99 protein-coding genes, 1 tRNA gene and 2 pseudogenes (1 of these 102 only partly in view) are annotated in these 115,343 nt (G+C 61.5%); 56 read left to right on the top strand and 46 right to left on the bottom strand.

Annotated elements, in window-relative coordinates:
• From HX815_RS06530 to HX815_RS06540, 3 genes are all read left to right on the top strand, one after another.
• A protein-coding gene (locus tag HX815_RS06530) for a bifunctional diguanylate cyclase/phosphodiesterase (protein WP_102370019.1) crosses the window boundary here: on the top strand, positions 1–1,057 show its final stretch. 2,687 nt of this gene lie to the left of the window's left edge; only the last 1,057 of its 3,744 coding nucleotides appear in the window; the start codon falls outside the window, past its left edge; the stop codon is at positions 1,055–1,057.
• A 15-nt stretch (positions 1,058–1,072) separates the two neighbouring features.
• Positions 1,073–1,149, top strand: a tRNA-Ile gene (locus tag HX815_RS06535).
• A gap of 147 nt (positions 1,150–1,296) precedes the next feature.
• A complete protein-coding gene (locus tag HX815_RS06540) occupies positions 1,297–1,809 on the top strand; it encodes a hypothetical protein (RefSeq protein ID WP_177027972.1) in 513 nt (170 codons plus the stop codon).
• 89 nt (positions 1,810–1,898) lie between these two features.
• Here HX815_RS06540 and HX815_RS06545 read toward each other — a convergent pair whose 3' ends face one another.
• From HX815_RS06545 to HX815_RS06560, 4 genes and pseudogenes are all read right to left on the bottom strand, one after another.
• Positions 1,899–2,300, bottom strand: a complete 402-nt coding sequence (locus tag HX815_RS06545) for a type II toxin-antitoxin system HicB family antitoxin (protein ID WP_003211020.1) — start codon at positions 2,298–2,300, stop codon at positions 1,899–1,901.
• Positions 2,301–2,355: 55 nt separating this feature from the next.
• Positions 2,356–2,537 (bottom strand): annotated as a pseudogene (locus tag HX815_RS31885) (type II toxin-antitoxin system HicA family toxin).
• A gap of 185 nt (positions 2,538–2,722) precedes the next feature.
• Positions 2,723–3,976, bottom strand: a complete 1,254-nt coding sequence (locus HX815_RS06555; RefSeq protein ID WP_177027973.1) for an amidase — start codon at positions 3,974–3,976, stop codon at positions 2,723–2,725.
• A gap of 10 nt (positions 3,977–3,986) precedes the next feature.
• Entirely contained in the window at positions 3,987–4,412 is a 426-nt protein-coding gene (locus HX815_RS06560) for a VOC family protein (RefSeq protein ID WP_003211024.1), read from the bottom strand.
• Positions 4,413–4,525: 113 nt separating this feature from the next.
• Between HX815_RS06560 and HX815_RS06565 the strand changes: the two genes are divergently transcribed.
• Entirely contained in the window at positions 4,526–5,392 is an 867-nt protein-coding gene (locus HX815_RS06565; protein WP_003211026.1) for a LysR family transcriptional regulator, read from the top strand.
• Positions 5,393–5,434: 42 nt separating this feature from the next.
• On the opposite strand, the gene HX815_RS06570 is transcribed toward HX815_RS06565, so the two are convergent.
• Complete coding sequence (locus HX815_RS06570; RefSeq protein ID WP_177027974.1) at positions 5,435–7,795, bottom strand: glucose/quinate/shikimate family membrane-bound PQQ-dependent dehydrogenase; 2,361 nt, start codon at positions 7,793–7,795, stop codon at positions 5,435–5,437.
• A gap of 162 nt (positions 7,796–7,957) precedes the next feature.
• Here HX815_RS06570 and HX815_RS06575 point away from each other — a divergent pair, with 162 nt between their 5' ends.
• The 9 genes from HX815_RS06575 to pqqE all read left to right on the top strand — a co-directional run bounded on the left by HX815_RS06575 (position 7,958) and on the right by pqqE (position 16,910).
• The gene (locus HX815_RS06575; RefSeq protein WP_134327417.1) at positions 7,958–8,440 is read left to right on the top strand and encodes an Lrp/AsnC family transcriptional regulator; all 483 of its coding nucleotides are present in this window, start codon (positions 7,958–7,960) and stop codon (positions 8,438–8,440) included.
• A 167-nt stretch (positions 8,441–8,607) separates the two neighbouring features.
• Positions 8,608–10,290 carry an NAD(P)/FAD-dependent oxidoreductase gene (locus HX815_RS06580; RefSeq protein WP_032899288.1) on the top strand — a complete coding sequence of 561 codons (1,683 nt, stop codon included), beginning with the start codon at positions 8,608–8,610 and terminating at the stop codon, positions 10,288–10,290.
• Between the two features lie 10 nt (positions 10,291–10,300).
• Positions 10,301–11,095, top strand: coding sequence for a carbon-nitrogen hydrolase family protein (locus tag HX815_RS06585; RefSeq protein ID WP_003211036.1), 795 nt, complete (start codon positions 10,301–10,303; stop codon positions 11,093–11,095).
• A gap of 51 nt (positions 11,096–11,146) precedes the next feature.
• Positions 11,147–13,519, top strand: coding sequence for a pyrroloquinoline quinone biosynthesis protein PqqF (gene pqqF / locus HX815_RS06590; RefSeq protein ID WP_177027975.1), 2,373 nt, complete (start codon positions 11,147–11,149; stop codon positions 13,517–13,519).
• 159 nt (positions 13,520–13,678) lie between these two features.
• Positions 13,679–13,753, top strand: a complete 75-nt coding sequence (pqqA, locus tag HX815_RS06595) for a pyrroloquinoline quinone precursor peptide PqqA (protein WP_003194766.1) — start codon at positions 13,679–13,681, stop codon at positions 13,751–13,753.
• Between the two features lie 77 nt (positions 13,754–13,830).
• Positions 13,831–14,742, top strand: a complete 912-nt coding sequence (pqqB, locus tag HX815_RS06600; RefSeq protein WP_003211040.1) for a pyrroloquinoline quinone biosynthesis protein PqqB — start codon at positions 13,831–13,833, stop codon at positions 14,740–14,742.
• 11 nt (positions 14,743–14,753) lie between these two features.
• On the top strand, positions 14,754–15,506 hold the full coding sequence (pqqC, locus tag HX815_RS06605) for a pyrroloquinoline-quinone synthase PqqC (protein WP_003211042.1): 753 nt from the start codon (positions 14,754–14,756) through the stop codon (positions 15,504–15,506).
• The gene (gene pqqD, locus HX815_RS06610; RefSeq protein ID WP_003211043.1) at positions 15,503–15,778 is read left to right on the top strand and encodes a pyrroloquinoline quinone biosynthesis peptide chaperone PqqD; all 276 of its coding nucleotides are present in this window, start codon (positions 15,503–15,505) and stop codon (positions 15,776–15,778) included. The genes pqqC and pqqD overlap by 4 nt, the downstream gene beginning before the upstream one ends.
• Positions 15,771–16,910, top strand: coding sequence for a pyrroloquinoline quinone biosynthesis protein PqqE (gene pqqE, locus HX815_RS06615; RefSeq protein ID WP_008434380.1), 1,140 nt, complete (start codon positions 15,771–15,773; stop codon positions 16,908–16,910). Before pqqD ends, pqqE begins: the two co-directional genes overlap by 8 nt.
• A 6-nt stretch (positions 16,911–16,916) precedes the next feature.
• Here the strand turns inward: pqqE and HX815_RS06620 are convergent, their stop codons facing one another.
• Both HX815_RS06620 and HX815_RS06625 read right to left on the bottom strand, forming a co-directional pair.
• Positions 16,917–17,075, bottom strand: coding sequence for a YqaE/Pmp3 family membrane protein (locus tag HX815_RS06620; protein ID WP_003211049.1), 159 nt, complete (start codon positions 17,073–17,075; stop codon positions 16,917–16,919).
• Between the two features lie 186 nt (positions 17,076–17,261).
• Entirely contained in the window at positions 17,262–18,542 is a 1,281-nt protein-coding gene (locus HX815_RS06625; protein WP_177027976.1) for an aspartate aminotransferase family protein, read from the bottom strand.
• Between the two features lie 209 nt (positions 18,543–18,751).
• Here HX815_RS06625 and HX815_RS06630 point away from each other — a divergent pair, with 209 nt between their 5' ends.
• Entirely contained in the window at positions 18,752–19,642 is an 891-nt protein-coding gene (locus HX815_RS06630) for a LysR family transcriptional regulator (protein WP_003211052.1), read from the top strand.
• A 226-nt stretch (positions 19,643–19,868) separates the two neighbouring features.
• On the opposite strand, the gene HX815_RS06635 is transcribed toward HX815_RS06630, so the two are convergent.
• The 10 genes from HX815_RS06635 to bioB form a co-directional block, all read right to left on the bottom strand.
• Entirely contained in the window at positions 19,869–21,647 is a 1,779-nt protein-coding gene (locus HX815_RS06635) for an acyl-CoA dehydrogenase C-terminal domain-containing protein (protein WP_102604398.1), read from the bottom strand.
• A 122-nt stretch (positions 21,648–21,769) separates the two neighbouring features.
• A complete protein-coding gene (locus HX815_RS06640) occupies positions 21,770–23,554 on the bottom strand; it encodes an acyl-CoA dehydrogenase C-terminal domain-containing protein (RefSeq protein ID WP_177008814.1) in 1,785 nt (594 codons plus the stop codon).
• A gap of 90 nt (positions 23,555–23,644) precedes the next feature.
• Positions 23,645–24,934, bottom strand: a complete 1,290-nt coding sequence (locus HX815_RS06645; protein ID WP_177027977.1) for a diguanylate cyclase — start codon at positions 24,932–24,934, stop codon at positions 23,645–23,647.
• A 204-nt stretch (positions 24,935–25,138) separates the two neighbouring features.
• Positions 25,139–26,944 (bottom strand): phenylacyl-CoA dehydrogenase, encoded by a 1,806-nt coding sequence (locus HX815_RS06650; RefSeq protein WP_177027978.1) that lies wholly within the window; start codon positions 26,942–26,944, stop codon positions 25,139–25,141.
• A gap of 339 nt (positions 26,945–27,283) precedes the next feature.
• A complete protein-coding gene (locus HX815_RS06655; RefSeq protein ID WP_008434375.1) occupies positions 27,284–27,565 on the bottom strand; it encodes a hypothetical protein in 282 nt (93 codons plus the stop codon).
• Between the two features lie 107 nt (positions 27,566–27,672).
• Positions 27,673–28,353, bottom strand: coding sequence for a dethiobiotin synthase (gene bioD, locus HX815_RS06660; RefSeq protein ID WP_008434374.1), 681 nt, complete (start codon positions 28,351–28,353; stop codon positions 27,673–27,675).
• A complete protein-coding gene (bioC, locus tag HX815_RS06665) occupies positions 28,350–29,159 on the bottom strand; it encodes a malonyl-ACP O-methyltransferase BioC (RefSeq protein ID WP_177027979.1) in 810 nt (269 codons plus the stop codon). The genes bioD and bioC overlap by 4 nt, the downstream gene beginning before the upstream one ends.
• Positions 29,152–29,883: an alpha/beta fold hydrolase gene (locus HX815_RS06670; RefSeq protein WP_177027980.1), complete on the bottom strand. Its 732-nt coding sequence runs from the start codon at positions 29,881–29,883 to the stop codon at positions 29,152–29,154. The genes bioC and HX815_RS06670 overlap by 8 nt, the downstream gene beginning before the upstream one ends.
• Positions 29,876–31,054 carry an 8-amino-7-oxononanoate synthase gene (gene bioF, locus HX815_RS06675; protein WP_177027981.1) on the bottom strand — a complete coding sequence of 393 codons (1,179 nt, stop codon included), beginning with the start codon at positions 31,052–31,054 and terminating at the stop codon, positions 29,876–29,878. Before bioF ends, HX815_RS06670 begins: the two co-directional genes overlap by 8 nt.
• Before the next feature lie 153 nt (positions 31,055–31,207).
• On the bottom strand, positions 31,208–32,263 hold the full coding sequence (gene bioB, locus HX815_RS06680) for a biotin synthase BioB (protein WP_003211072.1): 1,056 nt from the start codon (positions 32,261–32,263) through the stop codon (positions 31,208–31,210).
• Between the two features lie 89 nt (positions 32,264–32,352).
• Here bioB and HX815_RS06685 point away from each other — a divergent pair, with 89 nt between their 5' ends.
• The 5 genes from HX815_RS06685 to rarD all read left to right on the top strand — a co-directional run bounded on the left by HX815_RS06685 (position 32,353) and on the right by rarD (position 38,113).
• Positions 32,353–33,090 (top strand): ComF family protein, encoded by a 738-nt coding sequence (locus HX815_RS06685; protein WP_177027982.1) that lies wholly within the window; start codon positions 32,353–32,355, stop codon positions 33,088–33,090.
• 57 nt (positions 33,091–33,147) lie between these two features.
• Positions 33,148–33,912: a TOBE domain-containing protein gene (locus HX815_RS06690; protein WP_134327426.1), complete on the top strand. Its 765-nt coding sequence runs from the start codon at positions 33,148–33,150 to the stop codon at positions 33,910–33,912.
• A 71-nt stretch (positions 33,913–33,983) separates the two neighbouring features.
• Positions 33,984–35,882, top strand: a complete 1,899-nt coding sequence (locus HX815_RS06695; RefSeq protein ID WP_177027983.1) for a PhoX family phosphatase — start codon at positions 33,984–33,986, stop codon at positions 35,880–35,882.
• Positions 35,883–36,075: 193 nt separating this feature from the next.
• A complete protein-coding gene (locus HX815_RS06700; RefSeq protein ID WP_003211077.1) occupies positions 36,076–37,050 on the top strand; it encodes a serine/threonine protein kinase in 975 nt (324 codons plus the stop codon).
• A gap of 178 nt (positions 37,051–37,228) precedes the next feature.
• Positions 37,229–38,113, top strand: a complete 885-nt coding sequence (gene rarD / locus HX815_RS06705) for an EamA family transporter RarD (RefSeq protein ID WP_003211079.1) — start codon at positions 37,229–37,231, stop codon at positions 38,111–38,113.
• Between the two features lie 222 nt (positions 38,114–38,335).
• On the opposite strand, the gene HX815_RS06710 is transcribed toward rarD, so the two are convergent.
• A complete protein-coding gene (locus HX815_RS06710; RefSeq protein ID WP_003211081.1) occupies positions 38,336–38,854 on the bottom strand; it encodes a glycine cleavage system protein R in 519 nt (172 codons plus the stop codon).
• Positions 38,855–39,274: 420 nt separating this feature from the next.
• Between HX815_RS06710 and HX815_RS06715 the strand changes: the two genes are divergently transcribed.
• Positions 39,275–41,452: a malate synthase G gene (locus tag HX815_RS06715; RefSeq protein WP_087694745.1), complete on the top strand. Its 2,178-nt coding sequence runs from the start codon at positions 39,275–39,277 to the stop codon at positions 41,450–41,452.
• 59 nt (positions 41,453–41,511) lie between these two features.
• Here the strand turns inward: HX815_RS06715 and HX815_RS06720 are convergent, their stop codons facing one another.
• Both HX815_RS06720 and HX815_RS06725 read right to left on the bottom strand, forming a co-directional pair.
• The gene (locus HX815_RS06720; RefSeq protein ID WP_087694746.1) at positions 41,512–41,937 is read right to left on the bottom strand and encodes a hypothetical protein; all 426 of its coding nucleotides are present in this window, start codon (positions 41,935–41,937) and stop codon (positions 41,512–41,514) included.
• A gap of 135 nt (positions 41,938–42,072) precedes the next feature.
• A complete protein-coding gene (locus HX815_RS06725; protein ID WP_003211086.1) occupies positions 42,073–42,519 on the bottom strand; it encodes a response regulator in 447 nt (148 codons plus the stop codon).
• Positions 42,520–42,765: 246 nt separating this feature from the next.
• Between HX815_RS06725 and HX815_RS06730 the strand changes: the two genes are divergently transcribed.
• The 8 genes from HX815_RS06730 (at position 42,766) to HX815_RS06765 (ending at position 51,781) form a co-directional block, all read left to right on the top strand.
• Positions 42,766–44,688: a putative nucleotidyltransferase substrate binding domain-containing protein gene (locus HX815_RS06730; RefSeq protein WP_003211088.1), complete on the top strand. Its 1,923-nt coding sequence runs from the start codon at positions 42,766–42,768 to the stop codon at positions 44,686–44,688.
• Complete coding sequence (locus HX815_RS06735; RefSeq protein ID WP_177027984.1) at positions 44,685–45,392, top strand: PolC-type DNA polymerase III; 708 nt, start codon at positions 44,685–44,687, stop codon at positions 45,390–45,392. The genes HX815_RS06730 and HX815_RS06735 overlap by 4 nt, the downstream gene beginning before the upstream one ends.
• A 260-nt stretch (positions 45,393–45,652) precedes the next feature.
• On the top strand, positions 45,653–46,171 hold the full coding sequence (locus tag HX815_RS06740; protein WP_010167452.1) for an RNA polymerase sigma factor: 519 nt from the start codon (positions 45,653–45,655) through the stop codon (positions 46,169–46,171).
• Complete coding sequence (locus HX815_RS06745) at positions 46,168–47,136, top strand: FecR domain-containing protein (RefSeq protein WP_102370054.1); 969 nt, start codon at positions 46,168–46,170, stop codon at positions 47,134–47,136. Before HX815_RS06740 ends, HX815_RS06745 begins: the two co-directional genes overlap by 4 nt.
• A gap of 211 nt (positions 47,137–47,347) precedes the next feature.
• Positions 47,348–49,777: a TonB-dependent siderophore receptor gene (locus HX815_RS06750; RefSeq protein WP_177027985.1), complete on the top strand. Its 2,430-nt coding sequence runs from the start codon at positions 47,348–47,350 to the stop codon at positions 49,775–49,777.
• A 62-nt stretch (positions 49,778–49,839) separates the two neighbouring features.
• On the top strand, positions 49,840–50,943 hold the full coding sequence (locus HX815_RS06755) for a PepSY domain-containing protein (protein ID WP_177027986.1): 1,104 nt from the start codon (positions 49,840–49,842) through the stop codon (positions 50,941–50,943).
• Complete coding sequence (locus HX815_RS06760) at positions 50,940–51,116, top strand: hypothetical protein (RefSeq protein WP_003209216.1); 177 nt, start codon at positions 50,940–50,942, stop codon at positions 51,114–51,116. Before HX815_RS06755 ends, HX815_RS06760 begins: the two co-directional genes overlap by 4 nt.
• A 35-nt stretch (positions 51,117–51,151) precedes the next feature.
• Positions 51,152–51,781: a glutathione S-transferase gene (locus tag HX815_RS06765; RefSeq protein WP_177027987.1), complete on the top strand. Its 630-nt coding sequence runs from the start codon at positions 51,152–51,154 to the stop codon at positions 51,779–51,781.
• Positions 51,782–51,982: 201 nt separating this feature from the next.
• On the opposite strand, the gene creD is transcribed toward HX815_RS06765, so the two are convergent.
• The 4 genes from creD to HX815_RS06785 are packed head-to-tail and all read right to left on the bottom strand — an operon-like array spanning position 51,983 to position 56,002.
• The gene (gene creD / locus HX815_RS06770) at positions 51,983–53,332 is read right to left on the bottom strand and encodes a cell envelope integrity protein CreD (protein WP_177027988.1); all 1,350 of its coding nucleotides are present in this window, start codon (positions 53,330–53,332) and stop codon (positions 51,983–51,985) included.
• A 52-nt stretch (positions 53,333–53,384) separates the two neighbouring features.
• Entirely contained in the window at positions 53,385–54,824 is a 1,440-nt protein-coding gene (creC, locus tag HX815_RS06775) for a two-component system sensor histidine kinase CreC (protein ID WP_177027989.1), read from the bottom strand.
• The gene (gene creB, locus HX815_RS06780) at positions 54,824–55,492 is read right to left on the bottom strand and encodes a two-component system response regulator CreB (RefSeq protein ID WP_177027990.1); all 669 of its coding nucleotides are present in this window, start codon (positions 55,490–55,492) and stop codon (positions 54,824–54,826) included. Before creB ends, creC begins: the two co-directional genes overlap by 1 nt.
• Positions 55,493–55,501: 9 nt before the next feature.
• A complete protein-coding gene (locus tag HX815_RS06785) occupies positions 55,502–56,002 on the bottom strand; it encodes an ATP-dependent zinc protease (RefSeq protein WP_003209205.1) in 501 nt (166 codons plus the stop codon).
• Positions 56,003–56,175: 173 nt separating this feature from the next.
• Here HX815_RS06785 and HX815_RS06790 point away from each other — a divergent pair, with 173 nt between their 5' ends.
• A complete protein-coding gene (locus tag HX815_RS06790; protein ID WP_003209204.1) occupies positions 56,176–57,063 on the top strand; it encodes an acyltransferase in 888 nt (295 codons plus the stop codon).
• Here the strand turns inward: HX815_RS06790 and HX815_RS06795 are convergent.
• Complete coding sequence (locus HX815_RS06795; RefSeq protein WP_003209203.1) at positions 57,060–57,629, bottom strand: DUF2780 domain-containing protein; 570 nt, start codon at positions 57,627–57,629, stop codon at positions 57,060–57,062. The two genes, HX815_RS06790 and HX815_RS06795, sit on opposite strands and share 4 nt — an antisense overlap.
• A gap of 153 nt (positions 57,630–57,782) precedes the next feature.
• Between HX815_RS06795 and HX815_RS06800 the strand changes: the two genes are divergently transcribed.
• The 3 genes from HX815_RS06800 to HX815_RS06810 all read left to right on the top strand — a co-directional run bounded on the left by HX815_RS06800 (position 57,783) and on the right by HX815_RS06810 (position 59,635).
• Positions 57,783–58,418: a sigma-70 family RNA polymerase sigma factor gene (locus HX815_RS06800; protein WP_177027991.1), complete on the top strand. Its 636-nt coding sequence runs from the start codon at positions 57,783–57,785 to the stop codon at positions 58,416–58,418.
• Positions 58,415–59,092: an anti-sigma factor domain-containing protein gene (locus HX815_RS06805; RefSeq protein ID WP_177027992.1), complete on the top strand. Its 678-nt coding sequence runs from the start codon at positions 58,415–58,417 to the stop codon at positions 59,090–59,092. Before HX815_RS06800 ends, HX815_RS06805 begins: the two co-directional genes overlap by 4 nt.
• A gap of 84 nt (positions 59,093–59,176) precedes the next feature.
• On the top strand, positions 59,177–59,635 hold the full coding sequence (locus tag HX815_RS06810; protein ID WP_003209196.1) for an anti-sigma factor domain-containing protein: 459 nt from the start codon (positions 59,177–59,179) through the stop codon (positions 59,633–59,635).
• A 65-nt stretch (positions 59,636–59,700) separates the two neighbouring features.
• On the opposite strand, the gene fdhA is transcribed toward HX815_RS06810, so the two are convergent.
• The 9 genes and pseudogenes from fdhA to HX815_RS06850 all read right to left on the bottom strand — a co-directional run bounded on the left by fdhA (position 59,701) and on the right by HX815_RS06850 (position 69,684).
• Positions 59,701–60,900, bottom strand: a complete 1,200-nt coding sequence (gene fdhA, locus HX815_RS06815; RefSeq protein ID WP_003209194.1) for a formaldehyde dehydrogenase, glutathione-independent — start codon at positions 60,898–60,900, stop codon at positions 59,701–59,703.
• Positions 60,901–61,094: 194 nt separating this feature from the next.
• Positions 61,095–61,952 (bottom strand): formyltetrahydrofolate deformylase, encoded by an 858-nt coding sequence (gene purU, locus HX815_RS06820; protein WP_003209192.1) that lies wholly within the window; start codon positions 61,950–61,952, stop codon positions 61,095–61,097.
• A 120-nt stretch (positions 61,953–62,072) separates the two neighbouring features.
• Complete coding sequence (locus HX815_RS06825) at positions 62,073–62,705, bottom strand: sarcosine oxidase subunit gamma (protein WP_008434339.1); 633 nt, start codon at positions 62,703–62,705, stop codon at positions 62,073–62,075.
• A gap of 132 nt (positions 62,706–62,837) precedes the next feature.
• On the bottom strand, positions 62,838–65,855 hold the full coding sequence (locus tag HX815_RS06830) for a sarcosine oxidase subunit alpha (protein WP_102604380.1): 3,018 nt from the start codon (positions 65,853–65,855) through the stop codon (positions 62,838–62,840).
• A complete protein-coding gene (locus tag HX815_RS06835) occupies positions 65,852–66,154 on the bottom strand; it encodes a sarcosine oxidase subunit delta (protein WP_003209187.1) in 303 nt (100 codons plus the stop codon). The genes HX815_RS06830 and HX815_RS06835 overlap by 4 nt, the downstream gene beginning before the upstream one ends.
• Positions 66,155–66,169: 15 nt before the next feature.
• On the bottom strand, positions 66,170–67,420 hold the full coding sequence (locus tag HX815_RS06840) for a sarcosine oxidase subunit beta (RefSeq protein WP_003209185.1): 1,251 nt from the start codon (positions 67,418–67,420) through the stop codon (positions 66,170–66,172).
• 22 nt (positions 67,421–67,442) lie between these two features.
• Positions 67,443–68,696, bottom strand: a complete 1,254-nt coding sequence (gene glyA / locus HX815_RS06845) for a serine hydroxymethyltransferase (RefSeq protein WP_008434333.1) — start codon at positions 68,694–68,696, stop codon at positions 67,443–67,445.
• Between the two features lie 154 nt (positions 68,697–68,850).
• Positions 68,851–68,937, bottom strand: a pseudogene (locus HX815_RS31560) (outer membrane lipoprotein carrier protein LolA); the annotation flags it as partial.
• 18 nt (positions 68,938–68,955) lie between these two features.
• Positions 68,956–69,684, bottom strand: coding sequence for a TraX family protein (locus HX815_RS06850; RefSeq protein ID WP_177027993.1), 729 nt, complete (start codon positions 69,682–69,684; stop codon positions 68,956–68,958).
• 90 nt (positions 69,685–69,774) lie between these two features.
• Between HX815_RS06850 and HX815_RS06855 the strand changes: the two genes are divergently transcribed.
• Together HX815_RS06855 and HX815_RS06860 are read left to right on the top strand one after the other, a co-directional pair.
• Positions 69,775–70,815, top strand: a complete 1,041-nt coding sequence (locus HX815_RS06855; protein WP_087694760.1) for a low specificity L-threonine aldolase — start codon at positions 69,775–69,777, stop codon at positions 70,813–70,815.
• Positions 70,816–70,997: 182 nt separating this feature from the next.
• Positions 70,998–71,198, top strand: coding sequence for a hypothetical protein (locus tag HX815_RS06860; protein ID WP_003209176.1), 201 nt, complete (start codon positions 70,998–71,000; stop codon positions 71,196–71,198).
• A gap of 122 nt (positions 71,199–71,320) precedes the next feature.
• Here HX815_RS06860 and gbcB read toward each other — a convergent pair whose 3' ends face one another.
• Positions 71,321–72,421: a glycine-betaine demethylase subunit GbcB gene (gene gbcB / locus HX815_RS06865; RefSeq protein WP_003216947.1), complete on the bottom strand. Its 1,101-nt coding sequence runs from the start codon at positions 72,419–72,421 to the stop codon at positions 71,321–71,323.
• 280 nt (positions 72,422–72,701) lie between these two features.
• On the opposite strand from gbcB, the gene gbcA reads away from it, so the two are divergent.
• Complete coding sequence (gbcA, locus tag HX815_RS06870) at positions 72,702–73,997, top strand: glycine-betaine demethylase subunit GbcA (RefSeq protein WP_177027994.1); 1,296 nt, start codon at positions 72,702–72,704, stop codon at positions 73,995–73,997.
• A gap of 759 nt (positions 73,998–74,756) precedes the next feature.
• Here the strand turns inward: gbcA and HX815_RS06875 are convergent.
• The 6 genes from HX815_RS06875 to HX815_RS06900 all read right to left on the bottom strand — a co-directional run bounded on the left by HX815_RS06875 (position 74,757) and on the right by HX815_RS06900 (position 82,517).
• Complete coding sequence (locus HX815_RS06875) at positions 74,757–75,527, bottom strand: electron transfer flavoprotein subunit beta (protein WP_102370063.1); 771 nt, start codon at positions 75,525–75,527, stop codon at positions 74,757–74,759.
• Positions 75,528–75,537: 10 nt separating this feature from the next.
• Positions 75,538–76,758, bottom strand: a complete 1,221-nt coding sequence (locus tag HX815_RS06880; protein ID WP_008430652.1) for an electron transfer flavoprotein subunit alpha/FixB family protein — start codon at positions 76,756–76,758, stop codon at positions 75,538–75,540.
• Positions 76,758–78,698, bottom strand: a complete 1,941-nt coding sequence (gene dgcB, locus HX815_RS06885; RefSeq protein ID WP_177027995.1) for a dimethylglycine demethylation protein DgcB — start codon at positions 78,696–78,698, stop codon at positions 76,758–76,760. The genes HX815_RS06880 and dgcB overlap by 1 nt, the downstream gene beginning before the upstream one ends.
• A 158-nt stretch (positions 78,699–78,856) precedes the next feature.
• On the bottom strand, positions 78,857–80,917 hold the full coding sequence (dgcA, locus tag HX815_RS06890; protein ID WP_087694764.1) for a dimethylglycine demethylation protein DgcA: 2,061 nt from the start codon (positions 80,915–80,917) through the stop codon (positions 78,857–78,859).
• A 15-nt stretch (positions 80,918–80,932) separates the two neighbouring features.
• A complete protein-coding gene (locus tag HX815_RS06895; RefSeq protein ID WP_008430647.1) occupies positions 80,933–81,463 on the bottom strand; it encodes a DUF5943 domain-containing protein in 531 nt (176 codons plus the stop codon).
• A gap of 76 nt (positions 81,464–81,539) precedes the next feature.
• A complete protein-coding gene (locus tag HX815_RS06900; protein ID WP_003216932.1) occupies positions 81,540–82,517 on the bottom strand; it encodes a dipeptidase in 978 nt (325 codons plus the stop codon).
• A 219-nt stretch (positions 82,518–82,736) separates the two neighbouring features.
• On the opposite strand from HX815_RS06900, the gene HX815_RS06905 reads away from it, so the two are divergent.
• Positions 82,737–83,138: a lysozyme inhibitor LprI family protein gene (locus HX815_RS06905; protein ID WP_003216930.1), complete on the top strand. Its 402-nt coding sequence runs from the start codon at positions 82,737–82,739 to the stop codon at positions 83,136–83,138.
• A 42-nt stretch (positions 83,139–83,180) separates the two neighbouring features.
• Positions 83,181–83,597 carry a DUF3010 family protein gene (locus HX815_RS06910; RefSeq protein ID WP_177027996.1) on the top strand — a complete coding sequence of 139 codons (417 nt, stop codon included), beginning with the start codon at positions 83,181–83,183 and terminating at the stop codon, positions 83,595–83,597.
• 138 nt (positions 83,598–83,735) lie between these two features.
• On the opposite strand, the gene HX815_RS06915 is transcribed toward HX815_RS06910, so the two are convergent.
• Entirely contained in the window at positions 83,736–84,680 is a 945-nt protein-coding gene (locus tag HX815_RS06915; protein WP_003216927.1) for a GlxA family transcriptional regulator, read from the bottom strand.
• Between the two features lie 193 nt (positions 84,681–84,873).
• Between HX815_RS06915 and HX815_RS06920 the strand changes: the two genes are divergently transcribed.
• The 6 genes from HX815_RS06920 (at position 84,874) to HX815_RS06945 (ending at position 90,366) form a co-directional block, all read left to right on the top strand.
• Entirely contained in the window at positions 84,874–85,818 is a 945-nt protein-coding gene (locus HX815_RS06920) for a choline ABC transporter substrate-binding protein (protein WP_008430636.1), read from the top strand.
• An 87-nt stretch (positions 85,819–85,905) separates the two neighbouring features.
• On the top strand, positions 85,906–86,793 hold the full coding sequence (locus HX815_RS06925; protein ID WP_003216924.1) for a 3-keto-5-aminohexanoate cleavage protein: 888 nt from the start codon (positions 85,906–85,908) through the stop codon (positions 86,791–86,793).
• 177 nt (positions 86,794–86,970) lie between these two features.
• Positions 86,971–87,936 carry an L-carnitine dehydrogenase gene (locus HX815_RS06930; RefSeq protein WP_177027997.1) on the top strand — a complete coding sequence of 322 codons (966 nt, stop codon included), beginning with the start codon at positions 86,971–86,973 and terminating at the stop codon, positions 87,934–87,936.
• A 140-nt stretch (positions 87,937–88,076) separates the two neighbouring features.
• Positions 88,077–88,553 (top strand): thioesterase family protein, encoded by a 477-nt coding sequence (locus HX815_RS06935; protein ID WP_008430629.1) that lies wholly within the window; start codon positions 88,077–88,079, stop codon positions 88,551–88,553.
• A gap of 9 nt (positions 88,554–88,562) precedes the next feature.
• Complete coding sequence (locus tag HX815_RS06940) at positions 88,563–89,723, top strand: gamma-butyrobetaine dioxygenase (protein ID WP_177027998.1); 1,161 nt, start codon at positions 88,563–88,565, stop codon at positions 89,721–89,723.
• A gap of 379 nt (positions 89,724–90,102) precedes the next feature.
• Positions 90,103–90,366, top strand: a complete 264-nt coding sequence (locus HX815_RS06945; RefSeq protein ID WP_003216918.1) for a hypothetical protein — start codon at positions 90,103–90,105, stop codon at positions 90,364–90,366.
• 107 nt (positions 90,367–90,473) lie between these two features.
• Here the strand turns inward: HX815_RS06945 and HX815_RS06950 are convergent, their stop codons facing one another.
• Complete coding sequence (locus tag HX815_RS06950) at positions 90,474–91,577, bottom strand: GlxA family transcriptional regulator (protein ID WP_003216915.1); 1,104 nt, start codon at positions 91,575–91,577, stop codon at positions 90,474–90,476.
• A 540-nt stretch (positions 91,578–92,117) separates the two neighbouring features.
• A complete protein-coding gene (locus HX815_RS06955; protein ID WP_008434038.1) occupies positions 92,118–93,494 on the bottom strand; it encodes an L-serine ammonia-lyase in 1,377 nt (458 codons plus the stop codon).
• 436 nt (positions 93,495–93,930) lie between these two features.
• Between HX815_RS06955 and HX815_RS06960 the strand changes: the two genes are divergently transcribed.
• From HX815_RS06960 to choV, 3 genes are all read left to right on the top strand, one after another.
• Positions 93,931–94,878: a choline ABC transporter substrate-binding protein gene (locus HX815_RS06960; RefSeq protein WP_003216912.1), complete on the top strand. Its 948-nt coding sequence runs from the start codon at positions 93,931–93,933 to the stop codon at positions 94,876–94,878.
• 68 nt (positions 94,879–94,946) lie between these two features.
• The gene (choW, locus tag HX815_RS06965; protein ID WP_003216909.1) at positions 94,947–95,792 is read left to right on the top strand and encodes a choline ABC transporter permease subunit; all 846 of its coding nucleotides are present in this window, start codon (positions 94,947–94,949) and stop codon (positions 95,790–95,792) included.
• Positions 95,789–96,967 carry a choline ABC transporter ATP-binding protein gene (gene choV, locus HX815_RS06970; RefSeq protein ID WP_177027999.1) on the top strand — a complete coding sequence of 393 codons (1,179 nt, stop codon included), beginning with the start codon at positions 95,789–95,791 and terminating at the stop codon, positions 96,965–96,967. The genes choW and choV overlap by 4 nt, the downstream gene beginning before the upstream one ends.
• Positions 96,968–97,121: 154 nt before the next feature.
• Here the strand turns inward: choV and HX815_RS06975 are convergent, their stop codons facing one another.
• Positions 97,122–99,056: a BCCT family transporter gene (locus HX815_RS06975; RefSeq protein ID WP_371135988.1), complete on the bottom strand. Its 1,935-nt coding sequence runs from the start codon at positions 99,054–99,056 to the stop codon at positions 97,122–97,124.
• Between the two features lie 376 nt (positions 99,057–99,432).
• On the opposite strand from HX815_RS06975, the gene betI reads away from it, so the two are divergent.
• The 10 genes from betI (at position 99,433) to yccS (ending at position 114,339) form a co-directional block, all read left to right on the top strand.
• On the top strand, positions 99,433–100,026 hold the full coding sequence (betI, locus tag HX815_RS06980) for a transcriptional regulator BetI (RefSeq protein WP_003216902.1): 594 nt from the start codon (positions 99,433–99,435) through the stop codon (positions 100,024–100,026).
• A gap of 61 nt (positions 100,027–100,087) precedes the next feature.
• Positions 100,088–101,560 carry a betaine-aldehyde dehydrogenase gene (gene betB, locus HX815_RS06985; protein ID WP_177028001.1) on the top strand — a complete coding sequence of 491 codons (1,473 nt, stop codon included), beginning with the start codon at positions 100,088–100,090 and terminating at the stop codon, positions 101,558–101,560.
• A gap of 196 nt (positions 101,561–101,756) precedes the next feature.
• Positions 101,757–103,460, top strand: a complete 1,704-nt coding sequence (betA, locus tag HX815_RS06990) for a choline dehydrogenase (protein WP_003216899.1) — start codon at positions 101,757–101,759, stop codon at positions 103,458–103,460.
• Positions 103,461–103,671: 211 nt separating this feature from the next.
• Positions 103,672–105,114 (top strand): TldD/PmbA family protein, encoded by a 1,443-nt coding sequence (locus tag HX815_RS06995; RefSeq protein WP_134327445.1) that lies wholly within the window; start codon positions 103,672–103,674, stop codon positions 105,112–105,114.
• Positions 105,114–106,430 carry a TldD/PmbA family protein gene (locus HX815_RS07000; protein ID WP_177028002.1) on the top strand — a complete coding sequence of 439 codons (1,317 nt, stop codon included), beginning with the start codon at positions 105,114–105,116 and terminating at the stop codon, positions 106,428–106,430. Before HX815_RS06995 ends, HX815_RS07000 begins: the two co-directional genes overlap by 1 nt.
• Positions 106,431–106,759: 329 nt before the next feature.
• Positions 106,760–107,650, top strand: a complete 891-nt coding sequence (locus HX815_RS07005; RefSeq protein ID WP_003216895.1) for an alpha/beta fold hydrolase — start codon at positions 106,760–106,762, stop codon at positions 107,648–107,650.
• Between the two features lie 36 nt (positions 107,651–107,686).
• The gene (mdtD, locus tag HX815_RS07010) at positions 107,687–109,114 is read left to right on the top strand and encodes a multidrug transporter subunit MdtD (RefSeq protein WP_003216894.1); all 1,428 of its coding nucleotides are present in this window, start codon (positions 107,687–107,689) and stop codon (positions 109,112–109,114) included.
• 130 nt (positions 109,115–109,244) lie between these two features.
• Entirely contained in the window at positions 109,245–110,582 is a 1,338-nt protein-coding gene (gene dbpA / locus HX815_RS07015) for an ATP-dependent RNA helicase DbpA (RefSeq protein ID WP_236260841.1), read from the top strand.
• A 160-nt stretch (positions 110,583–110,742) separates the two neighbouring features.
• Complete coding sequence (locus tag HX815_RS07020) at positions 110,743–111,921, top strand: NAD(P)/FAD-dependent oxidoreductase (RefSeq protein WP_003216890.1); 1,179 nt, start codon at positions 110,743–110,745, stop codon at positions 111,919–111,921.
• A gap of 234 nt (positions 111,922–112,155) precedes the next feature.
• Complete coding sequence (yccS, locus tag HX815_RS07025; protein WP_003216889.1) at positions 112,156–114,339, top strand: YccS family putative transporter; 2,184 nt, start codon at positions 112,156–112,158, stop codon at positions 114,337–114,339.
• 104 nt (positions 114,340–114,443) lie between these two features.
• Here the strand turns inward: yccS and HX815_RS07030 are convergent, their stop codons facing one another.
• Entirely contained in the window at positions 114,444–115,181 is a 738-nt protein-coding gene (locus tag HX815_RS07030; protein ID WP_102370074.1) for an ABC transporter substrate-binding protein, read from the bottom strand.
• Positions 115,182–115,343 lie beyond the last annotated feature (162 nt).

A 115,343-nucleotide genomic window follows, 5' to 3' on the forward strand; every position in this document is an offset into this window, starting at 1 on the left:
CCTGCAACAAGCCAGCGACGCCGAACACCTGGCCAATAAGCTGCTGGCCTGCTTCACTCCACCGTTCCAGGCGGGCGAGCATGAGTTCTTCATCAGCGCCAGCATCGGCACCAGCCTGTACCCACGGGACGGCAACGACGTCGCCACCCTGGTCAAAAACGCTGACGCCGCCATGTACCGCTCCAAGGCCAAAGGCCGCAACCGCGTCGAAAGCTACACCCAGGACCTCACTGCGCAAGCCAACGAGCGCGTGGCCCTGGAACACGAACTGCGCCGAGCGATCGAGCGCGACGAATTGTCTCTCTATTACCAGCCGAAACTCAGCCTCGACACCCAACAACTGATCGGCGCCGAAGCCCTGATTCGCTGGCGCCACCCCACCTTCGGCGAAGTGCCGCCCGAGCACTTCATTGCCCTGGCCGAAGAGAACGGCATGATCCTGCAGATTGGCGACTGGGTACTGGAGCAGGCCTGCCGACAGATGCACGACTGGCGAGAAATTTTTGATGACTTCGGCCCGCTGTCCGTCAACCTGGCGGGCGCGCAACTGCGTCACCCCAACCTGCTGGCGCGCATCGAGCAACTGCTGCGGGACAACCGCCTGGAGCCTGGCTGCCTGCAACTGGAGATCACCGAAAACTTCATCATGAGCCAGGCCGAAGAGGCGCTGGAGGTGCTGCACCAGCTCAAGCATCTGGGCGTGCAACTGGCCATTGATGACTTCGGCACCGGCTATTCGTCCCTCAGCTACCTGAAACGCCTGCCGCTGGACTTCCTGAAGATCGACCAATCCTTCGTCCGTGGCCTGCCCGACGACCCACACGATGCGGCGATCGTGCGCGCCATTATTGCCCTGGGGCACAGCATGCAATTCACCATCATTGCCGAAGGTGTGGAAACGCCGGCCCAGCAAGCGTTTCTGGCGGCTGAAGGTTGTGAGCAGATGCAAGGCTACATCGTCAGCCTGCCGCTGCCGCCGGACCTTTTCGCCGCTACGTTCCTTCGTATGAGCGTTTCGGACTTTTCGGATGGCACAGCGAAGAAACCATCGCTATAATCCGCGGCCTACTGAGGGCCTATAGCTCAGTTGGTTAGAGCAGGGGACTCATAATCCCTTGGTCGTAGGTTCGAGTCCTACTGGGCCCACCATCTTGAAAGCCGCGCATTGCGCGGCTTTGTCGTTTCTGGCGCGCGTGAGTCGTGCAGCAATGAAACATTAGTTAGTTGTCCCGAACGGCTACGGCACTGACCATGATTCCCAGTCAACGCCAATTCAGCACGAGGGAAACTTGTTCCATGCATCAGCAAAAACGCTCGCCGCGCAACGCAATCCACATCCTGGGCCTGCGTGCCACAGCCGCCGTCGCAATCACCCTCGCCACCTTGAGCGGCGCACAAGCCGCCCCCGCCGCCACTGAATCCATCAAGGCATTCAAGCTCTGCACCGGCGCCGACAACAATTCGCACGTACTGGAAGGCACCATCGACCAGAGCATGCGCAATGACGTGACCGCCATTCACTTCAAGCAAACGGCGGCGCATTCCTCGTATAGCTGGCATAACGACCCGGAGCCACAGTACGTCATGACGCTGTCCGGCACCCTGGCGTTCGTGACACGCGGCGGTGAGAAGTTCACGTTGCATCCGGGTGAAGTACTGATCGCCGAAGACAACACCGGCACAGGGCATCGCTGGAATCTGGTGGACGATCAACCGTGGCGGCGAGGGTACGTGGTGCTGAAGCCGGGCGCGCCGGATTCATTTATCCCGAACGATGCTGCCGCTGCGAAGGTGTGCAAGGGGTCGTAGTCTCGCTGATCACACCTCCTCGAATAAAAGAAAGACTTACGCTTTGCGGTGTAAGCCTTTTTTGTACTGCGTGCTCTACCGGCCCGTTATCAAACGGAAAGTTCGCGCAAAGCCGCCGTCGCCAGGAACCCAGAGCGCGAGGCATAGCGATGGTCTTTTTGCACTCGCTCATCGATACGATTCAAAAGTTGCTCAGGCAGTGAGGCGTTGAACCTGACTGACTTGCCCAGGTAAGGAGTGAGATCAAAGTCGATCACCGCCCACACGCCACCCGCAAAGTCCGGATTCTCCAAATGGACGTCGACCTCTCTAGCCTGAGGAAGCCGCTCCTCATCAGCAACCAATCCCTCGAGGTGCAGCGCTAAAGCTTCGCGGACATTATCCAGAGCTTCGGAAAAGGTTGTGCCCGCAGAAAAGCAACCTGGCACGTCCGGGACGGTCACGCTGTAATCTGAATCAGCGTCTTTGTGTATCACCACTGGAAATTTCATTTTTCCTCCTTTGAATGAGCCGCAGCGGGATCATTCACCACATAACCTACGGTCATCACTTCAGGCCTGCTGATTTCAAAATGCTGTGCAAGGTCCCCTTGGCTATCTCTGTTTAGGATGAGGAACCGTCACCCGGCCGGGCTTGGTTGAGTGCTTGAATTGATGGTGACTGCCTTTCGCCGCCACCTCAAACCATCCATCCGCCATCAGCAAGTCAATTACCTCTCTGCTTCTCATCGCGCCCGCTCCACAGTGTGTATCTTACACACCGAAGGTATCCTGCAGCATCTTTTATACACACAGGACACACCAATGAAAAAAGCCCGCTCATTTCTGAACGGGCTCATGCGAAGAATATGATGACGACGCCTATCGCCGCTTCGCCAGCGAACTAATGTCAGTTTTTGTGCCTTGACTGACTCTCAGCTTACCAACGCATTAACAATGACTTGCGCCGTACCTAGCAACGGCGCATCCCCTCTAAACGCCCCAATTACCTGCAACCCCACCGGCAACTCCCCTTCCCCACGCATCACCGGTACATTCACCTGCGGCAAGCCAAACGCGCCCCAGAACTTGATGAAGTCCGACGGGCCCGTGGTCGCCAACCCCACCGGCGCCAGCATCCCGCAGGAAACACTCAACATCGCATCAAACGGCTGGCAGATTTGCGCAAGCTGCGGGGCCAGTTGTACCAAGCGGGCCTTGGCTGCCGACTCCTGCTCCCAACTCGTCGTCTGGGCGCGCTCGATCATGGCCAACGTCGAGTCGCTGAGTAGTTCGGGATGAGACTGAAACTCCTTGGCCAATGAACGGGCACCTTCGCAATCGTTGATCAACTGGTGATCGTCGAATACTCCGTCGAACGCTTCAGGCAACACGACCTCACTGACAAGAGGCCCCAACCGTGCAACCGCTCGTTCAATAGCCTCGGCCACCAACGGCTGCACATCCGACCAGCGAGAGGTACGGCAGAAACCAAGCCGCAAGGGCCGACGCCCCGCCTCAACAGCCGGAAACCCAGGGATCAACACCCGCGCCACCCGCTCAAGATCACGCACCGAACGGCCATACCAACCCACGGTATCGAAGCTCGGCGCCAGGGGTTTCACGCCTTCTAGCGAGACCAGTCCAAACGACGGTTTGAAGGCATACAACCCGCAATAAGCGGCTGGCTTGAGCAGCGACCCAGCCGTCTGGGTACCCAACGCCAACGGGAAAAACCCGGCCGCCATCCCCGCCGCGGAACCCGCGCTGGAGCTACCCGGCGTGCGGGACAGATCGAGCGGATTACGCGTCGGCCCTGTGTGCATGTAGGCAAATTCGGTGGTGTGGGTCTTGCCCATGATGATCGCGCCCGCCTGTCGTAGCAGCGTCACCACATGGGCATCCCGCGATGGACGATTACCCAGGTAAATCGGCGAATAGAATTCCGTTGGGTGGTCGGCGGTATCAAAGATGTCCTTGACCCCCACGGGCAAGCCCGCCAGCGGACCGGAACAGCCTTCAAGCTGCAACGCCTGCTCGCGCACCGCCTCAGCGTCGAAGGATACAAACGCCTGGATATCTGGTTCGTCGACACCTATGCGCGCAAGAAAGTGTTCAGCAACCAAAGCCGGCGTAATCGCCCCCGAACCCACCGCCACGGCGATGCCCGTTGCATCCAGGCCATTCATCAAAGCGCCCTCATTTGGCAAACAACTGCCCAATGTCCTTGAACGCCTTGAACTCCAGCGCGTTGCCGCACGGGTCAAACAGAAACAACGTCGCCTGCTCGCCCACCTGGCCTTTGAAACGAATATGCGGTTCCAACACAAACTGGGTATTGCGCGCCTGCAAACGCTCCGCCAACGCATGCCAATCATCCCAACTCAACACCACGCCAAAATGCGGCACCGGCACGTCGTGACCGTCTACCGCATTGGTGTGCGCCGCCTCTTGAGAAGCGGTTTTCGGATGCTCATGAATCACCAATTGATGCCCGAAGAAGTCGAAGTCGACCCAGTGATCACTGGCTCGTCCCTCCTCCAACCCAAACACCTCGCCATAAAACTGCCGCGCTGCCGCCAGGTCGAATACCGGAATTGCCAGGTGAAAAGGAGCCAGTGCCATCAGGTTTAACCTCTATGGGTATTAAGTCCTTGCGAGTCTAGCCTTGCCGTAACCGATGGAAAGACGATAATTTTCGCAGCGAGCTCAAATTATTTTGATCAATCGAGACGCCCATGCTGCGGGAACTGAAAACCTTTATCGCCGTTACCCGCCATGGCACGTTCGCCGCAGCGGGCATGCATATCGGGCTGACGCAATCGGCGGTGAGTGCGCAGATCCGTCAGTTGGAGCAGGTGCTCGGCGTGCAGTTGTTCGACCGAACCGGGCGCCAGGCCACGCTGAACGCGGCGGGGATCCGCGCGCTGCCGCTGGCCAGGGAGATTCTCGAGACGTTCAACCGCATGGCTGTGCCGGTGGATGCCAATGAGTACAGGGGCGAGTTGAAGGTCGGCGCCATCACCACCGCCCAGACCGGCCTGCTGCCCCAGGCCCTGGTGCGCCTGCGACAGGCGGCGCCGACGGTGGAGTGCAAGTTGGTGCCGGGGGTTTCCCTGGAGTTGCTCAGCCAGGTGGACGCCGGCGAGCTGGATTCGGCGATCATCATTCGCCCACCCTTTGACTTGCCCAAGGAACTGCACGTGCAACTGCTGCGCAGGGAGCCGTTTGTGTTGATCGCGCCGCTGACGGTCGAGGGGGATGACCCGCTGCAACTGCTCGCCGCTCATCCTCACGTGCGCTACGACCGGGCTTCGTTTGGCGGGCGGCTGGTCAGTCGCTTTCTGCGGGATCAGCGGCTGGACGTGCAAGTGGCGCTGGAACTGGACGAGATCGAGGCGCTGGTCAAAATGGTCGAATGCGGCCTGGGCGTTTCACTGGTTCCCCACGCCGGACTATGGCTGGACCGATCCCCGCAGGTGCGTGTCATCCCGCTGGGCGAGCTGACCTTTAACCGGGAAATCATCTTGCTGAGCCGCTACAGCCAGCGCAACCTTCCGGTGCCACAACTCTTTGCCCGATGCCTGCTGGCAGACACGATCTAAGACGCAAAAAAAAGCCGCACATCCATGCGGCTTTTTCACGCCCTATTTCTTGGGCAACGCGTAGGCAATCACATAATCCCCACGGTCCGGCGACTGTCGCGCGCCGCCAGCGGTGAGCACGATGTACTGCGTGCCGGTCTTGGGCGACACGTAGGTCATCGGCCCCGACTGGCTACCCACCGGCAGCCGTGATTTCCAGATCTCGTTGCCGTTGCCGGTGTCGAAAGCGCGCAGGTAGAAGTCCTGGGTGCCAGCAAAAAACAGCAAGCCGGACTGGGTGGCCAGGGACGCGCCGAGGGTCGGCATGCCAATTGGAATCGGCATGTGCATGCGGATGCCCAGCGGCCCGGTGTCTTCAACCGTGCCCACCGGCACTTGCCACATCAGCTTGTGGGTTTTCAGGTCGATGGCCGACAGGGTGCCGAACGGCGGCTTCTGACACGGAATGCCCGCCGCCGAGAGGAAGCGCTCGCGCATTGCACCGAACGGCGTACCTTCTTGCGGCACCACGCCCATTTCGATGCCACTGGCACCGGCGGCGATCTTGTCGCGCGGGATCATGTAGTTGGCCAAACCCAGGCGCATGTCGTTGACGAACATGTAGTGGGTGTTCGGGTCCACTGACACGCTGCCCCAGTTCATCCCCCCCAGCGAACCCGGGAATTGCAGCGCGCGGTCCAGGCCTGGCGGCGTATAGACGCCCTGGTGGCGCATGCCCTTGAACTGGATGCGGCACATCAACTGGTCAAACGGCGTGGCGCCCCACATGTCGGATTCGGTCAGTTGCTGATTGCCGATCGAAGGCATGTCCACCGAGAACGGCTGGGTCGGCGAATAGCGTTCGCCGGGCACATTGCCCTGGGGCACCGGACGCTCTTCAACCCGGGCGATGGGCACGCCGGTTGCGCGGTTGAGCAGGAAGATTTCACCTTGCTTGGTGACTTGGGCCAGTGCCGGTTGCACGCCGCCGTTGCCATCCGGAATGTCGTAGAGCAGCGGCTGTGCCGGCAGGTCGAAGTCCCACAGGTCGTGGTGAGTGGTCTGGAAGTGCCAGCGCACCTGGCCGGTCTTCACGTCGATGGCGACGATGGAGGAGCTCCACTTGTCGTCATAGGCGGTACGTTCACCGGCGAAGAAGTCCGGGGTGGCGTTACCGGTGGGCAGGTAGACCAGGCCGAGCTTGGCGTCGTAGGACATGGCCGACCACACGTTCGGCGTGCCACGGGTATAGGTCTCCCCCGCTGGCGGGCGTTTGGTGGTGTTCGGGTTACCCGGATCCCAGGCCCACACCAATTCACCGCTGCGCACGTCAAAGGCGCGCACCACGCCTGGCGGTTCGCCGGTGGAGAAGTTGTCTGCCACACGCCCGCCCACGATCACCACATTGCCCGCCACCAGTGGCGTCGAGGTTTGCTGGTAATAACCGGGCTTCACTTCGCCCATGTCGGTCTTCAGGTCGACGGTGCCGTGGTCGCCGAAGTCTTCGCAAGGCGCGCCGGTTTCAGCATTGATCGCAATCAACCGGGCATCGCCGGTCGGCAGAAACAGACGTTTCACACAGGCTTTGGCGCCGGCGGGTTGCTCGCTGGCACTGCTGTCGAAATAACCCAGGCCACGGCAACGCTGCCAGTTGGGGCCGCTGCCCTGGGGGTCGAATTTCCAGCGTTGGGCACCGGTATCGGCGTCCAGGGAAAACACTTTGCCGTAGGCGGTGCACACGTAAACGCTGTCACCGATCTGCAGCGGGGTGTTCTGGTCTTCGGCACCGGCGCCATTGCTCTCGGGGATGTCGCCGGTGTGGAAGGTCCAGGCCACCTGCAACTTGTCGATGTTGCCTTTGTTGATCTGGTCCAGCGCGGCAAACCGATTGCCGGCGGTGGTGTTGCCCCAGTGGGCCCAGTCTTTTTGCTCGGTGCCCGGCGTTACCGCAGTCACCGCAGGCTCACTGCTGGCCTTGACCACGTGGGTCGGTACAAACATGTACGCCAGGGTGGCGACCACGCCCAGGCCCAGCAGCCCGGCAACGCCATAGGCGCCGCGCCCGGGTGTCGATCCGGAAGCGCGGGCGAGCTGGGGATAAATCAGCGCGACTACCAGGCCGATGACGGCGAAGGTCAGGACTCGCGAAACCAACGGCCAGTATTCCAGACCGGTATCCCACACCGCCCAGATCGCAGTCAGCACCAATGCCACGGCGTACAGCCATGCGCCCTGAGGCCGGCGCTTGGCGATCAGCACACCAGAGACCAGCATCGCCAGGCCCATCAGCAGGAAATACCAACTGCCGCCCAACACTACGAGGTAACCGCCACCGCCTGCCAAACCCAGGCCGATCAAGGCGATCAGCAGGCCCAGCCCAACCAGCAACCATCTGCTGCCGGTGGCAGCCCCAAAGTTATTCATCGCGCAAACGTCCTTCCTGTATACCTAACGCAAAATAATGTACCAAACAGTTACTTTTCACAATCTGGCACAAAATAATGTGTTCGATCAGCGGCGAAAAATAAATTCCCGGCCGTGCGGGCAGTATCGCCAGGACCGAGCCTGTAACATGCTCGCCCATTGATGCCCGCGCCGGAGAACACCTTGCCCGCCTCTCACCCTCCCGTCCTCGATGAAATCGATCGCCAGTTGATCGCCGCCTTGCAGATCAACGCGCGTGAAAGCGTGGCCATGCTTGCCCGGCAACTGGGCATCGCGCGCACCACCGTCACCTCACGCCTGGCGCGCCTGGAAAAAACCCAGGTGATTACCGGCTATGGCGTGCGCCTCAGCCAGCGGGTGGTGGATGGTGGTTTGCAGGCCTACGTGGGGATCACCGTGCAACCGCGCTCCGGCAAGGAAGTGCTGCGCAGGATCAGTACCATGGCGCAGGTTCAGCAGTTATGTGCGGTAAGCGGCGAGTTCGATTACGTGGCCTGGCTGCGCACCGATTCGCCGGAACAGCTGGATCAACTGCTGGACCAGATCGGCAGCGTCGATGGCGTGGAGAAGACCACCACCTCGATCATCCTCAGTAACAAACTGGATCGCGGACAACCAATCTGACCAGCAATCTCGTCATTCTGACTAAAAACAATTCAATCCGACGACACATTGCGTCTTATTAACGAACGCTACGCTCCCTAGAATGGCTGCCATCTTTTCCTATACTCAGCGGGTCGCGCCCCGCCGAGCCGCCAGCAAGGTCAGCCATGAGCATTCCTTCCAGCACCATCAGCAAGACCAATCGCCACCCCGCCACCGGTAAAAAGCCGATCACCATCTTTGGCCCGGACTTCCCGTTTGCCTTTGATGACTGGATCGAACATCCGGCGGGCCTGGGCAGCATTCCGGCGGCCAACCACGGCGCCGAAGTGGCGATCGTCGGCGCCGGGATTGCCGGGCTGGTGGCCGCCTATGAGCTGATGAAGCTCGGCCTGAAACCCGTGGTGTATGAAGCCTCGAAAATGGGTGGCCGCCTGCGCTCCCAGGCGTTCGAAGGCGCCGAAGGCATCATCGCGGAACTGGGTGGCATGCGCTTCCCGGTGTCCTCCACCGCGTTCTACCACTATGTGGACAAGCTCGGGCTGGAGACCAAACCCTTCCCCAACCCGCTGACGCCGGCTTCCGGCAGCACGGTCATCGACCTCGAAGGCCAGACGCACTACGCACAGAAACTCGCTGACCTTCCTGCACTGTTCCAGGAAGTGGCTGACGCCTGGGCCGACGCCCTGGAAGCCGGCTCGCAGTTCGCCGATATCCAGCAAGCCATCCGCGACCGTGACGTACCGCGCCTGAAAGAGCTGTGGAATACGCTGGTTCCGTTGTGGGACGACCGCACCTTCTACGACTTCGTGGCGACCTCCAAAGCGTTCGCCAAGTTGTCCTTTCATCACCGCGAAGTGTTCGGCCAGGTCGGTTTCGGCACCGGCGGCTGGGACTCGGACTTCCCCAACTCGATGCTGGAAATCTTCCGCGTGGTGATGACCAACTGCGACGATCACCAGCATCTGGTGGTCGGCGGCGTCGCCCAAGTGCCCATGGGCATCTGGCGCCATGTGCCGGAGCGTTGCGCCCACTGGCCCGAAGGCACCAGCCTCAGTTCCTTGCACAACGGCGCGCCACGGGCCGGGGTCAAGCGCATTGCCCACGCGCCGGACGGCCGTTTCGCCGTCACCGACAACTACGGTGACACCCGCGAATACGCCGCCGTGCTGACCACCTGCCAGAGCTGGCTGCTGACCACCCAGATCGAGTGCGACGAAACCCTGTTCTCGCAAAAGATGTGGATGGCCCTGGACCGCACCCGCTACATGCAGTCGTCGAAGACCTTCGTGATGGTCGACCGGCCATTCTGGAAGGACAAGGATCCGGAAACCGGCCGCGACCTGATGAGCATGACGCTGACGGATCGCCTGACCCGCGGCACCTATCTGTTCGACAACGGTGACGACAAGCCGGGGGTGATCTGCCTGTCCTACTCCTGGATGAGCGATGCGCTGAAAATGCTTCCGCAACCCATCGAAAAACGCGTGAAACTGGCTCTGGATGCGCTGAAGAAGATCTACCCGAAAGTCGACATCGCCGCGCGGATCATCGGCGACCCGATCACCGTGTCATGGGAAGCCGACCCGCATTTCCTCGGCGCTTTCAAAGGCGCACTTCCCGGTCACTATCGCTACAACCAACGGATGTACGCGCACTTCATGCAGAAGGACATGCCGGCGGAGCAACGCGGTATTTTCATCGCCGGTGACGACGTGTCCTGGACCCCGGCGTGGGTTGAAGGCGCCGTGCAAACCTCGCTGAACGCGGTGTGGGGCATCATGACTCACTTCGGTGGCAGCACTCACCCGCAGAACCCGGGGCCGGGGGATGTGTTCGACGAGATCGGGCCGATCGCACTGCCCGAGTAAGGAGTTGCCCATGCGTGTTGCCCTGTATCAATGCCCACCTTTGCCGCTGGACGTGGCCGGTAATCTCAAGCGCCTGCATCAGTTGGCGCAAGAGGCCACCGACGCCGACCTGCTGGTACTGCCGGAGATGTTTCTCACCGGCTATAACATCGGCGTGGAAGCGGTCGGCGCCCTGGCTGAAACCCAGGACGGCCCATCCGCACAGTCCATCGCCGCGCTGGCGAAAAACTCGGGCGTGGCGATTCTGTATGGCTATCCGGAGCGCGGTGCAGACGGGCAGATCTACAACGCCGTGCAACTGATCGACGCCAATGGCCAGCGCCTGTGCAACTACCGCAAGACCCACCTGTTTGGCGACCTCGACAACTCGATGTTCAGCGCTGGGGACGATGATTTTCCGCTGGTGGAATTGAACGGCTGGAAGCTGGGTTTCCTGATTTGCTATGACCTGGAATTCCCGGAGAACACCCGGCGCCTGGCGCTGGCCGGGGCGGAGTTGATCCTGGTGCCGACGGCCAATATGGTGCCCTTCGATTTCGTCGCCGATGTGACCGTGCGGGCGCGGGCTTTTGAAAACCAGTGTTATGTGGCCTACGCCAATTACTGCGGGCAGGAAGGCGAGATCCAGTATTGCGGGCAAAGCAGCATCGCCGCGCCGGATGGCCAGCGGATTGCCCAGGCCGGTCTGGATGAAGCGCTGATCGTGGGCACACTCGATCGGCAGTTGATGGTCGACTCACGCGCGGCCAATCGCTACCTGCTGGACCGTCGTCCCGAGCTTTATGGGGCGTTGCACAAGCACTGATCCCGGCTGCTTTGCGCTAGCATAGGCACTTCCTACGTTTCGGAAGTGCTCATGCCTGCGCCGGCCCACCCTCATCACCTTCAATTGACCCTGGCCAGCGGCCTGCGGGTTTCCTTGCATCATGCGCCGCGCTTGAAGCGCGCCGCGGCTGCCTTGCGCGTTGCAGCGGGCAGCCACGATGTACCCCTGGCGTGGCCGGGACTGGCGCATTTTCTTGAGCATTTATTGTTCCTGGGCACCGGACGTTTTCCTGCAAGCGACGGGCTGATGGCCTACGTCCAGCGTCAGGGCGGGCAGGTGAATGCCAGCACCCGCGAGCGCACTACCGACTTTTTCTTTGAGGTGCCTGTTTCGGCATTTGAAGCCGCACTGGAGCGCCTGGGGGACATGCTCGCCCATCCGCGCCTGGCCCTGGAAGACCAGTTGCGTGAGCGCGAAGTATTGCAGGCGGAGTTTATTGCCTGGTCGCAAGATGCCACGGCGCAACAGCAACAAGCGTTGCTGGGAGGTGTTGCGGCGGGTCATCCGTTGCGCGCGTTTCATGCGGGCAACCGGGATAGCTTGGCGGTAGAGCGTGAGGATTTTCAGCAGGCCTTGCGGGATTTTTATGAAGGTTTCTATCATTCCGGGCAGATGACCTTGAGCCTTGCGGGCCCTCAGTCGCTGGTGGAGCTGGAGGCATTGGCGCATCAGTTTGGCGCTGCGCTGAAGACTGCACCTCTGCGGCGACAGACGCCGGCGCCAGCGTTGCTGGCCGGCAATCAACGTACTTATCAACACACCGATGAACACCACTGGCATCAGGTGGTTGTGAGCGAGGCTTCCCCTGAGGCGCTGGATTTCCTCTGCCTGTGGCTGAACACTTCGGCGCCCGGCGGGTTGCTCGCCGAGTTGCAGTCGCGGCAGTTAGTCAGCGCCATTAACGCAACGGCGCTGTATCAATTTGCCGGACAGGCGTTGCTGGATATCAAGTTCACCCTGGACACTCAGGGTGCGCAGCAGACGACACTGATCGAAGAACTGCTGCACGACTGGCTGAGCTTTTTCGCACACAGTGACTGGGCGCCCCTGCGGGAAGAGTACGCCTTGCTGCTTGCTCGCAAACAACAGGTCAGTGGTGCCCTGGCATTGGCCCGGCAGGCCAACGAACTCGTCCTGTCCGAGCAAAGCGCCAGCTCCCTCAAGACCCTGCTGGACTCGCTGCAATTGCCGCCGTCCCGGCACGCCTGGCAACTGCCGCCCACCAATCCGTTCCTGCAGCCGGCAGCCAGGGAAGAGCGCCCGGGGCTGATTCGCGGGCAAACCAGCGCCCATCGCGGCCTGCGCACGTTCGCCCAGGATCGCTCCCGTGGGCGGAAGGATCTTTCGGCGCTGACCTTCAGCCAGGCCTTGCCAGGTGACACAGATGAAGGCGCGCTCTACCTGCGCTGGCATCTGGATTCGCCGCTGGATGCAGAGCTTTTCCCACGGCTGCGTGAGAACGCCAGCCAGGCTGGCGTTCAGTTGTCTTTCGAGACAATCGGCGGTCACTGGCAGCTGAAGATGGTAGGGCTGCACGAACCCATGCCCGCGATATTGGAGGAAGTGGCACGCGAGCTGACCCGGCTCGGCGAAAATGCCGGAGCGTCATCCTCCCCGGCGCCGGCAATGGCGATCCGGCAGTTACTCAAGGCATTGCCCGGGTATTGCGCCGACACCCCAGCTGCACAACAGGTTGCTGGGCGAGACCGATGGTCAACCGCTCGCTGGCAAGGGCTCGCCGTGGGGCTGCCCGCCGCCTGCGAGACGGCGATAAAAAGTGCAGCCGGGAAACTGCCCGGCCAACCCCAAGCGGCTATCAGCAAACTGCCGTCAATCAGCAGCCAGCATCGTTGGCACGAAGTCAGGACCGATTCCAGCGACGCCGCGTTGCTGCTGTTCTGCCCGACACCCACACGTTCCTTGGCGGACGAGGCTTGCTGGCGCCTCCTCGCACATCTGGTGCAAGCGCCGTTCTACCAGCAACTGCGTGTTGAGCTTCAATTGGGCTACGCGGTGTTCAGCGGCATCCGACAGTACAACGGGCAAACCGGCCTGCTGTTTGGGGTGCAATCCCCAAGCGCGTCTCTTGCGCAAATACTTGATCACCTGCAGGCGTTCCTGAAGCAACTGCCCGCGCTGATCAACGCCAGCGAACTGCCGAACGATCTGGCCCGGCAATTTTCCCTCGACGCCCTACCCACTTCCCAAGCCGCTGAACTGCTCTGGCACGCGCACTTGGCAGGCCACCCGTCGGATTACATCCAGCAGCTGCAAGATTTCATCCAGACCCGCACCCGTGAGGATTTAATGGTAGCTGCACAGCAACTCAATGCTGCTGCAGGCGGATGGTGCTGTGTGGCCAATGGCGCTTGTGCCGCCGGCTCCTGGCAACGATCTGGCTGATCATTGCCGCTTCGGTAAAAGGCTTTTTCCCGCAGGACAGCGCTATCTTCAAAAGAAGTACGTAACATTCACATGCACACATCTGAACATCTCCGCTTGGAGGTGGACTATATGTATTACTTGGTAGTAAACGTCCCTTCCCTTCGTAGGAGTAAGAACATGACTTGGTCCAAACCTGCTTACACTGATCTGCGTATCGGCTTTGAAGTCACCATGTACTTTGCCAGCCGCTGATTGGCTTTGTATCGCAATGCAACGCCTCGGCTCGCCCGGGGCGTTTTTATTTTTGAGTTGTGTGTAATGGAGCGGCCATGTTTGTCCAGATTCTAGGTTCCGCCGCCGGCGGTGGTTTCCCGCAATGGAACTGCAACTGCGTGAACTGTGCAGGTTTTCGCGACGGCAGCCTGCGGGCCGAGGCGCGTACCCAGTCGTCCATCGCGATTTCCGATGACGGCGTGAACTGGGTGCTGTGCAACGCCTCACCAGATATCCGCGCCCAGCTTCAAGGCTTCGCCCCGATGCAACCGGGCCGCGCGCTGCGGGATACCGGCATCAGCGCGATCATCCTGATGGACAGCCAGATCGACCACACCACCGGCCTGCTCAGCCTGCGCGAAGGCTGCCCGCACCAGGTGTGGTGCACCGACATGGTCCATGAAGACCTGAGCACCGGCTTCCCGCTGTTCACCATGCTGACCCACTGGAACGGCGGCCTGGCCTGGAACCGCATCGAGCTGGACGCCAGCTTCACGATCCCCGCCTGCCCCAACCTGCGCTTCACACCATTGCCGCTGCGCAGCGCGGCACCGCCCTACTCGCCTCACCGATTCGACCCACACCCGGGCGACAACATCGGCCTGATCGTCGAAGACCTGCGCACCGGCGGCAAGCTGTTCTATGCGCCGGGCCTGGGCAAGGTTGACGCACCGTTGCTGGAAATAATGGCCGGCAGCGATTGCCTGCTGGTGGACGGCACGATGTGGGACGACGACGAAATGCAGCGCCGTGGCGTCGGCACCCGCACCGGTCGCGAGATGGGCCACCTGGCACAAAACGGCCCCGGCGGCATGCTGGAAGTGCTGGAGCAGTTGCCCAAGCAGCGCAAGGTGCTTATCCACATCAACAACACCAACCCGATCCTGGATGAAGACTCGCCCGAGCGAGCCGAGCTGCTGCGACGCAATGTGGAAGTGGCGTACGACGGCATGAGCATTGAATTGTAGGAGCGAGCCAAATGACTGACACACCGCTGACCACCGCCGAGTTCGAACAGGCCCTGCGCGCCAAGGGCGCCTTCTACCATATCCATCACCCGTATCACGTGGCGATGTACGAAGGCCGCGCCACCCGCGAGCAGATCCAGGGCTGGGTCGCCAACCGTTTTTATTACCAGGTGAACATTCCCCTCAAGGACGCCGCGATCCTGGCCAACTGCCCGGACCGGGAGATTCGTCGTGAGTGGATCCAGCGCCTGCTGGATCACGACGGCGCTCCCGGCGAAGACGGCGGCATTGAAGCCTGGTTGCGCCTGGGACAGGCCGTCGGCCTCGACCCGGATCAACTGCGCTCCCAGGAGTTGGTACTGCCGGGCGTACGATTTGCGGTAGACGCCTACGTCAACTTCGCCCGCCGGGCCAGCTGGCAGGAAGCCGCCAGCAGTTCCCTGACCGAGTTGTTCGCCCCGCAGATCCACCAGTCGCGCCTCGACAGCTGGCCCCAGCATTACCCATGGATCGACCCCGCCGGCTACGAGTATTTCCGCACCCGCCTGGGCCAGGCTCGCCGGGATGTGGAGCACGGTCTGGCCATCACCCTGCAGCACTACACCACCCGCGAAGGCCAGGAGCGCATGCTGGAAATTCTCCAGTTCAAACTGGACATTCTTTGGAGCATGCTCGATGCAATGAGCATGGCTTATGAACTGAAACGCCCGCCGTATCACAGCGTGACCGATCAGCGTGTATGGCATAAGGGGATCACCCTATGAGCTTCGATCGCAGCAAAAAACCGACCTGGCGCCAGGGCTATCGTTTCCAGTACGAACCGGCGCAAAAAGGCCATGTGCTGCTGTACCCGGAAGGCATGATCAAGCTCAACGACAGCGCCGCCTTGATCGGTGGCTTGATCGACGGCGAGCGCGATGTCAGCGCAATCATCGCCGAGTTGGACAAGCAGTTCCCTGGCGTGCCCGAGCTCGGTGAAGACATCGAGCAATTCATGGAGGTTGCCCGTGCTCAGCACTGGATCGAACTTGCCTGACCTGCCACCCAAGCCGGAAATCGGCCTGCCGCTCTGGTTGCTGGCCGAGCTGACCTACCGCTGCCCGCTGCAATGCCCGTACTGCTCCAATCCGCTGGATTTTGCCGAGCAGGGCAAGGAACTGAGCACGGAACAGTGGATCAAGGTATTTCGTGAAGCCCGGGAAATGGGCGCTGCGCAACTGGGGTTTTCCGGCGGTGAGCCGCTGGTGCGCCAGGACCTCGCCGAACTGATCGCCGAGGCGCGCAAGCTGGGTTTCTATACCAACCTGATCACATCCGGCATCGGCCTCACCGAGCAGAAGATCAGCGACTTCAAGAAGGCCGGCCTGGACCATATCCAGATCAGTTTCCAGGCCAGTGACGAGCAAGTGAACAACTTGCTGGCCGGCTCGAAAAAAGCCTTCGCGCAAAAACTCGAAATGGCCCGGGCAGTGAAAGCCCATGGCTACCCGATGGTGCTGAACTTCGTCACCCATCGGCACAATATCGACAAGATCGACCGCATCATTGAGCTGTGCATTGCCCTGGAAGCGGACTTTGTCGAGCTTGCCACCTGCCAGTTCTACGGCTGGGCCCAGCTCAATCGGGTCGGCCTGTTGCCGACCCAGGAACAGCTGGTGCGCGCCGAACGCATCACCAACGAATACCGCGCCAAGCTCGAAGCCGAAGGCCACCCGTGCAAGCTGATATTCGTCACGCCGGATTACTACGAGGAACGCCCGAAAGCCTGCATGAATGGCTGGGGCAGCATCTTTCTGACAGTAACGCCGGACGGTACTGCCCTGCCGTGCCACGGAGCCCGACAGATGCCGGTGCAATTTCCCAATGTGCGCGACCACAGCATGCAACACATCTGGTACGACTCGTTTGGCTTCAACCGCTTTCGCGGCTACGACTGGATGCCCGAGCCGTGCCGTTCATGTGACGAGAAGGAAAAGGACTTCGGTGGGTGCCGCTGCCAGGCGTTCATGCTGACCGGGGATGCCAGCAATGCTGACCCGGTGTGCAGCAAATCGGAGCATCACGGCATGATCCTCCAGGCCCGCGAAGAAGCGGAGCACGCCACCCAGACCATCGAGCAACTGGCCTTTCGCAATGAGCGCAACTCACGGCTGATCGCGAAAGGCTGAGGTCTTTTAGCGTTTGGCGATGATGTACACCGCGTGCACGATGCCGGGAATGTAACCGCACAAGGTCAGCAGGATGTTCAGCCAGAACGCGCCAGCGAAACCCACTTGCAGGAACACACCCAGTGGCGGCAGCAGAATGGCGATGATGATGCGAATGATATCCATGGGTTCAGCTCCAGAAAATCGGCTCGTGTGAGCCGTACAAGCTAATCGACCTTGGCCGTTGGTAAGGGTTCAGTGGGATCTGGCACTCAGCCATCGTCTAATTCGCGGACAAAAAAACGCCCCCAGCCAAAAGAATCAGGCTGGAGGCGCCGCGTATACCGCGAGACGGTTCAGGAAATATGGGGCTTAAACGGCAATGCCCTTGCGGCATTGCAGCTGTGCAGTGCGCACCCGGGAGAAGGCACGGGCCAGGCGCAGGAGCATTTCGTCGACGTTGCTTTTGCTCAATGTGAGCGCCGGGGTGAAGCGCAGGCAATCGGGTTGCGGCGCGCTCAGGATCAGGCCTTCACTGAGCGCGGCCTTTACCACGGCATCTGCCGAATCCTCCGACAGAGTCAGTCCCCACATCAGGCCCTGGCCGCGCAGTTCACCCTGGTCATAGCGATGCGCCAGGCGGGCAAGCCCTTCGCCCAGGTAAGTGCCGACCTCGCAGACGTGTTCAAGAAATCCGTGGTTCAGCACCGTATCAAGCACCGCCACACCGGCGGAAGCCATCAGCGCGTTGCCGTGGTGGGTGCCTTCCAGCTCACCCAGCTCAAAACAACACGCTTTGCCCCGTGCCAGCAACGCCGCCAGCGGCACACCGCCCCCCAAGCCCTTGCCCAGGGTGATGATGTCGGCGCGAACGCCATAGTGCTGTTCGGCGAGCAACGTGCCACAACGGCCGGTGCCGGTTTGCACTTCATCAAGGATCAACAGAATTCCCAGCTCACGGCACAGACGTTCGACACCCTTGAGGTAATGCTCGGTCGCGGGAATGACGCCGGCATCGTTCTGGATCGGTTCCAGCATGATTGCCACGGTTTGCGCATCCACCGCCGCGTGCAGCGCCGGCAGGTCGTTGAACGGCACGTGGCTGAATCCCGGCAACTGGGGCTCAAAACGGTTTTCACTGGCGGCTGCCGAGGCTGACATCGCGGCAAAGCTGCGGCCATGGCAACCGTTGCTCGCGGTGATGATGCGATAGGCGCCACCACGGTGCAGTTGGCCCCATTTGCGCGCCAGCTTGATGGCCGCTTCGCAGGCTTCGGCGCCGCTGTTGAGCAGGTAGGCCTGGTCGCTGCCGGTGCGATGGCACAGGCGGTCGGCGAGGTTCAGTTGAACGCGGTTGTGCAGGCTGTTACCGGGATTGATCAGCGATTGGGCCTGATCGGCCAGCGCCTTGGTCACTGCCTGTGGGCTATGGCCCAGGCTGTTGGCGCCGCCACCCTGGCTGAAGTCGAGATAGGCGCGGTCTTCGCTGTCCCACAGCCAGGAGCCCTGGCCGCGTACAAACACCTGGGGCGGGCGGGCCACACTGGGCATCAGGCAATCGCTGGAAAGATCGTCTCGCAGAGCCGGGGTCTTCGCCTCGAGGATCAGATCATCCAGGCTGGGGGCGGGGCGACGCAGGTTGAACAGGTTCATGGATGAACCTCTTTGGCAATCGCACCTTGGTCGGTATTACCGATAAACCCATGGCGGAGGTTTTTTGCCTTGCCTATGCAAACACCGTCAACATAAACACTACTCATCGTGCTTTCCGGCCCTGTAAGCCCTGTGAATAGGCGCTAGACTAGGCGCCTTGGGGGCACTCGGCCATTTCGATTTTCCAGCATTTTCGATAAGCATTACTTATGGATTTCAAACAACTGCGTTATTTCGTCGCGGTGTACGAAGAAGGCCATGTGGGGCGGGCAGCGGAGCGCCTGTCGATCTCCCAGCCAGCTTTGTCGCAGCAGATTCGCCAGCTCGAGCAAAACCTTGATGTGAGCCTGTTCGAACGCAGCAGCAAGCGCCTGCTGCCGACCCTCGCCGCCCACACTTTGTATAACCACGCCCTGCCCTTGCTCGACGGTATGCAGCACGCGGTGGAAGCACTGCGCAACTTCAAGGGCCAGGCACTGCGCACCTTGGCGATCGGCGTGCTGCAAACCGTGCACACCAGCCTGGTGCCGCAGATGCTCGAACGAGTACGCAAGGCCCAGCCGCACCTGGTCGTACAGATCTACGAGCTGACCGGGATGGAAATCGAACGCCGGCTGCTCAACGGCTCGCTGGATATCGGCATCAGCTACCTGCCGCCACGCCAGCCGGGGCTGCACGGCGTGCTGCTGTATGAAGATGAACTGAAGGTGGTCATCCCGGCTGATCACCCGCTGCGGGAATTCAAGAAAGTCTCCCTGAAGCAAGCCGCCGAGTTACCCATGTTGCTGCTGGGGGAAGAGTTTCAGGTGCGCCAGATATGGCAAGGTCAATTGGCCAACCTGGGCCGACGCCCGCAAGTGCAGGCCGAGTTGAATACGATGGCGGGGATTCTCGACAGCCTGCCCCACACCAAGCTGGCGACGGTGCTTCCCGGACGCTCCCAGGATGAACACAACAGCAAGGCGTTGCTGTGGAAACCCTTGAGCGAACCACGGGTGCCGTTGAAAGTGGGGTTGGTGTGCCGGGATGTGCAGCGCCAGCAGGCGACGCTGGAATTGTTGCGCACGCTGCTGGAAGACGTGATGAACGCGCCCGCCTGACTTTTTCGCAGGCAAAAGAAAACCCCGCCGAAGCGGGGCTTTGCAGACTGTTTCCCTGACATCCATTTCACTCCGCCTTCCTGGCAGAATCCTACGTGTCCGTGTTGTTGCTTTGCGCTTCCTGCGCGACGTCCATGTGAAGTAGATTATCCGTGGATCCAATTTGGCGATAGAGGACGAATAGCAGCACGTCATGTAAGAGAATGCTTACACGCCCTCCAAGTCCTTAGAACAGTGCTTCATCCAGCAAGAACAGCGATTCGCTACCGGCTTTTACCGAGGCGCTGAGGGACGCGATCCGCGGCAGCAAGCGCGCAAAGTAGAAACGCGCGGTGCCCAGCTTGCTCGCGTAGAAGTCTTCCTGAGCCTCTTTACCCAGAGCCGCCTTGGCCATCAGGGCCCACATGTAGGCATAAGCCATGTAGCCGAACGCGTGCAGGTATTCCACGGATGCCGCGCCGATTTCATTCGGGTTGGATTTGGCGCGGTCCAGCAGCCAGGCGGTCAGTTCGTCCAGGTCATCCACGGCCGCGTTCAGCGGCTTGGTGAATTCGGCCAGTTCGGCGCCGGCAGTGGCGGTGAAATGGCGGATCTCATCAGCGAACAGCTTGTAGAACGCTCCACCGCTACCGACGATCTTGCGTCCCACCAGGTCCAGGGCCTGAATGCCGTTGGTGCCTTCGTAGATCTGGGTGATGCGCACATCACGCACCAGTTGCTCCTGGCCCCATTCGCGAATGTAGCCGTGGCCGCCGAAAATCTGCTGGCCGTGCACGGTGGTTTCCAGGCCCAGGTCGGTCAGGAACGCCTTGGCAACCGGGGTCAGCAGAGCAACCAGATCGTCCGCGCGTTTGCGGACGGTGGCGTCTTCGCTGAACTTGGCGGTGTCGAGCTGCATCGCCACATAGGTGGAGAACGCACGGCCACCTTCGTTCGAGGCTTTCATGGTCAGCAGCATGCGCCGCACGTCCGGGTGGACGATGATTGGGTCAGCGACCTTGTCCTTGGCTTTCGGACCGGTTGGCGAACGGCTTTGCAGGCGGTCGCGCGCATATTCGATAGCGTTCTGATAAGAGCGCTCACCGGAGGCCAGGCCCTGGATGCCCACACCCAGGCGCTCGTAGTTCATCATGGTGAACATCGCGGCCAGGCCACGGTTAGGCTCGCCCACGAGGTAGCCCACGGCTTCGTCGAAGTTCATCACGCAGGTCGCAGACGCCTGGATGCCCATCTTGTGTTCGATGGAGCCGCAGGTCACCGGATTGCGCGCCCCCAGGCTGCCGTCGGCATTGACCATGAACTTGGGCACCAGGAACAGCGAAATACCCTTGGGACCCGCCGGTGCGTCCGGCAGCTTGGCCAGCACCAGGTGGATGATGTTCTCGGTGAGGTCGTGCTCGCCACCGGTGATGAAGATCTTGGTGCCGCTGACCTTGTAGGAACCGTCTGCCTGAGGCTCGGCCTTGGTCCGAATTATCCCCAGGTCAGTGCCGGCATGAGGTTCGGTCAGGCACATGGAACCGGCCCACACGCCGGAGTACATATTCGGCAGATAAGTGGCCTTGAGCTCTTCACTGGCGTGGGTGTTGATCGACACGCAGGCGCCGGAGGTCAGCATCGGGTAGAGGCCGAAGGCCAGGCCCGAGGAGTTGATCATCTCTTCTACCTGGGCCGACACTGCCTTGGGCATGCCCATGCCGCCGTACGCCGGGTCGCCGCCAACACCTACCCAACCGCCTTCAGCGTAGGTTTTGTAGGCGTCCTTGAAGCCAGCCGGGGTGAAGACCGCGCCATTCTCCCAGCGGCAGCCTTCTTCGTCGCCGCCGCGGCTGAGCGGGGCGACGGTCTTGGAGGTGACTTTGCCGGCTTCTTCGAGGATTGCCTCAACGGTCTCGGCGTCGACGGTTTCCGCCAGCGCGGGCAGTTGGGCCCAGAGTTTGGCGACCTCGAAAACTTCGTTGAGGACGAAGCGCATATCGCGCAGCGGCGCTTTGTAGTCAGCCATGGCAAACCTCGTGAGAACTTTAACGTTATTCGGGTGGGGTCGGTTTTACAGACCCCGAGTGTAACCGAACAACTTTTGTGACACATAGGGTCTGCTTGTGACCAACAAGTATTTTACGGTCACTAAAGCGCAAACAGCTCCGCCGGCAGACTCATCAGGCACTCACTGCCCGCCTCCACCGCCGCCCGGTGCGCGGCCGTGCGCGGTAGCAGGCGCTTGAAGTAGAACTCGCAGGTCGCCAGCTTGCCTTGGGCGTAATCGGCATCACCGCTACCGCTGTCCAACTGCTCTTGTGCCACCAGCGCCATGCGCAGCCATAAGTAGGCAAGGATGATGTAGCCGCTGTACATCAGGTAATCCAGGGCTGCAGCGCCGACTTCATCCGGGTTTTTCATGGCTGCCATGCCTACCTTGACCGTCAGCTCACCCCACTGCTGATTCAACTGGTTGAGCTGAGCCACATGGGCCTTGAGTTGCGGATGTTCGGCGTTGGCCGCGCAGAACTTGTGGACGATTTTGGTAAAGCCGCGCAGCAGCTTGCCCTGGCTGCCGAGCACCTTGCGCCCGAGCAAATCCAGGGCCTGGATGCCGTTGGTCCCTTCATAGATCGGCGCAATCCGGCAATCGCGAACCAGTTGCTCCATGCCCCATTCACGAATGAAGCCATGGCCACCGAACACCTGCATGCCGTGGTTGGTCACCTCCAGCCCGGTTTCGGTCATGAACGCCTTGCAGATCGGCGTAAGGAAGGCCAACAGGTCTTCGGCTTCCTGGCGTTGCCCCTCGTCGCCACTCAGGTGTGCGGTATCGAGCAACTGTGCCGAGAAGTAGGTCAATGCGCGGTTGCCTTCATTGAAGGCTTTCATGGTCAGCAACATGCGCCGCACATCCGGGTGGACGATGATCGGATCAGCGGCTTTTTCGGGTGCCTTGGCGCCGGTCAGCGAGCGCATCTGCAAGCGGTCGTTGGCGTACTTGATCGCACCCTGGAAGCTCGCTTCCCCCAGGCAAAGGCCCTGCATGCCGGTGCCCAGGCGCGCATGGTTCATCATGGTGAACATGCAGTTGAGGCCCTTGTTCGCCTCACCGATCAGGAAACCCCGGGCGCCATCGAAGTTCAGCACACAGGTGGCCGACGCCTTGATGCCCATCTTGTGCTCGATGGAGCCGCAACTCATCGTGTTGCGCTCGCCCGAGTCGGCATGGAACTTGGGCACGATAAACAGCGAGATTCCCTTGGTGCCGGCCGGCGCATCCGGCAGCTTGGCCAGCACCAGGTGGATGATGTTGTCACTCATGTCATGCTCGCCGGCCGAGATGAAAATCTTGCTGCCGGTGACTGCATAACTGCCGTCGGCCTGCGGGACGGCGCGGGTCTTGATCAGGCCCAGGTCGGTGCCGCAATGGGCTTCGGTCAGGCACATGGTGCCGGTCCACTGGCCCGCGGTGAGTTTGCTCAGGTAGGTGTTTTTCTGCTCTTCAGTGCCGTGGGCACGGATCGCCGACATCGCACCGTGGGTCAGGCCAGGGTACATGCCCCAGGACGTGTTGCTGGAGGAGATCATCTCCGCGAGCACCAGGCCCAGGGACATTGGCAAGCCCTGCCCGCCGTAGGCCGGGTCAGCCGCCAAACCGTGCCAGCCGCCTTCCACGTACTGCGCGAAGGCTTCCTTGAAGCCCTTGGGCGTGGTCACCACACCGTTGTCGAAATGGCAGCCTTCTTCATCGCCGGAGCGGTTCAACGGCGCCAGGACGTTTTCGCAGAACTTCGCACCTTCCTCGAGGATCGCGCCGACCATGTCCGGACTGGCATCGCTTGCACCCAGCGCGGCGTAGTGGCCGTGGAAGTCAAAGACGTGATCGATCAGAAAGCGCATGTCGCGCAGGGGAGCTTTATAGTCAGGCATGGCAATGTCTCCGGCAGCAGATGCCTTCAACCTACTGCCGCACGGCCCACCGGACAATCACTGTAGGGCCGCTGAATACACCACCATCACTCAACCGGCAGCGCTGTCCATGCGGACCGCGCCGCGGCGGGTCTGCCCCGCAGCGACCACGCAGTTACGCCCCGCGCCCTTGGCGTTGTACAGCGCCTGGTCGGCGGATTTGAGCACTTCTTCAGGGCTGCGCTGCTCGGCCTGGCGTTCGGCCACGCCGATGCTGACGGTCACCGACACGCTGGAAGCGCCATTGCCCACACGACGCTGGCGCCCCTGCTGGTCGTCGTGGGGACGGTCCGGGTTACGCAGTTTGATGTCGTAGTTGGCGATGATTTCGCGGATCTCTTCCAGGTGCGGCAGGCATTCATCCAGGGTCTTGCCGGCGAATACCACGGCAAATTCCTCACCGCCATAGCGGTAGGCCCGGCCGCCGCCGTTGACCTTGGACAACTTGCTGGCCACCAGGCGCAGTACCTGGTCGCCCACGTCGTGGCCATGGGTATCGTTGAAACGCTTGAAGTGATCGACGTCGCCCATGGCCAGCACATAATTGCGCCCCAGGCGCTGCATGCGCTCATTGAGCGCGCGGCGGCCCGGCAACCCGGTCAGCTCGTCACGGAAGGCCATTTGATAAGCCTCGTGGGCCACCCCGGCAGCGATCATCAGCATCACCTGGCTGCACATGATGTTCAGGGTGAACGGCAGGATGAACGTCTGCGGCAACATCCAGAACAACCCCAGCAACCCTACCAGCTGCGCGGCGTGCAGCGGTCTTGGTTGATACCAGTACTGCGCGGCCAGGGTCACAAAACCAATCAGGAACATCGGATAGGACAGCTGGATCAGGCTCATCCAGCGGCCATGCAAGGCGGGCCAGCGAATTTCAGCCAACCAGCTCAACAAGGCATGGGGAAAACTTTGTTCAAGGGCAAGTGCCACGCTGCCTACCGCAAACAGCACCGCGCAGCGTGCGATGAAGTCGCGAAACAGGTGGGTTTTTTCTTGCCAGACCGCGTAGATGCCGAACAGCAACGGTAACAACAGGCAACACAGATGGAAGACCACGGCCGCGTCGTCCCGCACGCGACCGTTATCGCGGTAGTAATCGGTCTGGGTATCCAGCAGGAAATAGACCACGTACACCGTGATCATCAGGAACAGCTCTCGCTGGCGCCGGTAGACCGCGCAGTACGAGCCGCCCAGCAGCAGCACGAGGGTCGGCAGCACATTGAACAGTGAAGTGAAGAACACATTGAGATCCTTCACATACGCAGCCGAGAGCCCCGCCAGCAGTAAAAGCAGTGAAGGTAAAAAATGACTGAAACGTACAGCAGACGCGCGCGACAAGGGTAAAGCTCCGACCCACAAAAAAGATGGCACAGTGCCTTCACTGATCACAGTTAAGCACATTCAATGTGATGCGTATCACATTGCCATCACTGTAACGGCCGCTCGGAGCAATCCCTGAGTGCGGTACTGTGGTTTTTTATCGCGCAAAAAAAACCGCCGCTCCCGAAGGAGCGGCGGCTTTTGAAGCGAACTGGCCGAGGCTTAGTAGCCCAGGTCGAAGTTCTCTTCTTTCATGTCCATCAGGTTGTTGGCGCCCGACAGCATGGTTGCAACGTGGGTGCGGGTACGCGGCAGGATGCGCTGGAAGTAGAAACGCGCAGTCTGCAGCTTGGCGGTGTAGAAGCCTTCTTCGCTGGTGCCGGCAGCCAGTTTCTCGGCGGCCAGGCGGGCCATGTCGGCCCAGAAGTAAGCCAGGCAGGCATAACCGGAGTACATCAGGTAATCCACCGAAGCGGCACCGACTTCTTCGCGGTCTTTCATGGCCGCCATGCCGACCTTCATGGTCAACTCGCCCCACTCTTTGTTCAGTGCCGCCAGCGGTGCAATGAATTCTTGTACCGCTTCGTTGCCTTCGTTGGCCTGGCAGAACTTGTGGACGATCTTGGTGAAGCCCTTCAGCGCTTCGCCCTGGGTCATCAGCACTTTACGGCCCAGCAGGTCGAGGGCCTGGATGCCGGTGGTGCCTTCGTACAGCATCGAAATGCGGCTGTCGCGAACGTTCTGCTCCATGCCCCACTCGGCGATGAAGCCGTGGCCGCCGTAGATTTGCACGCCGTGGTTGGCGGATTCAAAACCGACTTCGGTCATGAACGCCTTGGCGATCGGGGTCATGAAGGCCAGCAGTGCGTCAGCCTGTTTCTTGGCTTCGTCGTCGGTGCCGTACTTGACCACGTCAACCTGCTTGGCGGTGAAGTACACCATCGCGCGGTTGCCTTCGGCGAAGGCTTTCATGGTCAGCAGCATGCGGCGCACGTCAGGGTGCACGATGATCGGGTCAGCGGCCTTGTCCGGCGCTTTCGGGCCAGTCAGGGAGCGCATTTGCAGGCGGTCGCGAGCGTATTTGAGGCCGCCCTGGAAGCCGATTTCAGCGTGGGACAGGCCTTGCAGCGCGGTGCCCAGGCGAGCGGTGTTCATAAAGGTGAACATGCAGTTCAGGCCTTTGTTCGCCGGGCCGATCAGGAAACCGGTGGCCGCGTCGAAGTTCATCACGCAGGTGGCGTTGCCGTGGATACCCATCTTGTGTTCCAGGGAACCACAGGACACCGCGTTGCGTTCGCCAATCGAACCGTCGGCGTTCGGTACGAACTTGGGAACGATGAACAGCGAAATGCCTTTGGTGCCAGCCGGTGCGTCCGGCAGGCGAGCCAGCACGATGTGGACGATGTTGTCGGCCATGTCGTGTTCGCCGGCCGAGATGAAGATCTTGGTACCGGAAACCTTGTAGGAACCATCAGCCTGAGGCTCGGCCTTGGTGCGCAGCATGCCCAGGTCGGTGCCGCAGTGCGGTTCGGTCAGGCACATGGTGCCGGTCCACTCGCCCGACACCAGTTTGGTCAGGTAAGCCTCTTGCTGCTCGGGAGTGCCGTGCTCGGAAATGGTGTTCATCGCGCCATGGGACAGGCCCGGGTACATGCCCCACGACCAGTTGGCCTCGCCGACCATTTCGCTGACCGCCAGGCCCAGGGATTCCGGCAGGCCCTGGCCACCGTGCGCCACGTCGTGGGCCAGGCTTGGCCAGCCGCCTTCAACGAACTGTTTGTAGGCTTCTTTGAAACCGGTAGGGGTCTTAACGCCTGACTCGCTCCAGGTGCAACCTTCGATATCACCCACGCGGTTCAGCGGTGCCAGTACCTGCTCACAGAACTTGGCGCCTTCTTCGAGAATGGCGTCAACCATGTCCGGGGTAGCGTCCTGGCAAGCCGGCAGGCTCTGATAGTGCGCTTCATAGCCAAGCAGTTCGTCACGAACGAAGCGAATATCACGCAAGGGGGCCTTGTAGTCAGGCATAGCGATAAACCTCTGCTGATGTATCTGGGATGAACAACCGCATGGATGTGTTGTGGCGGTCAAACAGTTGTTTGAAACATACGTTTACGACCAATCCTTGTCAAGCGTCGCGCAAACGCCGTTTGTCATGACGCAGGTCAACGTCAGGCACGGCAAGGCCTGCAGCGAAATGCCGCATGACGATTCAGGGGGAAAAAGATTATTGAGCGGTGAAGATCAGTGTGGGAGCTGGCTTGCCTGCGATGCGGGCGCCGCGGTGTATCAGGAGGATCGAGGTGACGCTATCGCAGGCAAGCCAGCTCCCACAGAGAAGCCAGCTCGCACGATAAGAGGGGGGGGTTATGCGTAAGTATCGATCAAGGTGCCGAGCATTTCGTCGGAAGCCTTGGCGACTTTGGCGCCCAGTTCAACCTGGAACTTGCCTTGGGCCATCTCGACCATGTTGCTCGCCGAGTTGCTGGCCTGATTGGCGTCTACCGAACGCAAACGATCATTTTGCGCGTCCGAAGGCTGGGAAGTGGCGGCGCTGGCAATCTTGCCGGCGGCCTGGTCGACACGGTTCTGCCCGGTCTGAATCGCGCTCAGTCCCGAGTAAAACGCACTGCTACCAGAGATTTCCATGGCGTGAACCTGCCTATAAGAGAATCGTGAACTGTTATTGAAGCAGACCTACCGGCAAAACGCCCGTCAAAAACACTAATGGCATAATGCCTTCGCGATAGGCAAAACTAGTCAAGCAGGTCCAGTTGCAAGTACGCGGCGACCGCTTCGGCGCTGGGATGCTTGAGCTTGGGCACCCTTCCCAGGCATGGCGCGGGGAGTCGTTCAGCCAGGGTCGCGAGGTTTTCTTCCAGACGAGAGGTCTTGGGGTCGATGATATTGGCCACCCAGCCCGCCAGCGGCAACCCGTCCCGGGCGATGGCTTCTGCGGTCAACAACGCGTGGCTGATACACCCCAGCCGCACACCCACCACCAAGATCACCGGCAGCTTCAGCGCCTGGGCCAGGTCCGACAAATTGTCCTGGTCCGCCAATGGCACACGCCAGCCGCCCGCACCTTCGATCAAGGTGAAGTCCGCCTGCTTGGCGAGAACGTGCTGCATGGGTTTCAACAACGACTGCACCGTCAGCGCCACGCCGGCTTCACGGGCCGCCAGATGCGGCGCGATGGCCGGCTCGAAGGCCACCGGGTTGACCTCGGCATAACTCAACGGCAACGAACACTCGGCCAGCAACGCCAGGGCGTCCGAATTGCGCAGGCCCTTGGGCGTCAGCTGGCACCCAGAGGCTACCGGCTTGCCCGCCGCCGTACTTTTGCCGGCTTGCCGCGCGGCATGCAGCAGGCCGGCAGCGACGGTGGTCTTGCCGACGTCGGTGTCGGTCCCCGTGATGAAGTAAGCGGCATTCATAGAGGTTTCTCCAGGACGGCGTACACCACTTGATAAGTTGCCGGCAGGCCCTGGGCCTGGCGGAACTGCTCGTAGGCTTGCACCAGTGCAACAATCCGCGCCCGGCCCGTCAACCCTCCTGGGCGCCCCGGGTTCAGATTGTGCGCACCCAACGCTTTCAGTTCGTGGGTCAGGCTGCGCACGTCGGGGTAATGCAACACGTGGGGACACTGCTCCAGGCTGCGCACCCGCAAACCACTGGCTGCGCACAGTTGCTCATAAGCACTGAACGGCCGGAAGCGGTTCACATGAACCATGCCATCCGCTGCGCGCCAGCTTTCGCGCAACTCATCCAGCGTACCCACGCAGAGGCTGGCAAACGCCAGCACGCCGCCGGGCTGCAATACGCGCCGCGCTTCGCTGAGCACTGCGGCAAAATCCGAGCACCACTGCACCGCCAAACTGGAGTAGATCAGCCCGCAACTGGCGTCCTGCAAGGGCAAGCGCTCGGCATCGCCAGCGATGAAATGTTGTGCACCGCCCAGCGGCCGGGCGTGTTTGAGCATGCCCTCGGCGATATCCAGGGCCAAACCCTGGCTACCCGCAAATGACTGGCCCAGCACACGACTGAAATAACCCGTGCCGCAGCCCAGGTCCAGCCAGAGTTGTGGAGAAAGACCTTCGGGCAAACGCCGCAACAGCTCGCTGCCCACCGCACGCTGCAAATCGGCAACGCTGTCGTAACTGGCGGCTGCGCGGGAAAAGGAGGCCGCTACCTGGCGCTTGTCTGGCAAGCCGCCGGGCAACACATGGGACAAATCAGTCATCACCGCACTCATGCAAAAAAGCCTGGATGGCCCCCGCCACACCGTGGGGGTCCTCCAGTAGAAAAGCGTGACCGGCCTGTTCAATCAGGCCGATTTCAACGTCAGGCAACAAGGCGAACAACTCACTGGCCACTTCAGCCGGAACCAGCCCGTCCAGCCCGGCAAACAGATGCAACTGCGGCCCTTGAAAGTCGACCAGCGCCTGGCGGGTGTCCAATCGGCCCAACAGCTCCAGACCACTGAGCAAGGTCTGCGCGGAGGTTTTAGGGGCACCCGCCAGCAATAGCCGAGCAAGTGATCGGGGATCGCTGGAGCCCCGGGCGCAAAGCAGACTGAAGCGTTTTAACGTCGCAACCGGATCAAGGCGGCAACCGTTAAGAAACGCAATAAAATCCTCTTCGTGCATGCCATGGTCCCAGCGGGGCCAGGCCACGAAGCTTGCGTTGCTGGCAAAGGTGAGCAAACCGCAACAATGATCACCGCGCCGGGCGGCCAACTCGGCAGCAAGCATGCCGCCGAGGGACCAACCACCCAGCCAGACGTCTTGGGGCAAGGTCGAATCCAGCTCATCGAGCCACTCTTGAAGGTCGTCCGACTCCACGTCCGGCAACGGTTCGATCTGCACCTGCAAGTGTTCATCCAGCCCCTGCAACGCCGCCGCCAGCGGTTCCAGCGGCGAAACGCCGAGGCCCCAGCCAGGCAGCAATATCAGTCGATCACGCATGGTCGGGCTCCTGGCCTAACAAGCGGAAACACTCTTCCAATGCGCTTAACAATAGCTGCACCTGGGCGTTGCTGTGGGCCGCCGTCAGGGTCACCCGCAGGCGAGCGCTACCGGCAGGCACGGTCGGTGGCCGAATCGCCGTCACCATCAGCCCGCGCTCGCGCAGCATCTGCGACAAACGCACCGCGCGGGCACTGTCGCCAATCATGATCGGCTGGATCGGCGTGAAACTGTCCATCAGTTCCAGGCCAATCTGCTCGGCGCCCTGGCGGAACTGGCGGATCAGCCCATTGAGATGCTCACGGCGCCAATGCTCGGTGCGCAGCAATTCCAGGCTTTTCAGCGTGGCGCAGGCCAATGCCGGCGGTTGGCTGGTGGTGTAGATATACGGGCGGGCGAACTGGATCAGGCTTTCGATCAGCTCTTCGCTGCCCGCCACAAAGGCGCCAGCGCTACCGAAGGCCTTGCCGAGCGTGCCGACCAGCACCGGCACATCTTCCTGGCTCAAGCCAAAATGCTCGACGATCCCGCCACCGTTGGCACCCAAAGGCCCGAAGCCATGGGCGTCATCCACCATCAACCATGCGCCCCTGGCCCGGGTTTCACGGGCCAGCGCCGGCAAGTCGGCCAGGTCACCGTCCATGCTGAACACGCCGTCGGTCACCACCAGCGTATTGCCGGTGGCTTTCTCCAGGCGCTTGGCCAGGCTTTCAGCATCGTTGTGCAGGTAACGATTGAAGCGCGCACCCGAGAGCAAACCGGCATCCAGCAACGAGGCGTGGTTAAGGCGGTCTTCCAGCACCGTATCGCCCTGCCCCACCAGCGCGGTGACGGCGCCAAGGTTGGCCATGTAACCGGTGGTGAACAGCAGCGCCCGCGGGCGACCGGTGAGGTCGGCCAGGGCCTCTTCCAGTTCATGGTGCGGCGTGCTGTGGCCGATCACCAGATGCGAAGCGCCGCCACCCACGCCCCAGCGAGCCGCGCCCGCGCGCCAGGCTTCAATCACTTGCGGGTGATTGGCCAGGCCCAGGTAATCGTTGTTGCAGAACGCCAGCAACGGCTGGCCGTCGACCACCACGTCAGGGCCTTGCGGGCTCTGCAGCAGTGGACGTTGGCGATACAGGTGTTCGGCACGACGAGCCGCAAGACGCGCGGCGAGATCGAAAGACATGAGACCTCGGTAGATCAGGGTGAACGCGGTCAAAAATGTGGGAGCGGGCTTGCTCGCGAAAGCAGTGGATCAGTCAGCTTATGTATTGGCTGACACACCGCCTTCGCGAGCAAGCCCGCTCCCACATTTGGGTGGCATCCCAAAGTGGACTTATCAAACAGCCGCGTTGTAAAACTGCTCGCTGCTCTTCTGCTCCACCAGCGCCTGCTCGATCGCCGCCTGGTGCACTTCATCGGCGTGCTCTTCACGAGCTTCCGGCAAGATGCCCAGGCGCGAGAACAGTTGCATGTCCTTGTCCGCCTGCGGGTTGGCAGTGGTCAGCAGCTTGTCGCCGTAGAAAATCGAGTTGGCGCCAGCAAAGAATGCCAGGGCCTGCATCTGCTCGTTCATCGCCTCACGCCCGGCCGACAGCCGCACATGGGACTGCGGCATCAGGATGCGCGCCACCGCCAGCATGCGGATGAAGTCGAACGGGTCGATGTCGTCGGCGTTCTCCAGCGGCGTGCCGGCAACTTTCACCAGCATGTTGATCGGCACCGATTCCGGATGCTCCGGCAGGTTGGCCAACTGGATCAGCAGGTTGGCGCGATCGTCCAGGGACTCGCCCATGCCGAGGATGCCGCCGGAGCAGATCTTCATCCCCGAATCACGCACGTACGCCAGGGTTTGCAGGCGCTCGCCGTAGGTGCGGGTGGTGATGATCGAACCGTAGAACTCCGGCGACGTGTCGAGGTTGTGGTTGTAGTAATCGAGGCCGGCCTGGGCCAGGGCTTCGGTCTGGTCCTGGTCGAGACGGCCGAGGGTCATGCAGGTTTCCAGGCCCATAGCTTTCACGCCTTTGACCATCTCCAGCACGTAGGGCATGTCTTTGGCTGACGGATGCTTCCAGGCGGCGCCCATGCAGAAACGGGTCGAACCGATGGCCTTGGCGCGAGCGGCCTCTTCGAGGACCTTCTGCACTTCCATCAGCTTCTCTTTTTCCAGGCCGGTGTTGTAGTGGCCCGACTGCGGACAATATTTGCAATCTTCCGGGCAGGCGCCGGTCTTGATCGACAGCAGCGTGGAAACCTGGACGCGGTTGGCGTCGAAATGCGCGCGGTGCACGGTCTGCGCCTGGAACAACAGGTCGTTGAAGGGCTGCACGAACAGCGCTTTGACTTCGGCTAAAGACCAATCGTGACGCAGGTTGGCAGTGATGCTGGCGCTCATGGGCGATTCCTTGATTATGCTTTGGCAAGCCCTGTGGGAGTAATACCCACAGGTACGACACGGATGCTCGGCATATTTAAGGAAGATTCATGCACTGTCAACTTGATAACAAACACGAGGTTTACATCTGGTTAAAAAGCAACCAAACCTGTTTAGTCTGCGATGAAAGCAGCGGAACGGCCGATCCCGTCTGCAGCGCCTGCGAAACCGAGCTGCCCTGGCTGATGGAACATTGTGAGGTGTGCGCACTGCCGTTGCCGGCGACTGGCCTGGTGTGCGGCCAGTGCTTGAAGCAACCTGCGGCGTTCAAGCAGGTTGTCGCGCCGTGGACCTACAGCTTCCCCATCGACAGCCTGATCAGCCGTTTCAAGCATCAGGCCCGCTGGCCGCTGGGGCATCTGCTTGCGCACCTGTTGGGACAATTCCTGCAACACCGCTATGAAGATGCCGCGCTGGCTCGCCCCGACTGCCTGCTGCCCGTGCCCCTGGCCCGCAAACGCCTGCGGGAACGGGGGTTCAACCAGGCGGCGATGCTCGCCCGCTGGCTGAGTGAGGACTTGAACATCCCCTGGGATGAGCACCTGCTGTCACGGCCGCGTGAAACCGTGGCGCAGCAAGACCTGGACGCCAGGACCCGCAAGCGTAACCTGCACCAGGCCTTCGCCCTGGCCGACGGCGCGCAAGTCAAAGGCCGGCACTTGGCGCTGATCGACGACGTACTGACCACCGGCGCCACCGCCAGCAGTCTCGCCCGCCTGTTGATGGATGCCGGCGCCCGACAGGTGGATGTGTATTGCCTGGCCCGTACGCCCAAGCCCGGCACATGACTTGACTCGCGGGCGCCCTGCCCGCAACGTCAGCCCATTCCATCGAAGCGTGTAACCATGTCCCTGCCAACCCTCTTGAGCCAACACATCGTCCGTCGCCCGCAGCGCATTGCACTGCTGCAACATATTGCCGAACAAGGCTCCATCACCCGCGCCGCAAAGAGTGCGGGGCTGAGCTACAAGGCGGCCTGGGACGCCATCGACGAACTGAACAACCTGGCGCAAAAGCCGCTGGTGGAACGCAGCGTTGGCGGCAAGGGCGGTGGCGGCGCCAGGTTGACGGCCGAGGGTGAGCGGGTATTACGCCTTTACCAACGCCTGCAGGTGCTGCAAGCCCAGGTGCTGGATTGTGCCGAAGACGCCAGCGACTTCAACCTGCTGGGCCGCCTGATGCTGCGCACCAGCGCACGTAACCAGTTGCACGGCCGGGTGATCGCCATCGACAGCCACGGCCGCAATGACCTGATTCGCCTGGAGCTGGCAGCCGGGCTGCGCCTGGATGCGCAGATCACCCACGACAGTACCTTGCGCCTGGAGCTGGAGATCGGCACCGAAGTCGTCGCCCTGATCAAGGCCGGCTGGCTTGAAGTACTGGCCGTCACGCAGGCAGCAACACCTGGACACAATTGCCTGGAAGGAAAAATCGACGCCATTCTCGATGCCGAAGACGGCCCCAGCGAGGTGCGGATCACCTTGCCCAACGGCCAGGTTCTCTGCGCCCTGGCCCGGCCCGACGCGCTTGCGCAGATCCATGCCGCCGAAGGCCTGCAGGTGAAGGTGCAGTTCTCCCCCAGCAACGTGCTGCTGGGCACTCCGGTGTAGCGCTTCAAACTGCAACAATTTCGTCACGACTGCTCCCTAAGGTGGCTGCAAAAACCCGCAGGGAGCCTGAAATGAGCCTATTAGAAGAAAACCAAGCCACCGACCTGGAACAGATGGTCGGCCTCAGCCGCCGGCGTTTTATCGGCGCCGGCGCCCTGTGCGGTGCCGCGATGTTCCTCGGCGGCAACCTGCTGACCCGCAGCGCCCTGGCGGTCAACGCCGCGTCGAACAGCCCGCTTCTGGGCTTCGCCAGCATCGCCTCGGCCACCAGCGACACCATCACCCTGCCGCCCGGCTACAGCGCCTCGGTACTGATCAGCTGGGGCCAGCCGCTGCACAAGAACGCGCCGGCCTTCGACCCCAGCGGCAACGGCACGGCCAAGGCCCAGGAACAGCAGTTCGGCGACAACAACGACGGCATGAGCCTGTTCGCCTTCCCCGGTGACGACAACCGCGCGCTGATGGCGATCAACAACGAATACACCAACTACCGCTACCTCTACGCCCACGGCGGCGCGCCGCAGTCGGCCGAAGACGTGCGCAAGGCGTTGGCCAGCGAAGGGGTGTCGGTGATCGAAGTGCGGCGCAAGGGCGACACCTGGCAGTTCGTCCAGGACTCGCGCTACAACCGGCGCATCCACGGCAACTCGCCAATCCGCTTCGGTGGCCCTGCGGCGGGCCATGCCTGGCTGAAAACCAGCGCCGACAAAACCGGCAAAAAAGTCCTCGGCACCTTCCAGAACTGCGCCAACGGCAAGACCCCGTGGGGCACGTATCTCACCTGCGAAGAGAACTTCACCGACTGCTTCGGCAGCAGCAACCCGCAACAGACCTTCGACGCCGGGCAGAAACGCTATGGCGTGGTGGCCGCCAGCAAAGACATCAACTGGCACCCCCACGACCCGCGCTTCGATATGGCCAAGAATCCCAACGAACTCAACCGCCATGGCTGGGTGGTGGAAATTGACCCGTTCGACCCGCAATCCACACCGGTCAAGCGCACCGCCCTCGGCCGCTTCAAGCATGAAAATGCTGCGCTGGCGGAAACCCGCGACGGCCGCGCCGTGGTGTACATGGGCGACGACGAGCGCGGCGAGTTCATCTACAAGTTCATCAGCCGCGACAAGATCAATCACAAGAATCCCAAGGCCAACAAGGACCTGCTGGACCACGGCACCTTGTACGTGGCGATCTTCGACGCGGGCGACGGCAATGCCGACCATCCCAAGGGCCAGGGCCAATGGGTCGAGCTGACCTACGGCAAGAACGGCATCGACGCCAACAGCGGTTTTGCCAGCCAGGCCGAAGTGCTGATCCACGCGCGCCTGGCCGCCAGCGTGGTGAAAGCCACCCGCATGGACCGCCCGGAATGGATCGTGGTCAGCCCCACCGACGGCCAGGTGTATTGCACCCTGACCAACAACGCCAAGCGCGGCGAAGACGGTCAGCCCGTCGGCGGCCCGAACCCGCGGGAGAAAAACGTCTACGGGCAGATCCTGCGCTGGAAGGCCAACGCCAATGACCATGGCGCGCCGGACTTCAGCTGGGACCTGTTTGTGGTGGCCGGCAACCCGGCGGTGCATGCCGGCACGCCAAAGGGCGGCTCATCCAACATCAACCCGCAGAACATGTTCAACAGCCCGGACGGCCTGGGCTTCGACAAGGCCGGGCGGTTGTGGATCCTCACCGATGGCGACTACAGCAACGGCGGCGACTTTGCCGGGATGGGCAATAACCAGATGCTGTGTGCCGACCCGTCGACCGGTGAAATTCGGCGGTTCATGGTGGGGCCGGTGGCCTGTGAAGTGACCGGGATCAGCTTCTCGCCGGACCAGAAAACCCTGTTTGTGGGGATTCAGCATCCGGGGGAAACCGGTGGCTCCACCTGGCCGGAGCATCTGTCAAATGGCAAGCCACGGTCCTCGGTGATGGCGATTCGTCGGGATGATGGCGGGATCGTCGGCACCTGATAAGGCCTCTTCGCGAGCAAGCCCGCTCCCACACTTGACCGCATTCCAAAGCCAGGACTCGGTTTAATGTGGGAGCGGCGGTGCGACGATTCGACTTGCTCGCGAAGGCGTCAGAACAGTCACCACCTATCTCGACCCCGGTGCGTTACCATACCCGGCCGGACGCGGCGCCCTGCTGCGCGCAGGAGTTCGCATGGCACACCCGTTTGAAACACTGACCCCTGACCTGGTGCTCGACGCAGTCGAAAGCATCGGTTTCCTCAGCGACGCCCGCATCCTCGCGCTCAACAGCTACGAAAACCGTGTCTACCAGGTCGGCATCGAAGACTCCGAGCCCTTGATCGCCAAGTTCTATCGGCCGCAACGCTGGACCAACGAAGCGATCCTCGAAGAACACAGCTTCACCTTCGAACTGGCCGAGTGCGAAGTGCCGGTGGTGGCGCCGATGATTCACAACGGTGAAAGCCTGTTCGAGCACGCGGGTTTTCGCTTCACCCTGTTCCCGCGCCGTGGCGGACGCGCACCGGAGCCGGGCAACCTCGACCAGTTGTATCGCCTCGGCCAATTGCTCGGCCGCCTGCATGCGGTCGGTTCCACCCGCCCCTTCGAACACCGCGAAGCCCTGGGCGTGAAGAACTTCGGTCACGACTCTTTGAACACCCTGCTGGAAGGCAACTTCATTCCTCGCAGCCTGCTGCCAGCCTACGAGTCCGTGGCCCGCGACCTGCTCAAGCGTGTGGAGGAGGTCTACAAGGCCACGCCCCACAAGAACATCCGCATGCACGGCGATTGCCACCCCGGCAACATGATGTGCCGCGACGAGATGTTCCATATCGTCGACCTCGATGACTGCCGCATGGGCCCCGCCGTTCAGGACCTGTGGATGATGCTCGCCGGTGATCGTCAGGAATGCCTGGGGCAACTGTCGGAATTGATGGACGGCTACCAGGAATTCCACGACTTCGACCCGCGCGAACTGGCCCTGATCGAACCCCTGCGTGCCCTGCGCCTGATGCACTACAGCGCCTGGCTTGCACGGCGCTGGGACGACCCGGCGTTCCCCCACAGCTTTCCCTGGTTTGGCAGCGAACGTTACTGGGGCGACCAGGTGCTGGCGTTGCGCGAGCAGTTGTCGGCGCTCAATGAAGAACCCTTGAAACTGTTCTAACGCACACCACAATCCCCTGTAGGAGCTGGCTTGCCGGCGATGCAAGCGCCTCGGTGTATCAGTGGAACCGAGGTGAAGCCATCGCCGGCAAGCCAGCGCCTACAGAAAAGCACATCCCACTGACTGACAAATATCCTTACAATCGCGGCTTTGTTAGCTGCCTAAGCAAGGATTCTGCATGCAAGCCGCCAACCCCCGTCGCGGGTACATATTGGGCCTGAGCGCCTACGTCATCTGGGGCCTGTTCCCGATCTACTTCAAGGCCATCGCCAGCGTTCCCGCCGCAGAAATCATCGTCAACCGCGTGCTGTGGTCGGCGCTGTTCGGCAGTCTGCTGCTGATAGTCTGGAAACACCCGGGCTGGCTCCGAGAACTGCGGGACAACCCCAGGCGCCTGGCGATCCTGGCCCTGAGCGGCACCTTGATCGCGGCCAACTGGCTGACCTATGTGTGGTCGGTGAACAGTGGCCGCATGCTGGAGGCCAGCCTGGGTTACTACATCAACCCGCTGGTGAACGTGCTGCTGGGCATGGTGATCCTCGGCGAGCGCCTGCGCCGCCTGCAATGGGTGGCCGTGGGCCTGGCAGCGGTAGGTGTGGCGCAACAGGTATGGCAAGTCGGCAGCCTGCCGTGGGTATCCCTGGTCCTGGCGGCGACCTTTGGTTTCTACGGGTTGATCCGCAAGCAGGCGCCGGTCAAGGCATTGCCCGGGCTGGTGGTGGAAACCTGGATGCTGGTGCCGATTGCCATCGCATGGTTGCTGTTCAACCCCTCGGCCCACAGCGCACAGATGGAATTCTGGAGCACCTCCGAAGCGTGGTGGCTGGTGGCCGCAGGCCCGGTGACGCTGATCCCGCTGGTGTGTTTCAACGCCGCCGCACGGCATTTGCCCTACACCGCCCTGGGCTTCCTGCAATACGTGGCGCCCACCCTGGTGCTGCTGGAAGCCGTGCTGTTGTTCAACGAACACCTGGCACCCGCCACGCTGATCGCCTTCTGCTTTATCTGGGCCGGCCTGGTGGTTTACAGCATCGACGCCTGGATGACTGTGCGGAAAAACTGATCAAATAACGTACAAACCTCTGCAAGCCACAGCCGGTGTGGCTTGCAGGCATTCACCCCAAGGTTATCCACAGCCTGGTCCCCGGCGTTTGTGCACAAGCCCTTGAAACTGTTCGTTTTTTAGCCAGCCGGCGAAGAGCCACGGCCCGCCTGGGCCGGACGCGGGTCTATACAGGTTATCCACAGGCCCATGCAAGATTTCCATGCATAACCTTGTGGGCAACTATTCCTCGCTGCGTAGTTCCAGTTCCACCATCAAGTCGTCGGCCAGGGTTTCCAGCGCCGCCTGCAAGGTTTCCAGCGGCAGCGTCAACGGCACCGCCAGCAGGGCTTCGGCGTGGAACAGCAGGTCGCTGCTCATGGGCGCCGGGCGCACGTCGGTGATCAAGCGCTCCAGGTTGACGCCCTGCTTGCTGAGCAGCGCGGTGATGTCGCGAACAATCCCCGGCCGGTCGTTACCGACCAGTTCCATCGCGATGGGTTGCGACTCGCTGGGGGCGAGCGAACTGCTTTCGCCCAGCAGCACGCGAATGCCGTGGGTGGACAAGTCTTCCAGCGCGCCAATCAAGTCCAGCCGATTTTCCGCCGGCACGCTCACCCGCAAAATCCCGGCAAACTGCCCGGCCATGTGCGCCATGCGGCTTTCCAGCCAGTTGCCGCCATGGGCGGCGATGCATTGGGCGATGCGTTCGACCACACCGGGTTTGTCCGGGGCGATGACAGTCAGTACGAGATGGTCCATGGTGTCGTCCTCTTCTTATGAAAATCAGGTAGGAACCAGGCGTTCCCCTCGTACCTACCAAGGTGGACTCAGGTAGCCACGAAAACAAATCGTGTACCATTTTTATATTTATATGGAACAATCCAATAGTTTTTTGAGAACATCCCGTACCCCACTGTGACCGTACGACCAAAGTGGGTCGCTAAACGACGTATTTAGTCTAATTTTCACAACCGCAACTCATCATGTAGTATGCCCAATCGCGCACTACATAACGTTAGGTCGATGTCTGCCAAGGCAACTACGCACCGCGACGCAGCCCGCCCAGCCGCCTTCTACGGCATGTACTGGTGCAGCGTGTTCACGGTTTACATGGCCAGAGGCTTCATTGGTAAATTGAAAAGCTGAAAAGCGCATAAGCTCCGCAGAGTGAGGCAAGCAATGACTGAACACGTTCAAGTCGGTGGCCTGCAGGTCGCCAAAGTCCTGTTCGACTTCGTGAACAACGAAGCCATTCCTGGTACCGGCATTACCGCCGACCAGTTCTGGGCCGGTGCCGACAAGGTCATCCACGACCTGGCGCCGAAGAACAAAGCCCTACTCGCCAAACGCGACGATTTTCAAGTGCGGATCGACACCTGGCACCAGGCACACGCCGGCCAGGCCCACGACGCGGTGGCCTACAAAGCCTTCCTTCAAGATATCGGATACCTGCTGCCAGAAGCCGCGGATTTCCAGGCCTCGACCCAAAACGTCGATGAAGAAATTGCCCACATGGCCGGCCCGCAACTGGTGGTGCCGGTGATGAACGCCCGTTTCGCCCTCAACGCCTCGAATGCGCGCTGGGGTTCGCTGTATGACGCGCTCTATGGCACCGATGCCATCAGCGAAGCCGACGGCGCCGAGAAAGGCAAAGGCTACAACAAGGTGCGTGGCGACAAGGTCATCGCCTTCGCCCGCGCCTTCCTCGACGAAGCCGCACCACTGGCTGCCGGCAGCCACGTGGATTCCACCGGCTACAAGATCGTCGACGGCAAGCTCGTGGTCAGCCTCAAGGGCGGCAGCAACAGCGGCCTGCGCAGCGATGCCCAGTTGATCGGCTACCAGGGCGACGCAGCCAAGCCGACTGCCATCCTGCTGAAGCACAACGGCCTGCACTTCGAAATCCAGGTCGACGCCAGCACCCCGGTCGGCCAGACCGACGCCGCCGGCGTGAAAGACGTGCTGATGGAAGCCGCCCTGACCACCATCATGGACTGCGAAGACTCCGTCGCCGCCGTCGATGCCGATGACAAGGTGGTGATCTACCGCAACTGGCTCGGCCTGATGAAGGGCGACCTGTCGGAAGAAGTCGCCAAGGGTGGCAAGACCTTTACCCGCACCATGAACGCCGACCGCGTCTACACCGGTGCCGACGGCAAGGAAGTGACCCTGCACGGTCGTTCGCTGCTGTTCGTGCGTAACGTTGGCCACTTGATGACCATCGACGCGATCCTCGACAAGGATGGCAACGAAGTGCCGGAAGGCATTCTCGACGGCCTGCTCACCAGCCTGTCGGCGATCCACAGCCTTAACGGCAACACCCGCCGCAAGAACAGCCGCACCGGTTCGGTGTACATCGTTAAACCGAAAATGCACGGCCCCGAAGAAGCTGCGTTCACCAACGAGCTGTTCGGTCGCATCGAAGACGTGCTGAAGCTGCCGCGCAACACCCTCAAAGTCGGGATCATGGACGAGGAGCGCCGTACCACGGTCAACCTCAAGGCCTGCATCAAGGCCGCCAGCGAGCGCGTGGTGTTTATCAACACCGGCTTCCTCGACCGTACCGGCGACGAGATCCACACCTCCATGGAAGCCGGCGCGATGGTGCGCAAGGCCGCCATGAAGGCTGAGAAGTGGATCGGCGCCTACGAAAACTGGAACGTGGACATCGGCTTGAGCACCGGCCTGCAAGGCCGCGCACAAATCGGTAAAGGCATGTGGGCGATGCCCGACCTGATGGCCGCCATGCTGGAGCAGAAGATTGCTCACCCGCTGGCCGGCGCCAACACGGCGTGGGTTCCTTCGCCGACGGCGGCTGCGCTGCATGCGCTGCACTACCACAAGGTTGACGTGTTCGCCCGCCAGGCCGAACTGGCCAAGCGCGAACGTGCTTCGGTAGACGATATCCTGACCATTCCCCTGGCCCAGAATACCGATTGGTCCGACGAAGAAATCCGCAACGAGCTGGACAACAACGCCCAGGGCATCCTCGGTTACGTGGTGCGCTGGATCGACCAGGGCGTGGGTTGCTCGAAAGTCCCGGACATCAACGACGTCGGCCTGATGGAAGACCGCGCCACCCTGCGTATCTCCAGCCAGCACATTGCCAACTGGTTGCGCCACGGCATCGTCAATGAAGCCCAGGTGATGGAAAGCCTCAAGCGCATGGCGCCGGTGGTGGACCGTCAGAACGCCGGGGATGCGCTGTACCGTCCGCTGGCTCCGGATTTCGACAGCAACATCGCGTTCCAGGCAGCGGTGGAGTTGGTGATTGAAGGGACCAAGCAACCGAACGGCTATACCGAGCCGGTGTTGCACCGTCGGCGTCGGGAGTTCAAGGCCAAGAATGGTCTGTGAGTAAGCGCTAGAAACGAAAAAGCCCTGACCTATCGATCAGGGCTTTTTTGTTTGGGATGTCAATCGGACTCAACGGTGTAGTTCCCATTAAGCGTGACCGTTCCTCCGTCCGATTCAAACGTTACGTTTGTAAGTTTCCCGATGTGCTTGAAGGTAGTACCGGACTCCGGACGATCGACCAGCACAGTGAGGTCACCCAGCACAGGCTGATGGTATGAATGGCCGTCGGCATCGCGGTAGGTGACATTAAGAAGTGGAGCTTTCCGATGATGCGGCCCGGCTTTCAAGTCGCTTCCGTAGTAGATACGAACACTCTCAACTGCACCGTCCAAAGCGCTCCAGGAGAGATAGCCAAAGACGTCTGTAGGCACAAATACATGACTCAAGGTGCCATCTCGCGAAACTTCAATACGAGCATCACCACTGCTTAAAGTCTTGGCCTTGTGCAGTTCTTTCTCATCGATATTGAATTTTTCAGTACTCATGATGAACTCCTGTCCACAAATTGATTAGGTGCAGGCCTGCGACCCACCCCCTCCTAATCAGTAAACATGCGAAGTTCGATACTTTCCTACTGTCAGAATTGACAGTTCTTCGCGAAATCAGACCAATGGCACCGTCTAGGACGCCATCCCCAACTCCCGCTTCACCATCTTCGCCAGCTTCACGCTATCAATCGGCTTGAGCAAAAAGTCCACCACGCTCAAGTGCATCGCATCAATCACATCCGGCGCTTCGGCGTCACCCGACATGATGATGATCGGCAGCGCCGCCCGGGTGGATTCGCGCACCTGGCGAATCAATTGCAGCCCGTTGCTCGGCGTCATGCGCAGGTCGGTGATCAGCAAGCCGATGGAGCTGCTGGAACTCAACAAGTCCCATGCAGCCTCGCCGCTGTCGGCGGTCATGCAACGAATGCCGTCCAGGCCAAGAATTTCTGCCAACAGTTCGCGCGCGTCCTTGTCGTCATCCACGATCAAAACCCGTTGTGGCGGCAAATCCGGCTCCTGCATAACAGCACTCAGGGCCTCGCGCTCGGCATCACTCAAAATATCGTGGTCGGACATACGTTTCTCGGCAGTTCTATTCAATCTCCCAGCACAGAAGTCAGACATCGCCGGAAGGGCGAACAATGTGCACTTCGTCGGAAAGTTTGCCTAGTGGGCGTTCTACGGGGTTTGGACGATATTCATGTAAGGTTTTTCCCTAGTCGTGGAAGGCATAACGCTACCTAGACTTACGTCCAATGGGCACCCGCAGCGCAGGAGTCGACCATGGGGCACGATAACGACAAAAAAACTGCGGTCATAGGTATGAGTAAAGCTGATGCTTTCACACAAGCGGGGAAAACCGCTGTGTTGCAGAACATCCACGGCACCCTGCAATTCCTGCAACGCTTCCCGCCGTTCAACCAAATGGAAAACGCCCACCTGGGATTTCTGGTAGAGCAGTGTCAATTGCGCTTCTACGGCCCCGGCGAGAGCATCCTCAAGCCCTCGGGCGGGCCGGTGGAACACTTCTATATCGTCAAGCAGGGGCGCGTAGTCGGCGAGCGGCCGGACTCGACAGAAACCACCTTTGAAATCACCACCGGTGAATGTTTTCCGCTGGCGGCGCTGCTGGGGGAGCGGGCCACCCGTACCGAGCACAAAGCCGCCGAAGACACCTTCTGCCTGCAACTGAACAAGCCGGCCTTTATCAAGCTGTTCGCCCTTTCCAGCGCGTTTCGCGACTTTGCCTTGCGCGGCGTGAGCAGCTTGCTGGACCAGGTCAACCAGCAAGTCCAGCAAAAGGCCGTGGAAACCCTCGGCACCCAATATTCGCTGAACACCCGCCTGGGCGAATTGGCCATGCGTCACCCGGTCACCTGCAGCCCGCTGACGCCGCTGCGTGAAGCGGTCACGCAAATGCACGAGCAACAAGTGGGCAGCATTGTGATCGTGGATGAGCACAAGGCGCCCCTGGGGATTTTCACCCTGCGGGACCTGCGCCAGGTGGTGGCCGACGGCACCAGTGATTTCAACCAGGGCATCGAGCGCCATATGACCCAGGCGCCGTTTTTCCTCACGCCGGACCACAGCGCCTTCGACGCGGCGATTGCGATGACCGAGCGGCATATCGCCCACGTGTGCCTGGTCAAGGATCAGCGCCTGTGTGGCGTGGTGTCCGAGCGTGACCTGTTTTCCCTGCAGCGGGTTGACCTGGTGCACCTGGCGCGCACCATCCGCAATGCGCCCAGGGTCGAAAACCTGGTGGCGATTCGTGGCGAAATCGGCCAGTTGGTGGAGCGCATGCTCGCCCACGGCGCGTCGTCTACGCAGATCACCCACATCATCACCTTGCTCAACGATCACACGGTGTGCCGTGTCATCGAGTTGACCCTGGCCGACAAGGGCGACCCGGGCGTGCCATTCAGCTGGCTGTGTTTCGGCAGCGAGGGCCGCCGCGAGCAGACGCTGTATACCGACCAGGACAACGGCATCCTGTTCGAAGCCCGGGACGCCGCCGAAGCCGCCGAGATTCGCGGGCGCCTGCTGCCGCTGGCACAACAGATCAACCAGAGCCTGGCGCTGTGCGGCTTCAGCCTGTGCAAGGGCAATATCATGGCCGGCAACCCGGAGCTGTGCCTGTCCCGGGCGGAATGGGCGCGGCGCTTTGCCGGGTTTATCCGTGAGGCGACGCCGGAGAATCTGCTGGGTTCGAGCATCTATTTTGATTTGCGGGTGGTGTGGGGCGATGAGCAAGGGTGCGAGCAACTGCGCCAGGGCATTCTCGACCAGGTGGCAGACAACCGCTTGTTCCAACGCATGCTGGCCGAGAACGCGTTGCGCCAGCGCCCGCCGGTAGGGCGCTTCCGGGATTTTGTGTTGACGCGCAAAGGCGCCGACAAGGCAACCCTCGACCTCAAGGTGCAAGGCCTCACGCCATTTGTCGACGGTGCCCGTCTGCTGGCATTGGCCAACGGCATCAGCGCCATCAACACCCTGGAGCGCTTGCGCCAACTGGTGGCCAGGGAAGTCATCGAACGCCTTGATGGCGCCGCCTATGAAGAGGCCTATCACTTCATCCAGCAAACCCGCATGCAACAACACCAACTGCAAACCCGCGAGAACCTGCCCTACTCCAACCGCGTCGATCCCGACAGCCTCAACCACCTCGACCGGCGCATCCTGCGCGAATCCCTGCGCCAGGCCCAACGCCTGCAAGGCAGCCTGACGTTGCGGTATCAGCTGTGAACTGGTTTGGCTGGTTGCGCAAACCCAAACCTGGCCTGGATGCGGCACAACAACGGCGCGTCGAACAATTGCCCACACCTGGGGAGCTGGGGGACGGATCGCTGCGGGCCCAACGCTGGGTGGTGGTGGACCTGGAAACCAGCGGCCTGAACCTCAATCGCGACCAGGTGCTTTCCATTGGCGCCGTGGTGATCGAGGACGGCGCAGTGGACTTCTCGCAATTGTTCGAGCGCACCCTGCACCGGGCCGAGACCAAGCTCAGCCCCAGCGTGCTGATCCATGGCCTGGGGCCCAGCGCCATTGCAGCGGGCAGTGACCCGGCAGAAGCGCTGATGGACTTCATGGAGTTTGTCGGCGACAGCCCGCTGCTGGCGTTTCATGCGCCCTTCGATCAACACATGCTGTGCCGGGCACTCAAGGACAGCCTGGGCTATCGCTTGAACCACCCGTTCCTGGACGTGGCCGACATCGCCCCGCTGCTGTGCCCCGACGCCAACATCCGCGAAGCCGGGCTGGATGACTGGATCACGCATTTCAAGCTGCAAGTGGGCGAGCGTCACCATGCCAGTGCGGATGCGCTGGCAACGGCGGAACTGATGCTGATTTTGTTCAGCCGTGCACGGCAGCAGCAGATCGACAGCCCGCACGCGTTACAACAGCGCCTGGGCCAATGGAAACGCCGCAAGCAAGCCCCCTCATTCTAATGGTGGCGAGGGAGCTTGCTCCCGCTGGGGTGCGAAGCGCCCCCAAATCAGCCAACCCATTTCCAACTGAATAAATGCACTGCCTGGATTACGACTGCTGCGCAGCCGAGCGGGAGCAAGGTCCCTCGCCACAGTAAGCGGCATCACCATGATAGATAGCATTACGACGCCGCCCGACCAACGCCAATTGCACCCGCCTTACACCTCTGCCACAATCGCGAATAATTCTCGTTAGTTTAAACTTTCCGATCGGTGTCGCCTTGTCGTCAATCCAAAGTCCCCACAGTGAGCTTGTTGGCGCGTTGTACCGCGACCATCGCAGCTGGCTGTTGGCGTGGCTGCGACGCAACGTGGCCTGCCCCAGCCGCGCCGAAGACCTCAGCCAGGACACCTTCATGCGCCTGCTGGGCCGTGAAGAACTGCGTGAACCCCGCGAGCCGCGGGCGTTCCTGGTGGCCATCGCCAAGGGCCTGCTGTTCGATTATTTCCGCCGCGCCGCGCTGGAACAGGCTTACCTCACCGAACTGATGCTGATCCCGGAAAGTGAGCACCCGTCCCCGGAAGAACAGCAACTGATCCTCGAAGACCTCAAGGCCATCGACCGCCTGCTGGGCAAACTCTCGAGCAAGGCCCGCGCGGCCTTCCTCTACAACCGCCTCGACGGCATGGGCCACGCCGAAATCGCCCAGCGCCTGGGGGTTTCCGTGCCGCGGGTGCGGCAATACCTGGCCCAGGGTATCCGCCAGTGCTACATCGCCCTGTATGGCGAGCCGCTGTGAGCCCGGTCAGTTCCAAGCCGGTGTCGGCGCGGGTGCTCGACGCGGCCATTGCCTGGCAACTGTCCCTCGGTTCGGGCGACGGCAGCGCCGTGGAGCAGGAAGAATTCGCCAAATGGCTGGCCAGCAACGAAGAACACGCCCGCGCCTGGCGCCAGTTGGGCATGCTCGATCAGCGTTTCAGTGTGGCCTCGGGCCCGGCCCGTGCGGCATTGCTGCAGTCGCGCGAAGGCATTCGCCGCCGCGTGCGCAAGCTCGGCAGCGGCCTGGCCAGTGTGGTGCTGGTGTGCGGCCTGGCATTGTTCGTCGGCCAGCGCTACGTGCCGCTCAACTATTGGCTGGCCGACCAGCGCACCGCCACCGGTGAACAGCGCACCCTGAAGCTGGCGGATGGCACCGTGATCAACCTCAACACCCACAGCGCCATTGACGTGCGCTTTGACGAGAAACGTCGGCTGATCGTATTGCAGGAAGGCGAGATCCTTGTCGAAACCGGCCACAACGACGCCCGCCCGTTTTTTGTCGAAACCCGCGAAGGCAGCCTGCGCGCCCTGGGCACACGGTTTATCGTCAAGCGCGAGGAAGATGGCACCCGCCTCAGCGTGTTGCAGTCTGCCGTCGGCGCACAGCCTGAAGCGCTGCATCAAGAGCAGATCTTCAAGGAAGGCCAGCAAGTGCTGATGCGCCGCGACAGCCTCGGCCCGATGCTTGCCGTCAGCCCCGGCACCGACGCCTGGACGCGCGGCATGCTGGTGGTGGACAACGCGCGGCTCGGCGATGTGGTTGCCGAACTGAGCCGCTACCGCACCGGTTACCTGGGTGTGGATAAACAGGTGGCCGACCTGCGGATTACCGGCAGCTTTCCGTTGCACGACACCAACCTGGCACTGAACGCGCTGCTGCCGACCTTGCCGGTGCAAATTCAACAACACACGCCGTGGTGGGTGACGGTGGCGCCCAAGCCGTAGGCTCCTGTGGTGCATAGGCCATTGTCATCGCAGGCAAGCCAGCTCCCACAGGTGGAATGCGTTCCCCTGTGGGAGCTGGCTTGCCTGCGATGAGGCCCTCAAAAACAGCACTCACCTACTAATAGAAATTATTTTCATCGAGCCCTATCACTTTTTGCATCTCGCTCGGCACATAGGCAATTGAGAAATATTTCCATTCAGGAGCCGCCCTATGTCCCGCACGCTAGACACCTTGTTGCGCCCCAGCCTGTTGGCCGTGGCCATTGCCCTCAGCGCTCCGCTGGCCAGCACCCAGTTGCTCGCCGCCGAACAAGCGTCCAGTGTGCGCGCCTACAATCTGCCGGCAGCGTCGCTGGCCACCACCCTGAACCAGATCGCCAGCCAGGCCGGTTTGGCGCTGACGCTGAACCCGGGGTTGGCAGCGGGCAAGACTTCCGCGCCGGTAAAAGGGCAATTCGATGCACAAGGCGCATTGCGTGAAGCGTTGCGCGGGACCGGGCTGCAACTGGAGCAAAGCAGTGCAGGCACGTTCAGCCTGGTAGCGATCCCGGATGGGGTCGTGGCATTGCCGGAGACCAGCATTACCGGCCAGGCCGACGCGGAAAGCGCATGGGGGCCGGTTGACGGTTACCTGGCGACCCGCACCGCTGCCGGCACCAAGACCGATACCGCACTGGTCGAAGCCCCGCGTTCGATCTCCGTCGCCACTCGCCAGCAAATGCAGGACCGCAACGTCCAGAACCTGGATGACGCCGTCAAATACATGCCCGGTATCGTGTCCGCCAGCTACGGCAGTGACACCCGCTACGACTGGATGCGTGTACGCGGCTTCGAACCCACCCAGTTCCTCGACGGCCTGCCGCTGCCACGCGGCGTGTATGCCAACCCGAAAGCCGAAACCTGGAACCTCGACCGCCTTGCGCTGCTGCGTGGGCCGGCCTCGTCGGTCTACGGCCAGACGCCACCGGGTGGCCTGCTGGATATGGTCAGCCGACGTCCAAGTGCCGAGTCGAGCAATGCCATCCAGGTGCAGTACGGCAGCGACAACTACCGCCAGATCAACTTCGCCAGCACCGGCAAGATCGATGATGAAGGCCAGTTTCTCTACGGACTCAGCGGTGTGGTGCGCGACGCCGGCACCCAGGTCGATCACATCGACAACAAGCGCTACAACATCGCCCCCAGCCTGACCTGGAATATTGATACCGACACCAAGCTGACGTTCCTGTCGCAGTTCACCCGCGACGATACCGGCGCCACCAGTCAGTTCCTGCCCATTGTCGGCACCAAGATCAAATCGCCGCTGGGGGACATCTCTCATCACAAGAACCTCGGCGACCCGGACTACGAGTACTACGACCGCACCTACTACGCGCTGGGCTACGCCTTCGAGCATCGCTTCAACGATACCTGGCAGTTCAAGCAGAACCTGCGTTACACCAAGTCGGAGCTGGCTTTCCAGCAACTGACCGTGGGTTCCTACGGTTACTCGACCATTGATGCCGAGGGCAATACCAGCCGCGGGTCGACCAACGTCGACGAAAACATCGGCCAGTTCGCCGTCGACAACAATTTCCAGGCTGACTTCGCCACCGGTGATATCACCCACACGCTGTTGCTCGGCCTGGATCACCAGCGCACCGACACCTCGTACCTGTCGATCTTCGGTGACGGCGGCACAGTCAACCTCTACAACCCCGTCAACACCAAGCCGGTGGTGCGTCCGGCGCGCTCCACCGCTTATTACGACTACAACCAGAAAACCATCCAGACTGGCCTTTACGCCCAGGACCAGATGGCCCTGGACCAGTGGCGCCTGACCCTCGGCGGGCGTGAAGACTGGGTGCACCAAGGCACCACCTACTTCAACAAAAACGATGCAACCAATACCGACCGCAGCAAGAACTTCAGTGGCAACGCCGCGCTGAGCTATGTGTTCGATTCGGGCTTCGTTCCGTACCTCTCCTACGCCGAATCGTTCCAGCCAGCGAGTAACGCCAGCGTCTCGCCAACCGAGTCGTACAAACCCACCGAAGGCAAGCAATGGGAATTGGGGGTCAAGTACCAACCACCCGGCTCAAATACCCTGCTGAGCGCGGCGGTGTACGACCTGACCCAAAAGAACGTGCTGGTTACCAGCTTCGGTGCCGGTGGCCAGTCGATCACCGACCAGACCGGCGAAGTGAAGGTCAAGGGCCTGGAATTGGAAGCCGTCTCTGACGTGACCGAGAACCTTAAGGTCATCGCTGCATACACCCTGGCCAAATCCGAAGTGCAAAAAGGCCAATACAAAGGCAACCGCCTGCAACTGATGCCAAACCAGCAAGCCTCACTGTGGACCGACTACACCTGGCACGCCGGTGTGCTCGACGGTTTCGGCATTGGCGCGGGTGCCCGCTACACCGGCAATACCTATGGCGACCAGGGCAACACCTGGCTGGGCAAGGCCAATGCCTACACCGTGTTCGATGCCTCCGTGCATTACGACCTCGGCCGCCTGGACAACAGCCTCAAGGGGGCTTCGGTGAAACTGAATGCCACCAACCTGTTCGACAAGGATTACATTTCCACCTGCGATGCTTCCTACTGCTACTACGGCGACCAACGCAGCGTCGTCGCCAGTGCCACCTACCAGTGGTAATCGGCTGAGTTAACAACCGGGCCGCCCCCGTGGGCGGCTTCGGTGTGTCTGAAGGCTAGAAAATGAAAAGCAAAACCATCCGCCGCTGGTCCTTCATCCACACCTGGACCAGCCTCGTCTGCACCGTATTCCTGCTGCTGCTCGCCCTCACCGGCCTGCCGTTGATCTTCCACCACGAGATCGACCACCTGCTGGGCAACGAACCCGAGCTGGCACAGATGCCCGCCGATACCCCACAGCTGAACCTCGAACAGCTTGTTGCCAAAGCCCAGGCCCATCGCCCCGGCGAAGCCATGCAATACCTGGCCTGGGACGAAGACGACAAGAACGGCGTGATCGCGATCATGGCCGCCACCGCCGGCACCGAACCCAATTCCTCCCACACCTTCATGCTCGACGCCCGCACCGGCGAGGCCGTGGAAACGCCTTCGGCCAACGGCGGGCTGACGTTGTTCCTGCTGCGCCTGCACGTCGATATGTTCGCCGGGCTGCCGGGCAAGTTGCTGCTGGCGTTCATGGGCATTCTGTTTGTGCTGGCGATCATCTCCGGCACGGTGTTGTACCTGCCGTTCATGCGCCGGCTGAAATTCGCCACGGTGCGCCAGGACAAATCCACCCGTCTGCGCTGGCTCGACCTGCACAACCTGATCGGCGTGGTCACCCTGACCTGGGCGCTGGTAGTGGGCGTGACCGGCGTGATCAGCGCCTGCGCCGACCTGATCATCGCCGCGTGGCGCACCGACAGCCTCAGCGCAATGATCGAGCCCTACAAAAACGCCCCGCCGCTGACCCTGCGCGCCCCCGCCACCGACCTGCTGACGATTGCCGCCAAGGCCGCGCCCGGGATGGAGCCGGACTTTATCGCGTTCCCCGGCACGCGTTTCTCCAGCGAGCATCACTACGCGGTGTTCATGAAAGGCAGCACCCACCTGACTTCACACCTGCTGACGCCGGTATTGATCGACGCCAGCAACCTGCACGTCACCGCCATCGCCGAACGGCCGTGGTACATGGACGCCATGGGCATGTCCCAGCCGCTGCACTTCGGTGACTACGGCGGCATGCCAATGAAGATCCTGTGGGCGGTGCTGGATGTGCTGACCATCATCGTCCTGGGCAGTGGCGTGTACCTGTGGCTGGTGCGGCGCAAGGCGGCCAAGTCATGAAGCCGAGGCAATCGAGTTTCTGGAAGGTATTCGGCATTCCGCTGGCCATCGGGTTGTTGAGTGCTGCCGGATTGTTTGCGGCATTGCTGGGGGACGGCTTGTGGGATTCGCTGAGCTGGGTGGGGCTGGGCATTCCGGCCGCCATAGGTAGCTGGGCGTTGCTCAAGCGTTGAGATAGATTAGCGCTGCCCTTTTCCGAGGAATGCCCATGTCCACCCCCAGCATGACGTTGTTCCACAACCCTGCCTCGCCGTTTGTGCGCAAAGTACGGGTGTTGTTGCACGAGACCGGTCAACTGGACCGCGTGACCTTGCACGCCTGCGTGCCGACGCCGGTCAAGCCCGACGCCGATGTAATCCTGGACAACGCGCTGGGCAAGATCCCCGCCCTGCGCCTGGCCGACGGCAATGCGCTGCACGACAGCCGGGTGATCCTCGATTACCTCGACTACCAACACACCGGGACTCCACTGATCCCCCGGAACGGCCCGGCCCGCTGGCGGCGCCTGACCCTGACCTCGACCGCCGACGGCATCATGGATGCCGCCGTACTGGTGCGTTATGAAACCGCCATGCGCCCCGAGGAAAAACATTGGGACCTGTGGCTGGAAGGCCAGCGCGACAAGATCCGCCGCGCCCTCGACATGCTCGAACAGGACGCCATCGCCGAACTGGCCGGGCCGTTTGACGTGGCCGCGATCAGCGTGGCGTGTGCACTGGCTTATCTGGACTTCCGCCACCCGGACATGCAGTGGCGGTCGAGCCATCCGAAGCTGGCGGCGTGGTATGCCGAGGTGAGTCAGCGGCCGTCGATGCTCCAGACCCAGCCACCGGCCTAACCTGCTGCAAGGGTTCTTTTGTGGTGAGGGAGCTTGCTCCCGCTGGGCTGCGCAGCGGCCCCAAAAATCCTGGGAGCGCTTCGCACTCCAGCGGGAGCAAGCTCCCTCGCCACAAAAAGCTCCCGGGCCAAAGGGAACAGCGCGTTGATCCTCACCACTAACTGCGCGCCCTCTTGCTGATCTTCCCGCAACCCCAACAACCTACTCATCACCCATCTCCTTGCGCTTGCCCACCCCATACCAATCCAGCTTGCGGGTCAGCACCATCACCGTGCCCAGCAACCCGAACAGCAGCAACGAGCCCATCAACAACGCGTAATCCTCGGCACTCAGCAACCCGTACAGCAAGCTATACAACGCCGCCAACCCTGCTGAAAACCCCAGGCCATGGGCGACACTGCGCAGCACATGGCAGACGTAAAACCCGATCAGCAACACACAGGCCGCCGCCGATATCAGGTAAGCCGGGCCAAACCCGATGTGCTCGGACAACGACAACAGCAGCAGGTAGAAAAACGCCAGGGCAACCCCCACCAGCGCGTACTGGATCGGGTGCACCGCCAGGCTCTTGAGCACCTCGAACAGGAAGAAACCGGCAAACGTCAGGGCAATGAACAGCAGCGCATATTTGATCGCCCGATCGCTCTTGAGGTACTGGTCCACCGGGTCGATAAAGCTCACGCCGAAGCTGCGGCTGTTGAAGTCGTCACAGCCACGCTCGGCCAGGCAACTGCTGAGTGCTTCTTCCAAATTGGTGGAGAAAAATGTGGTCTGCCAATGGGCGCTGAAGCCTTGCGCGGTGACCTCACGCTGGGCCGGCAGGAAGTTGCCGATAAAGCTTGGGTGCGGCCAGTTGGACGCGAGTTTGACCTGGCTGGTCTTGCCCACCGGCACCACTTGCAGTTGCTCGGTGCCTTGCAGGCGCAGGTCAAAGGCGAAGTCAAAAGGTGACGGATTGTGGCTGTCCTGCTCGGGCAGCATCACGTGCACACCCTCCCCCAGCCAAGCCACTTGAGTGCCCGGGGAAAACGCCAGTTGCTGGCTGCCCAGCTCCAGCTTCAACGCATTTTCGATGCCGCGAATGTCGCTGATACCCACTGCCAGATACGCCGGGTCAAAGCGGTAATCGGCAAAGTTTTCCGTGATGCCCCACTGCTCCGGCAACACAAACCGCCCACTGATACGGCTGTCGGCGTGGAACAACCGCGCCTGGTAGATGCCCCGGGCGCGCACTTCGGTTTGCACCTGCCCGTCGAGGGCAAATTGCTCCGGCAGGAAATACAGATGACCACGCACCTCGCGGGTTTCTTCGTAGCGTTCGTTGAGCTTTTCATTGAGCTTCCACTCCCGGACGGTCTTGCGATAAGGCACCACCAGCACCGGGCCATTGAGGCGCTGGCTGTAGCTGGAACTGCGGGCGATATCCTGCAAGACGTCGTCGCGCAGTTGCTGACGGTCGGTAATCACCCCGTGGATCATCAGCAACGGAATCAACAACAGCACGATCAGCAGCGCGATGGCGCCCAATTTGAAAAGCAGATTGCGGTTCATGAAGCTCTCCCTGTTTTGATGAGGGAGAGTCTGGCGGGCGCTTAAGGGGGATTTATGAAGGGAATGTGGAGACTGTGTGGAGATGCAGTTTTACCTGCACGCCGCCGGGCACGTTGCCGATCTGCAGTGAGCCGCCGTGCAGCTTCATCACCTCTTCGACAAAATTCAGCCCAAGGCCGGTGCTCTTGCGCCCGCTGGCCGGGCGCGGCAGGGAATAGAAGCGCTCGCTCAGGCGCGGCAACGCGTACTCGGGAATGGCGTCGGCCTGGTTGAACAGGGTGAATTCGATCCCGTCATCCAAGGCCTTGGCGCTGAACCGCAATGTGCCACCGGGCGGTGTGAAATCCAGTGCGTTTTCCAGCAGGTTACCCAGTGCCTGGCGCAGCAGGAACGGCTCGCCGTACACCTGCAGATCCGCGTCAATCGCCTGCTCGACCTGCAACCCGGCGCCTTCAATGCGCGCACATTGAGCCCTGAGCACGTCGTCCACCAGCGCCGCCAACAACAGGCTGGCCTGGTCCTCAAGGCCCTGGCGCTGCTCCACCTGCGCCAGGTTCAGCAGGCGTTCGATCAACTGCTGCAAGCGCGCGCTTTCACTGTCGATATTGCTCACGAAACGCTGCTGCTGGTCACGGGACATGTCGCCCTGCAACAGCTCCGCCGCACCACGAATCGCCGCCAGCGGGCTTTTCAATTCGTGGGTCAGGGTGTGCACATAACGTTCCACGTACGCCTTGCCTTCCAGCTGGGTGCGCATGTGTTCCACGGCGGTGGACAACTGCTCCAGTTCACCACCGCGATAGTGCGGCAACTCGGCACGCCGGCCTTCACTCACCGCCTGGGCATACGCCGTCAGCCGGCGCAGTGCGACACTCAACCACCACGACAACAGCGCACCAAACAGCAAGCCCAGGGCGACCAGCCCGGCGCCGTACCACAGCAGCCGGTCTTCGGTGCGGTCCACATAGGGTTGCAGTGAACTGTTGGGCTTGGCCACAGTGACCACGCCGATGATCTGCCCGCTATCGCGGATCGGCGCGCCGACGTGCATCACCGATGAGGCAGGGTCGTCCAGTTCGCTGCGGGTCGAGCGCGCACCGTATTCGCCGCGCAGGGTCAGGTACACGTCGTTCCACTTCGAATAGTCCTCGCCCACCGCCTCGCCGGTGGAGTCCAGCAACACGATGCCCTTGGCGTCGGTGACGTAGATGCGGTGGTTGACCTGGTTTTTCGGCAGGCCCCAGATATTCGCGCCGGGCTGACGCTCACCGTAGGCCTTGAGCAGTTCGGGCCAGTGGCTCTGGCCGAGGGTGCCGTTCTTCACATCGTCGCGCAGGATTTCCGCCAGCAGGTTGGCGGTGTCCACCAGGGTTTCCTCGGTGGACTGGCGCACGCCGGGGCGGATTTCCTTCATCACGGTGCTGAGTACGAAGTAGCCGGTCAGGCCGATAAACAATGCGTACACCAGGAAGAACCGAATCCCCAGGCGCATCAGCTGTTGCCCGGGCTGTAGCTGTAGCCCAGGCCACGGTGGGTCTGGATGGGCTCCGCCTCGGGCGCCACCGCGCGCAATTTGCAGCGCACGCTTTTGATATGGCTGTCGATATTGCGCTCGTAGCCTGCGTCCGCCGCCACGCCCACCGCATCCAGCAGTTGCTCGCGGCTGAACACCCGCTCGGGTTGCTCCAGCAGGCTGTGCAGCAGACGGAATTCATGGCGAGTGAGGCTCAGGGGCTGGCCGCGATAACTGATCTGCATGCGCTCCAGGTCCACCTGGAACACCGCCGGAGCAGCACCGGGGCCCACGCGCTTGAGAATGGCCCGTACCCGCGCTGCCACTTCCCGCGGGCTGAACGGCTTGACTACATAGTCGTCAGCGCCGATCTCAAGACCCACCACGCGGTCGATCTCACCGTCCCGGGCGCTGAGGAACATCACCGGTACTTCGCTGAAACGCCGCAGTTGCTTGCAGGTTTCAAAGCCGGTGATGTCCGGCAGGCCGATGTCGAGGATGACCAGGTCCGCCGGGGTTTGCCGCTGATGGGCCAGCGCCGCCTGGCCGAGGCTCAACCAGGTGGTGGTGAAGCCCTCGCCTTGCAGGGCGAAAATCAGTGTGTCAGCGATAGCCGCTTCGTCTTCGACAATCAGGATATGCGCCATGGTGTTCCGTCAGCAGTCCGGTTTGTCCGCAGTGTAACGGCGGGCCGGGTTTACCGCAGCGCCGAATTCACGCAGGGCCTTGGCGCCGATCAGCAGCGGGTAGTTGAAGCTGCTGCGGTCGGTGAGGTTGACCTCGACGGTGCGCTTGACGTTGCCCAGGCACATTTCCAGGTCGATCACCGGGCGCTTGGCCACGGTGGCTTCGTCCTTGTCGTCATCTTCGTCGGCGCGGCTCTTGATTTTGCTGATGCGCGAAACCTTGTGCTCGTACACCTTGTTGGTGGCGTCCTTGCCGCCGAGGCGGAAGCGTACCCAGTCGTCGCCATCACGGGTGAAGGTCTCGATGTCCCGGGCCGACAGCGAGGCGGTCAGCGCGCCGGTGTCCATCTTGGCCTTGAAGGTCTCACCGATTTCCGGCAGTTGGATGTATTCGTAGCGACCGTAAAGGGTCGGCTCGGCGGCCATGACAGGCAAGGCCACCAGCGTTAGCAGGGCAAGGATGGATTTCACGTAGGAGGTTTCCTTGAAATAAGTGGGCCAATTCTAGACTGCAAATTCGCTGCTTAGTTAGATCACAGAGCATACCCAGCCCGCTGTGAAACATTCGTAAGCTTATTTGCGATTTGGTCTCCAGGCCCAAGCTGCTTATCATGGCGGGCCAAAAATGATTCCAAGAGTTACTTATGCGCCGCCTGCTCACCGGCTGTTTCGTCACATTGCTGCTGTTGCTCAACACCCTGGTGCTGTTCGGGCCGCTGATGGTGTTTGCCCTGCTCAAGCTGGTGGCCCCCGGTCGCTTTCGTGACTATGCGTCCTGGGCCGTCATGTGGATCGCCGAAACCTGGGCCGAGATCGACAAGCTGATCTTCGCCCTGTGCATCCCTACCCAATGGGACATTCGCGGCGGCGGCGACCTGCGGGGTGACACTTCTTACCTGGTGATCAGCAACCATCAATCCTGGGTCGACATCCCCGCACTGATCCAGGCCCTCAACCGGCGCACGCCGTTCTTCAAGTTCTTCCTGAAAAAGGAACTGATCTGGGTACCCTTCCTGGGCCTGGCCTGGTGGGCACTCGATTACCCGTTCATGAAGCGCTACAGCAAGGCATTCCTGGCCAAACACCCGGAACTGGCAGGCCAGGACCTGAAAATCACCAAAGAGGCCTGCGAGTTGTTCAAGCGCCAGCCGGTCACCGTGGTGAACTACCTGGAAGGCACGCGGTTCACCCCGGCCAAGCGCAAACAGCAGGCTTCACCCTTCGAGCGCCTGCTCAAGCCCAAGGCGGGTGGCGTGGCGTTCGTGCTCGCGGCGTTGGGTGAACAGCTGGATGCGGTGCTCGACGTCACCGTGGTTTATCCACAGGAAAACATTCCCGGCTTCTGGGACTTGATCAGTGGCGCAGTGCCGAAGGTGATCGTGGATATCCGTACCCGAGAGCTGGATCCGGCGTTGTGGCAGGGGGATTACGAGAACGATCCGGCGTTTCGCCAGACCGTCCAGAACTGGGTCAACCAGCTCTGGATGGAGAAGGATGCGCGCATCGCCCAACTGCGCGCGGAGCGGCCTTAGCCGCCAGTGCCCCAGGCCGAAGCCAGTTTGCCCAGCACCGATTCGCTGGCGCCCTGGCCGCCCAGGTATTTCAGGATAACCGGCGCAAACTGGCCAACCATCCCACTGTCCATGCCCAGCGCGCTGAACGCGGTGTTCAGGTCGTTGGTGTTCTTCACGTTACCCAACACGCCGTCCAGGCCCGAGGTCTTGCTGCCGCCGCTCTGGCCGAGCATGCCGCTCAGGGCGCCGAGGCTGCCCAGGGAGTTGCTGCCGGAGAGCTTGTCCAGGCCCGGTACGCTTTTGGTCAGTTGCGAGTAATCACCGCCGCCCAATTTATTCTTGGCCAGGCCCAGCATTGCGCCGGTACCACCAACGGCCTGCTCAGGGGTCACGTTCAATTGCGAGGTCAGTGCCTGCAGCAGACCAGCGGTCTGTGAAGTGGGTGCAGCCGCTGCTGCCTTGTCGCCACCTTGTGCACCGGACACGGCGTTGGCCACGTCGCCGAGGCTGAAACCTGCCGCAAATACCGGGCTGGCCGCCACGGTCAACAGGCAGGACAGGGCAAAACCGCGTGAAATCTTCATCAAGACAACCTCTGAAAGTAAGCGCAAAAAGCAGGAGTTTGACTGGGTACGCCGAAGGATTGTTCCCTCCCTGCAGATTAGTTCAGAAAACCACTGCATCCGATGCGCCTTGCGCTGCGTATATCCACCACGAGCCGCACGGAGGTAGATGGAATGAATGCCCAAGCTGGACTAACCTCAGCCTGCCCTCTTTACCGTGCGCCGTCCCATCGCTCTGTTGCAAGCGCCTGGAGAAGTCCTATTTCGACCCACGATGCAGATCAGCTACGGCAATTGCTGGCCCAGTGTTCCCTGGGTAATCGCCAGGCGTTCGAAACGCTCTATCGCAGCGTTTCCCCGCGTTTGCACGGTGTTGCCTTGCGTTTCATGGGTCGCAAGGAGCTGGCCGAGGAGGTGTTGCAGGAAAGCTTCGTGCGCATCTGGTACAACGCCTCACGCTATGAGGCCCATCTGTCGGCGCCCATGACCTGGATGGTCAATATCACCCGCAACCTGGCGATCGACCAGTTGCGCAAACACCGCGAACAACCCTTGAGCGAAGGCCAGGAGGACGCCACGGCCGACGAAAGCCCCAGCGCCCATGAACAGCTCGACAGCGAGCGTGAAGCCCTCGCCCTGAACCGCTGCCTCGACAGCCTCGAAGGCATGCAGCGTCAATCGATCACCGTGGCTTACTTCCAGGGCTTGTCGTGCTCGGAATTGGCCGAACAGCTGGCCGCGCCGCTGGGCTCGGTCAAATCCTGGATTCGCCGCGGCATGGAGCGCTTGCGCAGGTGCCTTGAATCATGAACTACCAGACCACCGCCCTGCGCCGCGCCCTGGCGGCTGACTACGCCATCGGGCTGATGCCTGCCACCGCCCGCCGGCGCTTTGAAGCGCTGCTGCGGGATGACGCGGCGCTGCGCGTCGAACTCGGGCACTGGCAGGATGCCCTCGCCAGCCTCACCGGGCCGCTGCCTGAACGGCCGGTGCCGGACCACGTATGGGAAGGGATCAAGGCGCGCATTGAGCCGCAAGTGCTGCATATGCCGGCGAAGAAACCGTTCTGGATGAACCTGCGCTTGCTGGTAGCGGCGTGCGGGGTGGCGATCGCGGTGTTGGTGGGCGTGTTGTACCAGCGCGACCTTGGGGTGGAGTACAACGCCACGCTGGTGGCGGCCAATCAACAGCCCGCGCTGAAGATCCAGGCCTATGCGGATCATCTGCAAGTGGAACCGCTGACCCTGGCGGCTGTGGAGCCGGCCCGCGCGTTGGAACTGTGGGCAATCCCGGCGGGCGGCAAACCCATCTCCCTGGGGTTGTTGCCGGTGTCGGGTAACGGCCGAATCCAGTTGAGCAAAGAACACCAGGCGCTGCTGACGGCGCCGCTGACCCTGGCAGTGAGCCTTGAGCCTCAGGGGGGCTCGCCGACCGGACAACCCACCGGGCCGGTGCTGTATCAGGGCCAATTGGCATCACTCTGATCCGAGGCTCAATACGACGGATGAGGAACCGATCGCCGTTAACTGGGTCCATGAAAGACTACAAAACATGTCAGGAAGAGCCTAATGACTGCGATCAACCCCCAAGTGATTGAGCACAAGCCTTCATTCTGGAACCGCCCACGCCTGTTCGTCGGCGCCTGTTTGGTGATAGTGGCAGGCGTCGGCGGCGCCCTCTACACCCAGGACAGCGTCAAGGCTGCCGCATTGCTGGTGAACACCACCCAGCAACCGGCCACGCAAATCGTGGCCCACAAGGATTACCTCGAAGTGCAGCCGATTGCCGCCACCGCACCGGCTCCGGATCAAAGCCTGGAACTGTGGGCCGTCCCGGCTGACGGCACGCCAGTGTCGCTGGGCCTGCTGCCGGAAGACGGCAAAGGCATTATCGGCATCAACCCTCGCCAGCAGGAGTCGATCAGCAAGCCGGTGACACTGATGGTCAGTTCGGAAACCAAGGGTGGCTCGGTGAGCAAGCAGCCGACGGGGCCAACGGTGTATCAGGGGGCTTTGGCGATCCGCTGATTTTCCCACCCAACCGCAGATGCAAAAAAGGCGACCCTGAGGTCGCCTTTTTAATTGCCCGCGATTTAAGCCGCGCTGAACAACTTGTGCGGATCAATCACAAACTTCTTCGGCACGCCCGCATCGAACTCACCGTACCCGCGTGGCGCGTCATCCAGGCTGATGACTTCCACACCGACGATGTCGGCAATGTTGATACGGTCCCACATGATCGCCTGCATCAGTTGGCGGTTGTACTTCATCACAGGGGTTTGCCCGGTGTGGAAGCTGTGGGACTTGGCCCAGCCCAGGCCGAAACGAATGCTCAGGCTGCCCATTTTTGCAGCGGCATCCACGGCACCCGGGTCTTCGGTGACGTACAGGCCCGGAATACCGATTTTGCCAGCCACCCGCACCACGCCCATCAACGAGTTGAGCACGGTGGCCGGAGCCTCTGCCTTGGCCCCTTCATGACCATGGCCACGCGCTTCGAAACCCACGGCATCGACGGCGCAATCCACTTCCGGCTCGCCCAGCAACGCAGCGATCTGTTCGTGCAGCGGGGTGTCTTTCGACAGGTCGGCAATTTCAAAACCCTGGGCCTTGGCGTGGGCCAGGCGGATCGGGTTGACGTCACCGATGATCACCACCGCAGCGCCCAGCAGGCGAGCGGAAGCGGCAGCCGCCAGGCCTACCGGACCGGCACCGGCGATGTAGACCGTGCTGCCCGGGCCAACGCCCGCAGTGACTGCGCCGTGGTAGCCGGTGGGCAGGATGTCGGAGAGGCAAGTCAGGTCGCGGATTTTCTCCATGGCCTTGTCGCGGTCCGGCAGTTTCAACAGGTTGAAGTCGGCGTAAGGCACCAGCACGTATTCGGCCTGGCCGCCAGTCCAGTCGCCCATGTCGACATAGCCGTAGGCGCCACCGGCACGGGCCGGGTTGACGGTCAGGCACACGCCGGTGTGCTGCTCTTTGCAGGAACGGCAACGGCCGCATGCGACGTTGAACGGCACCGACACCAGGTCGCCGATCTTCAGGTTCTCGACGTCGCTGCCCTTCTCGATCACTTCGCCGGTGATTTCGTGGCCCAGGACCAGGCCGGTCTGGGCAGTGGTGCGGCCGCGCACCATGTGTTGGTCGGAGCCGCAGATGTTGGTGGAGACCACGCGCAGGATGACGCCGTGCTCAATCTTCCTGCCACGGGGGTCCTGCATTTTGGGATAGTCGATTTTCTGTACTTCGACCTTGCCGTTGCCGAGATACACGACACCACGATTACCAGACATGCTTTCACCTCGCTGTTGTTTTTATGGAACCGCGTTGCCCAGGCAGGCAGCGCGTTTAAGTGCTCGGGTACAGATGCTGTTTTTGCGTTGTTAGTAAGGGCCTCTTCGCGAGCAAGCCCGCTCCCACAGTTGACCGAGTCCTACCTTTGAAATGCGGTCGAATGTGGGAGCGGGCTTGCTCGCGAAGGCGTCCATCAGAGCACCACTGTCCGATTGGCGTTCAAGAACACCCGCCGCTCAATGTGATACCCCACGGCCCGGGCCAGGGTCAGGCCTTCGATATCCCGTCCCTTGGCAATCAAATCTTCCGGATAGTGACTGTGGTCCACCACCTCCACGCCCTGGGCGATGATCGGGCCTTCGTCCAAATCGTTATTGATGTAATGCGCAGTGGCGCCCACCAGTTTCACCCCCTTGTTGTAAGCCTGGTGATACGGCTTGGCGCCCTTGAAACCGGGCAGCAGGGAGTGGTGGATGTTGATGGCTTTACCGTCAAGCTTGCGGCACAGCTCCGGCGACAGCACTTGCATATAGCGCGCAAGAATCACCAGCTCGGCGCCGGACTCTTCGATCACCTGCCACACCTGGCGCTCCTGCGACGGCTTGTCGTTGGGGTCCAGGGGAAAGTGGTAATAGGGAATCTGGTGCCAGTCGGCCAGGGGCTTGAGGTCCGGGTGATTGGAGACTACGGCGACCACGTCCATCGACAGTTGGCCGATGCGCTGGCGGTAGAGCAAATCGTTGAGGCAGTGATCGGCCTTGGAGACCATGATCACCACTTTCGGCCGGTAGTTCGGCGCGGTCAGTTCGAAGATCATGCCGAAGGCTTCGCCACGGGTGGCCAGGCCATCGCGGAAGGCTTGTTCGTCGAAACCATCGGGCTGGCGGAACTCCACGCGGATGAAGAACCGGCCCGAGAGCCGGTCATCGAAGGAGTGGTGCTCAGTGACGTAGCAGCCTTGCTCGAACAGGTAGCGAGTGACCGCGTCCACCGTGCCGAGCACGCTGGGGCAGTCGGCGGTCAAAATCCATGTATCGGGTACGCGGCTCATTATTCGTGACTCCTTGATCGTTCCCACGCTCTGCGTGGGAACGCCGCAATGGACGCTCTGCGTCCGCTCTTGGGACGCGGAGCGTCCCGGGATGCATTCCCACGCAGAGCGTGGGAACGATCAGGCCTGGACGCTTAAACCATACTCAGCCGCCGCATCCTGCAACCACAGCCACCAGTAATCCGAGAAGCTGCGACGAATCACCAGCTCCCAGGTGTCTTCAGCAGTATGGCGAATCACCAATTGCGACTTGGCAAACACCGTGCCCACCGCCTTGCCCACCGGGAAGCTGTTGGGGTGCACGTCGTAGCTGGTGGATTTCATCAGCACATCGCGCACGTTGGGGCCGCTGAGTTCGAGAATCTGCTGGCCGCCGCTGACGTTGACGACCTGGATATGCAAATCACCCAGCGCCTCACGCAAACTTTGCTCGGCGGCGAATTCCTCACCGCCTGGCACTACCAGCAACCACTCATCCGGACCGAGCCATTGCAGGCTGGTCTCGCCCTTGACGATGACTTGCAGGGCACCGGGCAATTCGATACCCAAGGCTTTGTGCACACCGGCGGCGAAGGCTGCGTCATGGCCATCGCCACGAATGGTCAGGTGGCCCAGCAGTTTCTTTTCACGCACGGTCACGCCGGCATTCTTGCGGCCCTTGCCTACCAGGCTGGCGAGGTCGGCATGGTGCAGCGACGACTCGGCCTTGGCTCCGGAGGTGGGGCGTTGTTGGTAAACATTGGCTGCTGTCATAAAGCACCTGTTTGAATTCTGTAGGTCTTGCGGTGACTGTTCTGGCCTCATCGCGGGCAAGCCCGGCTCCCACAGGGGAATGCATTCCAACTGTGGGAGCTGGCTTGCCTGCGATGCAGGCGACTCGGTCTGTCAGATGTTCTGACGATCGCCTTTAGGATCAAAGAACACCGAAGAAACAATCTCCGCCTCGATCACGCTGCCATCCGCCAGCGGTGCAAACACCCGCTCGCCGATGCGCTTCAAGCCGCCCTTCACCACGCCCATGGCAAACGAATAACCGAGGGAGTTATGGGCATAACTGGAGGTGACGTGGCCGACCATCTTCATCGGGATCGTCTGCTTGGCGTCGAACACCAACTGCGCGCCTTCCGGCAGCCACACGTTCGGGTCGATCGGCTTGAGTCCGACAAGCTGCTTGCGGTCTTCACGCACGCAATCCTCGCGATTCATCCCGCGCCAGCCGAGCCACGAGAACGGTTTGGTGCGGCCTACACACCAGCCCATGTTCAGGTCGTCCGGGGTCATCGAGCCGTCGGTATCCTGGCCAACGATGATGAAACCCTTCTCGGCCCGCAGCACGTGCATGGTCTCGGTGCCGTAAGGCGTCAGGTTGTACTGCTTGCCGGCCTCGACGATTTTCTCGAGCACGCCCATGGCGTAGTCGGCCTGCACGTTGACTTCGTACGACAGCTCACCGGTAAACGAAATCCGGAACACCCGTGCCGGCACGCCGCCTACCAGGCCTTCTTTCCAGGTCATGAACGGGAAGCCGTCCTTGTCCAGGTCGATGTCGGTGACTTCGCTCAGCAGCTTGCGGCTGTTGGGGCCGGACAAAGTCATGGTTGCCCAATGGTCGGTGACCGAGGTGAAGTACACCTTGAGGTCCGGCCATTCGGTCTGCTGGTAGATTTCCAGCCACTGGAGTACGCGTGCTGCGCCGCCGGTGGTGGTGGTCATCAGGAAGTGGTTGTCGGCGAGGCAGGCAGTCACGCCGTCGTCGAAGACCATGCCGTCTTCCTTGCACATCAGGCCGTAGCGGGCCTTGCCCACGTCGAGCTTGGTCCAGGCGTTGCTGTAGATGCGGTTGAGGAACTCGCGGGCATCCGGGCCCTGGATGTCGATCTTGCCGAGGGTGGACGCGTCCAGCAGGCCGACGCTGTCACGCACGGCCAGGCATTCGCGCTTCACTGCGGCGTGCAGGTCTTCACCGTTGCGCGGGAAATACCATGGGCGTTTCCACTGGCCGACGTCCTCAAACTCGGCGCCGTTTTTCACGTGCCAGGCTTGCAGCGCGGTGTAGCGCACCGGCTCGAAGATGTGCCCACAGTGCCGGCCTGCTACCGCGCCGAAGGTCACCGGCGTGTAGTTGGGACGGAACATGGTGGTGCCCATCTGCGGGATGGTCACGTTCAGCGAACGGGCCGCGATGGCCAGGCCGTTGACGTTGCCGAGCTTGCCCTGGTCAGTGCCGAAGCCCAGTGCGGTGTAGCGCTTGACGTGCTCCACCGACTCGAAACCCTCGCGGGTGGCGAGTTCGATGGCGGCCGCGGTGACGTCGTTCTGCAGGTCGACAAATTGCTTCGGCGCCCGTGCGGTAGCTTTCTCGTGAGGTACCTGGAACAGCGCCAGGGTCGGTTCTTCCAGACGGCTCAAGGCTTTGGGCAGCGTACCTTCCACCGGCGCAAACCCGGCTTCGCTGGCAGCGCGCACGCCACCTTCAAAACCGTCGGCCAGGGAATCGCCGAGGCCGTAGACGCCATTGATGCCACCGACGCACACGCGTTTCTGCGGTGCTTCGCCCGGTACAAAACCGAGGATGTCTTCACGCCAGGTCGGCTTGCCGCCCAGGTGCGAGGCCAGGTGGACCACCGGGCTGTAGCCGCCGGAGCTGGCGACCAGGTCGCACTCCAGCCACTCGCCGGGGCTGGTGACTTTATGAGCTTTGACATCGATGGCCGCAACACGGGCGCCAGTGACGTGCTTGCTGCCACGGGCCTCGATCACGGCGCTGCCGGTGAGGATGCGAATGCCTTTGGCACGCGCCTCTTCAACCAGCGCGCCCCGTGGATTGTGGCGGGCATCGGCTACGGCGACAACGCTGAGGCCGGCGTCGAACCAGTCCAGCGCCACGCGGTAGGCGTGATCGTTGTTGGTGGACAGCACCAGCTTCTTGCCCGGTGCCACGCCGTAGCGACGCACGTAAGTGGAGACCGCTCCCGCCAGCATGTTGCCCGGTACGTCGTTGTTGCCGTACACCAGCGGACGCTCGCACGCACCAGTGGCCAACACCACGCGCTTGGCGCGAACCCGGTGGATACGCTGACGCACCTGGCCAATCGGTGCACGGTCACCGAGGTGGTCGGTGAGGCGTTCGTGAATGGTCAGGAAGTTATGGTCGTGGTAACCGTTGACGGTGGCGCGAGGCAGCAGCACCACGTCCGGCAGGGCCTTGAGTTCAGCAATCACACTGGCAACCCACTCGGCCGCAGGCTTGCCATCGAGGCTTTCGCGGGAGTCCAGCAGGGAGCCGCCGAATTCTTCCTGCTCGTCCGCGATGATCACCCGGGCGCCACTGCGGGCGGCGGCCAACGCAGCCGCCAGGCCGGCAGGGCCCGCGCCCACAATCAGCACGTCGCAATGACGGTTCATGTAGTCGTAGGTGTCCGGATCGTTCTCGGTCGGCGAGCGGCCAAGACCGGCTGCCTTACGGATGTACTTCTCGTAAGTCATCCAGAACGATTGCGGGTACATGAAGGTTTTGTAGTAGAAACCCGGCGGCATCAGCTTGCCGCCGACCTTGCCGAGAATGCCCATCATGTCGTTGTTCACGCTCGGCCAGCCGTTGGTGCTGGTGGCGACCAAACCCTGGTACAGCGCCTGTTGCGTGGCGCGCACGTTGGGGATTTGCGTGGCTTCGGTGGCGCCGATCTGCAGCACCGCGTTCGGCTCTTCGGCACCGGCGGCGAAGATGCCGCGCGGGCGGGAATACTTGAAGCTGCGACCGATGATGTCGACGCCGTTGGCCAGCAGCGCAGCGGCCAATGTGTCGCCTTCAAAGCCTTTGTAGCTCTGGCCGTTGAAGGTGAAGCTCAGGGCTTTGTTGCGGTCGATCCGGCCACCGTTGGACAGGCGATTGATCTGGCTCATACCTTCTCTCCAGAAGCCTTGGCGGTGAATTGCGGCTTGGTGCCTATCTTGTAGGTTTCAAGAATTTCGTAGGTCACGGTGTCGCGGGTCGCGTTGAAATACTGGCGGCAACCGGCAGCGTGAATCCACAGTTCGTGGTGCAGGCCGCGCGGGTTGTCGCGAAAGAACATGTAGTCGCCCCACTCCTCGTCGGTGCAGGTGTTCGGGTCCAGTGGGCGCGGGATGTGCGCTTGGCCGGAGGCGTGGAATTCCTCTTCGGAGCGCAGTTCGCCACAGTGAGGACAGAAGATATGCAACATAGGGAATTTCTCCTGTTAGTGGGCGACGGCCGCGGCGCCGTGTTCGTCGATCAGCGCACCGTTGTGGAAACGGTCGATGGAGAAAGGAGCGGCCAACGGGTGCATTTCACCCTTGGCGAGGCTGGCGGCAAATACGTTGCCTGAGCCTGGAGTCGCTTTAAAACCACCGGTGCCCCAACCGCAGTTGAAGAACATGTTCGGGACCGGGGTCTTGGAGATGATCGGGCAGGCATCCGGCGTGGTGTCGACGATGCCGCCCCACTGGCGGTTCATGCGCACGCGGGACAGCACCGGGAACATCTCGACGATGGCCTGGATGGTGTGCTCGATCACCGGGTACGAACCACGCTGGCCATAGCCGTTGTAACCGTCGATACCGGCGCCGATCACCAGGTCGCCCTTGTCGGACTGGCTGATGTAACCGTGCACGGCGTTGGACATGATCACGCTGTCGATAATCGGTTTGATCGGCTCCGACACCAGTGCTTGCAGCGGGTGGGATTCGATCGGCAGGCGGAAGCCCGCCAGGGATGCCATGTGGCCGGAGTTACCGGCGGTCACCACGCCGACGCGCTTGGCACCGATGAAGCCTTTGTTGGTTTCCACGCCGATGCACACACCGTTTTCCTTGCGGAAACCGATGACTTCGGTCTGCTGGATCAGGTCCACGCCCAGTGCGTCAGCGGCGCGGGCAAAGCCCCAGGCCACGGCATCGTGACGGGCAACGCCGCCGCGCCGTTGCACGGTGGCGCCCATGACCGGGTAGCGGGTGTTTTTCGAGCAGTCGAGGTAAGGGATCTCGTCGGCCACTTGCTTGGCGTTGAGCAGTTCGCCGTCCACACCGTTTAGGCGGTTGGCGCTGACGCGACGCTCGGAGTCACGGATATCCTGCAGGGTGTGGCACAGGTTGTAGACGCCACGCTGGGAGAACATCACGTTGTAGTTCAAATCCTGGGACAAACCTTCCCAGAGTTTCATCGCGTGTTCGTACAGGTGCGCCGACTCGTCCCACAGGTAGTTGGACCGCACGATGGTGGTGTTGCGCGCGGTGTTACCGCCGCCCAGCCAGCCTTTCTCGACCACCGCCACGTTGGTGATGCCGTGCTCCTTGGCCAGGTAGTAAGCCGTCGCCAGACCATGCCCGCCGCCGCCGACGATGACCACGTCGTAGACCTTTTTCGGGGTGGGCGTGCGCCACATCTTCTGCCAGTTTTCGTGGTGGCTGAGTGAGTGCTTGAAGAGGCCGAAGCCCGAGTAGCGTTGCATAGTCATTACTCCAAAACCGCGCTCAGCGATAAACCGGGAAATCAGCGCACAGGGCGGCCACATGCTTGGCGACGTTGGCCTCCACATCGGCGTCGCCGAGGTTGTCGAGGATGTCGCAGATCCAGCCGGCCAACTCCAGGCATTGGGTCACTTTGAAGCCGCGTGTGGTCACCGCCGGCGTGCCGATACGCAGGCCCGAGGTCACGAAGGGCGACTGCGGGTCGTTGGGCACGGCGTTCTTGTTGACGGTGATGTGAGCGCGACCGAGGGCGGCGTCCGCGTCTTTGCCGGTGAGGCCCTGACGGATCAGGCTGACCAGGAACAGGTGGTTATCGGTGCCGCCGGACACTACATCGTAGCCGCGTTTGATAAACACGCCGGCCATGGCCTGGGCGTTGTCGATCACTTGCTGTTGATAGGCCTTGAAACCTGGTTCCTGGGCTTCCTTGAAGCACACCGCCTTGCCGGCGATCACGTGCATCAGCGGGCCGCCCTGGGCGCCCGGGAATACCGCAGAGTTGAGTTTCTTTTCAATTTCTTCGTTGGATTTGGCCAGGATCAACCCGCCACGTGGACCGCGCAGGGTCTTGTGGGTGGTGGTGGTGACCACATCGGCGTAGGGCAGCGGGTTCGGGTACAGACCGGCGGCCACCAGGCCGGCGACGTGGGCCATGTCGACGAACAGCAGCGCACCGACCTTGTCGGCGATCTGGCGAAAGCGCGGGAAATCCAGGGTCTTGGAGTAGGCGGAAAAACCCGCCACGATCATCTTCGGCTTGTGCTCCACGGCCAGGCGCTCGACCTCGTCGTAGTCGATCAGCCCGGTGTTGGTGTCGATGCCGTATTGCACCGCGTTGTACAGCTTGCCCGAGGACGACACTTTGGCGCCGTGGGTCAGGTGGCCGCCGTGGGCCAGGCTCATGCCGAGGATGGTGTCGCCGGCGTTCAACAGCGCCAGGTACACCGCACTGTTGGCGGACGAACCGGAGTGCGGCTGCACGTTGGCATAGTCGGCGCCGAACAGCTGCTTGGCACGCTCGATGGCGAGCACTTCGACCTTGTCCACGTGCTCGCAGCCGCCGTAGTAACGCTTGCCCGGGTAACCTTCGGCGTACTTGTTGGTGAGGCCGCTGCCCTGGGCTTCCATGACACGCTTGCTGGTGTAGTTCTCTGACGCGATCAGCTCGATATGATCTTCCTGGCGCTGCTCCTCGGCATTCATGGCCGCCAGCAGTGCATCGTCATAACCCTGGATCTGGTCTTGCTTGCTGAACATCGCGTCTCTCCCAGCGGCGGCGGTGCGCCAATCGTATTGTTGGGGCCGCCGCACGACGGAGGGGCCCTTTGATGCGATGGTAGGGCTGGCGCAGAGAGGTCAAATGCCTATGGACGCCACGCAAAGGTGCGTTTACGACATGGCCCCCGGCATTTGTAGGAGCGAGCTTGCTCGCGAAAAACCTGAGGGCGCCGCGCGCATCCAGACAGCCCTCGTAATCGTTGACGTTTTTCGCGAGCAAGCTCGCTCCTACAAGGGGTTAGGCGATGATCTTTCGAAAGAGTAGCAGCAGCAGGAAATGCGCCGGATAAAGCGCATACGCCCAGCGCCGCATGGCCGGTGGCGATACCTGCCCGGCATGTCGCAACAAGACCAATCCGGCCAGCGGCGCAATCAGGCATGTCGCCAATCCCAGCATCGCCACCAGCGTACCGCTGTCGAGCAGGACCTGCCATTGGTTGGCAGCCAGGCACACCACACCCGGCAGCACGCTGAAATACCACGGCCGGCGAAACACCAGCAACATCGCCAACGGCAGCAGCACACCAAAAAAACCGAACATTAACTGCGCCGAAAACAACCCCGCCAAAACCAGCGCGATCAACGCCAATCCTCGATCAATAACCGTCTTCTGCTGCCATCCCCGGGCAACCAGCAAACCCAGCGCCAGGGTCGGCAGTACGTTCAGCGTGTCGGCGTCGTCGATGAACATCCGGTACGGCACCTCACTGATCACACTGAACAGCAGCAACCAGCCCAGGTAGCGCCACTGCCCCGTCACCGGCGCGTCCTTGACCCGATGCAAATTCGCCGCGATCGCCAGGCAAAACCACGGGAACGCCAGGCGCCCCGGCACATACAGCCCGTCCAGGCTCAAACCGACATACCGCAGGTGGTCCAGCACCATACTCAGCAGCGCCAGCCACTTGAGCAGGTCCAGGGCGCCATCGCGGACGCGGCTTACAGGAACGCTTTCAGAACCGTGCATAATTCCCCAATGACTTTGCATTAACAGTGCGTGCGCCCGCCCGACAATCTTGGGTAAAGTGCGCACCAACATCGACCACAGGACTGGGCCATGACCGACAAGAGCCAACAATTCGCCAGCGACAACTATTCCGGCATCTGCCCGGAAGCCTGGGCCGCCATGGAACTCGCCAACCAGGGCCATCAACGCGCCTATGGCGATGATGAATGGACCCACCGCGCCGCCGACGGTTTCCGCAAACTGTTCGAAACCGACTGCGAAGTGTTCTTCGCCTTCAACGGTACCGCAGCCAACTCCCTGGCGCTGTCCTCCCTGTGCCAGAGCTACCATAGCGTGATCTGCTCGGAAACCGCCCACGTCGAAACCGACGAATGCGGCGCGCCGGAGTTTTTCTCCAACGGCTCCAAGCTGCTCACTGCCCGCACCGAAAACGGCAAGCTGACCCCGGAGTCGATCCGCGAGATCGCCCTCAAGCGCCAGGACATTCACTACCCGAAACCCCGCGTCGTGACCCTGACCCAGGCCACCGAAGTCGGCAGCGTCTACACCCCGGAAGAAATCCGCGCCATCAGCGTCACCTGCAAGGAACTGGGGCTGAACCTGCACATGGACGGCGCACGGTTCTCCAACGCCTGCGCATTCCTCGGCTGCTCGCCGGCCGACCTGACCTGGAAAGCCGGGGTCGACGTGCTGTGCTTTGGTGGCACCAAGAACGGCATGGCCGTGGGTGAAGCGATCCTGTTCTTCAACCACAAGCTGGCCGAAGACTTCGACTACCGCTGCAAACAGGCCGGGCAGCTTGCCTCAAAGATGCGCTTCCTCTCCGCCCCGTGGGTGGGCCTGCTGGAAAACGACGCCTGGCTCAAACACGCCCGCCACGCCAACCACTGTGCACAATTGCTCAGCAACCTGGTGGCGGATATTCCGGGTGTGGAGTTGATGTTCCCGGTACAGGCCAACGGCGTGTTCCTGCAACTCTCGGAACCGGCAATTGCCGCGCTGACGGCCAAGGGCTGGCGCTTCTACACCTTCATCGGTAAAGGCGGCGCGCGGTTCATGTGCGCGTGGGATACCGAGGAAGAGCGCGTAAGAGAATTAGCCGCAGATATTCGGGAAGTAATGAGCGCCTGAAGTAGGCATCAGCCCCTCAGATAATGGCGAAAGGCCGAGACTGTTTTTTGATATTTCTGACAGCAACCAACTCAGCTTTCATTGACTAGCCTCTTGGAACCCGAAAGGAAAAGGCCGCCTTTCGGGACTAACCGCCAGCCGAATAATCGGCCGGAAACGGAAATCCAGCAGAGGGCAATACCATGGAAGCGCAACGCTACGGAAACAACTTGCTAGGCGAAGGCACTATCAGCACCACCGTCATCGACTGGGACGAATTCAGAAAATCCGCGAAAATCGGTGACACCATCAGCGAACCGACGAGGACATTGCGGATCACTGACAAGGTCTATGAACTGACAGCATCCGGCCAGCACTTCGTCGTGCATATCTATGCCCAATAACCTCTAACTGATCGTTCCCACGCTCTGCGTGGGAATGCAGCCCGTGACGCTCCGCGTCACACAGCGGGACGGGACGCGGAGCGTCCAAAGAGGCATTCCCACGCGGAGCGTGGGAACGATCATTAGAACTCGATGCGCACATCACCCTTCGGCACGCTGCAGCACGACAGGATGTAACCCTCGGCTTCGTCTTCCTCGGTGATCCCGCCGTTGTGGTCCATCTCGACCTCCCCGCCCAGCTTCAGCACCTTGCACGTCCCGCAGATCCCCATGCCGCAGGCTTTCGGAATCAGCAGGCCAAGCTTGGCTGCCGCTGCGTGAACGGTCTCGCCCGGTGCCACGCGGATGCTCTTGCCAGAGGCAATGAATTCCACCTGGTGCAGGTCCGCCAGGTCGATTTCCGGTGCATCCGCCGCTTGTTCGGCTTGCTCCACCGCGTCGGCCCGGGCTTCCGGTGGCGTCGCGCCGAAGGATTCTTCGTGATAACGCGCCATGTCGAAGCCGGCGGCTTCCAGCAGGCGCTTTACCGCGTTCATGTAAGGCGTCGGGCCACAGCAGAAGACCTCCCGCTCCAGGAAGTCCGGCACCATCAGTTCGAGCATCTTGTGGTTCAAGTAACCGCGATAACCGGCCCAGGGCTCACCCAGGCCGTGTTTCTCGCAAATCAGGTGCAGGCTGAAGTTATCAATCCGCGACGCCATATGCTCCAGCTCGCGGTGGTAAATGATGTCCTTTGGCGAGCGGGCGCTGTGGATAAACGTCATGTCGACGTTGGCGTTGGTGTCGTAGAACCAGCGCGCCATGGACATCACCGGGGTAATACCGACACCACCACTGAGGTACAGCACTTTCGGGCTCGGGAAGTCGATGGCATTGAACAGCCCCACCGGCCCGTGCACCGCCAGCTCCTGGCCTTCGTGCAGCGTGTCATGCAACCAGTTGGACACCTTGCCGCCCGGCACGCGCTTGATGGTCACCGAAAAGCTGTAAGGCACCGACGGTGAACTGGAAATAGTGTACGAACGCATGATCGGCTGGCCGTCGATTTCCAGCTCCAGGGTGACGAACTGCCCGGGCTTGAAAAAGAACAGGATCGGCTGGTCGGCCATAAAGCAGAAGGTGCGCACGTCCCAGGTTTCCTGGATGACTTTGACGCAACGGACGATGTGCCGACCATTGGCCCAGGTCTGGGTTGTTACCGGGTTCAGGAAGCTGTTGGACATGCTGTTCTCCATAGCCGTGTGATCGGCCTTATGGTGGCGATTCTGCGTAACGCGAGAACCACCCATTTACCTATCTGCGACATTCACATACTTATCGCGACCAGCCCCCATACCACGGGGGTTGCGCGTCGGGAACAGAGTGGGCCATGTCGTTCATGGATAAGGTTCTGGCCGTTGTCGGGCCCACACTCGCTCCCAACAAAGACGCTTTCTTTACGCCTTGCTGCAAAACCTAGCCACTATTCGCCGGCCACACAGAATGGCCATGAGGACACACACGATGGACGTCACCGCAACCTTAAGCTTGGGCGATCCGCTGGAACCCGCACGCAAGGCCACTGCGCAAATGCTGCAAGAACGCGAGCGGACCTTTTCGCTGCCGCAGCCGTTTTACTCTGATGAACGGCTGTTCGATATCGACATGCAGGAAATTTTCCAGAAAGAGTGGTTGATCGCCGGCATGACCTGCGAGATCCCCGCCAAGGGCAACTACATCACCCTGCAAGTGGGCAAGAACCCGATCATCGTGATCCGTGGCGCCGACGGCGTGGTGCACGCGTTCCATAACGTGTGTCGCCACCGCGGTTCGCGCCTGTGCACCAGCGACAAGGGCAAGGTCGCCAAGCTGGTGTGCCATTACCACCAGTGGACCTATGAACTGGACGGCCGCCTGCTGTTCGCCGGTACCGAAATGGGCGCCGACTTCGACATGAAGCAATACGGCCTCAAGCCGGTGAATGTGAAGACCGCCGGTGGCTACATCTTTATCAGCCTGTCTTCGACCCCGCCGGCCATCGACGACTTCCTGTCGACCTTGAGCCACTACATGGAACCCTACGACATGGAGAACACCAAGGTGGCGATCCAGACCACCTTGTTTGAAAAAGCCAACTGGAAGCTGGTGCTGGAAAACAACCGCGAGTGCTACCACTGCAACGCGTCGCACCCGGAACTGTTGAAAACCCTGCTGGAATGGGACGACGTTACCGACCCGCGGGCCGACCAGGCCTTCAAGGACCACGTGGCCGCCTCCGCCGCCGCCTGGGATGCCGAAAAGATCCCTTACGCCCACGCCAGCTTCGGCCTGCGTAACCGCATCGTGCGCATGCCGCTGCTCAAGGGCACCGTGTCGATGACCCTCGACGGCAAGCAAGGCTGCAACAAGCTGATGGGCCGCATCAAGAACCCGGACCTGGGCTCGATGCGCATCCTGCACCTGCCTCACTCGTGGAACCACTGCATGGGCGACCACATCATTGTGTTCACCGTGTGGCCGATCAGTGCCCAGGAAACCATGGTCACCACCAAGTGGATCGTGCACAAGGACGCCGTGGAGGGTGTGGACTACGACGTCGAGCGCATGCGCAAAGTGTGGGACGCCACCAATGACCAGGACCGTCGCCTGGCCGAAGAGAACCAGCGCGGCATCAACTCCACCGCGTATCAGCCAGGTCCGTACTCCAAGACCTATGAGTTTGGTGTGGTCAACTTTGTGGACTGGTACAGCGAGCGGATGCTGAGCAACCTGGGGGCGGCGCCAGCGCCGTATCTGAAAGGCGTCGCGGTCCACGAGTAAGCCATACAGTGACAGGGACCTGAACTGTACAAAAAACAGCCAGGTCTCTGACAGACCCCTGCTTTCCTGCCTTCCAGCCATTGCCCAACAACTTATCCACAAAGCCACCCACAGCAATTGTGGGCAACTGCGCTTTCCCGTCGAAATAAAACCAAGAAAATCCGTGACTTATTCAAAGGTACCAGTTTTATCCCACATTGATCATTTTTTGACCTAAAGCCTGAAAGCCACGTCCTGCATGGGCTACAGAGGAACGCAAACACCTTATCCACAGAAGCGCCAACAGACTTTGGGGGCAACTTTGGGCCATCTGTGGAAAACCGGCTTAAACCGAGGAAAATCGCGGCTTTGAGAGCAAAACTCAGCTGGAACGGCGATATTGGCTATATTTTAACCAGCACACTGTAAGCCACGCGTTATATGGCCTACAGCGGATAGCGAACATCTTATCCACAGAAGCACCAACAGACTTTGGGGGCAAGTCTGTCCCGGGCATTTTCCTTATCCACAGAAAAACCCAAGGAAAAACCGTCAGTTAGGTTGGTTATTTTTCGTACAGAGAGCTGGAGGGCTTGATTTGCATGGGGTGTGGACAGCCGCGAACAGGTTATCCACAGGTGGGTTAACAGGGATTGTGGGTAAAGCCACAATCGCCGCAAAACAGTGTGGGAGCGGGCTTGCTCGCGAAAGCGGCGGATCAGTCGGTACATGAGTTACCTGACACACCGCCTTCGCGAGCAAGCCCACTCCCACAGTGGATCAGCGCACTACACCTTCTTCTATAAGCAATTTAAGAATGGCTTCAGCGCCCGCTTCCGGGCTCACGCCTTTGAGCACCTGCCCACCGCCGCCGCTGGCCTTGGCCGTTGCAGCCTTCATCCGGTCGGCACCGCTTTTGGCCTTGATCACCTTGAGGCGCTTGGGCCGAGGCTTGGCCGGCTGCAATACAGCGCCTGTGAATAACTCATCCTCCAACACCTCGACGTCATGGGCCGTCAGCTCACCGCGTTGCGCCGGGCCGTAGGCGCTTTGCCGTGGCTTGGGTGCCGCGTTATCCACCGTGGCCATAAACGGCAGGCGCACCTTCAGCCGCCGCCGTTGGCCGCGAGGCAAGGCCTGCAGCACATGGGCCACGCCGCCTTCGATGGATTCCACCTGGGCCAGGCCGACAATCAGCGGCCAACCCAGTTGTTCCGCCAGCAGGAACGGCAACATCCCCGAGCCTTCGCCGGTTTCCGCCTGGCTGCCGGTGAGCACCACTTGGGCGCCCGCGTCCCGCAGATAGTCGCCGAGCACCGGCAAGGCGTCTGCCCCGGCCGGTTGTTCAAGCACGTGCAACTGCGGCAAGCCCATGCCCAGGTAAGCGCGCAGGGTGGGTTCGCCGATGTCGCCGGCGTGCAGCACTTGCAGGTTATCCCCTGCCAGTTGCAGGCCCAGTTCCACTGCGCGCGCGTCTTGCTCGGCCCGGCGTGGACGGCCGGAAGTCGGGTGGGCACCGATGGACACCAGGCTGATTACATTCGTCGTCATGGCCATTTCCTTAAGCCGCATCGCGCTTGGCGCCGTGGCGGTAGGCCTCGACCGCAACGATCAAGGCTTGCAGTATCGCGGCGCTTTCGCCGATCACCGACAGGTCGGCACGCTTGATCATGTCGCAGCCCGGGTCGAGGTTGATCGCCACCACCTTGTCGCAGGCACCAATGCCTTGAAGGTGCTGGATCGCCCCGGAAATCCCCACCGCCACGTAAACCCGCGCGGTAACCCAGGTACCGCTGGCGCCGACCTGGCGATCGCGCGCCATGAAGCCGTCATCCACCGCCACCCGCGAAGCACCTTCGGTGGCGCCCAACGCGGCAGCGGTCTGGTGGAACAGTGCCCAGTCCTTGACCCCGTTGCCACCGGAGAAAATAAATTCGGCTTCGGCCATGGGAATCGCCGCCGGGTCCACGGCCACCGCACCCAAATCTTCGATACGCGCAAGGCTGCGGGCCAGGCTTGTGGATAACTCCACCGGCAGCACTTCGTGACGGGTTTCGCTGACGGGATCGGCGCACTCCGCCGCAGCCAGGATCATCCGTGGCAGTGGGCGGGCAAGATCCTCCTGACCCGCGCCTGCACGGCCAATACATTCCTGGCCCTTGATCTGCCAGACCCGCGTGGCCGGGCGCTCCTTGAGGCTCGCGGCAAAGCGCCGGCCCAATTCACCACCGCCGCTGCGGCTGTCCGGCAGCAACCAGTGGCGCGGGTTGAACTGGTTATCCACAGCCCGCAGGCCGTGAACCCGTTGCTCCGGTGAATAACCGTCGAATTCATGCCCGTCCAACACCAGCAGCCGATCCACACCGGCAGTGGCGAAGGCGTTTTCCTTGTGTTCGCCGAACACCACGGCCAATACCGCACCGTCGTCGCCGGCCAGTTGCCGGGCCAGGCCCAGCAAGTCGCGGTCGTGGCTGCTCAGGCGGCCGCCGACCATGTCCGGCACCACGTTGATGTAGAAAGCGGGCGCCGGTACCTGATGCAGCGGCAACTGCACTTCCACCGCTGCCGTACGCTTGGCCGCGCCGCCCTGCTGGGCGCCGCTGCGGTCAATACGCTTGATGCCGTTGGGGCCGATAAAACCGACACCGTGCACGTTCTTGCGGATGACCCCATTGGGCCCCATCCAGCTGTGTTGCACCGGCTGCATCGCCGCGTGCAGCGGGTGCAGGCGGTTACGGGCGATCCATTCGGCCCGTGGGTCGCGGCGGATAATGTCGCTCATCAATGCACCTCCGCAGGTTCGCGTTTCGGCGCCTTGGCCGGTGCCGCGTCTTCAAGCAACGCGTCAGCTACCAGTTCGGCAATGTCCTTGATCAAGGGACGCGGTTCGACCACGCCTTCCAGCATCGCCGTGCACTGTGGACAACCCACGGCCACCAGTTCGGCACCGGTCTCGCGGATGTCTTCCATGCGCATGTCGGGAATCCGCTGCTTGCCGGGAATATCGGTGATCGGCGCCCCGCCACCGCCACCGCAGCAGCGCGAGCGGAAACCGGAGCGCTGCATTTCCTTGACCTCGATCCCCAGCGCCCGCAGCACTTGGCGTGGTGCCTCGTACTCGCCGTTGTAGCGGCCCAGGTAGCACGGGTCGTGATAGGTCACGCTGTTGCCTTTGTGCTGGCCCAGGTTCAGGGCGCCGGCGTCGATCAGTTCGGCCATGTAGGTGCTGTGGTGCTGCACGAGGTAGTTGCCATCGAAGGCGCCGTATTCGTTTTTCAGCACGTGGAAACTGTGGGGGTCGCAGGTGACGATGCGCTTGAAGCTGTACTTGGCCAGGGTCTGGATATTGCGTGCGGCCAGCAGCTGGAAAGTGGCTTCATCGCCCAGGCGCCGGGCCACGTCGCCGCTGTCGCGCTCCTCAAGGCCCAGTACGGCGAAGTCGACCTTGGCGGCTTTCAGCACTTTGACGAACGAGCGCAGGGTGCGCTGGTTGCGCATGTCGAAGGCACCGTCGCCGACCCAGAACAGCACCTCGACGGTTTTCCTGTCGCTGAGCAATGGCAGGTTCAAATCCGCCGCCCAGTTCATCCGCCCGCCCGGTGCGAAGCCGCCCGGGTTGTCGGTGGCGATCAGGTTTTCCAGGACTTCGGCGCCCTTGTTCGGGGTCGCGCCCTTTTCCAGGGTGAGGTGGCGGCGCATGTCGACGATGGCGTCCACGTGCTCGATCATCATCGGGCACTCTTCCACGCAGGCGCGGCAAGTGGTGCACGACCACAGGGTCTCGGCGTCCACCAGGCCATTGACGATTGGCTGGTGCGGGTTGCCGCTGTGTTCGCCGATGGCTTTGCCCGGATACGGGCTGCCGGCGAACTTGGCGTCGGTGCCACCGGCCAGGCCGACGACCATGTCCTGGATAAGTTTTTTCGGGTTCAGTGGCTGGCCGGCGGCGAACGCCGGGCACGCGGCTTCGCACTTGCCGCACTGCACGCAGGCGTCGAAGCCGAGCAGTTGGTTCCAGGTGAAATCCACCGGTTTTTCCACGCCCAGGGGCGCGCTTTTATCGGCGAGGTCCAGGGGTTTCAAACCGGTGGAACGGCCGCCGCCGAAGCGTTCGGCGCGGCGGTGCCAGGCCAGGTGCAGGACACCGGCGAAGGCGTGTTTCATCGGGCCGCCCCAGGTCATGCCGAAGAACATTTCCGACACGCCCCACAACACGCCCAGGCTCAGCAGCGCGGCGAGCAGCCAGCCGCCGAAGTCCGACGGCAGAATCCCGGCCACCGGCAAGGTCACCAGGAAGAAGCTCACCGAGAACGCCATCAGGCTTTTCGGCAGGCGCATCCACGGGCCTTTCGACAGGCGTGCAGGCGGGTTGCGACGGCGCAGGTAGACGAAGGTGGCGCCGACAAACATCAGCACCGAAGCCAACAGCAAGGCGTAGCCGAGGATGCGGTTATGCAGGCCGAAACCGTGCACCAGGATCGCCAGCAGCGCCGAGAGCACAAAGCCCAGGGCGGTGGCGACGTGGGTGTTGGCGATGTATTTGTCGCGGGCGACCACATGGTGCAGGTCGACCATGTAGCGCTTGGGCATGGCCAACAGGCCGCCGAGCAAGTCGACCTTGGAGGACCGCCCGCGGCGCCACATGTTCACCCGGCGCAGCGCGCCGAGGACGGCAAGGCCCAGGGCGGCGAAGAGCAGGATGGGAAGAAGGGTGTTCAACATGGTGAAGCTCCCAAAGACCACACAGGTCTACTGTGAAACTGGCCCGAAATGTGGGAGCGGGCTTGCTCGCGAAGGCAGCGTGTCAGTCGATGCATCCAGTGGCTGACACACCGCTTTCGCGAGCAAGCCCGCTCCCACATTTGACCGAGTACACCTCGTCAGAAATCCTTGCACAGGCGCAGGGCGTCATAGATGGCCGCGTGGGTATTACGCTGGGCCACGCAGTCACCAATGCGGAACAGCAAGTACCCCTCGCCCGGCTCGCTCAGGCACGGCTGCGGCTTGATCGCGAACAGGGCCTCGATATCCATCTGGCCCTTGTTGCGCGAGCCTGCCTTGAGCCCGTAGTAGAGCTCTTCGTCCGGACGCACGCCGTTCTCGACCACCACCTGGTCCACCACCCGCTCTTCCCTGGCCCCGGTGTATTCGTTCTCCAGCACCGCCACCAGCTTGTCGCCTTCGCGGTAGACCTTTTCCAGCATCATGTCGCCGGTCATGATCACTTCCTTGGGGTACATGCTGCGGTAGTACGTCGGGAACGACGTACCGCCCACGGCCACGCCCGGCTTGATGTCGTCGGTGACGATCTCGACCTGGCTGCCCTTGTCCGCGAGGAAGTCGGCCACCGACATGCCGGTGAACTCGCAGATGGTGTCGTACACCAGCACGTTCTTGCCAGGTAGAACCTTGCCGTCGAGCACGTCCCAGCTGCTGACCACCAGGCCTTCAGCCGCGCCCCAGTGTTCGTTCTGCTCCAGGAACGGATGACCGCCCACCGCCAGCACCACCACGTCCGGGCGCAGGTCGAGGATGGTCGCCGCGTCCGCCGCCACGCCCAGGCGCAGGTCGACGTTCAGGCGCGCCAGTTCCAACTGGAACCAGCGGGTGATCCCGGCAATCTGGTCACGCTGCGGGGCTTTCGATGCAGTGGTGATTTGCCCGCCGATAAATTCTTTCTTCTCGAACAGCGTCACATCGTGGCCACGTTCGGCAGCCACCCGCGCCGCTTCCATCCCGGCCGGGCCGGCACCCACCACCACGACTTTGCGTTTTGGCCCTGTGGATTTCTCGATGATGTGCGGCACGCCCATGTATTCACGGGAAGTGGCGGCGTTCTGAATGCACAGCACGTCCAGGCCCTGGTACTGGCGGTCGATGCAGTAGTTGGCGCCGACGCACTGTTTGATCTGGTCGATCTGGCCCATCTTGATCTTGGCGATCAGGTGCGGGTCGGCGATGTGGGCGCGGGTCATGCCGACCATGTCCACGTAGCCGCCTTCCAGGATGCGCGTGGCCTGGTTCGGGTCCTTGATGTTCTGCGCGTGCAGCACCGGGGCCTTGACCACTTCCTTGATGCCGGCCGCCAGGTGCAGGAACGGCTCCGGTGGATAACTCATGTTCGGGATAACGTTGGCCAGGGTGTTGTGGGTGTCGCACCCCGAGCCGACCACGCCGATGAAGTCGAGCATGCCGGTGTCGTCGTAGTACTTGGCGATCTGTTTCATGTCCTCGTGGGACAGGCCGTCCGGATGGAATTCGTCGCCGCACAAACGGATGCCGACGCAGAAATCCGGGCCGACTTCCTTGCGCACCGCCTTCAACACCTCAAGGCCGAAACGCATGCGGTTTTCGAAGCTGCCGCCCCATTCGTCAGTACGTTTGTTGACCCGAGGGCTCCAGAACTGGTCGATCATGTGCTGGTGCACCGCCGACAGCTCCACACCGTCCAGGCCACCGGCCTTGGCCCGTGCCGCAGCGGTGGCGTAGTTGCCGATCACGCGCCAGATTTCTTCAGGCTCGATGGTCTTGCAGGTGGCGCGGTGCACCGGCTCGCGGATGCCCGAGGGCGACAGCAGCGTGGGCCAATGCTCGCCGTCCCAGCGCGAGCGACGGCCCATGTGGGTAATCTGGATCATGATCTTGGCGCCATGCTTGTGCATGGCGTCGGCCAGGTTCTGGAAGTGCGGGATGATCCGGTCATCCGCCAGGTTCACCGACTTCCACCAGCCTTGCGGGCTGTCGATGGCGACACTGGAAGAACCGCCGCAGATCGCCAGGCCGATCCCGCCCTTGGCTTTCTCTTCGTAGTACTTCACATAGCGGTCGGTGGTCATGCCGCCGTCGGTGGCATACACCTCGGCGTGGGCGGTACTGAGCACGCGGTTGCGGATGGTCAGTTTGCCGATCTGGATCGGCGCAAACATTGCTTCGAAAGCCATGGCAGGGTCCTCGACTTACAACGGCTTGACGGTGAACAGGCCGTCGTCGTGGCCCTCTTCGGAGCCGCCGTATACCTGTTCAGCAACGGTGCGGATCTTGCTGCCGCGGGCTTCGAGAATCTGGTCCATCGCGCCGGCAAACCAGCCGGTGAACATGTAGTCGACCTTGCGCCCGACCTTGCCGTACACGTAGACGAATGCCGAGTGCTCGAGCTTGACGCTGGCGGTGCCTTTGTCGAGGTCGATGTCCTGGATCTTGAACAGGCCCCAGCCGCGCTGCGACAGGCGCTTCATGTAGTGCTCGAACACTGCGACGCCTTCCAGGCCGTGGCATTCAGCTTCTTTTTCACACCAGTGCCAGGCGGATTTGTAGCCGGCCTTGTAGAGGATTTCGGCGTAGGCCTCGCTGCCCAGGACTTCTTCGATCCCCATGTGATTGTTGACGAAGAAATGGCGCGGCACGTACAGCATCGGCAGGGCGTCGGAGGTCCAGACACCGGTTTCGCTGTCGACTTCGATAGGCAATTGAGGGGCGATCTTGGCCATGGAAACTTAACTCCGGAAAATGCTTTGGTAAGCCCCCAACGCATAAGGTTGGGGGAAAAGAGGCGTGAGTGGTGGCTTATTCGCCCCAGACGTCCTTCAGGACGTTGACCCAGTTTTCGCCCATGATCTTGCGCACCACGCGCTCGGGATGGCCGCGCTTGAGCAGGGTCTCGGTGAGGTTCGGGAACTCGCCCACGGTGCGGATGCCCAGCGGGTTGATGATCTTGCCGAAGCTGGTCAGGCGGCGGGCGTAGCCCTTGTCGTGGGTCAGCATTTCGAAGAAATCCTGGCCATGGCCCTGGGTGAAGTCGGTGCCGATGCCGATGGCGTCTTCGCCCACGATGTTCATGGTGTACTCGATGGCTTCGGCGTAGTCGTCGATGGTCGAGTCGATGCCCTTGGCCAGGAACGGCGCGAACATGGTCACGCCGACAAAGCCGCCGTGGTCGGCGATGAACTTCAGCTCTTCATCGGACTTGTTGCGCGGGTGCTCTTTGAGGCCTGAAGGCAGGCAGTGGGAGTAGCACACCGGCTTTTTCGATTCGAGGATGACTTCTTCGGAAGTCTTGGAGCCCACGTGGGACAGGTCGCACATGATGCCGACGCGGTTCATCTCGGCGACGACCTCGCGACCGAAGCCCGACAGGCCGCCATCGCGCTCATAGCAGCCGGTGCCCACCAGGTTCTGGGTGTTGTAGCACATCTGCACCACGCCAACCCCGAGCTGCTTGAAGATCTCGACGTAGCCGAGCTGGTCTTCAAACGCGTGGGCGTTCTGGAAGCCGAAGATGATGCCGGTCTTGCCCTGTTCCTTGGCGCGACGGATATCGGCGGTGGTTTTCACCGGGATCACCAGGTCGCTGTTTTCGCGAATCAGGGTCTGGCTGGCCACGATGTTGTTAATGGTGGCCTGGAACCCTTCCCATACCGACACGGTGCAGTTGGCAGCGGTGAGGCCACCCTTGCGCATGTCTTCGAACAGGTCGCGGTTCCACTTGGCAATGATCAGCCCGTCGATAACGATGCTGTCGGCGTGCAATTCGGCTGGGCTCATCAGGCGTCCCCTTATTGGCGATTCATGCGCCGAATCGTCTGCCGGCGCTTTGGGGCCAGCATATGCCCCGGGGCAGAAGGAGCCGGGTGCAAAAACGACAAGGGAATTGCCGAAAGCGTCAATCCGCGACAAAGGCCAACATGACATCTCTGACGGGTGTCTGTTCTTTGTCTTACGCTTGAGCCAGAATTTGCTCATCAACTGATATGAGACGGCGCAATGAAATCGATTTTCCTGGCTTTGGCACTCATCGCAACCGGCGTACACGCCGCTGAAGACACCGACAGCACGCCCTGCGATGGCATCGAGAACGACAAGCAAACCCTGGAATGCGCCACCTACAACAAAACCACCGCCGAACAACTGCTCAAGGATAACTACCAGGGCTTGCTGGAACGCATGGGTTCGACCTATGGCAGCAACAAGACGCAGCTGGCGGACATTACCGCTCGTCTGAAGGATGCCCAGCAGAAGTGGGAAAAGTTACGTGATGCGGATTGCGCCGTAGATACCTTTCCGGCAGTGGCGGGAAGCAAGGCATATGCGATCCAGCAGAATGATTGTCTGGCGCGGATGAGTGATGAACGGTCGGAGTTTTTGGAGTCGATTGGGCAGGAATAAGCGACAATCCCCTCCACTCTTTACTCAGAACCAAGGCTATTCATGACAATCTGCGGCATCGAAATCAAAGGCAGCGAAGCCATTATTGCTGTCGCCTCTCTCGACGGTCAGGCATTGGGCCACGTCGCTCTGGCCACCAAGAAAATCGCCCTTGAAGACGATGATGAGGCGGCCAACGTCAAGGCCTTCGCCACTCAGGTCAGCGCGTTTGTGCGGGAAAACGGCATCAGCCGCATCGCCATCAAGAAGCGCAGCAAGAAAGGCGAATTCGCCGGTGGCCCGACCACGTTCAAGATTGAAGGTGTGTTTCAGTTGCTGGAGGGCGTTGAAGTGACGCTGCTGTCGCCGCAGACCATCAATGCGCAGAACAAGAAACATGACTTTGCCCTGCCGGCGACGCTGAACAAGTATCAGCATGAGGCCTTCAAAGCCGCGTGTTCAGCCCTGCTGAAGAAATAAGCTACATCGCACATCCCCTGTGGGAGCGGGCTTGCTCGCGAATGCGGTGTGTCAGTCAATACATGTAACGACTGATCCACCGCATTCGCGAGCAAGCCCGCTCCCACATTTGATCTGTGTTGTTTTCAATAGCGGTTTTCATACTGCTTCCCGGCGCCGATCTTCCCTTGGGCACTTGGCAAACCTTGCCCGGTAGCTGCGGGTGAAATACGACGGCGACTCAAAGCCGCAGGCGATGCTCACCTCCAGCACGCTCAGGTCGCTCTGGCGCAACAACTGCCGAGCCTTTTCCAGGCGCAAACCCAGGTAGAAGTTGCTCGGTGTGTCGTTCAGGTGCAGCCGAAACAAGCGCTCCAACTGCCGCCGCGTGACCTTGATCGCCTCCGCCAGCGCCAGTGTGCTCAACGGCGGTTCCGTGTGCTGTTCCATCTCCCCAATCACCTGCACCAACTTCTTGTTGTTGATGCCGTAGCGCGTGGCGATCTGCATGCGTTGGTGGTCTTTGCGCGGGCGGATGCGGCCGAGCACGAATTGCTCGGACACCTGGATCGCCAACTCTGGCCCGTGAGCCTGGCTGATCAGGTCGAGCATCAGGTCGATGGACGCGGTGCCGCCCGCCGAGGTGATGCGCCGGCGGTCGATCTCGAACAGCTCCTGGGTTACCGTCAGCTGTGGATAAGATTCCTTGAAGGCGTCGATGGCTTCCCAGTGCAGGGTCAGGCGGTGGCCGTCGAGCAGGCCGGCTTCGGCGAGTACGCAGGCGCCAGTGTCGATGGCGCCCAGGGTCACGCCGTCGTGGTCAAGGCGACGCAGCCAGTGTTCCAGTGCGGGCGTGGCGAACTTCAGCGGTTCGAAGCCGGCCACCACCAGTAAGGTCGAGCCTTTCTTCAGCGGCTCCAGCGCGGCGTCGGCGTTGACCGACATGCCATTGCTCGCCAGCACCGCGCCGCCGTCGGCGCTCAAGACGTGCCAGCGGTACAGCTCGCCGCGAAAACGATTGGCGACACGTAAAGGTTCGATCGCGGAGATAAAGCCGATGGCGGAGAAGCCCGGCATCAGCAGAAAGTAGAAATCCTGGGACATGGAGCGCTCTCGTAGGACGGACAGCGTGGTCACTGTGATACGCCAGTTCAATCGGTCATTCAAGGGGGCAGGTCGCTGCAGTGCAAGAGCTGGTCGCCGCCGTGCGTTTTGTCGGGGACCAAGCTGCGTAACTTGGCTGCACGGTGCACAAAGACGCCGGAACCCACAATAACAACCTGCCGAGGGAACCACCATGAACCGACTGATCAGCCGCTGTGTGCTCGCACTCAGCGCCAGCGCCATTTTGAGCACCAACGTCATGGCAGCCGATGCGGCTTCTTGCCAGAACGTGCGCATGGGCGTGGTGAACTGGACCGACGTAATCGCCACCAGTGCCATGACTCAAGTGTTGCTCGACGGCCTCGGCTACAAGACCAAACAGACCAGCGCGTCCCAGCAAATCATCTTTGCCGGGATTCGCGACCAGCGCCTGGACATGTTCCTGGGCTACTGGAACCCGCTGATGACCCAGACCATCACCCCGTTTGTCGAGGCCAAGCAGGTCAAGGTGCTCGACAAGCCGTCCCTGGAAGACGCCCGCGCGACCCTGGCGGTGCCGACTTACCTGGCCGACAAGGGCCTGAAGACCTTCGCCGACATCGCCAGGTTTGAAAAAGAACTGGGCGGCAAGATCTACGGCATTGAACCGGGCTCGGGCGCCAACACCCAGATCAAGGCGATGATCGCCAAGAATCAGTTTGGCCTGGGCAAGTTCCAACTGGTGGAATCCAGCGAGGCCGGCATGCTCGCCGCCGTCGACCGCGCCGTGCGCCGCAAGGAGGCCGTGGTGTTCTTCGGCTGGGCGCCGCACCCGATGAACGTCAACGTGGCGATGACTTACCTCACCGGCAGTGATGACGCGCTGGGCCCGAACGAAGGCATGGCCACCGTGTGGTCCGTCACCTCGCCGACCTACGCCGAGCAATGCCCCAACGTGCACAAGTTGCTGAGCAACCTGACCTTCACCGCCGCCGACGAGAGCCGAATGATGCAGCCGCTGCTGGATCACAAGGACGCTTTCGAGTCGGCCAGGCAATGGCTCAAGGATCACCCGCAAGACCAGCAGCGCTGGCTGGAAGGCGTGACCACCTTCGACGGCAAACCCGCCGCAGCCAACCTGCAATTGACCAGCAAATAACCTGTCTTGAATCACCGTTTCGCAGCCGCTCCCGGCTGCGAACGGTATGACTACGCCTGAAAATCACGCCTGTAAGGAACCTGCCTCATGAACCACGACGTCATCATCACCTGCGCACTCACCGGTGCTGGCGACACGACCGCCAGAAGCCCTCACGTGCCGGTCACTCCCAAACAAATCGCTGCCGCGGCGGTGGAAGCAGCCAAGGCCGGTGCCACCGTGGTGCATTGCCACGTACGTGACCCCGAGACCGGCAAGTTCAGCCGCGACGTGGCGCTGTACCGCGAAGTGATGGAGCGCATCCGCGAGGCGGACGTCGACATCATCGTCAACCTCACCGCCGGCATGGGTGGCGACCTGGAAATCGGTGGCGGCGAGAACCCCATGGAGTTCGGGCCCAACACCGACCTGGTGGGCCCGCTGACCCGCCTGGCCCACGTGGAAGAGCTGCTGCCGGAAATCTGCACCCTCGATTGCGGCACCCTGAACTTCGGCGATGGCGACACCATTTACGTCTCCACCCCGGCCCAGCTGCGGGCTGGCGCCAAACGTATTCAAGAGCTGGGGGTAAAAGCCGAGCTGGAAATTTTCGACACCGGTCACCTGTGGTTCGCCAAGCAGATGATCAAGGAAGGCTTGCTCGACAACCCGTTGTTCCAGCTGTGCCTGGGCATCCCGTGGGGCGCGCCGGCCGACACCACCACCATGAAAGCCATGGTTGACAACCTGCCGGCTGACGCGGTGTGGGCCGGCTTCGGCATTGGTCGCATGCAGATGCCGATGGCGGCGCAAGCGGTGCTGCTGGGCGGCAATGTGCGAGTCGGCCTGGAAGACAACCTGTGGCTGGACAAGGGCGTGCTGGCGACCAACGGCCAGTTGGTGGAACGCGCCAGCGAGATCCTCAGCCGCCTGGGTGCGCGGGTCATGACCCCGGCCGAAGGCCGCGTGAAGATGGGCCTGACCAAGCGCGGCTAAAACACACTGCACGACGCCCTGCAGGAACCGAATCAAATGTGGGAGCGGGCTTGCTCGCGAATGCGGTGGATCAGCCACCGAATGCATCAACTGACAGACCGCTTTCGCGAGCAAGCCCGCTCCCACATTTTGATCTTGGCTCTCACACAGAATCACCGAACTCTTTAGGAATTTGCCATGAGCTTTATCACTGAAATCAAAACCTTCGCAGCGCTGGGCAGCGGCGTTATCGGCAGTGGCTGGGTATCCCGCGCCCTGGCTCACGGCCTGGATGTGGTGGCCTGGGACCCGGCGCCTGGCGCCGAAGCGGCCCTGCGCAAACGTGTCGCGAATGCCTGGGGCGCACTCGAGAAACAAGGCCTTGCACCCGGCGCCTCGCAAGACCGCCTGCGCTTTGTGGCCACGATTGAAGAGTGCGTGAAAGACGCCGACTTCATCCAGGAAAGCGCCCCGGAACGCCTGGAATTGAAGCTGGAGTTACACAGCAAAATCAGCGCGGCGGCCAAGCCGAATGCGTTGATTGGTTCGAGTACTTCGGGGCTGTTGCCGAGCGAGTTTTATGAAGGCTCCACGCACCCGGAACGTTGCGTGGTGGGGCATCCGTTCAACCCGGTTTACCTGTTGCCGCTGGTGGAAGTGGTAGGCGGCAAAAACACTGCGCCGGAAGCGATTCAGGCAGCAATCAAGGTGTACGAATCCCTCGGCATGCGCCCTTTGCATGTGCGTAAGGAAGTGCCCGGTTTTATCGCTGACCGGCTGCTGGAAGCCCTGTGGCGTGAGGCCTTGCACCTGGTGAACGATGGTGTGGCAACCACCGGCGAGATCGATGATGCGATTCGCTTTGGCGCCGGTTTACGCTGGTCGTTCATGGGCACGTTCCTGACCTATACGCTGGCGGGCGGTGATGCCGGGATGCGGCACTTCATGGCGCAGTTCGGCCCGGCCTTGCAGCTGCCGTGGACCTATCTGCCGGCGCCGGAATTGACCGACAAATTGATTGACGACGTGGTGGAAGGCACCAGCGATCAGTTAGGCAAGCACAGCATTTCGGCGCTGGAGCGCTATCGTGATGATTGCCTGCTGGCGGTGCTGGAGGCGGTGAAGACCACCAAGGAAAAACACGGTATGACCTTCGCCGAATAAGCCCTGTAAAGATCGTTCCCACGCTCTGCGTGGGAATGCAGCCCAGGACGCTCTGCGTCCCAACGCGTGACGCAGAGCGTCACAGGAGGCGTTCCCACGCAGAGCGTGGGAACGATCACGTACCTACCGGGAACCGAACCATGCCCGCACTCACCACCTACACCACCAAAATCCTCCCCGAGTGGGTCGACTACAACGGCCACCTGCGCGATGCGTTCTACCTGCTGATTTTCAGCTACGCCACCGATGCGCTGATGGACACCCTGGGCCTGGACAGCGAAAACCGCGAAGCCAGCGGCCACTCGCTGTTCACCCTGGAGTTGCACCTCAACTACCTGCACGAAGTGAAACTGGGCGCCGCCGTCGAGGTACACACCCAACTCATCGCCCACGACCGCAAGCGCCTGCACCTCTATCACAGCCTGCACCTGGTGGGCGACGAAAAGGAGCTGGCGGGCAACGAACAGATGCTGCTCCACGTCGACCTCGCCGGGCCGCACTCGGCGCCATTCAGTGAAGCGGTGCTGGGCAAGCTTGCCAGCATCAGCGCCGAACAAACCGACCTGCCGAAGCCCGCCCTGCTCGGCCGCGTGATTGGACTGCCACCCCAAAAATAAGGAATCGCCATGCAAACCGCCGCCGCTGTTGCCGACTTCCGTACTTACCCACTGATCAGTGACCTGGCCGATGTGCAGGTGCACGGCGATCACCTCAGTGTGCGATGGGCCGATGGGCGGGTCAGCCCGTTTCATCACCAGTGGCTGCGGGACAACTGCCCGTGCCCTGTTTGCGTCTACAGCGTGACCCGTGAGCAGGTGCTGGAAATTGTCGATGTGGACGAACACCTCACGGCTGTCAGCGCGCGTATCGACCAGGGTTTGCTGACGGTTGAATGGAGTGGCGGGCATCGCAGCCAGTACGATCCCGGATGGTTGCGGGCGCACGCCTACGACGATGAGTCCCGCGCCGAACGCCGGGCTGCCAAACCGAAATCCCTGCTGTGGGACCGTACGTTCGAGCTGCCCGTATTCGACTACGCAGCGCTGATGGAAGATCCGAAAGCCCTGCTGCAATGGCTGCTGGCTTTGCGTGACAGCGGCCTCACGCAAGTGCGTGGCGTGCCCACCGAACCTGGCTCGCTGGCGCTGATCGCCAAGCGCATTTCGTTCATCCGCGAGAGCAACTTCGGCGTGCTGTTCAACGTACAGTCCAAGGCCGATGCCGACAGCAACGCCTACACGGCATTCAACCTGCCGCTGCACAGTGATTTGCCGACGCGGGAGCTGCAACCCGGGCTGCAGTTCTTGCATTGCCTGGTGAACGACGCCGACGGGGGCGAGAGTATTTTTGTCGACGGTTTTGCGATTGCCCGGGCGCTGCGGGACGAAGATCCGGACGCCTTTCGCGCGTTGTGCGAGATCCCGGTGGAGTTTCGCAACAAGGACCGTCACAGCGACTATCGCCGGCTGGCGCCGATCATTGCTCTGGATACCTTGGGTGAAGTCGCCGAGATTCGCATGGCCAACTTTCTGCGCGGGCCGTTTGAGGCGCCTGCAGAGCAGATGCCGTTGCTCTATCGCGCCTATCGCCGGTTTATTGCGATGACCCGGGAAGAGCGTTTTCGGCTGGTCAAACGTCTGAATCCGGGCGAGCTGTGGTGCTTTGATAATCGCCGGACCCTGCATGCGCGCAATGCGTTTGATCCGGCGTCCGGCGCGCGGCATTTCCAGGGCTGCTATATCGATCGGGATGAGTTGTTGTCGCGGATATTGGTGTTGCAGCGGTAGACCGAGGCGCCCCCTTCGCGAGCAAGCCCGCTCCCACATTTGACCGAGTTCCTCCTGAAAAAACGCGGTCAAATGTGGGAGCGGGCTTGCTCGCGAAGGGGCCAGCAGCTTCACCTCAAATTTCAGCTCAAAAAAAGCCCCGATCCAGCCGTGACAGGATCGGGGCAGAGTGCTTTGTGTGAGCGGCGCATCCCGAGGGTGACCAAACCTTCAAGCTGCTTGCTTGATGCCAGTGTGCACACTCCCCTGCCTTGCGAGTTAGCCGAAAACGACCTGTTCATAGGTGTGCCGGACATTCATGCATTCAGGCCTTGCCGACTCGGTGATGGCCTACCAGAATCGACCTCAATCCCCCGCTCCCCTAACAAGGATTAACGTCATGATGCACGCGGATTTGATTGACCAGGATGACCTGCTGGGCCAGCTGCGGTCGTTGGGTTTCGAGGTGTCCAGCGGCGCTACCGCCGAGCAGGCTTGCGAGTGTGCGGTGCGCGGCTTGAGCGCGGCGCGGGCCAAGGCGCTCAAGGGTATGGTTGAGCAGATGTACACCGGCAGCGCGACGATCTTGCCGGCGGTGAGGCAGGCGATCGACAAGCAGTTGTTGCCGGCTTTGGTGCAATTTCGGCAGAACTCTGGCGCCTGATATACCGCATTCGCGAGCAAGCCCGCTCCCACATTCGACCGCGTTCCTACTGAAAAAACGCGGTCAAGTGTGGGAGCGGGCTTGCTCGCGAATGCAGGCGACTCGGTCTAAAGCCTTACACTCGCGAAAGTCGACTCATTCCTGGCCTGGCTCAACGCCGACAACGGCCCGGACAACGGTGACAACACCAGCGCCTGCGGAATCGGCATCATCGCCACCTGCTGCGTGGTGTTGGAACCCACACGCTCATCCCGCGGCGGAATGCCGAAGTATTCGCGGTAGCACTTGGAGAAGTGCGGCGTGGAGACAAACCCGCACACCGACGCCACTTCGATGATCGACATCGGCGTTTGCTTGAGCAACTGCCGCGCACGGATCAGGCGCAACTTGAGGTAGTAGCGCGACGGCGAACAGTGCAGGTATTTCTGGAACAAGCGCTCCAGCTGACGCCGGGAAACCGCGACGTACACCGCCAGTTCATCGAGGTCGATCGGCTCTTCCAGATTGGCCTCCATCAGCGCGACGATTTCCTGCAACTTCGGCTGGTTGGTGCCAAGCATGTGCTTGAGCGGCACACGCTGGTGATCCTGTTCGTTGCGGATGCGCTCGTACACAAACATCTCGGAGATCGCCGCCGACAACTCACGGCCGTGGTCGCGGCTGATCAGGTGCAGCATCATGTCCAGCGGCGCGGTGCCGCCGGAGCTGGTGAAGCGGTTGCGGTCGAGGGTGAACAGGCGGGTGCTCATGGCCACGCGGGGAAAGGCTTCCTGCATCGACGCCAGGCATTCCCAGTGCACGCTGCAATCAAAACCGTCCAGCAGGCCGGCGCAGGCCAGGGCCCAGCTGCCGGTGCACACCGCGCCAAGGCGACGGGATTGGCGCGCCTGGCTTTGCAGCCACGACACATGTTCACGGGTCACGGTGCGCTGGATACCCACGCCGCCACAGACGATCACGGTGTCCAGGGCCGGAGCTTTGTGCATGGAAGCATCGGGGGTGATTTGCAGACCGTCGCTGGCCCACACCTGGTTTCCGTCCACACTCAACGTCGTCCAGCGATACAGCTCGCGGCCGGAGAGTTGGTTGGCCATGCGCAGGGGTTCGACTGCGGAGGCCAGGGAAATCAGCGTGAAATTGTCCAGCAGCAAAAAGCCGATGGATTGAGGCGCACGGTTCTGGGGTTGAGCCCCGGAGTTGAACGACGTCATCGCGGTATCTCCTCACACAAAGCGGGTGATGGCCTCAGGCGAGGCTCTTGTTATTGCGCTCATCGCCTTAAGGAAACTCCTATGGCGAGAGGCTTTGTATTGATAGAGCAAATGCCATGCCTAAAGTTGAATGCGTATTCAATAACTCCTGAAAACGACCTCATGACGTGTCTATATAAGCCCGCGCATGGAGTGGGGGATATGACCCAGAAAAGACGTGAGAGAACGCAGGCTCAAGGTGTGTGAGCAGATCGGTAGCACTTGTGGGAAGGGAGAGAAACGACGTGGGAAAAGTCTGTCACCACAAGCACGGGTGACCGATGGTCATGAGGGGAAATCGTTCGGGAGCTACTTATCTAATTGCGACGCGCTAAAAGGTGGCGCTTTTGGTTCTGGTGTTCACTTTATGAGCAGTGTTGCCCGGTCTACCGCATTCGCGAGCAAGCCCGCTCCCACACTTGACCGCGTTTTTTCAGTAGGAACTCGGTCGAATGTGGGAGCGGGCTTGCTCGCGAATGCAGGCGACGCGGTCTTTCCGGATCAACACTCCACCGCACTCACCGCCAACCCACCCCGCGATGTTTCCTTGTACTTGTCATGCATATCCGCCCCGGTATCGCGCATGGTGCGGATCACCCGGTCCAGCGAGATGAAGTGCTGGCCATCCCCCCGCAGCGCCATCTGCGCCGCGTTGATCGCCTTCACCGCGGCAATCGCATTACGCTCGATGCACGGCACCTGCACCAGCCCGCCTACCGGGTCGCAGGTCAGGCCGAGGTTGTGCTCCAGCCCGATCTCCGCCGCGTTGCATAACTGCTCCGGCGTCGCACCGAGGATCTCCGCCAACCCCGCCGCCGCCATGGCGCACGCCGAGCCGACTTCACCCTGGCAGCCGACTTCGGCACCCGAGATCGACGCGTTTTTCTTACACAGGATGCCCACCGCCGCCGCGCCGAGGAAATAGTCGACCACGTTGGCCTCGGTCACTTCTTCGCTGAACTTCATGAAGTAGTGCAGCACCGCCGGGATGATCCCCGCCGCGCCGTTGGTCGGTGCCGTGACCATGCGCCCGCCGGCGGCGTTTTCTTCATTCACCGCCAGGGCGAACAGGTTGACCCATTCCATCGCGCTCAAGGTCGAGCCGATCACGTTCGGCTTGCCCAGCTCCTGCAGGCTGCGGTGCAACTTGGCTGCACGCCGCCGAACATTGAGGCCGCCGGGAAGGATGCCTTCGTGCTTTAGGCCTTGCTCCACGCAATCCTGCATGGCGCGCCAAAGCTTCATCAGGCCGCTGCGGATTTCTTCTTCCGAGCGCCAGGTTTTTTCGTTCGCCAACATCAGCTCAGCGACCCGCAGGTTGTGGGTCTTGCACAGCTGCAGCAGTTCCACCGCACTGGAAAAATCATAGGGCAGCTCGGTGCGGTCCATGTCCGCCACCCCGCTGTTGGCCTGGGCTTCATCCACCACGAATCCGCCGCCCACCGAGTAGTAGGTGTCGCGGTGCAGCTCGCCGTTATCACCAAACACCACCAGGGTCATGGCATTAGGGTGGAACGGCAGGTTTTCGTCGATCAGGCGCATGTCCCGCGCCCATAAGAAAGGCACCGGCAAACGTGCGTCCAGCAGCAGGGTGTTGGTCTCGCGCAGGGTTTCGATGCGGATGCCGATCTGTGACGGATCGATCGCGTCCGGCCACTCGCCCATCAGGCCCATGATCACCGCGTTGTCGCTGCCGTGACCGATGCCCGTGGCCGATAAGGAGCCATACAGCTGAACTTCGACGCGCCTGACTTGTTCCAACACATCACGTTCACGTAATCCTTGAACGAACAACGCCGCGGCGCGCATGGGGCCGACGGTGTGAGAACTCGAAGGCCCAATGCCGATCTTGAACAGGTCGAAAACGCTGATAGCCATTGCCGTGAAACTCCTCGATGAGCACAGGCCAGGCGCACATAACGCCTGGTGACGGAGCTGCTACGCTCATGTCGCAATCCGCCCAGATGCGGCCATCATCAAGCTTTTGCTGGCGCTCACGGCGTCTCACACCGACGTACCCATGCTCATCAGCGCCGCTGTTGTGGAAGGCGACGTTTTGGCCGTTTTTTGCGGTGCAGATCGGTAAAAAGTGCAGTTTTGCCGTGGAAAAAATCTGTAAGCGACGTCACCGACACTGGATACGACCATCCCTGTACTGGATACGACGCCCCCTGTAGGCGTCAGATTTTCACTGGTACATGATCAGTCTCGACTCGTTTGCACAGTTGCGTGGCAGAGCTGTGCCGCACGCCCAACCGCAACACCTATAAGCGCGGTGTTATTGCCGCCAGAAAAACACCAGGAGTCCACCCCCATGAAAGGTTCCCCGTCGTTGTTGTTGGCCGCCATGCTGAGTCTGCCAGTCGTGGCTCACGCTGCAGAACCGGCGCAATGCCAGACCGTCAACTTCTCCGATGTCGGCTGGACCGACATCACCGTCACCACGGCCACCACCAGCGAAGTCCTCAAGGGCCTCGGCTACAAACCCCGCACCACGATGATTTCAGTACCCGTGACCTACAAGTCCCTGGCCGACGGCAAGAATATGGACATCTTCCTCGGCAACTGGATGCCGACCATGGAAAACGACATCAAGCAGTACCGTGATGCCGGCACCGTGGAAACCGTGCGCGCCAACCTGGAAAACGCCAAGTACACCCTGGCCGTACCGGAAGCGCTGTACAACAAGGGCCTGAAAGACTTCGCCGACATCGTCAAATTCAAGGATGAGCTGGGCGGCAAGATCTACGGGATCGAGCCGGGCAACGACGGCAACCGGACCATCCAGACCCTCATCGACAAGGACGCTTTCGGCCTGAAAACCGCTGGTTTCAAAGTGGTCGAATCCAGCGAAGCCGGGATGCTTTCGCAGGTGGAACGCGCCACCAAGCGCGACCAGGCCATCGTGTTCCTCGGCTGGGAACCGCACCCGATGAACACCCGCTTCAAGATGAAGTACCTGACCGGGGGTGATGATTCATTCGGCCCCAACTACGGCCAGGCCACCATCTACACCAACGTCCGCAAGGGCTACACCCAGGAATGCAGCAACGTGGGCCAGTTGCTGAAAAACCTGTCGTTCACCCTGAACATGGAAAGCACCCTGATGGGTAACGTCCTGGACGACAAAATGAAGCCTGACGCCGCCGCCAAGGCGTGGCTGAAGAAGAACCCGCAAGTGCTCGACACCTGGCTCGCCGGTGTCACCACGGTCGATGGCAAACCAGGACTGGAGGCCGTCAAAGCTTACCTCGCCAAGTAAACCGCTGACCCCGGGCCGGTACGCTGGCCCGGGATGTTTTTCCTCTTCGCATGTGGACATTCACTACCATGCTGACTGAACATAAAATCCCGCTAGGCCAGTACATCGCTGCCTTCGTTGAGTGGTTGACCCAACACGGGGCCGCCTACTTCGACGCAATCGCATCGACCCTGGAAACGATGATCCACGGCGTGACGTTCGCGCTGACCTGGTTCAATCCACTGGCATTGATCGGTCTGATTGCGCTGCTCGCTCACTTCATTCAACGCAAATGGGGCCTGACGGTGTTTGTCATCGCCTCCTTCCTGCTGATCCTGAATCTTGGGTACTGGCAGGAAACCATGGAGACCCTGGCGCAGGTGCTGTTCGCCACCCTGGTCTGCGTGGTGATCGGCGTGCCGCTGGGCATCGTTGCCGCGCACAAACCGATGTTCTACACCCTGATGCGGCCGGTGCTCGATCTGATGCAGACCGTACCGACCTTCGTCTACCTCATCCCTACCCTGACCCTCTTCGGGCTGGGTGTGGTGCCCGGGCTGATTTCCACGGTGGTGTTTGCGATTGCCGCGCCTATCCGTCTGACTTACCTGGGTATCCGTGATGTGCCGCAAGAGTTGATGGACGCCGGCAAGGCCTTTGGCTGCTCGCGCCGTCAGTTGCTCTCGCGGATCGAACTGCCCCACGCCATGCCGAGCATCGCCGCCGGCATTACCCAATGCATCATGCTGTCGTTGTCGATGGTGGTGATCGCGGCCCTGGTGGGCGCCGACGGCCTCGGCAAACCGGTGGTCAACGCGCTGAACACCGCCGACATCGCCCTGGGCTTTGAAGCCGGCCTGGCGATCGTACTGCTGGCCATCATGCTCGACCGCATCTGCAAACAACCCGACGCCAAAGTAGGGGGTGATGCATGAGCATTATCCGATTCGAAAATGTCGACGTGATCTTCTCCAAAGACCCACGCGAGGCGCTCAAGCTGCTGGACCAGGGCATGACGCGCAACGAGATCCTGAAAAAGACCGGGCAGATTGTCGGCGTTGAAAACGCTAGCCTGGATGTCGAGAAAGGCGAGATCTGCGTGCTGATGGGCCTGTCCGGTTCAGGCAAGTCGAGCTTGCTGCGCTGCATCAACGGCTTGAACACCGTCAGCCGCGGCAAGCTGTTTGTGGAGCATGAAGGTCGCCAGATCGACATCGCATCCTGCACCCCCGCCGAGCTGAAAATGATGCGCACCCAGCGCATCGCCATGGTGTTCCAGAAGTTCGCCCTGATGCCCTGGCTGACGGTGCGCGAGAACATCAGCTTCGGCCTGGAGATGCAGGGCCGCCCGGAGAAAGAACGACGCAAGCTGGTGGATGACAAGCTGGAACTGGTGGGCCTGTCGCAGTGGCGCAACAAGAAGCCCGACGAGCTTTCCGGTGGCATGCAGCAGCGTGTCGGCCTGGCCCGCGCATTGGCGATGGACGCCGATATCCTGTTGATGGACGAACCCTTCTCGGCACTCGACCCGCTGATCCGCCAGGGCTTGCAGGATGAGTTGCTGGAGCTGCAACGCAAGCTGAGCAAGACCATCGTATTTGTGAGCCATGACCTGGATGAGGCGCTGAAACTCGGCAGCCGCATCGCGATCATGAAAGACGGGCGGATCATCCAGTACAGCGTGCCGGAAGAGATCGTGCTGAACCCGGCGGATGACTATGTGCGGACCTTCGTGGCCCACACCAACCCGCTGAATGTGCTGTGTGGCCGCAGCCTGATGCGCACGGTGGATAACTGCACCCACGTCAACGGCTCCATCAGTCTGGACCCGGGCGGTGACTCGTGGCTGGACCTGGCCGAAGGCAACACCATCAAGGGCGCGCGGCAGAACGGTTCGGTGCTGAACCTGCAGAACTGGGCACCGGGGCAATCGGTGGAGGGCCTGGGCCGGATGCCGACGCTGGTGGATTCGAATATCGGAATGCGCGATGCGTTGCAGATTCGGTACCAGACAGGCAACAAGCTAGTGCTGCAGGACGACAACAAGGTGGTGGGGATTCTGGGTGACAGCGAGCTCTATCATGCCCTCTTGGGCAAGAACCTGGGCTAACAGACACCGCAACATAAATGTGGGAGCGGGCTTGCTCGCGAATGCGGTGTATCAGTGTCAGATGTACTGACTGACACTGCGCATTCGCGAGCAAGCCCGCTCCCACATTTTGCTCAGGTGGTGTCAGTAACGACACCACCTGTCCTTTCAACACTCAGCTATAGACACGGCCAAGGAGCTGCCGATGGCTTTCAAACTGATCGAGCACGTCCCGGGTGATCTGCTCCTGGGTGAAGCCCATCAGGTCGTATTCCTGAGGCCCGTTGTGCAGGTAAACCTCGGCGCGGTAGTAGCGCGTGCGTTCTTCCTCGGGCAAGTCGTTCGGTGCCGACGAATAAGCATCCAGGCTCACCTCGTAGACAAACGGATTGCCCTCTTGCATCTCGATGCGCACACCAATGCAGCGCTTGGATTTGCCCAGCAGGGTCTGCACTTCCAGCCCCTGGTCACGCAACGCAGTCGCCGCTTCTTCCAGCGCCGGCGTGACGTGCTTGTCCATAAAGCGTTGCACGGTACCCTGGCTCGGTTGCAGGTCCAGGGCAGTCAAACGCTCGCTGAAACCACGCCGACCACGCTCGGCCAACTGCGCCTGCTCCAACTCGATCGCCACGTCCTGGCGCATCGCCTTGTGCAGGCCGAACATGAAGAACACCAGCACCACCGAGAACGGCAAGCCCGCCAGCACCACCATGGTTTGCATGGCTTCGAAGTTACCGGCGAACAGCAGGCCGATGGTCACCAGGGTGATCACCGCCGACCAGAAAATCCGCAGCCAGTGCGGCGCATCTTCGTCAACGTTGCCGCCCTTGCAGGACAGGTTCGCCATCATCACCGCGCCGGAATCCGCCGGGGTCAGGAACAGTACGAAGCCCACGAAGATCGACACACCGATGACGATTTTCGACGCCGGGTAATGCTCAAGCAGTTGGTAGATCGCCATGGACGGCTGTTCCAGCGCCGTCTTGCCCAACTCCACCGCGCCATGGTTCACCACCAGGTCCAGGGCCGAGTTGCCGAAGATCGACAGCCACGCCAGGGTGAAGCCCAGCGGGATCAGCAGCACGCCGGCCACCAGTTCACGCACCGTGCGACCACGGGAAATACGCGCGATGAACATGCCCACGAATGGCGCCCAGGAAATCCACCAGGCCCAGTAGAACAGGGTCCACAGGCCCATCCAGCGTTCGGTCTTGTCGGCGTCGCCTTCGTACACGTACAGGTCGAAGGTCTTCAGCACGATGCCGTTCATGTAGTCGCCGATGTTCTGCACGAAGCCGTTGAGCAAGTGCAAAGTCGGGCCAAACAGCAATACGAAAATCAGCAGGCCGCTGAACAGCACGATGTTCAGGTTGGACAGGCGGCGAATGCCGTTTTCCACACCCGACACCGCAGCAATAGTCGCTACGGTGCTCATCACGATGATCACGATCAGCAGGTTGGTGTTGCTGTGTTCCATGCCGAACAGGTTTTCCAACCCGGAGGACACTTGCATCGAACCAATCCCCAGGTTCGTCACCAGGCCCAGCAGCGTCACGAACATGCCGAAGCCGTCCACCGCGTGACCGGCCGCGCCTTTGACCCAACGCTCGCCCACCAGCGGGTACAGCGCCGAGCGCAGGGCCAGCGGCTGGTTATGACGGTAGGCAAAGTACGCCACGGCCAGGCCGACCAGTGCGTAGATCGCCCAGCCGTGCAGGCCCCAGTGCAGGAACGTCAACTGCAACGCCTGGCGTGCAGCTTCGCCGGTGGCCGACGCGCCTTCAGGCGGGTTGAAGTAGTGGTCCAGCGGCTCGGAGGCGCCGAAGTACAGCAGCGAGATGCCGATGCCCGACGAGAAGAGCATGCCGGCCCAGGCGCCGTAGCTGAAGTCCGGGGTGTCGTCCTTGCTGCCCAGTTTCAATTTGCCATAGGACGAAAACGCCAGGCCCACCACAAACACCAGGTAGGCGGCGATCACGACCATGTAGTACCAGCCAAAGCTTTTCGACAACCAGGCTTGGGCCACACCGAGCATCCTGCCGGCTTCCTGCGGGGCGATGATCAGAATCGCGGTCAACAACAGAATCAGCGCGGTGGAGGTGTAGAACACCCAACCGTTGACCCGCACCTTTTCTGGCGGGGTCTTTATAAGAGAGGCAGAACTCATGGCACAGATGCTCCGGGCAGTGCAGAGAAACACAAGGCAACGCTTGACCCGAGCCATCGATTTTTCGGCAGTCGACGGACGGGTGTATAAAGACACCCCGAAAAACCATAAACCCCCGGCGAACCGCTGTGCCGGGCTGTTTCATGGGTTTTCCCGATGTCAGGTGGCGCCACATGCACGTAGGAAATACCTGTAGGCAGCGACCATTTGTCGCAGATCTTATTCTTTGTTGATTGAACGTTCAATCAAAACAAAATAGACTGGCCCTCAAGCCGACGGACGTTTATCGCCCGTTGGCAGGCCTAAGGAGAGGTGCACGATGCCCAAGGTCGGTATGCAACCCATACGCCGCCAGCAGTTGATCGAAGCCACATTGACGGCCGTCGATCAGGTCGGAATGGGGGATGCCAGCATTGCGCTGATCGCCCGTCTGGCCGGTGTCTCGAATGGCATCATCAGTCACTATTTTCAGGACAAGAATGGCCTGATCGCCGCCACGATGCGGTACCTGATGAACGTGCTGATCGAGAACGTCACCGAGCGCCGGTTGGCGCTGAAAGATGACAGCCCGCGGGCCCATCTTCAGGTGATCATCGAAGGCAACTTCGACGCCAGCCAAGTCAACGGCCCGGCTATGAAAACCTGGCTGGCCTTCTGGGCCACCAGCATGCACCACCCGTCATTGCACAGGCTGCAGCGGATCAACGATCACCGTCTGTATTCCAACCTGTGTTGCCAGTTCCGCCGAGCGTTGCCGTTGCCCGAGGCACGCAGCGCAGCCCGAGGCCTGGCGGCCCTGATCGACGGTTTGTGGTTGCGCGGCGCCCTGTCGGGAGACGCTTTTGACACGGAGCAGGCGCAACGGATCGCTTACGAATACATGGATTTCCAATTGGCCAAGCAGGTGAGTTAGAGCACACATAAACGCTCAACTCCCGAACCGCGCCAACCACTAATGCACTTGCGAGGACTTTATGGCCCGTTTCGAACTGCAAAAACTCTACATTGACGGCGGCTACTCCGACGCTGGCAGCGATGCCACTTTCGAAGCCATCAACCCGGCTAACGGTGAAGTTCTCGCCAACGTGCAACGCGCTACCAAAGAAGACGTCGAGCGCGCTGTGGTCAGCGCCGAAAAGGGCCAGAAAATCTGGGCCGCCATGACTGCCATGGAGCGTTCGCGCATCCTGCGTCGTGCCGTCGACATCCTGCGTGAGCGCAACGACGAACTGGCCGCCCTGGAAACCCTGGACACCGGCAAGCCGTATTCCGAAACCCAATACGTCGACATCGTCACCGGCGCTGACGTGCTGGAATACTACGCAGGCCTGGTGCCCGCCATCGAAGGCGAGCAGATCCCGCTGCGTGACACTTCTTTCGTCTACACCCGTCGCGAGCCGCTGGGCGTCGTGGCCGGTATCGGCGCATGGAACTACCCGATCCAGATCGCCCTGTGGAAATCCGCACCTGCCCTGGCGGCCGGTAACGCGATGATCTTCAAGCCAAGCGAAGTCACCTCGCTGACCACCCTGAAACTGGCTGAAATCTACACCGCCGCCGGCGTTCCGGATGGCGTGTTCAACGTCCTGACCGGCAGCGGCCGTGAAGTCGGCACCTGGCTGACCGAACACCCGCGCATCGAGAAAGTCTCCTTCACCGGCGGCACCGACACCGGCAAGAAAGTCATGGCCAGCGCTTCGAGCTCTTCGCTCAAGGAAGTCACCATGGAACTGGGCGGCAAATCCCCGCTGATCATTTTCGACGACGCCGACCTCGACCGCGCCGCCGACATCGCGATGATGGCCAACTTCTACAGCTCGGGCCAGGTCTGCACCAACGGCACCCGCGTGTTCGTTCCGACCGCCCTCAAAGGCGCGTTCGAAGCCAAGATCGCCGAGCGCGTTGCCCGCATCCGCATCGGCAACCCGGAAGATGAAAACACCAACTTCGGCCCGCTGGTCAGCTTCGCCCACATGGAAAGCGTGCTCGGCTACATCGCCAAAGGTAAAGAAGAAGGCGCCCGCGTGCTGTGCGGCGGCGACCGTCTGACCGACGGTGAATTCGCCAAGGGTGCCTACGTGGCCCCGACCGTGTTCACTGACTGCACCGACGTAATGACCATCGTCCGTGAAGAAATCTTCGGCCCGGTGATGAGCATCCTCACCTACGACACCGAAGAAGAAGTGATCCGCCGTGCCAACGACACCGACTTCGGCCTGGCCGCGGGCCTGGTGACCAAGGACCTGAACCGCGCCCACCGCGTGATTCATCAGCTGGAAGCCGGTATCTGCTGGATCAACGCCTGGGGCGAGTCCGACGCGAAGATGCCGGTGGGCGGCTACAAGCAGTCGGGCGTGGGCCGTGAAAACGGGATCAGCTCGCTGAACAACTTCACTCGCATCAAATCGGTACAGGTTGAGCTGGGCGACTACGCCTCGGTGTTCTAAAACCTGATTGAGCCTGGCATGGCCCATGTGGCGAGGGGGCTTGCTCCCGTCGGGCTGCGAAGCAGCCCCATGCCAGGTCCCGCAGTTCTTTCAGACAGAACTCGAGCGCTGACTTTGCGACTGCTGCGCAGTCGAACGGGAGCAAGCTCCCTCGCCACAAAAGCAGCCTGAACCAACTTTCACGAGGGTGCATTCAATGTCCCAAGAATACGACTACATCATTGTGGGTGCCGGCTCTGCCGGTAACACCCTGGCGACCCGTCTGACCGAAGACGAAGGCGTCACCGTCCTGCTGCTGGAAGCCGGCGGCCCGGACTACCGTTTCGATTTCCGTACCCAGATGCCAGCCGCCCTGGCGTTCCCGCTGCAAGGCCGCCGCTATAACTGGGCCTACGAAACCGATCCAGAGCCACACATGGACGGCCGCCGGATGGAGTGCGGTCGCGGCAAGGGCCTCGGCGGCTCCTCGCTGATCAACGGCATGTGCTACATCCGCGGCAACGCGATGGACTACGACAACTGGTCGAAACTGCCGGGCCTGGAAGACTGGACCTACCTGGACTGCCTGCCGTATTTCCGTAAAGCCGAAACCCGCGACATCGGCCCGAACGACTACCACGGTGGCGACGGCCCGGTCAGCGTGACCACGCCAAAGGCCGGCAACAACCCGCTGTTCCACGCGATGGTTGAAGCCGGCGTACAGGCCGGTTACCCACGTACCGAAGACTTGAACGGCTACCAGCAGGAAGGCTTCGGCCCGATGGACCGTACCGTGACGCCAAACGGTCGTCGCGCCAGCACCGCTCGCGGTTACCTGGACACGGCCAAGAAGCGCTCGACGCTGACCATCGTCACCCACGCCCTGACCGACAAAGTCCTGTTCGAAGGCAAGCGCGCCGTCGGCGTTCGTTACCTGATCGGTGCTGCCGAAGAACGTGTTGAAGCCCGTGCCCGCAAGGAAGTCCTGGTGTGCAGCGGCGCAATCGCTTCGCCGCAACTGCTGCAACGTTCCGGCGTTGGCCCGGCGAAACTGCTGGAAAGCCTCGACATTCCGGTGGTCCACGACCTGCCTGGCGTCGGCGAAAACCTGCAGGATCACCTTGAGCTGTACCTGCAATACGCGTGCACCCAACCGGTCTCGCTGTACCCGTCGCTGCTCTGGTACAACCAGCCGGCCATCGGTGCCGAGTGGCTGTTCAACGGCACCGGCATCGGCGCCAGCAACCAGTTCGAAGCGGGCGGTTTCATCCGTACCCGTGAAGAATTCGATTGGCCGAACATCCAGTATCACTTCCTGCCGGTAGCGATTAACTACAACGGCAGCAACGGTGTGAAAGAGCACGGTTTCCAGGCGCACATGGGCTCCATGCGTTCGCCGAGCCGTGGCCGCGTGCAGCTGAAGTCGAAGAACCCACGGGAATACCCGAGCATCCTCTTCAACTACATGTCTACCGAACAGGACTGGCAGGAATTCCGCGACGGCATCCGCCTGACCCGTGAAATCATGCAACAGCCGGCACTCGACCAATACCGTGGCCGCGAAATCAGCCCGGGCATCGACGTACAGACCGACGAGCAACTGGATAAATTTATCCGTGAGCACGCCGAGACCGCGTTCCACCCGTCCTGCTCGTGCAAGATGGGCACCGACGAGATGGCCGTGGTTGACGCCGAAGGCCGTGTGCATGGCATGCAGGGTCTGCGCGTGGTTGACGCCTCGATCATGCCGATCATCACCACCGGCAACCTGAACGCGCCGACGATCATGATCGCCGAGAAAATCGCCGACAAGATCCGTGGCCGCAAGCCACTGCCGCGCAGCACTGCGGATTACTACGTGGCAGGCGATGCGCCGGTGCGTGGCAAGCCGATGCGTGAAGTGGGTCCTACTGCGCAGTAACTGATGGACCGAGGTGCTCCCTTCGCGAGCAAGCCCGCTCCCACATTTTTGACCGTGTGAACCCGATCAAATGTGGGAGGGGGCTTGCTCCCGAAGAGGCCCGATCTGACACCGCAAGACCTCCCGCCCGCCTACACTTTCCTTGATCAGCTCCCAGCCCAGGCCTACTCTGTTTGCCTGCCCGCGCCGAGCCGCCCACAAGGAAGGCCCCATGTTCGAACACCACGCCACACTCAAAAAGCAGTTCAGTGCCCTGCGCACTACCGCCGAATTCTTTTCCCTGCGCTACGTCCGCGAGTCCGGCCAGTACCTGTCGGTACGCAAGAACGTCGCCGAGCCGCCACACCTCAGCCAGGACGAAGGCGCGATGCTCACCGTGCGCCTCAATGGCGTCGAAGCCTACGCCGCCACCCACGACATTTCCCTGCCCGGCCTGCAAGCCGCCCTTGAGCGCGCCGAACAGCAAGCCCGGCTCATCAAGCCCCACGCCCTGCTCGACCTGCGCGACCAGCCAGTGTCCAGCGACATTGCCGACTACCTTTCGCCGAGCCTCGACCAGCCCTTCCCGTCCCTGAGCGACTGCTACCAACTGCTCGGCGCCGAATCGGCCGCCGTGCCCAAGGACGAGCGCCTGGTGAACTGGGAAGTCAGCCTGGGCACCACCCACGTCGAACAGATCTACCTCAACAGCGCCGGCGCCGAACTGCGCCAGGCCCAGCGGTTTGTGTTCCCGGGTGTCAACGTCACGGCCTACGACGGCAACGACAGCCAGACCCGCACCCTGGGCGGCACCAACTTCGGCCAGCAAGGCGGCTTTGACGTGATCAGCCGCTTCGGCCTGGTGGGCGCCGCGCCGCAGATTGCCGACCAGGCGCTGCAACTGCTGCTGGCCCCGAACACGCCCCAGGGCCCGCGCGACCTGCTGCTGATGCCCGACCAGATGATCCTGCAGATCCACGAATCCATCGGCCACCCGCTGGAACTCGACCGCATCCTGGGCGACGAGCGCAATTACGCCGGCACCAGCTTCGTCAAGGCCAGCGATTTCGGTCACCTGCAATACGGCTCCAACCTGCTGAACGTGACCTTCGATCCGGACATTCCCGAGCAGCTCGCCAGCTACGGGCATGACGACGACGGCACGAAGGCCAGCAAACAATTCCTGATCCGCGAAGGCTTGCTGCTCAAGCCGTTGGGCGGTGCGTTGTCGCAATACCGCGCCGGCATGCAAGGCGTGGCCAACAGCCGTGCCTGCAGCTGGAACCGCGCGCCGATCGACCGCATGGCCAACCTGAATATCGAGGCCGGCGACCAGAACATGGCGCAGCTGATTGGCGGCATCGAGAACGGCATCCTGATGTCCACCAACCGTTCGTGGTCGATTGACGATGCACGCAACAAATTCCAGTTTGGCTGCGAGTGGGGCCAGTTGATTGAAAACGGCGAGCTCAAAGGCGTGGTGAAGAACCCCAACTACCGGGCGATTTCCGCGCAGTTCTGGCGCAACCTCAGCGCCGTCGGCGACGCCAGCACCTTCAAGGTGCTGGGCACGCCGAACTGCGGCAAGGGCGAACCCAACCAGGTGATCCGCGTCGGCCATGCGTCGCCGGCCTGTGTGTTCAGCAACGTGGACGTGTTCGGGGGAGACGCCTGATGAATAATTTCAAAGCCCTGGTGGATTGGCTCAAGCAGGCCATCACCGACCACGAACAATTCCACCTCGGCTACGCCGACGAGTCCTCCGAGTTTGTGCGTTTCAACCACGGCAAAGTGCGCCAGGCCGGCCAGGTGCAACAGGCCAGCCTGAACCTGAAGCTGATCAACGACGGGCGCCACGCCGACCTCGGTATCACCCTGGCGGGCGAGCCTGAACTGGATCGCCAGCGCCTGGCCGACGGCCTGCAACAACTGCGCGAGACCTTGCCGTTGTTGCCCCAGGATCCGTACCTGCTGCTCAACCACAACGCCTGGCAAAACAAGGACCAGCAGGACCGACCACTGCCGGACCTGGCCCAGGTGCTGGAAGCAGTCAGCCTGGCCGCTGAAGGTGTGGACATGGTCGGCTTCTACGCCGCCGGCCCTATCAGCCGTGGTTTCGCCAGTTCATCAGGCGCCTTCGGCTGGCACCAGGCCAACAGTTTCAACTTCGACTTCAGCCTGTTCCACGCCAACGGTGAAGCGGTGAAAGCCAGCTACGCCGGCAACGATTGGGACAGCGTGGCCTTCGCCCAGCGTTTCAAGCAGGCCCGTGAGCAACTGGAATACCTTGGTCGCCCGCTGCACCCGCTGGCACCGGGGCAATACCGCGCCTACCTTGCCCCGGCGGCCATGGAAGAAATCATCAGCATGCTCACCTGGGGCGGGTTTTCCGCCCAGGCCATCGCCAGCAAAGGCAGCCCGTTGCAACGGTTGTATGGCGGTGATCAGTCGTTGAGCCCGCTGGTGACCCTGGACGAACAGGTCAGCGGCTCCCTGAGTTCGGCGTTTTCCCGTGACGGCTATCCGCGCAGTGATGTGAAGCTGATCAATGCCGGCAAGGCTGAAGGCCAATTGGTGAACTCCCGCAGTGCCGCCGAATACGGCTTGAGCACCAATGGCGCCAGCGGCGATGAATCTCCAAGCGCCCTGCAGATGGCGGCCGGCGACCTGGCCCAGGCCGATATCCTCAAGCAATTGGGCACCGGCTTGTACATCAGCAACCTGTGGTACCTGAACTACTCCGACCAGCCCGCCGCGCGCCTGACCGGCATGACCCGCTTCGCCACGTTCTGGGTCGAAGACGGCGAGATCAAGGCGCCGGTCAGCACCATGCGTTTTGATGACAGCGTGTACAGCCTGCTGGGCTCGCAACTGGAAGCGCTGACCGCTGATCGGGAATTGCTGCTGTCGGCGAGTACGTATAGCCAGCGCAATACCTCGTCGAATCTATTACCGGGCGCATTGGTAAAGCGCCTGACCCTGACCTTATAAGCAACGCAAAACCCATGTGGGAGCGGGCTTGCTCGCGAATGCGGCGTGTCAGCCACTACATCTGTGACTGAGGCACCGCATTCGCGAGCAAGCCCGCTCCCACAGTTGATCGCATTCCACATTTTGATTCGGTTCATCCTCAAAACCCCAGTCCAGACACCTGGCCGTCCGGCCAGTTGTCGCTCGCGAAAAACCTCGTTATAAAGGTTGGTGGCACCTAGCCACGTCCGCGCGGTAAAAAAACTCAAACAACACCCCGCCGTCCTCAACCCACTTGCACGCAAGTGATGCACGACCTTGCCCGGGATAGGGCAAGCTGGAGCGTTGACATGAACCATGGAAGTTTTGTCATTGAAAAGCTGTTCAAGCACTACAACGTTCACGTAGAGCAGCTTGGTAACAACCCAGAGAAGAAAACCGTGCTGTTGGTCAACGGCGCGCTGTCCACCACCCGCTCGTTTGCACGCACCAGCAAGTGCCTGTCCGAGCACTTCAATGTGCTGATGTTCGACCTGCCGTTCTCCGGCTATTCACGCCCGCACAACACCGACCTCGACCTTGTGACCAAGGACGATGAAGTGCAGATCCTGCGCGCTCTGGTGGAACGCTTTGAGGTCAACCACCTGGTGTCTGCCTCATGGGGCGGGATTTCCACGCTGCTGACCCTCGCCCATAACCCGCCGTCGATTGAAAGCTCGGTGGTGATGGCACTGGCGCCCAACCTCAACCAGGCCATGCTCGAATACGTAGAGCGGGTGCGCGTGCTGATCGAGGCCGATGACAAATCCGCCGTCGGCCATCTGCTGAATGAAACCGTGGGCAAATACCTGTCGCCCCGGCTCAAGCGCAACAACCACCGGCACCTGTCGACCATGGCCACCACCGAGTATCGCCAGGCACGCTTCCATATCCATCAGGTGCTGGCGCTGGGTGACGGCAACTACCTGCCGCAACTGACCCGGATCGAAACCCCGGTGCACTTCCTCAACGGCGTGCTGGACGAGTACACCCCGGCAGACGAAGCCCAACTGTTCAAGAAATACGTAGGCCGCAGCAGCTTCGCCACCGCCGAACACACCGGCCATTTGCTCGACCTGGAATCCCGCGAAGCGGCCCTGGCCGTGCACCGCGCGCTGATTGATTTCCTGGTGGGCAAACACGTGGCGTTGTCAGATATAGACGAAGGGCCTGTGGGAAAAGGAGCCGCCGATGGCGCATAATCGCCGACACATAGGCTGCTAACAAAAAGGTAACTCATGCCGAATCGCGCCCCTCTCGATGCCAAGACCGCCCGCTGGCTACCCTGGGTGGTAGCGATTGCCTTCTTCATGCAGTCGCTGGATGGGACGATTCTCAACACCGCCTTGCCGGCCATGGCTCGAGACCTGGCGGAGAACCCCTTGCGCATGCAAGGCGTAGTGATTGCCTACATGCTCACCGTGGCCCTGCTGATTCCCGCCTCGGGTTGGGTGGCCGACCGCTTCGGCACCAAGAAGATCTTCTTCGGCGCGATCATGCTGTTCAGCATTGGCTCGTTGCTCTGCGCGCTCTCCAGCACGCTGACCATGCTGGTGGGCGCCCGGGTGATCCAGGGCCTGGGCGGTGCGTTGATGTTGCCGGTGGGCAGGCTGGTGGTGCTGCGCGCCTACCCGCGCTCGGAGCTGGTGCGCATCATGGGTTTCATCACCATTCCCGGGCTGCTCGGCCCACTGCTCGGCCCGACCATGGGCGGCTGGATGGTGCAATACCTGACCTGGCACTGGATCTTCCTGATCAACCTGCCGGTGGGCATCATCGGCTGCTACGCCGTCTGGAAGTTCATCCCCGACCTGCGCGGCAGCGAACGTACGCGGTTCGACGGCGTGGGTTTCCTGCTGTTCGGCGCGGCGATGGTGCTGATCACTATCGCCATGGAAGGCCTCGGCGAATTGCACCTGCCGCACCTGCGGGTGATGTTGCTGCTGTTCGGCGGCCTCGCGTGCCTGGCGGCTTACTGGCTGCGCGCCGGGCATATCGACAACCCGCTGTTCTCGCCGGTGCTGTTCAAGACCCGGACCTTTGCGGTGGGCATCCTCGGCAACCTGTTCGCTCGCCTGGGCAGCGGCGCATTGCCGTTCCTGGTGCCGCTGTTGTTGCAGGTGGCGCTCGGTTACTCACCGTCCGAAGCCGGGATGAGCATGCTGCCCCTGGCGGCGGCGGCGATGTTTGCCAAGTCCATCGCCCGGCCGCTGATCGAGCGCCTGGGCTACCGCGTGGTGCTGACCGGCAACACCCTGGCGCTGGGCATCATGCTGGCGAGCATGGGCCTGGTCAGCGAACACACGCCCTACCCGCTGCTGCTGAGCATGCTGGCGATCCTCGGGGCGATCAACTCGCTGCAATTCACCGCGATGAACACCGTGACCCTGATCGACCTCGACGACGCCCAGGCCAGCAGCGGCAACAGTTTGCTGTCGGTGGTGGCGCAGTTGTCCCTGAGCCTTGGGGTGGCCTGCGCCGGTGCGCTGCTGGGTGGTTTTACCGCCGAAGTGGGCAACGACGGGGTCGACACGGTGCTTGGGGCGTTCCAGTTGACCTTCGTCACCGTGGGCATCATGGCGATGCTGGCGGCGGCGATCTTCCTGCAATTGTCGCCAAAAGACGGCAAACGCGTGGTCAGCCGTGAGCACGACATTGAGCATTAACAGGCTTCTCGTCTAGAACTTGCAGGGAAAATCCCACGAGGCTGGTACACTGCGCGACATTTTGTTTTGCAGAGCCAGTCCCGTGACTACCATCGCCACCGCTTTTAATACTTTGCCCCTGTCCGCCGCCATGCTGGCTAACCTCGACTCGCTGGGTTATGTCGAGATGACGCAGATCCAGGCGCAAAGCTTGCCGGTGATCCTCAAAGGGCTGGACCTGATTGCCCAGGCCAAGACCGGCAGCGGCAAGACCGCAGCCTTTGGCATCGGCCTGTTGAACCCGATCAACCCGCGCTACTTCGGCTGCCAGGCACTGGTCATGTGCCCGACCCGCGAGCTGGCTGACCAGGTGGCCAAGGAAATCCGTCGCCTGGCCCGCGCCGAAGACAACATCAAGGTGCTGACCCTGTGCGGCGGCGTGTCCCTCGGCCCGCAGATCGCCTCCCTGGAGCACGGCGCCCACGTCATCGTCGGCACCCCGGGCCGCATCCAGCAGCACCTGCGCAAGGGTTCGCTGGTTTTGGACGGCTTGAACACGCTGATCCTCGATGAAGCCGACCGCATGCTCGACATGGGCTTCTACGACGCCATCGAAGACATCATCAGCAAGACCCCGGCCCGCCGCCAGACCCTGCTGTTCTCGGCCACCTACCCGGTGAGCATCAAGCAACTGGCCTCGAAATTCATGCGCGCGCCGCAACAGGTCAAGGCCGAAGCGTTCCACTCGGACGACCAGATCGAGCAACGCTTCTACGAGATCTCCCCGGAAGAGCGCATGGACGCGGTGACCAAGGTCCTGGCGCATTTCCGCCCGGCGTCTTGCGTAGCCTTCTGCTTTACCAAGCAGCAAGTGCAGGAAACCGTGGATCACCTGACCGCCAAGGGCATCTCCGCCGTTGGCCTGCATGGCGACCTGGAACAGCGCGACCGTGACCAGGTACTGGCGATGTTCGCCAACCGCAGTACGTCGGTACTGGTCGCCACCGACGTGGCTGCCCGTGGCCTGGACATTGATGCACTGGACATGGTGATCAACGTCGAACTGGCCCGCGACTCGGAAATCCACATCCACCGCGTGGGCCGTACCGGTCGCGCGGGTGAGACGGGCATTGCTATCAGCCTCGTCGCACCGTCCGAAGCCCACCGCGCCCAGGCCATCGAGCAGTTGCAGAAGTCGCCGCTGAACTGGGACCAGTTGGACAACCTCAAGCCTCAGAGCGGCGGCCCGTTGCTGCCGGTGATGAGCACCCTGTGCATTGCCGCCGGCCGTAAAGACAAGGTTCGCCCGGGCGATATCCTTGGCGCACTGACCGGTGAAGCCGGGATTCCGGGGGCCCAGGTCGGCAAGATCGCGATCTTTGATTTCCAGGCGTTCGTGGCCGTTGAACGCGGGATCGCCAAGCAGGCGCTGCAGCGTTTGAATGACGGCAAGATCAAAGGCCGTTCGTTGCGCGTTCGTATCCTGTAAAGATCTCAAGCTATACCGAGATCAAAAATGTGGGAGCGGGCTTGCTCGCGAATGCGGTATATCAGTCGACAGATTCGGTGACTGACACTGCGCATTCGCGAGCAAGCCCGCTCCCACATTTGACTGTATTCCAATTCAGAATTTGTATGAGGACATGGCTGTGCGCTCGACCGAAGTTGTGATCATTGGCGCCGGCGCCGCAGGCTTGATGTGTGCGCTGACCGCCGCCGGGCGTGGGCGCAAGGTGATGTTGATCGACCACGCGAACAAGGCCGGCAAAAAGATCCTGATGTCCGGCGGTGGCCGCTGCAACTTCACCAATATGTACACGGAGCCCGCCAACTTCCTCTCCCACAACGCGCACTTCTGCAAGTCCGCCCTGGCCCGCTACACCCAGTGGGATTTCATCGGGCTGGTGGCCAAGCACGGCGTGCCGTACCACGAGAAAAAACTCGGCCAGCTGTTCTGCGACAACAAGTCCAGCGACATCCTCGGGATGCTGCTGGATGAGTGCATCCAGGTCGGCGTGAGCATGCACCTGGACACCTCGGTGCAGGAGATTGCCAAGGTCGATGGCGGCTATCAGTTGCAAACCACCCTGGGTGAGTTGCGCTGCGAATCACTGGTGATCGCCACCGGCGGGCTGTCGATCCCGACCCTGGGGGCCACCGGCTTTGGTTATCAAGTGGCCAAGCAGTTCGGCCATGAACTGCTGCCAACCCGCGCCGGGCTGGTGCCGTTCACCATCACCGACCAGCTCAAGGAATTGTGCGGCGAGCTGTCCGGTACGTCCGTGGATTGCCTGGTGAGCTGCAACGACCAAAGCTTTCGCGAGAACATCCTGTTTACCCACCGCGGCCTGAGCGGGCCGGCGATCCTGCAGATTTCCTCCTACTGGGAACCCGGCGACACGGTGGAAATCAACCTGCTGCCCGACCACGACGCCCACACCTGGCTGCAAGCGCAACAGGTGGAGCGCCCGAACAGCGAGCTGAAAACCCTGCTGGGTGAGATCTTCACCAAGAAGATGGCCAACCTGCTGGCCGAAACCTGGTTCGTTTCCAAGCCGATGAAGCAGTACACCCACGCCGAGATTGCCGACATCGCCGGCAAACTGGGGAGCTGGCAACTGGTGCCGGCGGGTACTGAAGGCTATCGCACCGCCGAGGTCACCCTGGGTGGCGTGGACACCCGGGAAGTCTCGTCCAAGACCATGGAATCCCTGAAAAGCCCCGGTTTGTACTTCATCGGCGAAGTGTTGGATGTGACCGGTCACCTGGGCGGGTTCAATTTCCAGTGGGCGTGGGCTTCCGGTTATGCCGCTGCCCAATTTGCCTGACGGAACGCGGTAAAAAAATGTGGGAGCGGGCTTGCTCGCGAAGGCGGAGTCTCAGCTAATACATCAGTGACTGATACACCGCCTTCGCGAGCAAGCCCGCTCCCACATTTGGTTCGTGGTGTGCTTGGAAGTAATGACTGGAATAAATTTTGCTCTCAGATGTGATCGCCACGCTTGCCGTGGCGTCATTACTGGCTCAATTTAGCGGCATCGTCCCGGAAGACCCCAGACTTCATGTCATCGACCTCCTTCAAGCAGTCCATGCGGCGCCTTTGGGCACTGGATAAGTTCAGTTACAGCGTACGGGTATTCATCGCCCTGACCGGCAGCATGGCGCTGTGCTGGTACCAGAATGAAATGGCGCTGCTGATCCCGCTGTTCCTGGGCATTATCGCCAGCGCCCTGGCTGAGACCGATGACAACTGGCAAGGCCGGCTCAACGCCCTGGCCGTGACACTGGTGTGCTTCAGCACTGCGGCACTGTCCGTCGAACTGCTTTTCCCATATCCCTGGATCTTCGCGATCTTCCTGGCGCTCTCCAGCTTCGGCCTGACCATGCTCGGTGCCCTCGGCGAGCGTTATGGAGCGATCGCTTCGGCCACCCTGATTCTCTCGGTCTACACCATGATCGGCGTGGACCAGCGCGGTGGCGCCGTCACCGACTTCTGGCATGAACCCTTGCTGCTGGTGGCCGGCGCCGCGTGGTATGGCGCGCTGTCGGTGTTGTGGCAGGTGCTGTTTTCCAACCAGCCAGTGCAGCAGAGCCTGGCGCGACTGTTTCGTGAGCTGGGGCGTTACCTCAAGCTCAAGTCCTCATTGTTCGAACCGATCCGCCAACTGGATGTGGAAGCGCGGCGCCTGGAACTGGCGCAGCAGAACGGCCGGGTGGTGGCAGCACTGAACGCCGCCAAAGAGATCATCCTGCACCGGGTCGGCAATGGTCGCCCGGGCTCCAAGGTCAGCCGCTACCTCAAGCTGTACTTCCTGGCGCAGGACATCCACGAGCGCGCCAGCTCCTCGCACTACCCTTACAACGCCCTCGCCGAAGCCTTCTTCCACAGCGACGTGCTGTTCCGCTGCCAGCGCCTGTTGCGCCAGCAAGGCAAGGCCTGCCAGACCCTGGCCGAATCGATCCAGATGCGCCAGCCGTTCGTTTATGACGACAGCTTCGCCGAAGCCCTGGGCGACCTCAACGCCTCCCTGGAACACCTGCGCATCCAGAGCAACCCGGCCTGGCGCGGCCTGCTGCGCTCCCTGCGCGCCCTGGCGGCCAACCTGTCGACCCTGGACCGCCTGCTGGGCGACGCCGCTAACCCCGACAGCCTGGCCGATGCCACCGACAGCAGCCTGCTGGACCGTGCACCGCGCAACCTCAAGGAAATGTGGACGCGCCTGCGCACGCAGTTGACGCCGACTTCGTTGCTGTTCCGCCACGCCCTGCGCCTGCCCCTGGCGCTGAGTATCGGCTACTGGATGGTGCACTTGATTCACCCGTCCCAAGGCTATTGGATCATCCTCACCACGCTGTTCGTGTGCCAGCCAAACTACGGCGCCACCCGGCGCAAGCTGGGCCAGCGGATCATCGGCACGGCCATCGGCCTGACCATCGCCTGGGCGCTGTTCGACCTGTTCCCCAACCCGCTGATCCAGTCGATGTTCGCCATTGCCGCCGGCCTGGTGTTCTTTATCAACCGCACCACGCGCTACACCCTGGCGACTGCCGCGATCACGCTGATGGTGCTGTTCTGCTTCAACCAGGTGGGCGACGGCTACGGGCTGTTCCTGCCACGGCTGTTCGATACCTTGCTCGGCAGCCTGATCGCCGGACTGGCGGTGTTCCTGTTCCTGCCGGACTGGCAGGGCCGGCGCCTGAACAAGGTGCTGGCCAATACCCTGACCTGCAACAGCATCTACCTGCGCCAGATCATGCAGCAGTACGCCGCGGGCAAAAGCGACGACCTGGCTTACCGCCTCGCCCGGCGCAATGCCCACAACGCCGACGCCGCGCTGTCCACCACCCTGGCGAACATGCTGATGGAGCCGGGGCATTTCCGTAAGGAAGCGGACGTGGGGTTCAGGTTCCTGGTGCTGTCCCACACGCTGCTCAGCTACCTGTCGGGGCTGGGCGCCCACCGGGAAACCCAACTGCCGGCGGAAGTGCGCGAGCACTTGATCGAAGGCGCCGGGAAGACGCTGGCGGCGAGCATTGACGAGATCGCCACCGGGCTGGCGAACAAGCAGCCAATTGCGATTCAGAGTGATGCCGAGGAAGCCTTGGCAGTGGACCTGGAGCAGATGCCGGATGAGATTGATGAAGGGCAGCGGCTGGTGCAGACGCAATTGGCGCTGATCTGCCGGCAACTGGGGCCGTTGCGCACGTTGGCGGCTCACCTGATCAAAGATACCAGCGAAGCCTGAACCCTCTTCGCGAGCAAGCCCGCTCCCACATTCGGCCGAGTTCCACCTTTGGAATGCGGTCGAATGTGGGAGCGGGCTTGCTCGCGAAGGGGCCATTAGCCTCACTACATCCCGTGCTGCTTCATCAACCGCGCATAACTGCCATCTGCCTTCATCCTGGCAATCTCCCGATCAAACCCGGCAACAATCTGCTGATGCTGAGGATTTTTCAGGCTAACCAGAATGTGCAGGCTGTTTTCGCTCAGCGGCACCGGCAAAAACTCCACCGCGTTGCGCACGGTGGCGGACTCCCGAGCCAGGTAGTAGCGGGCGACGAATTCGTCCTCCAACGTCAGCCGCACCCGCTGCGCCGCCAGCATGCGCACGGCCATGGCGAAGTTATGCACCGGGACTTTCTGCAATTGCGGATCGGCATCGAACGCCGCTGAATAGGCATAGCCACGCACCACCGCGACGGGGTAGTCGTGCAACTGCTCCAGGTTCTGGTAGTCGATGGGATCGTCGCGGCGCTTGAGAAACAGCACCCGGTTGAGCAGGTATTCGCCGGAAAACTGCCCCAACTGAGTACGCGCATCGTCGTACCAGGCGTTCACCAATACGTCGTAACGCCCATCGCCCACACCCATCAGCGCCCGCGCCCAGGGCACCTGTTCAAACTCACTGGCATAGCCGGCACGGGCCAGGGCGGTGGTCACGATGTCGGTGGCCAAACCACCATTGACCAGGGTGGCGTCAGTGAACGGCGGCCAGGCATCCGCCACCAGTCGCAAGCGTTCTGCCGCCACCGCCTGGGCCAGCAACAACAAACCGATCAAAGCAACGGCACGAGAAAATCGCGGCATGCTCAAGTCCTTGGCGGGCATTCTATGGCCTGACCTCTGGGGCAACCCGAGGATTTAACAGTAGCTCATCAATGAGCTGTACTGCAGATTACACAAAGACGGCAGCGTCGCACGCAGAGAATGATGGCAAATTGATCTCACTCACAAAAAAACCGCAATTTA

The organism is Pseudomonas sp. E6002 (genome assembly GCF_013385565.1).
Classification (GTDB): domain Bacteria; phylum Pseudomonadota; class Gammaproteobacteria; order Pseudomonadales; family Pseudomonadaceae; genus Aquipseudomonas.

Coding starts and splice junctions, on each gene's coding strand:
- HX815_RS06555 (WP_177027973.1), bottom strand. CDS start 3,976: ATGAATGGCCTGGATGCAACGGGCATCGCCGTGGCGGTGGGTTCGGGG.
- HX815_RS06540 (WP_177027972.1), top strand. CDS start 1,297: ATGCATCAGCAAAAACGCTCGCCGCGCAACGCAATCCACATCCTGGGC.
- yccS (WP_003216889.1), top strand. CDS start 112,156: ATGTCATCGACCTCCTTCAAGCAGTCCATGCGGCGCCTTTGGGCACTG.
- HX815_RS07005 (WP_003216895.1), top strand. CDS start 106,760: ATGAACCATGGAAGTTTTGTCATTGAAAAGCTGTTCAAGCACTACAAC.
- pqqD (WP_003211043.1), top strand. CDS start 15,503: ATGAGCTTCGATCGCAGCAAAAAACCGACCTGGCGCCAGGGCTATCGT.
- HX815_RS06640 (WP_177008814.1), bottom strand. CDS start 23,554: ATGCCTGACTATAAAGCTCCCCTGCGCGACATGCGCTTTCTGATCGAT.
- HX815_RS06795 (WP_003209203.1), bottom strand. CDS start 57,629: ATGAAGATTTCACGCGGTTTTGCCCTGTCCTGCCTGTTGACCGTGGCG.
- HX815_RS07030 (WP_102370074.1), bottom strand. CDS start 115,181: ATGCCGCGATTTTCTCGTGCCGTTGCTTTGATCGGTTTGTTGTTGCTG.
- HX815_RS06545 (WP_003211020.1), bottom strand. CDS start 2,300: ATGAAATTTCCAGTGGTGATACACAAAGACGCTGATTCAGATTACAGC.
- HX815_RS06565 (WP_003211026.1), top strand. CDS start 4,526: ATGCTGCGGGAACTGAAAACCTTTATCGCCGTTACCCGCCATGGCACG.
- HX815_RS06800 (WP_177027991.1), top strand. CDS start 57,783: ATGAATGCCCAAGCTGGACTAACCTCAGCCTGCCCTCTTTACCGTGCG.
- HX815_RS06875 (WP_102370063.1), bottom strand. CDS start 75,527: ATGACGACGAATGTAATCAGCCTGGTGTCCATCGGTGCCCACCCGACT.
- HX815_RS06910 (WP_177027996.1), top strand. CDS start 83,181: ATGACAATCTGCGGCATCGAAATCAAAGGCAGCGAAGCCATTATTGCT.
- dbpA (WP_236260841.1), top strand. CDS start 109,245: ATGCTGGCTAACCTCGACTCGCTGGGTTATGTCGAGATGACGCAGATC.
- HX815_RS06995 (WP_134327445.1), top strand. CDS start 103,672: ATGTTCGAACACCACGCCACACTCAAAAAGCAGTTCAGTGCCCTGCGC.
- HX815_RS06840 (WP_003209185.1), bottom strand. CDS start 67,420: ATGCAACGCTACTCGGGCTTCGGCCTCTTCAAGCACTCACTCAGCCAC.
- bioF (WP_177027981.1), bottom strand. CDS start 31,054: ATGTCTTTCGATCTCGCCGCGCGTCTTGCGGCTCGTCGTGCCGAACAC.
- HX815_RS06655 (WP_008434375.1), bottom strand. CDS start 27,565: ATGGAAATCTCTGGTAGCAGTGCGTTTTACTCGGGACTGAGCGCGATT.
- HX815_RS06825 (WP_008434339.1), bottom strand. CDS start 62,705: ATGACAGCAGCCAATGTTTACCAACAACGCCCCACCTCCGGAGCCAAG.
- HX815_RS06935 (WP_008430629.1), top strand. CDS start 88,077: ATGCCCGCACTCACCACCTACACCACCAAAATCCTCCCCGAGTGGGTC.
- HX815_RS06575 (WP_134327417.1), top strand. CDS start 7,958: ATGCCCGCGCCGGAGAACACCTTGCCCGCCTCTCACCCTCCCGTCCTC.
- HX815_RS06760 (WP_003209216.1), top strand. CDS start 50,940: ATGAAGCCGAGGCAATCGAGTTTCTGGAAGGTATTCGGCATTCCGCTG.
- HX815_RS06940 (WP_177027998.1), top strand. CDS start 88,563: ATGCAAACCGCCGCCGCTGTTGCCGACTTCCGTACTTACCCACTGATC.
- choW (WP_003216909.1), top strand. CDS start 94,947: ATGCTGACTGAACATAAAATCCCGCTAGGCCAGTACATCGCTGCCTTC.
- HX815_RS06960 (WP_003216912.1), top strand. CDS start 93,931: ATGAAAGGTTCCCCGTCGTTGTTGTTGGCCGCCATGCTGAGTCTGCCA.
- HX815_RS06925 (WP_003216924.1), top strand. CDS start 85,906: ATGAACCACGACGTCATCATCACCTGCGCACTCACCGGTGCTGGCGAC.
- HX815_RS06930 (WP_177027997.1), top strand. CDS start 86,971: ATGAGCTTTATCACTGAAATCAAAACCTTCGCAGCGCTGGGCAGCGGC.
- HX815_RS06625 (WP_177027976.1), bottom strand. CDS start 18,542: ATGAACCTGTTCAACCTGCGTCGCCCCGCCCCCAGCCTGGATGATCTG.
- HX815_RS06755 (WP_177027986.1), top strand. CDS start 49,840: ATGAAAAGCAAAACCATCCGCCGCTGGTCCTTCATCCACACCTGGACC.
- fdhA (WP_003209194.1), bottom strand. CDS start 60,900: ATGTCTGGTAATCGTGGTGTCGTGTATCTCGGCAACGGCAAGGTCGAA.
- HX815_RS06895 (WP_008430647.1), bottom strand. CDS start 81,463: ATGGCCAAGATCGCCCCTCAATTGCCTATCGAAGTCGACAGCGAAACC.
- HX815_RS06695 (WP_177027983.1), top strand. CDS start 33,984: ATGAGCCTATTAGAAGAAAACCAAGCCACCGACCTGGAACAGATGGTC.
- HX815_RS06715 (WP_087694745.1), top strand. CDS start 39,275: ATGACTGAACACGTTCAAGTCGGTGGCCTGCAGGTCGCCAAAGTCCTG.
- HX815_RS06570 (WP_177027974.1), bottom strand. CDS start 7,795: ATGAATAACTTTGGGGCTGCCACCGGCAGCAGATGGTTGCTGGTTGGG.
- creD (WP_177027988.1), bottom strand. CDS start 53,332: ATGAACCGCAATCTGCTTTTCAAATTGGGCGCCATCGCGCTGCTGATC.
- bioB (WP_003211072.1), bottom strand. CDS start 32,263: ATGAGCGCCAGCATCACTGCCAACCTGCGTCACGATTGGTCTTTAGCC.
- HX815_RS06725 (WP_003211086.1), bottom strand. CDS start 42,519: ATGTCCGACCACGATATTTTGAGTGATGCCGAGCGCGAGGCCCTGAGT.
- pqqC (WP_003211042.1), top strand. CDS start 14,754: ATGACTGACACACCGCTGACCACCGCCGAGTTCGAACAGGCCCTGCGC.
- HX815_RS06920 (WP_008430636.1), top strand. CDS start 84,874: ATGAACCGACTGATCAGCCGCTGTGTGCTCGCACTCAGCGCCAGCGCC.
- mdtD (WP_003216894.1), top strand. CDS start 107,687: ATGCCGAATCGCGCCCCTCTCGATGCCAAGACCGCCCGCTGGCTACCC.
- HX815_RS06750 (WP_177027985.1), top strand. CDS start 47,348: ATGTCCCGCACGCTAGACACCTTGTTGCGCCCCAGCCTGTTGGCCGTG.
- bioD (WP_008434374.1), bottom strand. CDS start 28,353: ATGAATGCCGCTTACTTCATCACGGGGACCGACACCGACGTCGGCAAG.
- HX815_RS06635 (WP_102604398.1), bottom strand. CDS start 21,647: ATGGCTGACTACAAAGCGCCGCTGCGCGATATGCGCTTCGTCCTCAAC.
- HX815_RS06830 (WP_102604380.1), bottom strand. CDS start 65,855: ATGAGCCAGATCAATCGCCTGTCCAACGGTGGCCGGATCGACCGCAAC.
- HX815_RS06790 (WP_003209204.1), top strand. CDS start 56,176: ATGCGCCGCCTGCTCACCGGCTGTTTCGTCACATTGCTGCTGTTGCTC.
- betB (WP_177028001.1), top strand. CDS start 100,088: ATGGCCCGTTTCGAACTGCAAAAACTCTACATTGACGGCGGCTACTCC.
- HX815_RS06850 (WP_177027993.1), bottom strand. CDS start 69,684: ATGCACGGTTCTGAAAGCGTTCCTGTAAGCCGCGTCCGCGATGGCGCC.
- HX815_RS06630 (WP_003211052.1), top strand. CDS start 18,752: ATGGATTTCAAACAACTGCGTTATTTCGTCGCGGTGTACGAAGAAGGC.
- betI (WP_003216902.1), top strand. CDS start 99,433: ATGCCCAAGGTCGGTATGCAACCCATACGCCGCCAGCAGTTGATCGAA.
- HX815_RS06710 (WP_003211081.1), bottom strand. CDS start 38,854: ATGGACCATCTCGTACTGACTGTCATCGCCCCGGACAAACCCGGTGTG.
- HX815_RS06765 (WP_177027987.1), top strand. CDS start 51,152: ATGTCCACCCCCAGCATGACGTTGTTCCACAACCCTGCCTCGCCGTTT.
- HX815_RS06835 (WP_003209187.1), bottom strand. CDS start 66,154: ATGTTGCATATCTTCTGTCCTCACTGTGGCGAACTGCGCTCCGAAGAG.
- HX815_RS06700 (WP_003211077.1), top strand. CDS start 36,076: ATGGCACACCCGTTTGAAACACTGACCCCTGACCTGGTGCTCGACGCA.
- HX815_RS06730 (WP_003211088.1), top strand. CDS start 42,766: ATGAGTAAAGCTGATGCTTTCACACAAGCGGGGAAAACCGCTGTGTTG.
- choV (WP_177027999.1), top strand. CDS start 95,789: ATGAGCATTATCCGATTCGAAAATGTCGACGTGATCTTCTCCAAAGAC.
- HX815_RS07000 (WP_177028002.1), top strand. CDS start 105,114: ATGAATAATTTCAAAGCCCTGGTGGATTGGCTCAAGCAGGCCATCACC.
- HX815_RS06905 (WP_003216930.1), top strand. CDS start 82,737: ATGAAATCGATTTTCCTGGCTTTGGCACTCATCGCAACCGGCGTACAC.
- HX815_RS06585 (WP_003211036.1), top strand. CDS start 10,301: ATGCGTGTTGCCCTGTATCAATGCCCACCTTTGCCGCTGGACGTGGCC.
- HX815_RS06950 (WP_003216915.1), bottom strand. CDS start 91,577: ATGACGTCGTTCAACTCCGGGGCTCAACCCCAGAACCGTGCGCCTCAA.
- HX815_RS06650 (WP_177027978.1), bottom strand. CDS start 26,944: ATGCCTGACTACAAGGCCCCCTTGCGTGATATTCGCTTCGTTCGTGAC.
- HX815_RS06955 (WP_008434038.1), bottom strand. CDS start 93,494: ATGGCTATCAGCGTTTTCGACCTGTTCAAGATCGGCATTGGGCCTTCG.
- HX815_RS06945 (WP_003216918.1), top strand. CDS start 90,103: ATGATGCACGCGGATTTGATTGACCAGGATGACCTGCTGGGCCAGCTG.
- HX815_RS06720 (WP_087694746.1), bottom strand. CDS start 41,937: ATGAGTACTGAAAAATTCAATATCGATGAGAAAGAACTGCACAAGGCC.
- HX815_RS06855 (WP_087694760.1), top strand. CDS start 69,775: ATGACCGACAAGAGCCAACAATTCGCCAGCGACAACTATTCCGGCATC.
- dgcA (WP_087694764.1), bottom strand. CDS start 80,917: ATGGCTTTCGAAGCAATGTTTGCGCCGATCCAGATCGGCAAACTGACC.
- gbcB (WP_003216947.1), bottom strand. CDS start 72,421: ATGTCCAACAGCTTCCTGAACCCGGTAACAACCCAGACCTGGGCCAAT.
- HX815_RS06670 (WP_177027980.1), bottom strand. CDS start 29,883: ATGCGTGATCGACTGATATTGCTGCCTGGCTGGGGCCTCGGCGTTTCG.
- HX815_RS06805 (WP_177027992.1), top strand. CDS start 58,415: ATGAACTACCAGACCACCGCCCTGCGCCGCGCCCTGGCGGCTGACTAC.
- betA (WP_003216899.1), top strand. CDS start 101,757: ATGTCCCAAGAATACGACTACATCATTGTGGGTGCCGGCTCTGCCGGT.
- creB (WP_177027990.1), bottom strand. CDS start 55,492: ATGGCGCATATCCTGATTGTCGAAGACGAAGCGGCTATCGCTGACACA.
- HX815_RS06560 (WP_003211024.1), bottom strand. CDS start 4,412: ATGGCACTGGCTCCTTTTCACCTGGCAATTCCGGTATTCGACCTGGCG.
- HX815_RS06915 (WP_003216927.1), bottom strand. CDS start 84,680: ATGTCCCAGGATTTCTACTTTCTGCTGATGCCGGGCTTCTCCGCCATC.
- HX815_RS06880 (WP_008430652.1), bottom strand. CDS start 76,758: ATGAGCGACATTATCCGCCGCGACCCACGGGCCGAATGGATCGCCCGT.
- purU (WP_003209192.1), bottom strand. CDS start 61,952: ATGAGCCGCGTACCCGATACATGGATTTTGACCGCCGACTGCCCCAGC.
- pqqF (WP_177027975.1), top strand. CDS start 11,147: ATGCCTGCGCCGGCCCACCCTCATCACCTTCAATTGACCCTGGCCAGC.
- HX815_RS06685 (WP_177027982.1), top strand. CDS start 32,353: ATGCACTGTCAACTTGATAACAAACACGAGGTTTACATCTGGTTAAAA.
- bioC (WP_177027979.1), bottom strand. CDS start 29,159: ATGACTGATTTGTCCCATGTGTTGCCCGGCGGCTTGCCAGACAAGCGC.
- dgcB (WP_177027995.1), bottom strand. CDS start 78,698: ATGTTGAACACCCTTCTTCCCATCCTGCTCTTCGCCGCCCTGGGCCTT.
- HX815_RS06690 (WP_134327426.1), top strand. CDS start 33,148: ATGTCCCTGCCAACCCTCTTGAGCCAACACATCGTCCGTCGCCCGCAG.
- HX815_RS06900 (WP_003216932.1), bottom strand. CDS start 82,517: ATGAGCCCAGCCGAATTGCACGCCGACAGCATCGTTATCGACGGGCTG.
- HX815_RS06620 (WP_003211049.1), bottom strand. CDS start 17,075: ATGGATATCATTCGCATCATCATCGCCATTCTGCTGCCGCCACTGGGT.
- HX815_RS06860 (WP_003209176.1), top strand. CDS start 70,998: ATGGAAGCGCAACGCTACGGAAACAACTTGCTAGGCGAAGGCACTATC.
- creC (WP_177027989.1), bottom strand. CDS start 54,824: ATGCGCCTGGGGATTCGGTTCTTCCTGGTGTACGCATTGTTTATCGGC.
- HX815_RS06810 (WP_003209196.1), top strand. CDS start 59,177: ATGACTGCGATCAACCCCCAAGTGATTGAGCACAAGCCTTCATTCTGG.
- pqqB (WP_003211040.1), top strand. CDS start 13,831: ATGTTTGTCCAGATTCTAGGTTCCGCCGCCGGCGGTGGTTTCCCGCAA.
- gbcA (WP_177027994.1), top strand. CDS start 72,702: ATGGACGTCACCGCAACCTTAAGCTTGGGCGATCCGCTGGAACCCGCA.
- rarD (WP_003211079.1), top strand. CDS start 37,229: ATGCAAGCCGCCAACCCCCGTCGCGGGTACATATTGGGCCTGAGCGCC.
- glyA (WP_008434333.1), bottom strand. CDS start 68,696: ATGTTCAGCAAGCAAGACCAGATCCAGGGTTATGACGATGCACTGCTG.